The organism is Neobacillus niacini, from assembly GCF_046591715.1.
Classification (GTDB): domain Bacteria; phylum Bacillota; class Bacilli; order Bacillales; family Cytobacillaceae; genus Neobacillus; species Neobacillus niacini_L.
The window spans coordinates 346029-461371 of record NZ_JAWVNQ010000002.1 but is presented as its reverse complement, the minus strand read 5'-3'; the positions used below and the strand labels follow the sequence as shown (position 1 = coordinate 461371).

Here is a 115343-nt window from a genome sequence, read left to right as displayed (position 1 = left end):
TATCAACTTTCATATAACCGATTGCAACATACAGTGTTACAAATAGTGAAATAACAATTCCGAGCACTAATTTGATCTGTTTAAGCGGGTTCTTGATAATTATGAAGATAAGGAATACAAGTGCCATTACTAATATTCCGCCTCTAGAAAAGGTTAAGATGTTTGCAAATACACATAAGATCAACCCAAGCTTGTTTTTCTTAGACTTCAGGTCACAAAGATAATATGAAAAAAAGAGGGTATTATAAAAAACAAAGAAATTAGGGTCTTGTAATAATCCGATTAATCGCGGGTAATCTCGATCTAACATGACTCCGAATTGATAAACCCTATCACCTTCAAATACAAACCCAAGGCTTTTCAACCCAACAAAATAGAGAATAAGACTAGCACCATTAAAGAATATACCTACATCTGAAAGAGCTCTTTCAATCACTGAATCTTTGGCATTTCCAATAACTGCTTTTACAATAAAATAGCAAAGGAGATATAGGATAATTCCACAGATAATTCTAAGACTTGATGCTGGATACAATGAAAAAGCTCCACTGAACATATACACCAAGTAAAATAACAACATCGCCACTTCAAACAGATGAAGCCTATGGAAGTAAAATACCCCAATATTTATCATCAAGAACAAGAACGAGAAAATCATATAGGGTTTTATAGCAAACCCTACATAAATGTAGTAATTTGCGAGGGTTATCAATAAGAAGAGAAAGAAGATTGAAAAGTTGTATTTCTGCGGATTTAAAGAACCTTTTATATCAATCATCTTATCCCTCCTCGAATTTCTTTGATTTCCATTTTTGATTGAAACCCATTTTTTTTATAAAAGAATTAATCTTCTCCATATTTTCTTTATCGAAAATTACTACGAAAACCAATAAAAGGAAATGGATTACCACTGCTATAAATGGGATTGTATTTAGAAAAAAGTCTAGGAAACCCAAACAAAATATGAAAAAGGTTAAGTAAGGAATGATTACCCTTTTTGCAATAATCCAGCGATTTGGAATGCAAATCCAAAACCCTAAAAACGCTATTCCTTCAATGATTACACCTGCAAAAGCTGCACCAGTAACGCCAAATGATTGACTTAAGAACATATAAAGAAAGATCCCCGATAAACAAGAGATAATTTGAACACGTGTACGATAGGATTGTAGTGCTCTAGAGGTTAATCCATCTGCCAAGCCAATATTGATTGCCTGTAACGTTAACATTACTGATAGTATTTTGAGTGGAAAAGCTGCGTGGATCCACTCTTCCCCAATTAACAAATTAATAATAAAATCTGACAAATAGTAAAATGGAATTGTCATAGCCATTCCAAATAAGGAAATTATTTTTAATAACTCAATGTTATATCGGAGGTGATCGTCCAAAAGGTTATTATTAAATGACCTAAACAGTACCGGAGAATATGCCCCAGCAACAATAAGCGGGATTTGCTGCAAAGCTTGTGGAATTCGATAGGCAACTGCAAATAGGCCAACTTCCTGTAAGGTAATTGTCTTTTCCAATACAAGCGGACCTAATTGAGGGAGCATGACAAAAACTAATCCACCTAAAGTAAATGATCCTAAATTTTGCAATAACCCCATATGGAAAGGGCCTGACAAACGTATTTGAACATTTTTACTAACCAGATAAACCCCAATAATCCCGGCAGTAAGATAAGAAAAACCATATAATGTAGAAATAAACAATGGACTAAGCTGAAAGATCATTCCAACTAATAAAGTGAGTACCAAACAAACAGATGAAATAATTCGGATTAGTCCGTAATATTGCATCTTCTCTATTAGTTGAAAGTATGTTGTTCCAATGCCTTGTAAAGCAACTCCAGTAACCAATGGAATAATTAAACAATAAGCAGTTTGAATTATTTCACGATGCCCTGAGTTTGATAAATGAATGAAAAGAAAACCAAATAGAAAGGTTAAGACCAATAAACCAATCCTCAATTTCACATATGAGGAAATAAGTACAGATGTATTTACGTTTTTCTTGGAACCTTCCCTTAAGACAATGGCACTAAGTCCAGCATCTGTAAAATATCCCATAATCATGGCAATTGCTAAAACGACGCTAAACATCCCATAATAATAGGACTGTAAATAATAGGCTAAAAATATTAATGCAGCACCATTAAAGACACTAGATAAGGCTGTACTATAAAATAGATGTAAAATGTTTTTAGCAATTGAATTTTTTTTTGATTTCTCCATAAAAGTAGCCACCTTATTACGACAATCATTCCCTGATTAATTGCCTGCTGCTATCCAGTGTGATAGATGACTCCTAATATACTGTTATTTGTTTTTTCAAGGTAATCTTTAGTCTTAAGTACATCTGCCTTTTTCGTTTTATTAGCTCTAACGACTAAAATGACACCATCACATTGGTTTGCAAGGATTTGAGAATCCGATATATTTAAGAAGGGGGGAGCCTCGAAAATAACGACATCATACTCCGATTGGACTTTTCTAATCATTTCTTTTATTTTACTAGTGACCCAGAGGTCGGAAAGATTTAGGGGGGCGGGACCTGCTGGCAAAACAAACAATCCCGGAATTACTGTTTCTTTTATATGATGTTGGATTTCATCCTCTTCTATGATTACATTGGTAAATCCACTTTGGTTTGTTAGTTGAAACCAATTATGTGTATAGGGATTCCTTAAATTTGCATCAACTAAAAGTACCTTTTTTCCTTGTTCAGCAAAGGATATGGCTAACTTAGATGAAATAATTGATTTTTCTCCATCATCATTAGGGGAGGTCAACATTATCGAAGTTGAATGACATTCTATTTTTTGATCAATATTCGCTTGGATCATTCGCATTTGTTCGTTACTGATTGATTCTTCCTTTAACTGATGACATTTGTTTTTCCGCTCCCTTTTCTTAAACACTGATTTGCCCCCCGCTTCTCTTTAAGATTTCAGGCTGCTTTGTAAGTATTTGTTTTTTTGATTTCCCTCTTTTACTTTTTATATTTATTTCTCCTAATACAGGTAACCCAAGTATATTTTCAATTTCAATAGTATTCTTCACAGAGTCATCCCAATACTCTCTAAGCATTGAAAGTCCGATCCCCAAAAGAAAACCAACAGCTATTCCAATTGCGATATTTAACGCCGTACTTCCCACTTGCTTTACCGATGGCTCCCCGTCTGTTTCACTTAATAGTTTAATATCTGTAACACCAAACATTTCCTTCATCTTATTGACGGATACCCTTGCAACGGTATTGGCTAGCTCTGCGGTTTTCTCCATATCATGATCCCTGACTATAACATTAACAATTTGTGAATCTCTATTGTTTTGAACAACAATCTTTTCGTCTAATTCATCGTCCTTAATATTTAACTCCTTCTGGATCGTATTAAGCACCACTGGACTTTTGATAAAGTCGATGGTTGAAGCAAGTAACATATTGAGTTCCTGTGAATCATATGCACTTTCGGTCTTCACTAAAGTGCCAATGATAATATTTTCAGTTGCTTCATAGGTTGGCTTCAGGTAGAAAATAGAAATTGCAGCTGTTAGTAAAGATACTGTCAGGACAGTAATTATCAAGGTGGTAATTCTCTTTCGGATGATGTATAAGAATGTTTTTAAGTTTATTCTTTCGTCCATGCTAACCTCCAAAGAAAATCATTTTATTGTTTGCTTTTATCTTTTATACTCCTGAGTCTTCTTCAGGTGAGGTATAGTAATTATTTTTCCCTCTATCTTTAATAAAGTCTGAGCGCAGATTGGAATCTAAACGATTTCTCATAGAATCAGTTTTAAATTCTACGATTGCAAGATTCTCTTTTAATATATGAGAATCCCAAATAACTCCTTCAAACCTGTTATCAGAACCGGTTACTCTAATTGCTTGTTCAGTATTTTCAGAAAGTTGAATTTGAAGACCGCTAAACTGATTTCCAGAACTTTCATTGGGAATACTTATTGAACTGTTAATGTCAATACATCTTACACAGTCATCCAAAGTAAGATTAATAAATCGGTTTCCGTTAACAAAACTATATTTATCCTTTTCCTTTGGTTTATCAGCCTCCAATTTAACACCGGTATGAAATCCTGCAATTCTGAGATTAGAAAAATTAATAAAAGAAATGAAATGATCAGACTCTCTAGCATAAAGATGCAGCCCTGTTCCCTTATGCGAATCCGTTAAGTTAATGATTGTAACATTGCTGATTTGAGTTCTATCCCAGGACCAAAATCTTTGATTACCATCAAGGTATATAACATCTGAATTAAATTGATCATCCACAATTTCAAAGATTCCATTTGAGATTGATGCATTTTTTTTCACATCAATTACTTTAAAATCTCCTGCTACTCTTATCTTTGTATTTTGACCAAATTCTAGTTCAACTCCATTTTTTAAAACCAATCCTTGTTCTACTATATAAGTCCTATTACCAAGTATCTTTACTTTTCCAATCTTATATTTATGGCTATAATCGATGGCAGCCTGTATTGACTCAGAGTCATCTTTTGAATCATTACCATTTGCGCCAAATTCCTCCACATTTACATATTCGCCTTCCACAATAGCTGTCATCGCTGCGTCCTTATCATACTTTTCCAAATTGTTGTTATATAAGAAAAGAACTCCTGCTAACGAAAGAATTACTGAAAAACTTATGATTATGATTCTCCTATTCATATAATCTCCTAGAATAATTGAAATATATTTACCAAGACTAAAATGTATTATTCCACATAAATTCTATATATAGAACATTATAGCATTGTATACTTCAAAAAAAAAATTAAAACAAACCCTAATTTACCGCTCATTTCTTCAATCTTTGACAAATATCCATCGAACTTTTTAAAAAATATTATCTTTTTTTATCAGAATTTAGTTCTATAAATAGAACGAGTTTTGATTTATAATATTGTTATCTTAACTATGTCTCGAGGAGAAGCCTATGATAGCAAAACGATTAAAAAACTTAAGAGAACAAAAAGGTTATTCTATTTCAGAATTAGCTGCTCTTGCTAATGTCTCAAAGTCCTATTTAAGCTATATTGAACGGAACCTTAATAAAAATCCATCCATCCATTTTCTAAAGAAGGTTTCCAAACCTTTAGATAGCTCTATTGAATATCTACTAACTGGGAATAATCAAATTGACGACAAGATGAGGAACAATGTGGAGAAGGTACTTGATAAGGAATGGGAGGTTTTAGTTGAAAGTGCAATAAAAGATGGAATTGATAAAGATGATTTTAAAGAGTATATAAACTATATTAAATTTAAAATATGGGAAAAAAACAATAGAGAATATTAAAGCGCTTACATAAATATAAGATTCAATTAATTTGTAAAATACATTGACACTCCTCCTTTAGTGTAGTAAATTTTATAAAAAGTCCAAATATTATACTTTCTTATCAAGAGAGGCTGAGGGAATGGCCCTATGAAGTCTCAGCAACCTTCAATTATTTACATTGAAAAGGTGCTAAGTCCATCAAGTTATTTGTTAACTTGTGAGATAAGAAGAATGACCTGTGCTAATGTGCATCCAAAAGTCTTCTTCTTATAGAAGACTTTTTTTGTTTATATAAAGGAGGATTAGGAAATGGTTTATAAAATTGATACGAAGTTAGCTCAGATTGGAAATAGAAGTGATAAGGTGACAGGCACCGTTAATCCTCCTGTTTATTTTTCAACTGCTTACCGCCACGAAGGGATTGGGCAGTCAACAGGATTTGATTACTCACGGACCGGAAATCCTACGCGCCAGTTACTTGAAAAGGCGATTGCCGACCTGGAGGGTGCTGACCAAGGATTTGCCTGCAGCTCTGGAATGGCCGCAATTTTTACTATCCTATCTCTTTTCGAGTCTGGGGACGAATGGATCGTGAGCGAGGATTTATATGGAGGAACATATCGTTTACTAGAAAAAGGATTTAAAAAATGGGGACTTCAAACACAATATGTTAATACGTGTAGTCCGGAAGAGATTGAAAGTAAAATTACCCCTCAAACAAAGGCGATTTTCCTTGAAACTCCAACAAATCCACTTATGCAGCAATCAGATATTGCGGCTGTATCAAAAATTGCAAAGAGACATGGAATTATTCTGATTGTTGATAATACCTTCTATACTCCTCTTCTTCAGCAGCCGATCCTGCTTGGAGCGGATATTGTTATTCACAGTGCAACGAAGTACTTAGGCGGTCACAATGATGTTCTTGCTGGTCTTGTAGTTGCTAAGGGGAAAGAACTTTGTGAGGCATTAGCCTTCCACCATAACGGTGCAGGCGGCGTCCTTAGTCCTTTTGATTCTTGGCTGGTTATGCGCGGAATGAAAACTTTATCACTTAGAATGCAAAGACATGAGAGCAATGCCAAGGCCATTGTTGAATACCTTTCTAAGCATGATGGTATAACAGATGTTCTGTACCCAGGTAAAGGCGGAATGGTTTCCTTCCGCTTACAAGATGAAGCTTGGGTGAATCCATTCCTTCAAAGTCTTTCACTTATTACCTTTGCTGAAAGCCTTGGCGGAACAGAAAGCTTTATTACTTATCCAGCGACACAGACACATGCGGATATTCCAGAAGAGATTCGAATTCAGTCAGGTGTTTGTAACCGATTATTAAGATTTTCCGTTGGTCTTGAAGATCCAACCGATATTATCCAAGACCTTGAACAGTCATTAGCTAAATTAAAAGAAGGAGTGATTCAATAATGAGTTCAGCAGATTATAGTTTTGAAACCAAGCTCCTTCACAATCAACATAAGGTCGATCCAGCTACTGGAGCGGTTAGTGTACCCATCCAGCATGCCTCAACCTTTCACCAATTCGATATCGAAAGTTTTGGAAAATACGATTATGCGAGAAGTGCAAACCCAACAAGAGAAGCACTAGAGGATGTTATTGCGGAATTAGAAGGCGGCACGAGAGGCTTTGCTTTCTCTTCAGGAATGGCTGCTATTTCAACAGCTTTCCTATTACTCTCTGCTGGAGACCATATCGTCATCACAGAGGATGTGTATGGCGGTACGTTCCGCATGGTTACTCAGGTACTTACTCGTTTCGGAATTGAGCATACATTTGTTGATATGACAGACCTTACTCAAGTGAAAAATGCCATTAAGCCTAACACAAAAGCATTTTATGTTGAAACACCTTCTAACCCAACCTTAAAGGTTACCGATATTGAAGGTATAAGCTCGCTGGCAAAAGAAATTAACGCCATTACGTATGTAGATAACACTTTTTTAACGCCACAATACCAAAGACCTTTAGAGCTTGGAGCGGATATTGTACTTCATAGTGCAACGAAGTTTTTATCTGGTCATAGTGATGTAGTTGCAGGTCTTGCCGTAGTAAAAGATGAAGAATTAGGCAACAGGCTGTATTCCTTACAAAATTCTTTTGGTGCTGTCCTTGGGGTACAGGATGCATGGCTTGTACTTAGAGGGTTAAAAACCCTTCATGTAAGACTTGAACAATCACAAAAATCTGCTCTTAAAATTGCTGAGTTTTTAGAGTCACACCCACTTATTGAAAAGGTATATTACCCAGCTCTTACAAATCACCCGCAGCATGAACTGCAGCAGAAACAAGCAGCCGGAGCAGGAGCGGTATTATCATTCGAACTTTCTGATGAAGAAGCATTAAGAACCTTTGTCTCAAATGTGAAAATACCAGTATTTGCGGTTAGTCTTGGGGCGGTAGAATCCATACTATCTTATCCAGCTAAGATGTCTCATGCGGCTATGCCACAGGCTGAAAGGGAAAAAAGAGGAATTAAAAATAGTCTTCTGCGTCTATCAGTGGGTCTAGAGAATCCTGAAGATCTCATTAAAGACTTTTCTCAAGCACTTGAAGTAATCAATGAAAAACAACTGACTGTAAAATGAGGGTGATAATATGAGTCTATTAGAAAAATTAGAAAAGCAGATTTTAATTGCTGACGGAGCAATGGGCACCCTCCTCTATTCTTTCGGAACTGATAGTTGTTTTGAAGAACTTAATCTTTCACATCCAGAAAAAATTCAGGAAATCCATAAAGCCTATATTGATGCAGGTGCTGATGTTATTCAAACCAACACCTATGCAGCTAATTACTTAAAATTACAAAGATACGGCCTTGAGGATTCTGTTAAAGAAATAAATGCTGCCGCTGTCCAAAATGCGAAAAAAGCAGCCCAAAAAAATGCGTATGTGTTAGGAACGATTGGCGGCAATCGCGGAATAAAAAGTAATGCGATAACCATTGAAGAAATAAAGAGAAGCTTCCGTGAACAATTATATTGTTTATTGCTTGAAGGTGTGGATGGTTTATTATTTGAAACCTTTTATGACCTTGAAGAGCTGGAAACCGTCCTTTCTATAGCAAGGAAAGAAACCCAGGTTCCAATAATTGGTCAGGTTTCTCTACAGGAGCGAGGAATTCTTCAAGATCGAACACCTATTAATGAAGCCCTGAAACGTCTAGAAAATCTTGGTGCGAATGTCATTGGCTTAAATTGTCGTCTTGGTCCGCATCATATGCTTGAAACACTTGAGGAGATTGAACTCCCTTCACAGGCATTTTTATCAGCCTATCCAAATGCAAGTCTGCCAACCTATACGGACGGTAAATTCCATTATGAAGGGGATGCAGATTATTTCCGCAAATCGGCTCAGTCCTTCCGGAATCAAGGTGTTCGTTTACTTGGAGGCTGCTGTGGTACAACACCCGAACATATCTCAGCATTTGCTTCAGAATTAAAAAATGCGAAACCGGTCACAGAAAAGGTTGTAAAAATAAAAGATAAGAAAATCATTGTTGAATCCAGTGCAGCCAAACGCGACTTTCAACCACTAGAAGAATTGGTGAAAGAGAGAACTTCAATAATCGTAGAATTAGATACTCCTAGAAAGCTTGATACAAGCAAGTTTTTTGAAGGCGCAAAGGCGTTGAAAGAAGCAGGAATCGATGCAATTACGATGGCAGATAACTCTTTAGCTCAGGTGCGGATTTCTAATGAATCTTTAGGTTATCTTGTTAAACAAGAATTAGGTATGCGGCCGCTTATCCATATTGCCTGCAGAGACCGCAATATTATTGGCTTGCAATCTCACCTAATGGGGCTTCATACGCTTGGAATGCATGATGTACTGGCGATTACGGGTGACCCTGCACGAGTTGGTGACTTCCCTGGTGCATCATCTGTATACGATGTCTCTTCCTTTGAACTAATTCAAATGATTAAACAGTTAAACGAGGGTTTATCTTTTTCTGGTAAAGACCTGGGCCAAAAAACAGCTTTTAGTATTGCTGGTGCTTTTAATCCCAATGTCCGCTCTGTAGAAAAAGCGGTTAAGCGTCTAGAGAAAAAGATTGAATTTGGAGCAGATTATTTCATATCACAGCCAGTTTTTTCTGAGGAGAAATTACTTGAAGTCTATGAACATACCAAACATTTAAAAGCCCCAATTTATATTGGGTTAATGCCTTTAACAGGCAGCAGAAATGCTGAATTTCTTCATAATGAAGTTCCTGGAATTAAAATTGCGCAATCCATTCGTGATCGGATGTCAGCGCTAGGTGATCAGCCTCTTCAAGCTGCACGTGAAGGAATTGAAATTACAAAATCATTAATTGACACAGCACTTGACCTTTTTAATGGAATTTATTTAATCACACCATTCTTACGATACGAGCTAACAACAGAATTGGCTGTATATGCAAAAAAGCGTGCTAGTCAGATTAGGGGGAACAGCTATGTCGAAAGCACCATTTAGTGAACAACTGCAGAAACGAATTCTAGTGATGGACGGTGCAATGGGTACGATGATTCAGCAAGCAAATTTAACGGCTGAGGACTTTGGCGGCGAGCAATATGAGGGCTGTAACGAGTACTTAAATGTAACAGCCCCTGAGACAATCGCGAAAATTCATCGTGAATACTTAGCGGCTGGTGCAGATATCATTGAAACCAATACCTTTGGGGCCACAAGCATTGTTCTTGACGATTACGATTTAGGCTTTAAAGCTTATGAATTAAATAAAATAGCTGGTCAAATTGCCAAAAAGGAAGCAGATAAAATTTCTACTACAGAGTGGCCGCGTTATGTTGCAGGATCAATGGGTCCTACTACCAAGACCTTGAGTGTTACGGGTGGAACCACTTTTGAAGCCCTGGCAGCTGCTTATGAAGAACAAGCGATTGGGTTAATAGACGGCGGGGTCGACCTTCTCCTTCTTGAAACAAGTCAGGATATGCTGAATGTTAAGGCTGGCTTTATTGGAATAAAAAATGCATTTAGCAAAACAGGTAAAGTTCTTCCTTTAATTGTATCCGGAACCATTGAACCGATGGGTACAACCCTTGCGGGACAATCGATAGAATCCTTTTACATTTCACTAGAGCATATGAACCCGATAGCAGTAGGGCTAAATTGTGCGACTGGTCCGGAATTTATGCAGGATCATATCCGCTCGCTTTCTAATCTTGCTTCAACTCCGATTATCTGTTATCCAAATGCAGGTCTTCCAGATGAAGAAGGACATTATCATGAAACACCTGAAATATTGGCGAAGAAGCTTGCTGATTTTGCTGCCCATGGTTGGTTAAATATTGTTGGGGGCTGCTGTGGTACAACGCCGGATCATATTCGAGCCATTTCAGACGAAATGAAAAAGTACTCCCCACGCGAGGCACAGCCTTCTGATTTCCATATGGTTTCAGGTATTGAACCATTTGTTTACGATGATCCGACACTGCGCCCGATTATGGTCGGAGAACGTACAAACGTAATTGGCTCTCGTAAATTCAAACGCCTTATTAACGAAGGTAAAATTGAAGAAGCTGCAGAGATTGCACGTGCCCAGGTAAAAGGAGGCGCACATGTTATTGATATCTGTCTGGCTGACCCTGATCGTGATGAATTAAGCGATATGGAGAATTTCATTCCAGAGGTGGTAAAAAAGATAAAAGCTCCGCTTGTTATCGATTCAACTGACGAAAAGGTAATTGAAAAAGCACTCAAATACTCTCAGGGAAAAGCGATTATTAATTCAATCAACCTTGAAGATGGTGAAGAGAGATTTGAAGCAGTTATTCCACTCGTTCATAAGTATGGTGCAGCTGTTGTAGTAGGTACAATTGATGAAAAAGGCATGGGCGTAACAGCAGAAAAGAAATTGGAAATTGCTAAACGGTCCCATGACATTTTAGTCAATAAATATGGTTTAAAGCCGCAGGACCTTATTTTTGATCCGCTTGTATTCCCTGTAGGGACGGGTGATGAACAATATATTGGTTCTGCAAAAGCAACGGTGGAAGGTATAAAGTTAATCAAAGAACATCTTCCTAAGGTTCAAACCATTCTAGGTATCAGCAATGTTTCTTTCGGTCTTCCACCTGTCGGGAGGGAAATTTTAAACTCCGTCTTTTTATATCACTGTACATTAGCTGGTCTCGATTATGCGATAGTAAATACTGAAAAACTAGAGCGGTTCGCTTCTATCTCAAAGGAAGAAGTTGAATTAGCAGAAGCACTTTTATTTGATACAACAGATGAAACATTAGCAACCTTTACAGAGTTTTATCGAGGGAAGAAGAGAGAGACAAAGAGTACTGTACCAAATATGAGTTTGGCAGAACGACTCTCATACTACGTGGTTGAAGGCACCAAGGAAGGCCTCTTGCCCGATTTGACGTTAGCACTTGAAGAGTATCCTGCTCCGCTTGATATTATTAATGGGCCATTAATGGAAGGCATGAAAGAAGTAGGCCGACTGTTCAATGACAATCAGCTGATTGTTGCCGAGGTTCTCCAAAGTGCAGAAGTCATGAAGGCTGCCGTCTCTTATCTAGAACCATTTATGGAAAAAGGTGATGTTTCTGCTTCCAAAGGGAAGGTGATCTTAGCAACCGTTAAAGGTGATGTGCATGATATTGGGAAAAACCTAGTAGACATTATTCTAAGCAATAACGGTTATGATGTTCATGATTTAGGGATTAAAGTAACACCAACTGAACTGGTTCAAGTAATTCAAAAAGAAAAACCAGACATCGTTGGTTTATCAGGCTTGCTGGTTAAATCTGCACAGCAAATGGTGTTAACGGCGCAGGATATGAAAGAAGCAGGAATCTCAACTCCGATAATGGTAGGCGGCGCTGCACTTTCTAGAAAGTTCACCGATACCAAGATTGCAAAAGAGTATGATGGACTTGTTCTTTATGCGAAGGATGCCATGACAGGCCTTTCACTTGCCAACCAGATTCAATCTCCTGAACAGTACGAAAAACTAGTTGCTGAAAAGAATGAAAAACTAGCTTCTATTGAGGTTCCACGAGATTTACCAACTCGATCAGCTGTATCAACAGCTGTTAAAGTGAGACCATCCGTTTCAACGGAGGTACCGGTTTTCACACCGATGGATACAAAGAAGCACATTTTAAAAACCTATTCCCTTTCCCATATTGAGCCGTACATCAATATGCAAATGTTAATCGGCCACCACCTAGGGGTAAAAGGAAAAGTTGCTAAATTGATTTCTGAAGGAAATGAAAAAGCTGTAAAGGTTAAAGAGGTTGTTGATGGCTTATTAAGAGACGCGAAACAAGAAAATTGGATTTTACCTGCTGCTGTCTATCAATTCTTCCCGGCACAGTCAGACGGAAATAAAATTTTTATTTACGATCCACAAGACCCTAATACTATTATTGAGACATTTGATTTCCCACGTCAGGATTCTGCACCGTATTTATGCCTGGCTGATTTTATTAAATCAGTAGACAGCGGTGAAAAGGATTATGTAGGTTTCTTTACCGTAACCGCCGGCAGAGGAATACGTGAAAAGGCTGACCAGTTAAAAGCAGAAGGCCGTTTCCTTGAGAGCCACGCCCTGCAAGCTTTAGCACTTGAATCAGCTGAAGGCTTTGCAGAATTAATCCATCGTCAAATGCGCGATCGCTGGGGCTTCCCAGATCCGCTTGACTTCACGATGCAGGATCGATTTGCAGCTAAATACCAAGGACAGCGCTTCTCCTTTGGATACCCAGCATGTCCAGACTTAGAGGATCAGAAAAAGCTATTCGGATTACTTCATCCAGAAGAAATCGGAATTGAACTAACTGAAGGCTGCATGATGGAGCCAGAGGCATCCGTATCTGCTATGGTATTTGCCCATCCTGAAGCAAGATACTTTAATGTCCTTCGTTAACACAGAACCGCGGATTTATTTCCGCGGTTATTTTATATCTAAACTCCTATATTCCTGCCTCTACCTTGACATTCCCCTCTAAAATCTATATAGTTACCTAGGCAAACAAATTAATTACTTAGGTAACTAATTTGCGAATTTTATGTTTGGAGTGATAAATTTGACCAACCATGCATTATTTCATACACTTCATCAACTTTCCCGGCAATTGACCAATAAATTAAATGAAGCTCTGAAACCATTTGGATTGTATAGCGCTCAATGGTCTGTTCTCTTTGTTTTACATACAAAAGGCTCACTAACCCAGAAAGAGCTATCAGAATATTTATTTGTCGAGGCTCCTCCTATGACACGTACAGTTCAACGGCTTGTTAAACAAGGGTATGTAAAACAAATACCCGGCAAGGACAAACGTGAGAAGCATATTCAGTTAACGGAGGAAGCAATTATAGAATTTCCTAATTGGGAACATGCTGTTGCCCAGTGCAACCAAGCACTATTAATGAATTTTCCAGAAACCTCACAACAAGAACTATTAACATTGCAAAGTGTTTGGTTAAAGCAGCTTTTGTAATAAAGGAGTGAAAATATGAACAAACCTAAATTATGGACCAAGGATTTTATTAATATTTCTTTGAGTAATTTCTTTCTATTCTTAACTTTTTATATCTTACTCGTCACCCTTCCTATTTTTGCATTGCAGGAATTTGACAGTAATGCTTCACAGGCGGGCTTAATGACTACAGTTTTCTTACTTTCGGCCATTCTTTCACGGCCTCTTGCTGGTCAATGGCTTGAACGAAGCAGCAATAGAAAAGTGTTAGTAACAGCTCTTATTATTTTTGCTTCTGCTTCACTATTGTACTTTTTCCCAACAACCGTAACAGGTTTCTTGGTGATCCGTTTGCTGCATGGTGTTGGCTTTGGAATGGCAACAACCGCTGTAGGAGCGATTGTAGCAGACCTAATTCCGAGCTCTCGAAGAGGTGAAGGAATGGGATACTTCGTTATGTCAACAAACATGGCAATGGTACTAGGACCGTTTGTGGGCTTGACAGCCATCCAACAGTGGGGCGCCGAAACGATGTTCATCCTGTCCGTCATCGTCGCCATTGGAGCGCTAATTACTGGCCTTACTGTCAAGTTATCAAAACCGGAGGAACTTAGTAAAAGGGTTATCACTCCAGCATTTTCCTTAAAAAACTTTATTGAACCTTCTGCAGTATCCATTGCCATTGTAGGCGGCTTCTTAGCTATTGTTTATTCTGCCCTGCTTTCTTTCGTATCTGTCTATGCAAAAGAAATACATGTTTCCGAAGTCTCAAGTCTATTCTTTGTGGTATACGCGATAATTTTATTACTGTCTAGACCTTTTACAGGAAGATGGCTCGATCACTATGGTCCTAATGTAATTGTTTTCCCATCCATTGTCTTGTTTGCCCTGGGTATGTTTGTCTTAAGTCAGAGCACTAGAGCAATTATGTTCCTAGTTTCAGCCGGAATGATTGGTTTAGGCTGGGGCACATTGTTCCCAACCTTCCAAACAATTGCAATTCAAAACGCTGCACCTAGAAAACGAGGTTTGGCAACAGCTACCTTCCTATCAATCTACGATATTGGTATTGCACTAGGTTCGTTCCTGGTAGGACTAATCGCTGCAAAAATGGATTTTGGCTCCATGTACTTCCTAAGTTCCTTCTATATTCTGATTGGAGCTGTTCTCTACTACTTCATGCAAGTGAGAAAGCCAGAAATGAAACGCCGGCAATACTTAAATGTAAAAGAGCAATAGAGAACTAGAATCATCATTTCTTTGATGGTTCTTTTTTATGTAAATGAGCAGTGATTTTTACTTTTCCAATTCATTAGGTTACACTTTTTTTGTATGATAATTTTTTGAATGGAGGGTTTTTATATGTTAGATGTTGTTGTAATTGGTGCTGGACCAGCTGGTGCGAGTGCTGCGTTATTCACTGCAAAAGCAGGCAAGAAAACACTCGTAATTGACAATGATAAGAGTGCTACAAAGCGTGCATGGGTAGAGAACCATTATGGTGTATCAGAAATCTCCGGACCCGACCTTGTAGAAATTGGGAAACAGCAGGTTACTAAATTTGGCGGCGAAATCGTCCAAGCTACAGTTTCCAACATCACGAAAGTTGATGGCGGTTTTAAGGTAGAAACTGACAACGGTGAGCACGAAGCAAAGCATGTTATTGTTGCAACTGGTTTCCTGGTTGATGTGGCTGAAAAAGCAGGAATTACCACTAAACCTGGTACTGAGCCAAGAGTCAAAGCAATTTTTGATGTAGATACACAAGGGAAAACGAATGTAGAAGGTATATGGGCAGCCGGAACTGCAGCTGGTGTTAGTGTACATACTATTATTACCGCAGGTGACGGAGCAAAGGTTGCCATTAATGTAATCAGTGAATTGAATGGTGAACGCTATGTTGACCATGATGTTTTAAAGGCATAAACAAAAAACATCAAAACCCCCTTTTTAGAGGGGGTTTTGTCATTGCTTCATACCTCTAGATCTTTTCCTTCTTCAACAATATGGAACAGAAGGTGCGCAAGATGGTGAATCGGCCCGTATTCTTCTTCCTCTTCGCTAACTTCTTCATTAAATTCAAGATCGTTTAGATAGAGTGCAGTAAATTCATAAAAATCTTTCAATTGGAAAGAATAACAGCCCACAGGGTCTTCACTTCCATCCTCTCCAGTTGGGTCCTCATATTGAAGCACCATATATGACACATCCCCATCAGCGTCTTCTGCATCGAAGAAGACGAAAAAGCCTATATTCGTATCTAAATCAAAAAGATGTCTTGTACCGCCTTCTGTCGCCTTTTCAAAGTCCTCCTGGCTCAGCTTTTGTATCTGCATGGAATCCACATTGTCTTCTTGATGAAAACCTACAACAAATGATTTCATTTTCTATTCCTCCTTAGTAAACACATATAAATTACTTTGCCCTTTATTAAACAAAAAAAACCTTCAAGACAGGAAATTTACTGTCTTGAAGGTTTACAAACAACTTATCCTACTGGTGGAAAAATAGGATCCGCACTCGGCTTTGAAACGGCCGTATCAAATGAAGTATGTTTATTTACATCCTGTACAGGTGTTAAAAGAAATAATAATGAGAGTGAGAATAATAGTACTATTGCCTTTTTCATTTTTCTTCCTCCTCAAGTAATTTTTGATAGATAATTTACTGCCTCCAGATACTTTCCATTCTCATTGTAGTATTCTGACAGCAATTTGTAATAACGGATTCTATCATCCTTATGTTCTTTCGCACCCTCTAAAAAAGGGATTACCTTTGATTCTAAATATCTCATTGCCTTTTCAGGTGAGTCCATACGGATTAGATAAAAGTCTGCCAGAAGACTTTGCTTCCTCACTCCAGTCTCCTTTGCGAGAGATTTGACATTTAGAAAGCATTCCTTCGCCTTCTCAAGTGAGTTTAATTTGTAATGAATTTCTCCAATTGCATATAACGTAACTAGGTAATGCTGATTTTTTACAGTGTGCAGGGATAAACTTTTTTCATAATACGTTAAAGCATCCTTTACATTGTTCATTCTATCCTGCAGGAAACCCATATTATGATAGATTTGCGGCAGGATTTTCTCTTCTTTTAATAGTTCAGCATTCCGTATTAAATGGTTGAAGCACAACTGTGCTTCCTCGTAAATATTAGACCTAGAATAGCTAATCCCAAGCAGCATAAGAGTATGGAGAATTCGATAAAAATTATGTTGATTCATAAAAATTTGCAGTGCCTGTCTGCCAAAGTGTATGGCATGTCCAGACTGATCTAGTGCACCTTTAACAAATGTCCAGTGGTATAGAAATTCACCATTAACTCTTTCATTATTGTTTTCCAGAAATATTTCATCGAAGATCGCATCTGCTTTTTTAAACTGACCCTTCAATATTAAAAATACAGCATTATAATAACGAAATAAATACCCTTCATGTTGGGAAAAATTTTTCTTTTGCTTTTGCAGCAGGTCTCTTTGGACCTCAGCCTCCGAAAGTAATCCCTTGAATAATAGATAGCGATATTTATATAATTCATAGGAATACATATGAGCAGAAAAAGGAATTACATGTTCAATCTCCTTAAGCTTTTGGTAGATATCTTCTATTTCTTCTCGTAAATAAAAGTTGATTTTCTCACCAAAGTCTCTTAATAAAGTTTTAATTAATTCCTCTTTTTCCTCCATTTCTTCAAAGCTGACTTCCAGCCTTTCTAGCAGTAAGGAGATTGTTTCTTCATTTGCATCTTTTGAATTATTTTCTATTTTACTTAAGTGAGGAATAGAGCAGATCCCAGCAGCAAGTTCTTTTTGCGTGATCCCTCTTTGGGTTCTGTAGTATTTAATTAATGGACCAAATTCCATATCATAACCACCCTCTAGAAGCTCTTCCGTTTTCCCCTATTTTATACCAACACTGCCACCTCTTCCACATATTTGTTTCAGACTATTTAAAAAATAATAAAAAAGGAAAAATAAGCCACCTGATAAAAATTACCAGATGGCTTTCACTATTACTTAACTCTTGGGAATCCGTAGCCTGATGCATAATCATCGCCTATAGCTGATCCGGTTCCTCCCTTAATATCATAAAGTTTCGCTCTATCCTGAAGCTCTTTACGAAGCTGTGTGTGTGACATCGAAGGATTCTCTGCCCAAATCTTGGCAGCTAAACCTGAAACATGCGGAGTAGCCATTGATGTACCGCTGATGGTATTGTAAGATCCATCATGCCAAGTAGACTCAATTGCCCTTCCAGGAGCAGAAACTTCTACATCACGTTCTTGTATAACATAATCACCGTCAGTAGCAGGATTTCCTCTAGAAGAGAAATCAGCTACACGATAGGAACCATTTTGCTGTACATCCTCCAATGCCGCTACGGCTACTGCGTTGACCAGCGCACCCGGATATCCAATTGTGTTGCTTGTTGGACCGTCATTCCCAGCAGCAGCAATGACCAATACCCCTTTACTGTAGGCATAATCAACAGCACTTGAAATCAGCGTGTCCTTTGCACTTGAACCTAATGACATTGAGATAATTACTTTTGAGTTGGTCCTAATTGCCTCATCAGCAGCTTTACGAATGGCTGAAGCAATATCGTCTGAATAACCAGATCCACGATTATTTAACACTTTATATGCCCATAAATCAGCCTCTGGTGCTACTCCATATATCCCTTGCCCATTACCGCCGTCTGCAAGTACTGTACCTGCTACATGAGTACCATGCCCATTTCCATCAGAACAGCTACCCTCAATAAGTGGTGATTTGTTCTGTGAGAAATCCTTACATTGTTCAACGTTGTTTGTTAAATCCCTGTGACTTGTATTTGCACCGGTATCAAGGACTGCCACCTTGATACCAGCGCCTCCAGCTGTGGACTGTATAGCAGAATCATTATAAATAGCTTGAATTCCCCATGGAGTTCGATCACTTGGACTTGTTTTAGTAGAACCACCAGGTTTAGCAGCAGCCTCTTTGCTCGGTGCCAGCTGGACTTCTTCTACTCTTTCAATTTTTAAATTTTTATTTTTTAGTAGTGCTTGGTATTGCTTGCTGTTTACAGTTGTTGTAAAACCATCTGCTCCAAAATCCCAACGGACCCCCACATTTTTCTTTGCCTGTGCTTTATCAGCGGATGGCCCTTGAATGATCACCCGAAGGGGCTCCTCTTGGCCTTTCGGTTCTTGACCAAATACACCTGTTGCAAACATGGATACACCCATTACAAAGCTAAGCACAGATGCTCCTGCTACTTTTCTCTTCTTCATCCACATTCTCCCCTATTTTATCAACTTCAGGCTTGGACCTGTTTCTCTATTTTATTTTGAATTTTCAGAATAAGTAAATAAAAATCTCGTTATAAAAGGTTGGGAAATTTTTGGGTTTGATAAAAAATGTTAAACAAAAAAATATCCGTCACCTAATAGATGACGGATTTGGTACGTTAAAAATATTTCTTTTTCCAAAAAATCAAAGCCGTTAACGCAGATAAAACACATGCAACTGTGATGGAAATCCAAAAGGCATGCGGGCTGTTTTGCAGCGGCAGGTCCACGTTCATGCCATAAAAACTAAAAACGATGGTTGGAAACGATAGGATGATGGTAAAAGATGTTAAGAATTTCATGACGATATTTACATTGTTTGAAATAATTGAAGCAAATGCATCCATCATACCACTTAGAATAGAACTGTATGTCTCAGCCATTTCAATTGCCTGGATCTTCTCAATCATTACATCTTCTAATAAATCCTTATCTTCCTCATACATTTTTATATAACTAAAACGAAGAATTTTATCTAAAACTACCTTATTGGATTTTAAGGAGGTTGTAAAATAGACAAGACTCTTTTCTAAAGCAAGAAATGCATATAATTCTTTATTTTTCATTGATTGATGAAGTTCACGCTCAATCTCATTTGTTCTCTTGTTAATTTGTTTCAGGTACCGCAAGTAATAGGATGTAATAATTGCAAGAATTTGGAGCGCGAAACGATTTTTTTTAAAGGTATAAAATTCTTTTAGTTTATTATTCTTAAAAACTTCAAGTATCGGAGTATCTTTTAATGAAACTGTGATAATACACTCGTTCGTTAACACAATTCCAATCGGGATTGTCTCGTAAATCGGAAAGCCTGCATCATCATGGGTTATATAAGGGTAATCCACGATGATATAAACCTGGCCATCCTCACGCTCAATCCTTGGACGTTCCTCGTCATCAAGGGCGTCTCTTATAAAATCTTCGTAAATGCTCGCTTCAAGCGCAACCTTGTTAATTTCTTCTTCGGTTGGGGCATACATATTGACCCAGCAGCCCTTTGTAATTTTATCTACTCGCTCAAGGACTTTCGTTTCACTGCTTTTATAAATTTCCAACATGATAAAACCTCCTCACTTACTTTGTTTGAGGAAGCCAAACTACCTTCTTAAGAGCTGATATTCCTGAAGAATCCAATTCAAAGATAACACTGACTTCCCCAATGGTTCCGGGGTCCGGGTCTATTGCATAACTCAAAAATATCATCTCCTCGGCTTGTAATTACTCCATTATCATAAACCCTAAATCAAAAAAGCACAAACAAGAAATTATTCTGGGAAAAAGGGATTTAAGTGAATTAATACCTCTTCAATATTGTCGTATCTCTCCATCATTCTCCCTTTAATTAACTTAGCAAGGTCATGACCTTCTTTAATAGTCTTGAAATGGTCAATTGATATTCTGAGGTCGACAATCACATAATGACCGTGCTCCCTTGCTCTAATACGATCAATCCTCTTAACCTCCGGAAATTCATTTATGACAGCCATGTATTCCTCTAAAGTTATGGAGTCAATATTGCGTTCAAGTAAGATATCGAAAGCCTCCGTTAACATTTCTTTAGCGATTTTAAAAATTAAGTAGGCCACAAATATACTTGCAGCCTTATCTCCATAGTGTAAGATAAAAATATCAAAACGTTCGCCCATTATAGAGAGGAGAACTCCAATCGCAGCCGCAATTGAAGCCGCAATATCTGCTTTGTGGTCAAATGCTATGGCTTCAATTGCCTTACTATTATGCTCCTTTGCCACCTTTAATGATGAACGATACAAAATAATCTTCGTAACGTAGGAAATGATTGCAACCCACATCGCCAGATAACTAGGAGTTTCCACTTCATGGAAAATTCCTGTGATTCCTTCATAGACCACATAGATGGATACAAGGAATAGTAAGATTCCTACAATTCCAGAGACAATTACCTCTGCTTTTCCATGGCCATATGGATGTTCTTTATCAGCAGGTTTATTGGCAATTTTAATAACCAATAAGACAATTACAGATGCAAAAACATCTGCTGCAGAGTGTATTCCATCCGCAAAAACAGCGTCACTATTCCCAAACCAGCCTATGAAAAGTTTTCCTAACGTTAAGATGATATTACTAATCACACTAATCCAGGCAATTTTCTTAGCTAAGGATTCCCTCATCTATCTAGTCCACCTCAAAACATTTTCTACTGCACCACCTGATTATTCCCATTTAACTCCATCTTCATTTGTTCCTCTTCTTCTTCGACGGTAATTCTGTTAATCGCATCATGAAGGAAATGAAAAGCCTCATCCAATTCTTCCCTTGATGGATACTTATCTTTGTTCATCCTAATCAGCTCCTTAATTTTTGTATGAGTAATCCTTACATAAAAAGTAGAAAATACGGTTGTACCAAATTTATATAAGGAGTGTGCAGCATGGATAAAAAGAATACTGCGAACAACAGCACAGATCTCGCTGGACGTATTTACGAAACAAGTGATTATCAAAAGAACGATGTCATGTCTACGGGTCTATCGACCACACATGAACAGGTAAGTGATGCCTATATGGAGGGTGAAATTGATACATCCACTGATGACGATTTAAATGCAAAGGACCTCCCAATTGCCCAAAAGCCTTACAGAAATAGATAGAAATTAGAGAAAACAGCTTTCCAATCGGAAGCTGTTTTCTCTTTTATTTATCGTCATCCACATATGGGTCTTTTTCATATGCAGGCAGATCTCCAAAGCTTGTCATAATTCCTTCTTCATCAAGTGATTCCTCATATCGTTCATGCTGCGGGTTCGGGTACACGGTAACATTGTTCCCATACATATCATTCCCAACAAAGTTTTCATAGTCCTCCACATAACCCTCATTTTCATCCGGCTCAATACCAACATCATTGTAGTGCTCTTGTGGAAACGCTTGATCTGATGGGGTATCAGATGTTCCCCATTGTTCAACAATCTGCCACGAGTCCTCGGCATCAAAGGCTGTATTTTCATCCTTACTATCCATATCAAATTTCCCAAACGGCGGCATTAATACACCTTCTTCAATAGGCCGATCATGTGAAACCACTTGATCTGGACTGTGTTCTTTACAATAGGTTGTATTCGGTAATGCTTCTAAACGTTCATAAGAAATTTCTTTTCCACATACTTCACATATGCCATACGTCCCATTTTCCATAGCTTCAAGGGCGTTATTTATATTCCTTAGCTGCAAATCGGTATGCTCACTCAGAGCGATATCCTTTTCACGTTCATACAACTCAGAACCTTCATCTGCAGGATGATTATCGTAACTAGATAACTCCCCCATCGATTCATGAAAATGTCCGCGGTCAAAGCCATAATGGTCATTTTGCTTGAGACGCTCTTCTATTTCCTCTTTTTCCTTTAGTAATTGCAAACGAAAACCAGCAAGCTGCTCTGTCGTTAACATAGTAAACCCCTTTCAAGGCTTATTGCTTATCTATATCGCCTAGAGTAATTTCACCTTTATTAGTACCTTTTTATTTTCATTGATTTGGCCGATGATTATGTAATTAATTTACTGATTCCAACAAAAACCTAATTGTTTCTCTTGGAACTAACTGAATAAGTTTTTTGCTGGCGTGTACATTAACATATAGAAAGAAACTAGAAAAGAAAAGAGGGGACTTACAAAATGGTTAACGAAAATTTCAATAAATTCAAAAAAGAACAAGAGCACCACCAAGGTGTATACTTAGGCGGGAAAAATCAACAACGTGGTATGAATGACCCTGAATATAATGACCAGGACAATACAGAGAAATCACCAGGAGCAACGGGGAGAAAATTAAATGGGCAAATCGAGTAGCGGGGAAAATGAACAAAAAAATATGAAGTGGTGGCAGCTTTCGTTATTTGGGGTGGGGTGTACAATCGGTACAGGATTCTTCTTAGGGTCGAGTATCGCCATCAAAATGACGGGACCTGCTATTCTTATCGCCTTCATTCTTGCTGCTGCCGGAACTTATTTGGTCTTTGATGCACTTGCAAAGATGACCGCACAAGAGCCACTAAAAGGCGGGTTTCGCTCCTATGCAAAAAAGGCATTTGGCCGGTGGGCCGGCTTTAGCAGCGGCTGGGTTTATTGGATGTCAGAGGTATTGATAATGGGCAGTCAAATGACGGCACTTTCTATTTTTTCACGTTTTTGGTTTCCTAAAATCCCATTATGGGTATTTGCTGGGATTTATGCCCTATTAGGACTAATTGTTGTTCTAATTGGTATCAGTATTCTAAATAAATTAGAGAATATTCTTGCTGTCATAAAAATAGCAGCCATTTTAATGTTTGTTGTCATTGCATTATTGGCAATTTTTGGGGTAATTGATGGAGACCGTCCTATTCAATATCCTGACAGCAGGAAGGACTTAATTCCTCATGGTGTTTTAGGTTTATGGTCCGGGGTTATTTTTGCCTTCTATGCATTTGGAGGAATTGAAATCCTTGGCCTAATGGCTACCCAATTAAAGGATCCAAAGGAAGCTCCTAAGGCTGGCAAAGTAATGCTGGTAACACTTATGGTCATCTACATGCTTTCTATTGGACTTGCCGTGTTAATGGTTCCCTGGAACCATTTTAATGGTGAGAAAAGTCCATTCGTTAATGCTTTGGACAATTACAATTTAACCTTTATTCCACATCTTTTTAACGGAGCGTTAATTATTGCGGGATTTTCAACAATGGTTGCCTCCCTTTTTGCTGTTACCAGCATTCTTGTTACACTCTCCGAAGAAGGGGATGCACCAGGGTTATTTTGCAGGCAAGGCAAGCTAAAGGTCCCTATACCCACTTTACTCATTACGGTGTTGGGTATATCTGCTTCCATTGTCTGTGCGCTCTTAATGCCAGGTCATGTTTATGAATACATTACCACTGCAGCAGGACTTATGCTCCTATACAACTGGATTTTTATTTTAGCATCTTCATGGAAATTATTAGAGGTAACAGCTAAGGATAAAATAAAATACTCTATTGGGATTTTGTTCATCCTAATTGCCGTAACCGGAACGTTATTTCATCGTACAAGCCGGCCTGGTTTCTTTATTAGCCTAGCTTTCATTGGGGTTATAGGGTGTATAACATTAATTATGAATCTCAAGTGGAAGAAGAAAAAGAAAAAAGGCAAAGTGTTAAGTCCTTGGCCAACAGCTTGATGCCAGCGATACTTTTCGCTGGCCTTTTCTATTATCCAAATAAAACATTAAAAGCTTCATAACCGAAGTAAATGCCAAACCCTATCAGTGATATCCCAGACAGTAGAGAAATCCCGACCAGAAGCTTTGATGTTAAATATTTTCGAAAGTTACTCGCAATACCAGCCATGGTGAAATCCCAAATCAGCAAACCTATAAAAATCGCACTGCTATAAATAACTAATTGGCTTGTTTCATACGTTGCAGCCGTCTTGGCAAGAACAGATCCATAGATCCCCAGCCAAAATAGGATCGTTAAAGGATTGGAAATCGACATAAAGAAACCTGATAAAAAGGATTTGACTAATGGTTCATCTTTCCTTTTCTCCCCTATTTTAAGTTTATTAGCAGAAAGAATCGTTTCAATTCCGGTATAAATTAAGACGAAACAGCCAAATAACCATAAAAAGGTTTTCATAAAGGGAGTTTCAAGGAAGTGTACAACTCCGAAATAAACAATCATCATGTAGACCCCATCTGCTGCAACGGCCCCTACACCAATAAGCCAAGAATGCATAAAACCATATTTGATCCCCTTATCAATTTGAGCGGCATTAATGGGACCAATAGGAGCCGCCAGTGACAATCCCAGCAAAATATAACTCAAAAATACATTCATCCTTATCTCTCCCTGAATTGAAATAAAACCTGTCTATCAATTTCTATTCAGGAAAGAGGGGTTGTACCACTTCAATTTCAAAAAAAAGAGTTTTCTTATGGTAAGAAAACTCCTTAAGCCGTCTTTACAGTATTGAATACAAAATATTTTTGCCCTAGGTAATTACTTATTGTATAGAGTACACTTCCTATCAGCACTGCTCCATTTTGTTCCACAGCTGTACTGACAATATAAAAGGAGGTAAACCAAATCACTAGCTTTTCGCTGCAGAAATAAGCACTGAAATAACAGATGAGTATAATGGTTAAAAATCTTGGCAGCCCCCGTTGAAAGGAGACCGTACTATTGAAGGTAAAAGAACGATTTAATATAAAACTAATGAAAGCCCCAGCTAAATTACCGGCAAAAGTAGAAATCCAATAAGAAAGATGTACGGTATTTAATAAAAAGAAGATGATCAATAAACCAACTAGTGTGTTAATAATCCCGACCAATAGAAACCTTACAAATGAATTAGTTCGTTTTATAAAACTCCTCCTCCTCATTTTTTCTTAATAAATGTCGCCGCGGAATCGGCATGGAAAAGGTATCGATATCAATAATAAATTTGGGGCGCTGTTTTGATTCCTTATAAATCTTTCCTACATACTCACCAATCAGCCCAATTGCGATTAACTGCAAGCCGCCAATCAGCCAGATAGAGGTAATCAGTGATGTCCAGCCAGTCTGTGTTTCTCCTAATGTTTTAAGCATTAAAAAGTATAAACCGAATAACAAACTCAGGAAGAAAGAAACAAAACCGATCATTAACACAAACCGAATCGGAGATACAGAAAAGGAAGTGATTCCGTCAAAGGCAAAGGCCAGCATTTTCTTTAACGGATACTTTGTTTCACCTGCTTGTCTTTCTTTACGATCATAATAGACTACATCCGAACGAAATCCGAGGAGTGGCACAATACCGCGTAAAAAAAGATTCACTTCTTTGAACCCTTCTAACTCCACCAATGCTCGTTTACTCATTAAACGAAAATCTGCATGGTTATACACAAGGTCAACACCTAATTTATTCATTATTTTATAAAATCCTTGAGCTGTACTCCGCTTAAAGAGCGTGTCCGTATCCCTTCGCTTCCTTACACCATATACAATCTCATTTCCTTCATTAAATTTATGGATAAATTCACGGATAACCTCTATGTCATCCTGCAGGTCTGCATCAATGGAAACAACACAGTCTGATGACTCCTTTGCCGCAAATAAGCCTGCTAACAGCGCGTTCTGATGACCAACATTTCGAGACAATTTTATACCGCGGACATGTTCATTTCTTAGCCCGGCTTTATATATGATTTCCCATGTTCGATCCTTACTCCCGTCATCTACGAACAAAATCTTGGTTGCATTTGAAATAAGCTGTTCTGCCACCAGCTGTTTTACGAATTGATCAAGTTGATGAATACTCTCAGGTAAAACATCCTCTTCATTATAACAAGGTACAACGATCGTCAGGATAGGTTCCATATCTGTAATAACCCCCGATGTTTACAAAGTCTTGTATAAGTAGATTTTCCACGCGGAATTTTTCGATTCAAATACCTTATCCAGAGTCAGTTTATTTTCCTCTGAATTCTTTATAGGCAAGGCAGAAAGGATATACCTGCCGCCCATCTCTTTAAATACAGATGTATTTAATTCTAGATTGTTTAACTTCCTTTTTGAGTCCTTTTTAATCATATATTTTTTCCCAAGCTGGTCTGTAAAGATATAACATCGGCCACCCCACTGATCAAAATATTTCCGAATCGTTTTATTTTTTGCTAATTCCGACTCTATTATTTTTCTAAATTGATGCTTGTAGGTTAACGGGTAGAAATTATTATAGGTATCTAGTGTGTAAAAGCCATTATATTGAGAAATAGCAGGGTGTATCCCAATACTGGCGACTCGATAATTTTCTTGATCTTGTCCAATGTGTTCTTTAATTTCTGCAAATAATTCCTCTGCATAAAATTCTTTTACTGTAGGCTTCTTCTGATAGATAATCTCATCATTAAATAAACATAATAATAGAATTTGCAGGACCACAAACCATTTTGCTGTTTTTGACCAGCTCTGTCCTTCTTGAGAAAGAATCTTTAATGCCAGAGCAAATCCAGCATATATGACCATCGGCCTTAAAAAGTGATAACGGGCAAAATTAAAGGTATCCATAAAATGAAACACTTTCGTTAAGGGTAACCAGCCTTTATAAAACCAAAAAGCATACCAGAGTGATAGTAAGAAATTTAAACTAAATAAAAAGAAAAACAGCTTTTCCTTTTTCCAGAGTTTTTTTGTAAACACAAAATAAAAGGCAATCAACGTAACAGGTAAAATAAATAGACCATGTACGGTCATGACATGCGTGTGTCCTAGTACATAGTTTTTAAATGTAAGCCGGATTACTCTCCATAAAGGTAGAGAAGCGTGAAAATATTCATCACGGCTGTTCGGCTCCGTGGAAAATAAAAAAGAATAGACTAGTCGGTACTCAACGAGCATAAAAATACCAGTCATATAGGCAATGGCCAAAAAGAAACGAAGATTCCAGCCCTTTCCTCTAATCACATCTACGAGCCAAAAGAGGCCCATGGCGCTTAAAAAAAAGAAAAACCCCAGCACGATACTTGCGTAAAAAGGAATTAACGTCAAGACTATGTAATCTTTTTTCGTTCCCTCTCCTTTCCGGATATTAAGGAAGGCCCACAGTGCAAGCGGCATTCCTAGTGTACTGAGCATTCCGGATGGCCAAAAGGGTGTTAATGCAAATGCCAGCGCCGTGCCAACCTGCAGAAATGTCCATCTTTCACCAGGCAGAAGATGTTTTTTTAATAGCAAATACATTCCTATAAATGCTGCTATTCTTGTTATTGCCTGACTTAGACCATAGGCGGTCATAGTTGGAAACCAGGCATAGAGCCAGACTATGATGCTGTATTCCGTCCCAAATGCATTTCTTGGCACCCCATTAATGATCTGTGGAATCACTGCATTTACGTCTCCAAACATTTGACCGCTTTCAGCCAGCACCTTATACCATGCTAAATTCGAATCCAAGTTATCATGAACACGGATATGAGCATTCTCTTGTAGAATAAAGAGTGGGGAAAGATAAATAACTAAAACTAGCAATGCAAAAAGGATGAACTTTAGCTCTTTTTTCGTATCAGCGTACACTCATTCACACCTCGTAAACCTGTGTCCTCTATATAACCTCACGTTTAATAAAGTTTGCATATGGAATGGAAATTATTCCTTTTCTCCAATTGTTTTCCTTCCTGATAGATTTCAGAACAAAAAAACCTTTCGATTAAACGAAAGGTCAAATGTTCTATCTGATTTTAATGTTTCAGTTGTGTATTACCGTATACATTTAAAAGGAGGTCAAGCTTTTGGCTGCATTGAACTACAGTTGGATTAGAATATCCATATTGCTCTGCTAAATCAATCATTTCAATTCTTGTTTTTTCTATATCAGATAACAAATAGTCTATGCTAGTTTCCATCGCTTTAACCTCTTTTCATGTTTATAACATATTTATATTATTAACCTTAATTTATTCATTTTCCCAGTACAAAACAAGTAGGAATTGTAAAAATAATTGTATCTTTCGTGAACATTATTCTAAAACAATTTCCCTAGGTTATTCTGCACTGAATATAGATTCTAGTTCCTTTACCAGGACCTTGCCCGTTTCGATATATTCCTCAGGAAAACTAGCGTCACTATCAACTGGTTCAGAAAATTGATTTAAAGTTCCTGCGTCGCCAATATGGTCATCAAGTCCTATTTGATACTTATGCGATAATAAGAATGGACGGCCGAGCTCCACGGTACAGTTTGGTGCATCCAACTGGCCGTCTACGGCTGAAAATGGCACTCTCAGGAATTGATATCCCACTTCATCATTTATTTTGTAGTCAAAGGCACCATGGTCATAATCCCAGTTGCCGCCGATTGAATAACCGATTGGTTTTAATTTTTGTTCCAGTTTGTACAAATCGAATTGTTTACCTTCAATAGTAGATGGTATTTCGATCACACTTTTCGCCCCCTTATAGTCATTATTATTTAGTTTCTCCAAAAAAGATAAAAAATAGAGTACTGAATTTGTCAGTACTCTACTTTTTTTATTTTGCGGTGCTAAACAGGGGTCTGTTGATTTCCACTCCACTAAGGAAAACTTCTTTGAATAATCACCGCAGTGACAGGCGGGCTTTGACTGTCACGAGGCACTTCGCTTTCCGCAGGCGTTGCGGTGAGCCTCCTCGGCGCTAGCGCCTGTGGGGTCTCACCTGCTCCGTACTCCTGCAGGAGTCTTCGTGCCTTCTGCGCAAATCAACAGGTGCAAATACCAACATTTAGCTTTAGCACAGTTATTACAGTCTTTTTTCTAGTTCGGCTTTCTTTTCTTCGAAGCCTGGTTTGCCTAGGAGGGCGAACATGTTTACTTTGTAGGCTTCTACTCCTGGTTGGTCGAATGGATTTACGCCTAGGAGGTATCCGCTCATTGCACATGCCTTTTCGAAGAAATAGACTAGGTAACCGAATGTATATTCATCAAGTGCAGGGATTGATACGATTAGGTTTGGAACTCCCCCGTCTGTATGTGCAAGCATGGTTCCTTGGAACGCTTTATTATTTACATAGTCAACGGTTTTTCCAGCTAAATAATTTAGACCGTCTAAATCACTTTCTGCTTCTTCAATGGTCAATTCGTGGCGTGGGTTTTCCACCTTAATGACCGTTTCGAATAGATCTCGGCGGCCTTCTTGTACATATTGCCCTAGTGAATGAAGATCGGTTGAAAAGTTAGCAGAGGAAGGGTAGATTCCTTTTTGGTCTTTTCCTTCACTCTCTCCAAATAACTGCTTCCACCATTCAGAAAAGTACTGTAGTCCAGGCTCATAATTAATTAACATTTCAATCGTTTTCCCTTTATTATAAAGCGCATTTCTTACAGCAGCATATTGGTAAGCAGGATTGTCTTCTAGCTCGGAGTGGCTGTAGTCCTCTTGTGCTTTAGCTGCACCTTCCATCATTTTATCAATGTCCGCACCGCTTACAGCAATAGGAAGTAATCCAACTGCCGTTAATACAGAATAACGTCCGCCAATATCATCGGCAATTACAAAAGATTCATATCCTTCTTCATTGGCCAAGGTTTTTAAAGCACCTCTTGCTTTATCAGTTGTTGCATAAATTCTCTTCTTTGCTTCTTCTGTACCATATTTTTCTTCAAGAAGCTTACGGAATATTCTAAAGGCAATTGCCGGTTCAGTGGTTGTCCCTGACTTTGAAATAACATTTACAGAAAAGTCCTTTCCATCAAGAAGATCCATTACATCTCTCATGTAAGTAGAACTAATGTTATTGCCAACAAAAATAATTTGTGGTGTTTTACGCTTTTCTTTTGGAAGGGCATTGTAGAAGCTATGCTGAAGCATTTCAATTGCAGCTCTTGCGCCTAAATACGAGCCGCCAATCCCGATTACTAGCAATACATCAGAATCAGATTTGATTTTTTCTGCAGCTTTTTTAATACGAGAAAACTCTTCCTTATCGTAGTTTGTTGGAAGGTCGATCCATCCTAAGAAGTCACTTCCTGCACCTGTCTGTTCGTGCAGGGAATGGTGTGCAACCTTCACAGCGTCACGTAAATATGTAATCTCATGTTCTGCAAAGAAGGCCAACGCTTTTGAATAATCAAAACGTATGTGTGTCATGTATGTAATCCTCCAATTTTATATTTTCATTTCTCACTTTAACGAATGCTGGACAGATTATCAAGAATAGGCTTTCACTGTAAGCGTACCCATTTTCGTCAATTTTTTTACATGTTAAAGAATTTGTCGAAAAATGAAAACGAGCATTATAAAATGCCCGCTTTTTTTACAATGACTCTCGGTAAATTGAGACTACATCTTCTCTTTTCAATTTTGTAAAGTTGCCGAATTCACCATATACCATTGCTTTATCAGCCATCAAGTCAATTTTGCTGTCATCGATGTTATAGTCCGCCAAACGCACAGGTGCTCCAATACTAGTCCAGAATTCGTGTAATTTTTGGATACCTTCGAGGCCGGCTTCCTCTGCACTCTTCCCTTGGGTATCAACGCCAAACACTCTCTCAGCGAGCTGCTTAAAGCGCTCTGGTTTTACCTTTAAATTATGTCTCATCCAATGAGGGAATAAAATCGCAAGACCCCCGCCATGCGGAATATCATATACCGCAGATACCGCATGTTCAAGATTATGAGTGGCCCAGTCACCGCGATAGCCCATATTTAAAATCCCGTTTAGTGCCATTGTTCCATTATAAAGTATGGTCGCCCGATGTTCATAGTTCTCTAAGTCTTCAAGTAATTTAGGTGCTGTTTCCATTACCGTAAGCAGTAAAGATTCACACATACGATCCTGGAACAAAGTATTCTCTTCCAAATGAAAATAATGCTCTAATACATGCGACATCATATCGACGATACCATATATCGTTTGATCCCGTGGAACAGAAAAAGTATGTACAGGATCTAAAATAGAGAATTTCGGAAAGGTATGGAGACTTCCCCATCCGTATTTTTCTTTCGTTTCCCAATTAGTAATGACGGACCCAGAGTTCATTTCTGAACCTGTTGCCGCTAAAGTCAAAACAGTCCCAAAAGGAAGTGCAGCTGTTACTGCTGCTTTTTTTGTAACCAAGTCCCAAGCATCACCTTCATACTTTGCGCCAGCAGCTATTAGCTTCGTGCAGTCGATGACACTTCCGCCGCCAACGGCTAAAAGAACGTCAATCCCTTCTTTTTTACATATTTCTACACCCTCACGTGCTGTGGTAATCCGAGGGTTTGGTTCTACTCCAGATAATTCAAAAACCTTTGCATCGATTTCATTTAGCAGGTTCATTACCTTGTCATAAAGGCCGCTGCGTTTAATACTGCCGCCGCCATACACAACTAGCACCTTTTGCCCATATAGAGGAATTTCCTTTTTTAATTGCTCGAGCTGTCCTTTTCCAAAGATTAATTTGGTTGGATTCCAAAATGTAAAATTTTGCATCAAATGCACCATCCTTTCCCATCTCATTATCATTGAAAAAAATTTTTTTTGCAAAGATACGGTTATGCATATTTTATAGTTTTTAATTGCAATCTAATAGTGAACCTAAATTTGATAGGAGGAATCCTGCTTGAGTACGATTCAAAGAATTGCTTTAATTCTAACAATCATTGGTGCCATTAATTGGGGATTAATTGGTTTTTTTGGATTTAATCTAGTTGAAGCCATCTTTGGTGACAATTCAGCGTTGTCAAGAATTATATATGGCTTAGTCGGAATTGCTGGTCTTATCAATCTTGGATTACTTTTCAAACCGAACGAAGCATATGTAAGGGACCCAGAAACGGAAACAACAAGATAATAAAGATAAAAAAATCCTTGCACTCTTTGCAAGGATTTTTTTATATCCAGCCGCGGAACTCTGAAGCTTCTACCATTTTTCGGACACCGACCATATAGGCAGCAACACGTAAATTTACCTTACTGGTGTTTGAAAGTTCATATACTTGTTGAAAAGCACTAATAATCTTTTCACGTAATTTATCCTTTACTTCTTTTTCATCCCAATAATACCCTTGTTTATTCTGAACCCACTCGAAATACGAGACTGTTACTCCCCCGGCTCCCGCTAAAACATCAGGAACAAGCAAGATGTTTCTATCCGAAAGAATCTTGGTTGCTTCCATCGTTGTTGGACCATTCGCAGCCTCTACTACAATCTTTGCCTTTATGCTATGAGCATTTTTGGCCGTAATCTGATTAGAAGTTGCTGCTGGAACAAGAATATCGCATTCCTTTTCTAGTAATTCCTCATTGGTGATAACTCCGTCAAAAAGGCTGGTTACAGTACCAAAACTGTCGCGGCGCTGAAGTAAATACTCTATATTTAGTCCATCCGGGTCATAAAGGGCACCATAAACGTCAGAAATTCCGACGACAAGGGCTCCTGACTGTTGCATAAATTTGGCAATATAACTGCCCGCATTACCAAATCCCTGAATAATGAGACGGGCACCTTTTAGCGAAAGACCACGTATTTTGGCAGCTTCCTCGATACAAATGGCTGCCCCCAGTGCCCCCGCTTCTTCCCTTCCTTCTGAACCTCCGAGAAGGAGCGGCTTTCCTGTTATAAAGCCATGGGAGTCGAATTTTCTAAGCCGGCTATATTCATCCATCATCCAAGCCATAATCTGGGAGTTTGTATACATATCCGGTGCCGGGATATCTTTTGTGGGACCCACAATTTGACTAATAGACCGAACATAGCCCCTGCTTAAGCGTTCGAGTTCACCAAAGGAAAGAGTCCTTGGGTTGCAAAGAATCCCTCCCTTTCCTCCTCCAAAGGGCAGATCACTAATGCCGCATTTCAGGCTCATCCACATCGACAATGCCTTTACTTCATCCTCACTAATTTTAGGATGAAAACGAACACCGCCTATCGTTGGACCCACTGAATCATTATGCTGAGCTCTAAAGCCGGTGAAAACTTTTACCGATCCATCATCCATCCGAACTGGAATCCTTACATTCAGCATCCTTATTGGTTCTTTCAATATTTCAAACGCATTTTCTGTAAATCCCAGTTTTTTTAATGCATCATGAATAACAATCTGTGTTGATGTAAGAAGATTTAAGTTTTCATTCTCCTTATTTTCACCCGCACTATTTTGTACTTCATTGTTCCCCATTTTGGCACCTCAATTTTTCATTTAACTAAGGACATTCTTAATACGTTCGATTGCCCAATCCAATTCTTCGTTAGTAATAATAAGCGGTGGAGCGAATCGAATTACTGTATCATGCGTTTCCTTACATAATAACCCTTGCTCTTTTAATAATTCACAATATTTTCGTGCTGGCTCGGTTAACTCTACCCCGATAAACAATCCACGGCCGCGTACTTCCTTAATCCTTGGATTTTGAATTTCCTTTAATTTGCTTACAAAGTATTCGCCTAATTCTAGAGACCTATCAGCGAGCTGTTCATCAATCAGAACATCAATAGCAGCAATGGATACTGCACATGCAAGCGGATTTCCTCCAAAGGTTGAACCATGAGAACCTGGATTAAATACACCTAGAATATCACTGTTTGCCACTACACATGAAATTGGAAAAACACCGCCTCCCAGCGCTTTACCAAGGATATACATATCAGGCTGTATTCCTTCCCATTCACAGGCAAACATTTTTCCTGTTCGTGCCAACCCAGCTTGGATTTCATCGGCAATAAAGAGAATATTATTTTCCTTACAAAGGGTAAAAGCTTCTTTCATAAAACCTTCAGGAGGAATTATAATTCCGGCTTCTCCTTGTATAGGTTCAATTAAGAATGCTGCAGTATTCGGAGAAATAGCAGATTTTAAAGCTTCTAAATCCCCATAAGGAACAAGCTTTATTCCTGGCATCATTGGTCCAAAGCCGCGTTTGTATTCAGCTTCAGAGGATAAGGAAACAGCTGTCATCGTTCTGCCATGAAAGTTTCCTATACAAGCAATGATTTCTGCTTGGTTCTCAGCTATTCCTTTTACATCATAACCCCAGCGCCTGGCTGCTTTTACAGCAGTTTCAACAGCTTCCGCACCTGTGTTCATAGGAAGGGCCATATCTTTTTGGGTTAACTTACAAACCTTTTCATACCATGGACCTAATTGATCATTATGAAACGCACGTGATGTTAAGGTTACCTTATCGGCTTGATCCTTTAACGCTTGAATAATTTTTGGATGGCGATGTCCTTGGTTAACTGCAGAATAAGCACTTAACATATCCATGTATTTATTTCCCTCTGGGTCTTCTACCCAAACACCTTCAGCATATGAAATAACAATTGGAAGCGGGTGATAATTATTCGCCCCATATTTTTCAGTTTGTTCTATTAATGATTCTGTTTTCTGTTCTGCTTTCATAAAACTTTTACCTCCGTTTCAAGCGGTGAGATATGTACATACCTATTGTAGCCGAGCCAGTAAAAAGAATGAACCATTATGTGAAAAATCTTTTATATAAATGGCTGTGTTAAAGGAAACTGTTGATTTTAGAACCTGTTGATTGGAGCGGAAGGCGCTTGACTCCTGCGGGATGAACGAGCACCGTGAGACCCCACAGGTCGAAACGACCGAGGAGGATCACGGGCGAGCCCGCGGAAAGCATAGCGCCTGGAGCGTAAATCAACAGCCTAGTATAACACAGCCATATAAATAAAAAACTAGCTCCTGCTAATTAATAGCAAGAGCTAGCTTTTTATCGTATTATTTCTTGATTAAATCTTCACGTTGAGATTGGTCAATCCATTCTTGCAGCTTATCTTTTAACGTGTTAAAGCCTTGTTGTCCCTCAACCTCCGGCACAATAGCAGCTGCTTGACGCTTACGAGGTTTCTTTGGTTTAGCAACAGCCTGCTGAACAGGAGCCTCTTCAGTTGCACGAATAGATAAACCAATTTTCCCAGCATTTTCATCAATTGACAATACTTTTACCTTAACTTCATCTCCAACCTTAAGATGTTCGTTAATGTCTTTTACATAACCATGCGTGATTTCTGAAATATGCACAAGACCTTGTGTATTTTCGTCTAATGCTATGAACGCACCATATGGTTGAATTCCAGTTACTTTACCTGTTAAAATACTTCCAGTTTCAATCTTTTCTGACATGAAAACACTCCTAAGAAATAATTATTTTTATCTTCTATATACGCAATAAGAAATTATAGCACATTGTAAACATATAATCAAAAAAGGTTTTTAACAGATGGAAAAAGAAAACGTTAACATAATGTTCAAATGGGATTTTTCCATAAAAAAAGAAATTTATGTTAGAATAAAAATGAGATAATGTCTGTGCGGGAGAGGTGATCAAAAGTGAATACAATTGGCAGTACCATTAAAATGTATCGAGAACACTTAAGAATGACAAAAGAGGAATTGGCACAAAAAATTAGAGTAGGGATTCATACAATTGAAAAATATGAATCCGGCGAACAAATTCCAAGCACACAAACGCTTTTAAAATTGTCTACCGTTCTTGACATCCCAGCTTCCGAACTATCTTTAGACCAACTTGATCAACACATATAATTTTTGTAATGAATGTATAAATGAGGAAAAAACGGGAAATCATAAAGCTATAAGCTTTCTAGTATTCCCCCCTTTATTGAAGTGGACAACCTAACAAGGTGTGTCCTCTTTTTTTTTTGAAATAACACAATAATACGTGTGAAATATAGGGGTTCTGGAGAAATTATTATCACATACAAATCAATCGAAGGTGGGTTGAATACGTGGAAGAGAAGGTACATTATCGTTATCAGCTAGTGAACGATATTAATATTTACTATGAATTTTATCCAAACCCTAATTCAGAAAAGACACTAGTCCTGCTTCATGGATTTCTTTCCTCAACATTTAGTTATCGGAGATTAATTCCCTTTTTAAATAGTGAATACCAAGTAATCTCCATAGACCTCCCTCCGTTTGGGAAGAGCGGAAAAAGCAATAATTTTGAATATTCCTATCGTAATCTTGCTCAAACCGTTATTCAGCTCATTTCTAAATTAGGTTTAAAGGATATTCATCTTATCGGTCATTCAATGGGGGGACAGATTGTCCTGAATATATTACATCAACAGCCTGATTTAGCACAAAAGGCAGTTCTGCTTTGCAGTTCATCTTATTCTAGGCGATCCAAACTGCCTTTGATTATTGGAAGTTATATACCCTACTTTCACCTATATGTTAAATTTTTTCTTGCTCGCTCAGGGATTATGCAAAATCTGCAAAATGTAGTTCATGACCACTCTCTTATTAGTGATGAGATGTTGTTTGGCTATTTACAGCCTTTTTTAAAGGATGATATTTTCCTGGCCTTAACGAGAATGATCCGCGACCACGAAGGAGACCTTTCTACCGCAGCACTCAAACAAATTGCCCATCCATGTTTGTTGATTTGGGGTGAGTATGACAGGGTTGTCCCGCTGTCAGTGGGCAAGCGTTTGAAAAATGATCTAAGGGAGTCTGAGCTGGTTATTTTAAGGGAGACGGGCCATTTAGTGCCTGAGGAACGTCCTCTGGATGTATTTCAACATATTAAACAATTCTTAGCATGAAAAGAACGACAGCTTGGGCTGTCGTTTTATATTGTACAAGAGTCGTTTTCTTTTATTAATAGCAGTTCTCTAGCAACTTTTTCGCATTGTTGTATTGGTATGATTTTCTCGAAGGAAAATTCATAAATACTTTGTATTCTGGCTGCTAGTTCCTCTGGGTTGTCTAACTCATGAATGGCTTGAATGGTATCAGCTATCTCCGGGTCATAATTACCATTCTTTATATCAAAAGGGTCCCATTCATTTAGTACATCCACAAATTGCAGATTTGTTTTTAATTTGCTCTCCATCATTATGACACTCCTCTCCCCCTATTATTTGTCTTACTACCGCCTCAAGGGGCCACAGCTTTTCTATTTTAGAACATACTCCGCAAGGACTGTTTGCAGTTCATAGATATTTAAGTTTTTGTTAAATTGTTTCTGTAGAGGGAGCGCATTTCCAGATATCCAAATTTTTAGTTCCGCGTCCAAATCGAAGCTGCCCGCTGTCTCAATACTAAAGTGGGTAATACTTTTATAGGGAATCGAATGATACTCAACCTTTTTTCCTGTCAGCCCCTGTTTATCAACAAGAATCAGCCGTTTATTAGTAAAAATAAATAAGTCTCTAATTAACTTATAAGCCTTTTCTATGCTCTCATTCGCAGCAAGGATTCGAGCGAATTCCCTTTGTGCCTCTTCTGGGTTTACCTCTGCAGCATTCCCCATCATACCATCAAAAAATCCCATAATACCACACCTTTCGGAAGCCTACCTCTTTATTATACTCACTTATTCTTATATTAAAAAGCCAGTGTTAAAAGTCGCTCATTTGATGGGTTAATAAGCAACTTCTAGCGGAGGTTCTCCAATAATTGCTTCAGCATTTGTTCAGCAGAAATGACCGCCTCTCCTCCGCCTTGTGCGAATGAATCACTTCCACCGCCCTTCCCATTAATGGTGGAAAGTGCGTTTTCAACTATCTTTTTCATACTTATGTTTTCTTCCGGCCCCCGCCCGCAAACTAGCTGAAGCTTATTTTCATTTTGAGAGACAAATAGCACGATGGTTTCTTTATTCTCGTTTAAGACGATTTTAGCTAACTTTTGCAGCTCTTGAATGCTTCTATTTTGAAACACACCACTGATTATTTGGTTCTCACTATTACCTTGTTCTAATAAGCTCTTAGCTTCGTAATACAGCAGGTTCTCTCGTGATGTTTCTAATTCCTTCTCCATTGCTTTCCTAATTTCTAGAAGCCTCATTACAGCCTCCTCCATCCCCTTTTCAGGAGCATTAAGTAATTTTGTCAGCTGTATGAGCACCTTATTTTTTTGGCTGAACTGTTTCAAGACACGATTCCCACAAACAAATTGTACTCGGACTTTTTTCTTTTGCCTTTCCCAATCTATTATTTTTATCGCTTGGACTTCGCCTGCAGCTTTGGGATGTGTTCCGCCGCAGCCGTTATAATCATAGTCTGGAATAATGACCAGCCTAATATCCTCTTTAACTTTCGTTTCCTTTCTTAAATCATAAGTGGTCAATTCTTCTTCTGTTACCCACTTCGTTTCAATTGGCCGATTTTCTATAATGATTTGATTGGCTAGGTCCTCTGCTTTCAAAGCTTCAGACTCCAGAAGCTCAGAAGTATCTAAATCAATGGTTAAAGTTTCGTTTCCTAAATGGAAGCCTATTGTCTTATATCCAAATAGTTGTTCAAACGCAGCCGTGAGAATATGCTGTCCTGCGTGCTGCTGCATATGATCGAATCTTCTTTCCCAATCGATTATACCTTGAACGGGAGAGTTTACATCTGGTACTTCACTTTCGAGATAGTGACGAACTTCCCCCTCGATGTCCTCTACATTAAGGACTTTTATGTTTTCGATGGTCCCCAAATCATGCGGCTGTCCTCCGCCTGTAGGGTAAAAAGCAGTATGGTCTAAAACAAGATAATACTTTCCATCGTTATCTTTTCCTTGATCAACTACTCGTGCTGTAAAAGATTTTATGTAAGCGTCTTTGTAATAAAGTTTCTCTTCCATGCTTGTATGCTCCTAGTTTTTTAATAAAAAGCCTGTCCCCTCAATTATGAAGAAACAGGCTTTTCCAGTCTAATTTTTCTTACTTATTTTTTTCGTTTATTTGATTGGTTCATTTTGGAGTTTCTAAATTGTTGAAATCCTCCCATTTGCGGGTAACCCTGCTGGTATCCTCCCATTTGCGGGTAGCCTTGCTGATATCCTCCCATTTGCGGGTAGCCTTGCTGGTATCCTCCCATTTGCGGGTAGCCTTGCTGATATCCTCCCATTTGCGGGTAGCCTTGCTGATATCCTCCCATTTGCGGGTAGCCTTGCTGATATCCTCCCATTTGCGGGTAGCCAGGTTGTCCAAGAAATCCGCCAAAGAATTGTCTTTTTGCCATTTATATCGCCTCCTAACAGTCTACATGCTAGTGTATGCAGAACGATTGGGATAAGCTTAGATAAATGACCTGTAATGGAAGATACTTCTACCAAAAAAGGCTGTCACAAGGCACAGTAAAAGGTTCCGAAATCTGGTGCTTTCTTTTTAATTTGGGATCAGGTTAAGCGTTAGAACTCACCAATAGACGGAAAAATTCCGTCTATTAAGTAATTGCCATTAAAATAAGATCATATAGACGGAGAGATTCCGCCTATTTGCTCGAAAAGTTCGAAAATGGGCGATTTATCTTTGCATAAGCGGAAAATCTCCCCTTATTTCCCCCGAAATGAGCTCGAATTTGCATTTAACCGGAAAATCTCCGTTTATTTTTCATTTGCTGTTTACTCGATTATTATATATCGATCATTTTGGTCTATTTCGCATTATCCTTAGAGATTTCACCACATGCAATCCTCTTACCAGAATCTCCTTCAGGCTGAGTCATACCATCATCTTTCTCTTCATGAATAACAATGGTAGTTCCCTCTTTGGTAAAAAGTGCCTTTTTCCCCTCTTCTTTTATCGTTACATTCGGGGCCATTAATTCTTCCTTCGCTGATCCATCGTCCCCCACAATTAGATTAGGTAAGTCACCAGCGTGTGAACCCTTCGGATGCATAAGACCATGCTCTTTTTCATCTGGATTAAAATGTTCACCTGCTGTTTTAAAATCTGGAGTCTTACATTTACCCTTATCATGAATGTGAATGGCATGCTCTCCTGGTGGAAGGCCTTTTAGCTTCAATTTTACCTTTACACCGCTGGACACCTCTTGTAATATAACAGTTCCAACAGAATCCCCCTTATCATTTATCATTTTAACATCAAGTTTGGTTATATCCTTTTCTAAACAACCCGAGAGCAGGATTAGTGGAATCATCATCCAAGCTCGCTTCATACGTATCCCCCCAATTCAGACATTTTGTCATAGTATCATCTTGGGGCGGAGACTTTATGTAAAAAAAAAGAAACAGCTTAATGTTCACTGTTTCCTTGACTATGCTGCTCCGACATTAGTTTTTCTTCAAGTTCTTTCGCTTTCACAGCTTCACGTTTAGAGATTTTGATTATGTACCGCATGGTTAACAGGGCACCAATTAAAAAAATAGTAAACGTAATCGCAGCTGGCCCATATTCAGATTTATCTTCAGGAAAGTATAGAAATAATGATAAAACAATTGGCTGAAACATCTTTCTCTCCCTTTCTATAAAGGAATGTCACTAATGATTAATTATAGCAACAAAAAGTGTATCCTGCCATAAATTCAATCTGATCAATTATTTCAATACCTTGATGCTTTTGATAGTCACATCTTTTTCAGGCTTATCCTTAGGATCTACAGGAGTTTCGGCGATTTTATCAACGATGTCCATACCTTCGACTACATGGCCAAATACGGTATGGCGGTTATCTAACCAAGGTGTGCCGCCTCTTTCTTCATAGGCCTCAATGACCTCCGCTGGAAATCCAGCCTTTTCCATTTCTGATTTCATTGACGGATCGACTGATTTTTTCTGTACGATAAAAAATTGACTTCCGTTCGTATTTGATCCTGAATTCGCCATGGATAATGCTCCACGTAAATTAAAAAGATTGTTTGAGAACTCATCCTCAAACGGCACCCCGTATATACTTTCTCCGCCCGTTCCATCACCATTCGGGTCACCGCCTTGTATCATAAAGTCATTAATGACCCGGTGAAAGATCAAGCCGTCATAATAGCCTTCTTCACTATGCTCGATAAAATTTTCTACTGCCTTTGGAGCATATTCTGGAAATAGTTTAATTTTTACGTTTCCCATTGTTGTTTCTATCTCAACGAGTTTTTCATTTTCAGAAACCACATTTGTAAGCTGCGGGTAAACTGCATTTGCCACTTGATCGCTCCCTTCCTTTTCCTCTGTTTTATTTGCAGTACTATTTGGTGCTGCTTCCTCTTTCTCCTTGCTTGTCCCGCATCCAGCCAAGACAAACACTCCAATGATTAATACTAATAAAAATTGCAAATTTCTTCTCATTTATCATCCCTCCATTTACTTAATTTAACCGATAATTTTGTTTTTTGCACTTTGTTTTTTATATAATAAATATAGGATTTCAGAGGAGGAGGAAACAGGATGTCAGAATTGCAGATTGGCGATATTGTTACCGGAATTTATAAAACAGGAAAATATATAGGGGAAATAACCGAAGTTCGTCACCAGCATTATTTAGTAAGGGTGTTAGGAGTTGTTAAACATCCAATGCAAGGGGATTTACATAATCCGAAAGAAGCGGATGTACTTATTTTTCATGAGAGGAAAGCTCTCTCCTATCGGGAACAGACCAATATCCCAAAACAAATGGTAAAACCGTTTAATGAGGAAGTCCCTGACTATCTTGATTCATTAAGAAAAGCTGTTGATAAAATGAAAGCGGATCTCACAGAAACCGGAACCCCATGGGCAGACATGAGTTTAAAAAGTCTGGCTTCTCTAGAAAAGGATTATTTCAAATAAAATAATTCAGGCCAAATCAGTTTGAATGATTTGGCCTTTTATGCAAATTCATTTAATAATTTTGAAAAATCTATCCGGTCACCAATTGTAGTTGGTTTCGGCTTTTCTAAATAGCGTTTATCCTTTTCAACAAGCCGGAATATATTATAGGTAGTCAGCGCATCATCAAGTGCCCTGTGATGTCTGCCTGTACCTTCCTTACCATATTCTTGAACAGCCTTCCATAATCCTGTTTGATTTTGGTCCCCGAAGAACCTCTTGTATTCCATTGATAAATCCAATTCAGTCGCTTTAAATGGGAATGCCACACCTGCTTCTAAACAATTATGCCGAAGAACCTTCATATCCATATTTCCCCAAGTGACGATGGTCGTTTCATACTGGTTATTGAATTCACCTAACTTTCGGATGAGTTCATAAAATGAAATCCCCTGGTCAACCTGCTGCTGTGAAATATGTAAGAATGATTTACAGCGTTCTGTTAGAATAGGGAATTTAAGTGGTGTTACATAGGATGAGAATTGCTCTGTTATTTGATCATCGACAACTGCCACGAGTCCGACCTCAATAATCTCTGCAAAAAAATCCTTCATTCGAACATTTCGTTCAGGCATTGTAAATTCAAAATCAATAAAGATAGTTTGTCTCTTTTCCTTCATTCTTTCACCACCTTTTTGATAATTTCTTACTACCATTATATAAAGAAACCTGTACAAAGTATTGTACTAATTCTCTATATTTCTTACATTATATCACGAAATTGACATAAATTTTTTAAATATTTTTTCAATTGCATCAAAAAAAAGATGGAATAAATCCCATCTGTTTCTTCTTTATTTTTTTAATTTAATTACAGCTATTGTACATCTTGAGATACAAATAAGACGGTCTTGTTCGTCCGTTATTTTGATATCCCAAACCATGGTAGTCTTTCCTTTATGCAGGATTGTCCCTACAGCAGTAACAGTTCCTTCTGTAATAGGCCGGACATGATTAGCATTAATTTCTAATCCGGCAGCACCCTCTGTTTCTTTATCTACCAATTCAAATGCACCAACACTAGCAACTGTTTCTGCCAGCGCCACCGATGCACCACCGTGCAGTAAACCAAATGGCTGGCGTGTTCTTTCATCTACCGGCATTGTTGCGATAACCTTCCCCGGCTCTAAATGCGTTATTTCGATCCCTAACGTTTCAATTAAAGTATTTTTAATCATTTCGCCCACTCCTTTTGAATTCTATTCCTATATTCTCTATATTGGTGGAGTTTCCCTTTATAAAAAAAGAAAAAACAGCCTCGAAAGCTGTTTTAAAAAAACTAATAATAAAAAGGTGCACCGTATCCAGGGTAGCCATATACCGGAGGGCCATAAACAGGGTAACCATAAAACGGGCGGGGATACCCATAAAAAGGACGAGGGTAGAATAAAGCACTGCCTAATAATCCGCCAACTAATCCGCCTAAAAATGGCAGCCCAAACCCGATAAATCTTTGATTATGTTTAGGATACGTATTTCGATAATAATACATGGTGCCGGAACCTCCTATTCGCTATACTTGCCTACACTACTTCATATGCGAAAAGGTTGGAGATGGGTTGGGCCAATAGGATAGCGAAAAAGCCCGTTTAGGTTTATACCCCTTAAACTTCATGCTTGAAGACTAATGCTATCTCCATTCATTGGCATTATTCCTCAATCAACCTTCATGATGACAAATCTTCGTATTACACTTTAGGATTAGTCATTAATCCTTCCACTTTTAAAAAAGAAAAAAACACAGCAGAAGCACTTTTCCAAGTGCTCGCTGTGTTTCTTGTTTATACCTTTCCTAATTACAATGATCTTCTATTATTTCGCCAGAGGTTCAAAACGCTCTACAAATAATGCAAGGGTGCGGGTCATTACACCAGTCGCACCTGCAGGGCCTAAATCGTGTTCTCTAGAGGTGGTAGAAGTTCCTGCAATATCTAAGTGTACCCAGGGAGTACCTTCTGTAAATTCACCGATAAAGGCACCTGCAACAATCGCATGCCCCTCACTGCCTGGAGAATTGTTTAAATCCGCTACTTTGCTGTTTCTTACCCGTTCTTTATCTTTCTCGAACAATGGCAGCTGCCACATTGGCTCGCCTGCTTCCATTGATGCTTCTAGGACTTGTTCATATAAAGTCTCGTGATTTGTCATTGCACCTGTTGTATGCAGGCCAAGAGCTGTGATAACCCCGCCTGTTAAGGTTGCAACATCAACGAGGTATTCTGCACCATGGTGTTTTGCATAGGTTACAGCGTCTGCTAAAACAAGTCTGCCTTCTGCATCTGTATTTAACACTTCAATCGTCTTCCCGCTCATAGAGGTAATGACATCATCTGGCTTAAAGGCATTCCCAGAAATCATGTTATCTGTTGAAGGAATAACTGCGACAACGTTTTGTTCAGGCTTTAATTCCCCGATGATTTCCATAGCACCTAATACAGCCGCAGCTCCGCCCATATCAGTCTTCATCCCAACAATGCCAGCTTTGGTTTTGATAGAATAGCCGCCCGTATCAAAGGTAATTCCCTTACCTACTAATCCAATAACGTCCTGCCATTGGTCTTTCCCCTGATACTTCAAAACAATCATTTTTGGGGGTTCCGTAGAACCTTGGTTTACCGCAAGAAAAGCACCCATTCCCAACTTTTCAATTTCTTCCTTATCAAGGATTTCTACTTCAAAGTCATGTTTGGCTGCAAGCTCCTTTGCATAATCCGCCATGTCCTTTGCTGTCAGCAGGTTTCCTGGAATATTTACTAGTGTCCGAGCGGAGTTGGTACCATTACCAAAAGCAAGTCCCACTGTTAGGGATGCCTTAATTTCTTCTGCATCACTATTTTCGCTGTAAACAGTTATTTTTTCTAACCTTTTTTCTGGTTCATTTGATTTCTGCTTGTATCCGTGAAATTGATAGCTAGCCAAAGCATATGCTTCACTTACAGCATGTGCAGCTTCTAGTTCATCTACTGAATCATTTGTAAACGAATTTAAAAGGAGTGCACATTCCTGAAGCTTGCTTCCTCTCACAGCTTTATACGTCTTCCCTAAAGCCTCACTCAGCTTCTCAAAGTTAAATTCCTTTTCCTTTCCAAGACCCACAAACCAAATTCTCTTTGCAGCGATTTTACCAAAACTATGTACTTTGCTAATATTTTTAAACTTGGCTGAAATATCACCAGCTTTAACTAGTTCCGTTAATTGTCCTTCAAACTTCTCATCTAGTTTCTCAAGGATACCGCTGAACTTCTCTGGCTTGTCAAAAAGTCCAATAATTAAGCCTTCATGCACTGCCGAGAAGTCGATTTCATTTTTAACTTCAAACATATCTCCACCTCCAAATAATTACTTTCTCATTATATCGGAAAAATGAATATATTTCGACTTTCTAAGTAACTCATACACTTTTACAGCAATAAAAATAGCAGGCTCTATGCCTGCATTATTTTCTCTCTGTGCCAATATATTGCTGGCGGAATACCTGCATGGATTTGTCTTCATTTAATGCTTGTAACTCTGCCTCTGTAAGTTTTCCATTACCCTTTTCTATAATATATACATCAATTTCTTTTTTACCCCATTTGTTATAAACATCCTCAACCGTTTCATAATAAAGATCGACTTTATTTCCTTTAATCGCACCGCCTTTATCTGCTACAACCCCAAGCCCATACCCGGGTATAAACAGAATCGTTCCAATCGGAAAAACAGATAGATCTGCAGCTACAGTGGAATATAAATCTCGTTTTACTTTAACGCCAGAATAGGTAATTCCATACTCAGGATGATTTTCATTTTTCCCTGTAGATTCATATCCTGCAGTATAACCAGTTGCAATGACTGTTTTTTTCGGATACTTTGACCAGTCAAAAGCATCCTCTAACGGCGGCGTTGCGGCCTTTATTTCGGGGCCGGCTGCGTGTGCTTCTAGTTGTACCATTTCTTTAATAAATAATTTAATATCAATTCCTGTAATAGATTGAACAGTTACTAGAATCGCAAGCAGAAAAAGAACAGTCATGGCAAAACGCTTGGTCCAATTTTTAATATGATTCATTAAAATTTTCACTCCTCCCAAAATATTCATTCCCAACATCCCAGGAATTATTCATAAAGGAGTAAAAACAGATACATTATTTAAGATTCAAAACAAAAAAACTCTTAACCGATTTAAGCTTTTTTAAGCCTAACCCGGTTAAGAGTATTAGAACATTTGGTATCCATTTTTTCGGAGCATTTTTATTGTAATTCCGGCAGCAATTGCTCCAGCTAACCCGCTAAGCAATATGAGGATATCTGCTGTTGCTAATGAACCAAGCCTTTGGCCAAGATCCAAAAACGCAGCTTTACTATTTGTAAGGTATTCAATAAATTTAACTTTATCAACGATAAAAACAGCAATAATTGGATATATAATTGCCATAATCCAAGACATTCTTAAAAGCATATTTAAGATAAAACCAATCCCAAAGAATAATACAAAGAATAATAAAATCGAAATGATTAATACTACAATGCTCATTTGCATGGAATGACCCCCTTTACACATCATTAATTAGTTTACTGAATGTCCGATGGGGAGTCAATCCAAACACTAAAGTTAATATACATGGAAAAAAATGCAAAAAAATAGCTTCCCGAAGTTACCTCGTGGAAGCAGACTCTAGTTGAGATTAGAGGAATGAATTAATATTCTTCCTGTTTCTTTCCAGATCCCTCGCAGCAGGTACATGTTTCGGACCCCCCAAGCAGTAATTGGAAATATCCAGTACCTAAACAATAATCACAATTTTTAGTATCTAAGCTTGTTGTATTCATTCAAATCAGCTCCTTAAAATATTATTTAAATTTTCTGATAATATATCAAGAATCTGTCTAAATGAAAAGGACGAAATACAACCAAAAACGGGTAAGAAAACGGATACATCCCAAGTTTTCTTTTATTTTCTAAACGTTACTTAAATTTTCTAAAAATTAAAAAAATAATTTGTAGGAGCTATAATGAAAATGGTCCCCTGGGTTTAGACCATCATATCCTTTCTTGATAACCGATTCACTTTGGTTAATCAAGAAGTGCAGCAATATAGAAGCATCTTTTTCTGCTAAAAGCTCTTCAGGTGCGATAAACCTTGCCTCGTAAAGCTCATTTTCTTGATGTTGAATTGCCCCTTCATCTAGTGGTTCAAGCAAAAAGACAAGCATGTTATCGCTAATTTCTTCTGAAAGGACACCCGTTCTTAACCCCAGCATTCCCTTGACCACACAGTCTATTCCAGTTTCTTCCTTCACTTCTCTAATAACCGCTTCATCCGCTGTTTCACCTTTGTCTACAAAACCTGCTGGCAGTGACCACTTTCCCTTTAGACCACCATAACGCTTTTTAACAACCAGCCATTGACCACTAGAGGATTTAACTAACCCTGCAACTGCTAACCATACCTTGCCCCGTTTTTCTTTGTTACTCATTAGAAATCCCCCTCACCATTGTTATAAATATATAGTAACAAAAAAAGGACAGATACCTCTGCCCTTTTGTCAAATTAATATTTAGAATACATTAAATTTACCCTTTTTTAATACAAGCCCCGCGCCGCCGATCATGAATAAGGAACGATTGTCAACTACCTTTTTCATAAAGGATGCCTTTGCACCAGTCACTTTCTTGCCAAACACAACACCAATCGCATCGTCATGTCCAAGTGAACAAACAGTTCCTTTATTATCAAATGTAAAAGTCTCTAAATCCGATTTGTTGCGGATTAATGCCGCTACGTTACGAGCTACAACTTCACCCTGCTGCATAGCAATTTGTGCAGTTGGCGGATATGGACGGTTGATTTCTTCGTTGATGACAAGTGAACTGTCACCAATGATAAATACATCATCATGTCCTGGTACGCGAAGGTCAGGCTGTACTTTCACACGGCCTCTCATTGCTTCAAAACCTGACTTCTCAATTACTGAATTACCACGGACACCTGCAGCCCAAACGACCGTTTCAGCTTTAATTTCACGTGGTTCTTCTTCGCCTTTTGCTACAATGATTCCATCTGGGGTACATTCTTTAATTGCTGTTCCAATTAAAAATTCTACCCCTTTACGTTCCAATTGTGATACGGCATAGTTAACAAGCTCTGGGTCAAATCCTGGAAGAACAGTTGGTGCTGCTTCCACACAAAGGATTTTTACTTTATGTGAATCAACATCATATTCATGACACAGTTCAGGTACCCGATTGGTTAATTCACCTAAGAATTCAATACCTGTAAAGCCTGCACCGCCAACAACGATTACCAAACGATTGTCATTCTTTTCTTCTTCCATACTATAAGTTGCAAATTGATATTCAATATGCTCACGTAATTGGCGAGAAGAATTTACATTTGTAATCCCGAACGCATACTCCTTTAACCCTTTGATACCAAAGGTTTCAGGTTCGCCTCCAAGAGCAATCACGAGATAATCATACTCGATATCGCCATTTTCTAATACAACCTTTTTCTCGTCTTTCTTTATTTCGACAACAGTATCTTGAACAAAATCTACTTTACTTCTATCTATAACATCACGGATATCGTAACGTACACGGTCATGATGAAGTGTGCCTGCAGAAGCTTCATGCAGCCATGTTGTTTCATAATGGTAATCATTTTTATTTATTAATACAATATCTGCTTCATTCACACCAACAAGCTTTTGCAATCTCACAGTTGTCATAAGCCCGCCATATCCCGCACCAACAATAACAATTTTTGGCTTTCTCAAAGTGATCACTTCCACCTTTTTTATTTTGAGTAAAATACTTGTACTTATCTTCCTCAGCTTTTGTAGATTTTATTTTATCCTGAGGAAAAAAGTATGTGATATAATTCACGTATACAGACACAAAAGATTTCTATTTTTGTCACACAAATTTAACATCTATCCTCAATTCATATTATGCTAAACTCTTCACAATTTCAAGTGGTTTAATTGATTATTTTTTATTAAAAATGGATTATTTTTTCCTATACTAACTGTCTGAATATTTCCCAAAAGTTGTGAGGATTTTATGTTTTTGTGATATTATAAGGAATGGAGTCTGTTACTACATAAGTTGGGGGGATACATGGTGCAAGAAAACCAAAAAGTTTATGACATAACCATTATCGGGGGCGGCCCTACCGGTCTATTTACTGCCTTTTATGGCGGCATGAGACAAGCTTCAGTTAAGATTATTGAAAGCTTACCACAATTAGGCGGTCAATTATCAGCACTTTACCCGGAAAAATACATTTACGATGTTGCTGGATTTCCAAAAGTCCGTGCACAAGAATTGATTGATAATCTTAAAGAACAAATGGCAAAGTTTGAGCCAGCTGTTGCTCTTGAGCAATCCGTCGAGAAACTGGAAAAACTAGAGGATGGTACTTTCAAATTAACAACTAATTCGGAAGTTCATTATTCAAAGACAGTTATCATTACAGCTGGTAATGGTGCATTCCAGCCGCGACGATTAGAACTTGAAAGCGCTGCACAGTATGAGCGAAAGAACCTTCACTACTTTATTGATGACCTTAATAAGTTCGCGGGTCAAAAAGTAGTCGTTTTCGGAGGCGGAGATTCCGCTGTGGATTGGGCATTAATGTTAGAGCCTATTGCCAAAGAAGTAACACTTGTTCACCGCAGGGATAAATTCAGAGCCCATGAGCATAGTGTTGAGAACCTGCATAACTCAAAAGTAAATGTTAAAACGCCATTTGTTCCAGCAGAATTAATTGGTGATGATAGCGGCATTAAGCAGGTTGTCCTGACAGGGGTTAATGGAGATGGCAGAGATGTCATTGATGTGGATGCTGTAATTTGTAATTATGGTTTCGTATCCTCTTTAGGGCCTATCAAAGAATGGGGCTTAGAGATTGAGAAGAATTCTATCGTCGTGAATTCCAAAATGGAAACAGCCATTCCAGGAATTTATGCTGCAGGAGATATTTGTACCTATGAAGGGAAAGTAAAGTTAATTGCCTGTGGATTTGGTGAGGCACCAACAGCGGTTAACAATGCGAAAGCATTTATTGATCCAAAAGCAAAAATCCAGCCGCTTCACAGCTCTTCTATGTTTGGAAAGTAATAGCAAAAGGCGCCATTCGGCGCCTTTTCTTATGGCTTTAGCATTCTTCCGGTGTTCCGGCAGCTGTTGCTGTACGGAATGATGACCCACAGCCACATGAGGCAATGGCATTAGGATTATCGATGGTGAACCCTCCACCCATCATGGATTGCTTATAATCAATTTTTGTACCGTTTAATATTGGGGCATCCTCTTTCGCAACAAGAATTTGAATTCCATGCTGAGCAAAATGGAGATCTTCTTCCTTCACTTCATGGTCAAAGCCCATTCCGTATGACAAACCGCTGCAGCCTCCGCCCTTTACACTAACTCGTAATAGGGCTCCCTCTTCTTCATTATGTTTCATCATTTCTTTTATTTGAAGAGCTGCGGCTTCGGTTAAAATAACGACATCGTTACTCATAGATTTTTTCCTCCTTTTTGAGGTCTTTATTAATAGTATATACACTGTATCTTATTGACTCAACTAATACGTTCCTATTGAGTATTATATGATTAAATTAAAATAGGAAGCGGTATACGCTCCCCTATTGTAGAACTTTATTTTTAAAACATGGGATTCTCATCTAAGTATTGGTAAATATTATCAACGAGTTCATCAGGTGTACTGCCTGTGACGACTTCCCCATTTACAAGTGCATAAAGGGTGGAAGCACATTTCCCGCAATAACCAAGACACCCATATTCAATAATATCAAGATTCGGGTCTTTCTCTAACTTCTCCAATGCTTTTTGAGCACCGCTTGCGAGGTTACTGATACAAAATTCAATAATTGGTTTTAACATGGCTATCACCTCTCCCACAACTTATTATCCTACTATCTTTCTTCAGCGGAGTCAAATACCATGTTTCAGGGGAAACTGTCAATAAAATCATTATATGTGTTGTTATTTTGTCATATTTCAGATATACTCTTAAATGGATTTAAAGGCTATATTACAATTATTTTTATCTCATTTTCTTACCAAAATATAGATATGATTACTGGTTTACAAAGGGGAAATAAAAAATGAAAAACCTTGTAATTCTCGGTGGCGGATATGGCGGAATGAAGATTTTAAATGAACTTCTTCCCAATCATTTACCTGAGGATGTAAGAATTACACTTGTTGACCGCGTCCCATACCATTGTTTGAAAACGGAATATTATGCCTTAGCAGCTGGAACAGTTTCCGATAAAGAGCTGCGCGTTTCTTTTCCAGAACACCCTCAACTAGAAATTAAATATGGGGAAGTTATGGGAATTGAAAAAGAGAATAAAAGGGTTCTAATTAAAGATTCCGAGCCCATCAGCTATGACGATTTAATAATTGGTCTAGGCTGTGAGGACAAGTACCACGGTGTCCCAGGTGCGGATCAATACACTTACAGTATTCAGAGCATTGAAAAATCACGTACAACTTATTCAGTTCTAAACAATTTAGGACCAGGATCTGTTGTGGGAATCGTAGGGGCAGGACTAAGCGGCGTGGAGCTTGCGAGTGAATTGAGCGAAAGCCGCAGTGATTTAAAAATTAAATTATTTGATCGTGGTAAGCATATTCTTCCTGCCTTTCCTGACCGTCTAAGTAAATATGTTGAGAATTGGTTTCATAAAAATAATGTTGAAATTATTGGCAATTCTAACATCACAAAAGTGGAAGAAAATCTGCTTTACAACCATGATGAGCCGATTCCGTGTGATGTGATAGTCTGGACCGCTGGGATCCAAGCTAACAAGGTAGTTCGTGAATTAGGTGAAGAAATGGATCGCTCTGGCAGGCTGATTATTACACCTCGTCATCATTTACCGAACGATGAGCATGTCTTTATTCTAGGAGACTGTGCAAGTCTTCCGCATGCCCCAAGTGCTCAATTAGCAGAGGGACAAGCTGAACAAATCGTTGAAGTTTTGAAAAAGCGCTGGAACGGTGAAGAACCGCCGACAGAATTCCCAACGATTAAATTAAAAGGAGTTCTAGGTTCCCTCGGCAAAAAACATGGCTTTGGGATGATGGCAGACAGAGCCATTACTGGCCGTGTTGCCCGTCTGTTGAAATCTGGAGTACTTTGGCTCTATAAATATCATAATGGTTGATATCTTCAAACAGTGCATATGCACTGTTTTTTTGTTTTAAATAGAGAAAAAGCGGTCATCATGGCGGGACCATGGTGACCTCTTTTGAAAGTTAATAAACAGTGGTACTAATCACTTCTATGAGTGACCATCAACCCTGCATTTTGCAGGCTTCGGGTTCACTTCACCTCTATAAGTGACCGGCAACCCTTCTTTTTACAGACTTCGGGCTCTCATCACTTCTATGAGTGACTGGCTGCTACTCTTTTCGCAGTCTTTGGGCTCTCATCATCTTTATGAGTGACCGGCTGCTCCTCTTTTCTCAGTCTTCGGGCTCTCATCACTTCTATGAGTGACCGCGAACACCTCTTTTTACAGTCTTCGGGCTCTCATCACTTCTATGAGTGACCGCGAACACCTCTTTTTACAGTCTTTGGGCTCTCATCACCTCTATGAGTGACCGCGAACACCTCTTTTCACAGTCTTTGGGCTCTCATCACCTCTATGAGTGACCGACAACACCTCTTTTTACAGTCTTCGGGCTCTCATCACTTCTATGAGTGACCGACAACACCTCTTTTTACATTCTTTGGGCTCTCATCACCTTTATGAGTGACCGCGAACACCTCTTTTTACAGTCTCCGGGCTCCCATTATCTTAATGAGTGACCGACAACCCCTCTTTTCGCAGTCTTCGGGCTCTCATCACCTCTATGAGTGACCGCGAACACCTCTTTTTACAGTCTCCGGGCTCTCATCACCTATCAATGGTAAGCCAACTATGTTTCGATATTGTTTATTCTGACACAACTGCTGTGTATCCGTACTTTTCCATCTCACTAAAGATTGTTTTTAACCGTGGATTCCCTTCGCCAACAATTTTGTCTTTAATGACAACAACCGGATAAAACAAATCTTCTTCAATGACTCGTTTTGCAAAGTTTTCTTTTTCACTGTCAGCAGGCGGCTGATAAATATCAACATACGTCATTTTGAATGGCTGCTCTGGGAATTTCCTGCTGATAGCAGCCTCCAGCCATTCGAATGTTTCCTTTGAGGAAGGTAAATTAACACAGCTTGGGCATAATTGCTCTGCGCCATACAGGATAATTTCTACAGTAGTACTTGTCATTCCATCCATCCTAACTTTTTCTTCTATTTTACATCATTTAAACTATTAAACATAAAAATATGGTTGTAAATGTGCGAATTCCCATTTCATGAGAATGGATTTTTCCCTGCAATGACATTATAATATAAGGAGGAAGGAGACGATATATATGGCAGAACAAGTACAAGAAATGTTTGAGCAGGTTCAGGAAGTATTAGATAAATTACGTCCATTTCTTCTTCGCGACGGAGGAGATTGTGAATTGGTTGATGTTGAGGATGGGATTGTAAAATTACGTTTACTTGGTGCATGCGGAAGCTGCCCGAGCTCAACAATTACTCTAAAAGCAGGGATTGAAAGAGCACTTTTAGAAGAAGTTCCTGGCGTTGTTGAAGTAGAACAAGTATTTTAATAACCAAAAAGAGCGGTTGCTGATAAAAGCAATCGCTCTTTTTATTATCGCATGGATAACCAATCTAATTGGGGAATATTTAATGGTCTTAAGGGTGCACCTGCCGTATGATAAAAATGCCCCAAAAAACGTTCATATTCTGTTGATTGTTTTAACATCTTCGTTAACTGCTCTTCAAGAAGTTTCTTTTCCTGCTCCGATTGAGTGATATAGTAATTTTCAATGCACTCAAAGTAATGCAGCGGGAACACTAATCGTGAGTATAATAATCGCCACGAAAAAGAGCTCAACGGTGCAATGCTTTGATAATCAACAAAAAACTGTTTTACATCCATTTCGTAGGTTTGCGTATTTCTGAAATACCGATCTCTCGTCCATTCAGCTAGGTCACGGCTCCGATGATCAAAAACCCAGTCAAAGGGGTCCTTAATGTAATAATTCGCCCCCCAAGAATTATTTGAAAAACGTTCATGGCATACGGTTCCACTATCAGATTCCTTTGGTTCATCGTCAATCTCAGTATCCACCAAATACTGAATAGCATTTTCCGTTAAACCAATGTAGTAAGGAAATGATTCGATAAACATTCGTTCAAATTCATCCTCAGGTGTTTGATAGAGGAGTTGACTCCATACTTTTTCAATTTGGTCCAGACGCTTTTCCCATAATTGTTTCCATTGCCCTATTCGGCTAGTTCTCTCAATTTTGACTGGCACTGTCTTTCCACGTTCATGAAATTTAGCTAACTTTCTTCCTAATTTTACTTTTACTTGCTTGTCGGTTTGTCGATTAGCCAGCACACAATATTGATGATCCTCCCAGGCAGTAATGAGGCTTCCTTCGTTAGATTGTAAAAAGGCAGGAACATGGGAATCCCCATTTTTTCTTAAATGTTCCGCTATTTGTTCAAGCTCATAAATATCTTCAGCTTCTCTTCCGTCAGAATTAGCAACGAAATAAAGCCAGCCATTACTTCTTAATGCGTCATAGGAATCAAGCTTTATATATTCCTCTACTTGGATGCCATATTTATTTTCAAGTAATTTCTGAAGCACGCTAACACCTCTTCTCTTTTCTACTCTTATGTCATATATATGTAGTAGCCCAAAAAACTTGTTGTCTTCTTACGTAATAAAGTATAAGAAAAACGTAATAGGAGAAATCTGAAAGAAGGGTGATGGTTCATTCGTTCCTTTTCAAAGAGACGTGCATATGTTATGAATTAAGAATAGTGAAAAATTCCAAGGAAAAGGTGATAAATGGATGGCAGAAGATAGAAAAATGGATTTAACAGAAGAAACAGCTCGAAGATGGATTAAAGAAAGAGGCGTAGAGATTCAAGATATTGCAGATTTAGTATTCTTTTTACAGGAAAAATACCATGAAAACTTAAAAATGGAAGATTGTATTGCCAATGTTGAGCGGGTTATCGCAAAACGTGAGGTCCAAAATGCCATCATAACAGGAATTCAGCTCGATATGCTGGCTGAAAAAAATATGCTGGAAGAACCTATTCAATCCATTATTAAAACGGATGAAAGTCTATATGGCGTAGATGAAATCCTGGCATTATCCATCGTTAACGTGTATGGTTCCATTGGCTTTACGAATTATGGATACATCGATAAGCAAAAACCTGGTATATTAGCTCGGTTAAACGATAAATCAACTGGTGAATGTCACACGTTTCTAGATGATATCGTCGGGGCTATTGCAGCCGCTGCATCAAGCAGACTGGCACACCGCGCTGCGCATGTTGAATAGAAAAGCGGAAGCGCCTTGAACAGGGGCGACAGGCATAAGACGAGCCGGCGGAAAGGTTGCTTTTTAACCTTTCTGACGGATTGGCTTATGACCCGAGCCCCTAGGCGCTGTAGCTAGACAATTCTCAAAGTCAGAACTTCCATCCTTTTCTTACGGCTCCCATTGATCCATTGAATCAATTGCATAGGTGGGTTTTCGGTCATAGCCCGCAAGTAATTCCTTCGTGGTCACACCTGTATGAACTAAAAGCGTATCAATACCTGCATTCATACCCGCTAATATATCGGTATCATAATAATCGCCCACCATTAAGGTTTCGTCTTTAGAGGTCCCTAAAACCTTCAGAGCCTGCTCCATTATAATAGATTCAGGCTTCCCGATGAAAATAGGATTGGTCTGCGTTGATACGGCAACCACAGAGGTAAGCGAACCATTTCCAGGAAGTAAGCCCCTTTCAGTTGGTATTGCAATATCTCCGTTTGTAGATATAAAAATTGCACCATTACGGACCGCGAGGCATGCAACAGCTAGTTTTTCGTAGCTGATTTCACGGTCTATCCCAATCACAACATATTCCGCATCCTCACCGCGAAAGGTAAAGTTTTTTTCCTCTAGAGCAGTACGAATTCCTTCTTCACCAATGACATAAACAGATGCATCCATCTTTTGTTCATAGATATAATTAGCTGTTGCCTGGCTTGTGGTAAAAACAAGCTCTTCCTCACAAGGAATATCAAAAGCCCTTAACTTCTCAGCAACTTGAGCCGGGGTCCGTGATGAATTGTTGGTGACGAATAAGTAAGGTATATCTTTAGCCCTCAATTTTTTTACAAAGTCACCAGCCGCTTCGATTTTTTCTGACCCCTTATACATTGTTCCGTCTAGGTCGATTAAATAGCCTTTATACTTTTTCATGTGGAATCACTCCTATCTGTATCATAGTCTAAATGAAAAGGGCCTAGGAACGCGGTCCGATTAATGTTGATTAAACGCTGAAACTGGGCCAAGTTCATTTTGCAGATAGTCCCGGACATTCTTTGGAAATAGTGCTAACGTATTAATATGAGCAGAGAACTGGTTCTGAAGTTCACTATGGTTAATCTCCATATATAACTGAACAAGAGTCTTCCGATAATGAATGAGAGTTTTTAAATTGTTACCTGTTTGGGCACTAACAACCTTTTCGTCAATTAAGATATCAATAATATCTTCATAACTGCCTGGGTCTCGCATGATAAACCCATCTATCATCGCGTTTCCTACATCTAAAACGGATTCAATCATGAGATGTGTAATCCGTTCTAATGCTGCTTTTTCTATTTGAGTTGACCATTGATTCTGACTAGAATATAGGCTGATCTGTTTTTCTAAAAAAACCAATGTTGTCTCTAACTTATCACGGTCTACAAAATACATGTCATCCACTTCCTCTAATTTAGATTACCTAAGTTGCAATTTCTTCATAAAACCTAGCTGGCCGGGCATAAAAATTCCCCTGTGCTAAGTCAACATTATTTCTAGTTAAAACGGAGGCCTCTTCTTGGTTTTCAATACCCTCCGCCACAACTAATGAACCTGCCTCCCTGGCAACAAGAAGCAGCCCTTTTAACATTGACTCTTTGACCGAGTTTTTATCGATGTCTTCAATGACTGACCGATCAATCTTAATAATGTCAGGCATCAGTTCAGTAATCGTATTTAAGCTGGCGTAACCTGCACCAGTGTCATCCACAGCAATTTTAAAGCCCATCAAACGTAAAACATTAATATTAAATGAAAAGTTTTTTAATCCCTCGATCGTATCACGTTCAGTCACTTCAAAGGTAATTTGTTTCGGTGTTATGCCTCTATATTTCTGTAACAACTTTTTTATATCACTGGTAAACCTAATGTTCCCTAGCGTTAAGGGAGTACAATTAACAAATATATCTTGGCGGCACCGGGATGCTTTTACTTGTTGAAACACTTTTTCAAGTACAATCATTTCTAATTCGTATAAACGACCTGTTTGCCTTGCAACAGAAAAAAGCTGTATCGGTGATTCTAATACCGTTCCTTTTGGGCCGCGGGTAAGCAGTTCCCATGCCCTTATTTCGCTGGTCGCTACATCGATAATCGGCTGTGCAAATAGTGTTATATTCTTTTTGGTAATAATCTTGTTAATGGCCAGCAGCATTTCATTAATCTCCAGCTGTTCACGCTTCTCGGCTATGCCTAGTGCTTGTCTATGTGCCCTTAATATGGAATCCTGGAGTGAATAGTCATGTTTTTCGACAAACATATATCCTTCTTCAAAAGTTGGATAATGTTGAGGGTAAAGCTTTACAAACCTTTGGACTACTTCTTCTGTTATCTTTTTAATCATAAGGTCAATATTAGAAATAGAATGGCGATCATGATCAACGGTAATTAATAGCGTAATGCCTTCGCCAAAATAATCATGAAGGGAAATTACTTCTTTTGGATTAACCTCTTGTTCTACGACGATTTGAAAAAGCTTCTTCAGTGTCTTTATTAATTTGGACTGTTGCTGGAATTCCGTTTGTTCTATTATATCCTTCTGGTTTCTTAACTTGAAAACAATAACTGCTACCTCATGCCCAGCACGAAAAGCACTGCTAACCCCTTCTAATAAGGGATTACGCAAGGTGAATTGGGGAGGGTAATAGCGTATAGACGAAAGAGGTAATATAATCTTTCCCCATTGCATTACACTCTTTACTTTATTCATGTAACGACAGTCCATGGATTCCATCCCTCTCAAAAGCAGCATAACGACAATTTTAAGTATATTGTAACACAATTTGACAGCATCGGTTTTTCATTTAGTAAATTTTTAACAAGTTCCGAGTAAACCAAAATTCCCCCCTTGCCTCATTATTTGGTAATATATATAGAGGACGGAGAAATTAACTAAAGGAGTACACCAAATGAAAGAACGTTTTTTCTTATACGATGATACAGAGAATACAAAAACACGATTTGTCAGCTTTGTTGGCGATAACCAACGCTTTGATTTAGCCATCGTTCAAACAGATCGTCATTATGGGAAACATCTCGTACTTGATTTGCAAGGAAATCGCTTTGCAATCATTGGAGAAGATGATTTAAAAGAAGAAGGGTATTTAGAATACGCATATCAATTAAATGAAGAAGATGCCGAAGAATTGCGTTCCTTTTTGTTAGAATTACTATAACTATTTATTACTCCTTTTTTGCATACTAAACAAAAAGCGAAAGCGCCTGCACAGGGGCGACAGGCTTAAGACGAGCCGACAGGAAGGTTGCTCTTTAACCTTGCTGTTGGATTGGCTTATGACCCGAGCCCCTAGGCGCTGCAGCTAAATTAAGAAAAAGGAGTGAGTATGGTATGCCTGAAAAAGATACAAAAAGCTATTTTGATCTTTCCAATGTTGAGAAACAAAAGAATTTCTTAACTGCCGAGGAATTCCCGGAAGGTCCTTTTGGGTCTCCTACAGGTAAAGACAAGCCTGTTGAAAATAAAAGCACCCCTTGGCTTGAAGGACAGCGTTACTATAGCAACTTTAATTATGAGGATAAAACCTTTCATCAGAATATACCCAGGCAAATGGACGGGGCTCATCCAACACACGATGATCCTGACACAGAAGGGCAGCCTCCTTATTCTTAAAAGTGGAGTGCCAGAATCAATAAAGAGCTCGCCAAATGGCGAGCTCTTTATTTCTTTACTTTTTTCAAAACAAAATAGGCACAGCCAAAATTGCAGTATTCATATAAATATTCACTCAATGTACTGATTTTGGTATCAAAGGTAGCTTTTTGATTCTGATCTTCAAAAAAACCTTTTAGCCGAAGCTGGCCATATCCCCAATCTCCGACAATATAATCATATCTAGATAATATATCGCTATACCTAGCCTTTAAGGCTTCTTCATTAAAGCCCTCTCTGTGTTCTTGAACGATCTCATAGGTGGAGCCGTTGATACTGATCATGTAATCACCTCAAATTTTACCAGTCAATCTTTCTTTCATTATAACCGATTCACCATCAATTACTAAGAAAAAAAATCAGTTATTTGGCCATTCTAAAAAAAGGAGGTGCTTTAAGTGAAAAAGTGGTCGATAATTATTGGTTTTTGTGTACTCCTGACAGCAGCTGGCTGCTCAAAGGATATGGCTAATCGCGATGTTTATGAAGAAAGTGGAGATACCATAAATGTTAATAATAAAAGAGATGAGCTTTACAATGAAGGCGGAGGCAAAGGCGTTCGAAACGTAAGTGATAATTATGGCTTTGTTCGCCACCAAAGAAGTCCTATTCAAGGAGACCAGGGTGGCACCGAACACTATTCCGCGATTGACCGTGAACAATTAGCAAATATTATTAGCCAGCTAAGTACAGATATCCCAAATGTTAACGACGTAGCCACGCTGGTTACCGATCAGGAGGTTCTTGTTTCCTATAGTACAAATTCCAAGGACCGTAATCAAACTGCTGATCAGGTAAAAAGAACAGCCATGTCTGTTGTTCCAAGATACTACCATGTTTATGTTTCCGATAATACCAATTTAATGCGCGATGTGGAAAATCTCGCTAATCTGGATTCAAAAAGTAAAAATGCAAGAAATTTGGTTAATGGCTTAGTTAAACAAATGAAAAAATCACCACAGGGAAATCGAATGAGTGATAGTGAAGATGAAAATGGAGCAACGAAAGATGATGTAATGAACACAACAAATAAATAATAAATAAGAGTTCAGCCGCTAGACTGAACTCTCTTTTTTATGCTTCTTTTGCTTCTGTTTCGCCTAGTAATTGTTTATGCTTTGCGGCTGCATTTACCTGTTCATCCGCATGATATGATGAACGAACTAACGGCCCTGCTTCACAGTGACTAAACCCTTTTGCAAGGGCAATTTCACGTAACTCCGCAAATTCATCTGGATGATAATATTTTTCAACCTTTAGGTGAGTTTTAGATGGCTGCAGGTACTGACCTATGGTCATAATGTCCACATTATTGGCTCTAAGATCGTCCATTACCTCGATAATTTCTTCTTTTGTTTCACCTAAACCAACCATAAGGCTCGATTTTGTGGGAATAGTTGGCTGCATTTCTTTTGCCCGGCGTAAAAATTCAAGTGAACGTTCATATTTTGCTCTTGCCCTGACTCTCGGTGTTAATCTCTTCACAGTTTCAATATTATGATTTAAAATATCAGGTTTTGCGTCCATTAATAATGCTAAATTTTCTTCCTTGCCGCCCATATCCGATGGAAGCACTTCAATGCTAGTAAATGGATTTTTTCTTCTAATCGCTCGAACAGTTTCAGCAAATACCCCTGCACCGCCATCTTTTAAATCATCGCGTGCCACCGCAGTAACCACGACATGCTTTAGGTTCATTAATTGAACAGAGTCTGCTACGCGTTCTGGCTCTTGCAAATCTAATTCTGTCGGTAATCCTGTTTTAACCGCACAGAAACGACAGGCCCGTGTACAGGTATCACCGAGAATCATGAATGTTGCCGTCCTTCTTTCAGCCCAGCACTCGTGAATATTAGGACAGCGTGCTTCTTCACAAACCGTATGTAAGTTTTTTTCGCGCATCATTTTTTTTAATCCTGTATAATGCTCATTCGTATTTAATTTTATTTTCAACCAGTCCGGTTTTCTTAAGTATTCTGCGTTTTTGCTCACTAGTTCCACCCCTATAAATGAGTTTGCTCCTAGTCACTTTACCACACTTTTTGCAGTAACAACAAGCAGTCTAACTCTTTAAGCTTTTATTTCCAATTATTGCCCATAATGAAATAGCCTAGAAATCATAAACTAAAGACGTACAATAATCGGAAGGAGGATTCCTGTGCGGGCATTTCTGATAATTGGAACTTTCCTCTTATTAATGAGCAGCATATCTCCCAGGGATGCTCATGCTAAAGGTCCTGATGAATATCAGGAAAGAATGAGGCTATACAAGAAAGTGGAAACACTCACACAAATTCCTTGGTATTATTTGGCGGCTATAGACCAGTACGAACGAAATATCCGTGCTGTTCGTAAAGACCTGCCAAAAGCAGAAAGTGTGATTGGCATTTATTTTACCCCAGAGAAATGGGCTGGACCAACTAATCCAAACCCTGCCGAAGAGAACCCTGCAATTATCGAGCTTTTTAATGGTATGGGTGTGGACGGGGATGGAGATGGCAAAGCTAGTTTAAAAAGTGACGAAGATGTCTTATATGCGTTTGCCAATTATCTTCTCTCGTATGGAATAGATCATGATAATATCAAAATCGGGTTATGGAATTATTATCATCGTGATAAAACAGTCGGCATCATTACTGACAAGGCAAAAATCTACCGCCATTTCGGCAGATTAGAATTAGATAAGCATGTTTTTCCTTTACCGCTTCGCAGCAATCACAGCTATCGCAGTACTTGGGGTGATGCAAGAGGCTGGGGCGGCAGAAGAATGCATGAGGGCACCGACATTTTTGCCGGTTACGGAGTTCCTGTTCGTGCTACTAACTATGGCATAGTAGAAATGAAGGGTTGGAATAAGTTCGGCGGATGGCGAGTAGGAATTCGGGATATAAATAATACGTATCATTATTTTGCTCACCTTAGCGGTTTTGCTAAAGATTTAAGAGTAGGTCAAATTGTCGAACCTGGAACATTAATTGGCGGTGTTGGCAGTTCTGGATATGGACCTCCTGGGACATCAGGTAAATTCCCTCCCCACTTGCATTATGGGATGTACAAAGATAACGGCTATATCGAATGGTCCTTTGACCCAACTCCACATTTGAGATTATGGAAACAGCAGGAAAGACAGGCGTTAAAAAATAAAAAGTAATACGGAAAAAGGACTGTCAAGGAACAGTCCTTTTTAATTTTCTGGCTGCGGAATTTGGATAGATGGGGTTATTCCATTGCCGCCATTGTTATAAAATTGCGGTACCTCTCCCTGAATTAATCTTCCGCCCACTGGGATATTCTGCTCTAATTTCGTAATTTCTGTTGCAAACGGGGTAATGATTTGTACTGATACCTCTAAATGGATTGCGACATCAATCCATGTATTATTGATTCCCATGGGTTTAGGGTTAATTTTCACATCTGGCCGAACTTCACCGATTGCATGGAACCTAACAGGTATTTTGGGACCTAAATTTCCTAATAAAGCCATATTTGTTGCTTGACCAAGCGGAACATTCCAAACTATTCCATCCTGTTTCTTTGCATTTACCTCAATATCAACATCCGTTAATTTCTCTAGAGAATCAAGATCACCTTTTTCGGCTGCATTTAAGTTCTTTTGAATTTCATTGGTGATCTCTGATAACTTCTGATTTATCACTTCCGTTTTTAAACTTGCACTCGGCTGGGCACCATTTTGCCCCGGTTCAACGGCGATAACATCCCCTACTTCTACCGTTTTTTTGTTAATCGCCTTATTAATTACTTGTGAGGCAATTTGCTTCGTTTTGGATTCCGCATATCTCATTAAGGAAGGTTCAATTCCTTTGTTAACCAGCCAGATTCCCAATGCCGTAGACAAAAGAAAAAATACAAATGATAATAACAAAACGTATCGGAAAGGTAACGGTCCTCGTTTCCTGGGACGCATACGAAACTTTGCCAAAAAAAATCCCCCCTTACATGCTATATGTATGCGGGAATGAAGTGAACTAGCCTATAATTTTATGAGTTAAAAAAAGCCTGCACATCCTAGTGCAAGCTTTAAACCATTTTTAACAAGGCATCTTTCCCAAGCATTCCTTTTGTTATCCCTAAGTTTTCCGCCTCGATTGTTACTGACTCCATTGGTGCATTAAGGAGTTGTTCAATAGTTCTTACTCCTACCGCTCTTGCGGCTATGATTTTTCGGTCCTTAAGCTTTTCGTTTAATAAACCAACATCTAAGGCTCCGCACATTATATATCCCTTATCATTGCTTACAGTAAGCAATGTGGTTTTTGGCAATAAGACAGTAACAGCCAAGAACGTGTGACCATTAATGTCTACCGGTGATAGCTCAATCAATTTCCACACTCCTTTCCCTCACTAACAATTTATGAAAGTGAAAGAAAAAGAGTGTATCCTCCTTTAGGACTGCTTTTGTAATTTCCATTTCAGTAAGTCTCGTAAAAATTCAGGAAGAAAATACTCTTTTTTCTTATTTGGAAAAATGTCTTTAAAAAAATGCCCAAAGGTAAACATGTCTGGTACTGCCAATGAATAGGTTTTGTCTAATTCTAGTTCAATGTCATTTATTAGAATCCTGTTGTCTTCCTTAAACGCAATCCGATCATACACACTGACACCCATTACCGACCCCCTGAATCCAAGCCCAACCACATGTTTTTGCGCCCATTCTTCAGTCCTCGTTTCAAGCAATACCTCTCTTAACTCACTTCCTGTTAGTTCAATCTTACAGGGATTAATGGGATGAGGACATATAGTTAGTAAATCATAAGCCGTTACACTGCCTGATAATGACCCCAAAATAAGACCGGCATTGATAAAGGCACAGTCTGCATCACACCATTCTCTTAAGGCACTGCATAAAATTTGTGATAGCTCTGTAACCTGAAAAGAATCGTGGTGATAGTCATCCGTTAATGTAGTGATTTTCTGTTTTAATAACTTTTTCCCTTTCCGGTAAAGCTCCTTAGAGATTGCCTTTTCATCAGGAACTCCTGGAAGTTCCAGCACATTGTACAATTTTGCTTGTTTTTTAACTAGCTTTCTCTTGTCAACTTCAATCGTAACATGCCCTATAAACCTTCCGTGCTTACCAGCCCCCGCAAGCAATGTCTGCCCTGCCTGCTTTCCCGCGGGCAGCGTGTGATGGGTATGACCGCCAAGTATGACATCAATCTCGGGATATTCCATTGCAATTTGTTCATCCAAGTTTAGTCCGAGATGAGAAAGGAGGATGATTACATCCGATTGTTCTTTTAGAGGCTGCATCCACTTTCCCAACTCTTCAAGCGGGTTAGTCAGATGCCAGCCTAATAGCTCATAAAGCAGAGAAAAATAGGCTGTTAACCCAATCACACCAATTTTTGTACCCTTTGTTGTCTGATAAATTTCATATGGTTTTACCCATGTTGGATGCTGCGTATTCTTGTCATAGAGGTTAGCCACTAAAACATCAAATTCACTTTTGTCATATAGATGGTTAAGCACTTCATATGGAAAATTGATTCCTTCATTGTTACCAATCGTCACAGCATTGTAGCCGCTCTCATTTAACAATTCAATATTCCCCTGCCCCCCAGTCCCTTCTGAAAGAGGGTGCCAGCGATCAATAAAATCACCTATGTCAAAAAGGAAGAATTCTTCTCCAGTTTCGGAATGAAGTTTTCTTCTGCTAGTTAAAAAATGATGGATCCGCGGCCATCGTTTTAAATGGCTGTGTAGGTCATTTGTGTGATAGATATGGATTATTTCCATGAATGCTTCGCTTCCTTTTTAGCCAATAATTCCTTGATAAATTAATCGTATGCCAACGATTATTAGTATGGTGCGTAATAATAAAACAATAGTTTTGCTTTTTAGCTTGATGTTTAAATAGACACCAATCTTTGCACCAATCCATGCCCCCGGAACTAATGCCAAAGCAAGGAGCCAGTCTACATTACCAAGCGTGATATGAGTAATGGAGCTGAGAATTGATGTTGGTAAGATCATAAACATGGATGTTGCTGTTGCAACATGGGGTGGAAAGAAGAAAAGCAGGATCATGGCTGGAACCAGTAAGGACCCTCCGCCAACACCAAGAATCCCTGATATGAACCCAACAATAAAGGCAATAGCCACTCCTGTCACAGGGTTAAATCCATACTCAAAGACTTCTCCTGTGTTATCCGTGAAGCTTCTGAATATCCCCTTGTCTTTGCGGTATGGAATGGGTTTTAGTTTATCTTTTAATAATAAAATACACGAAACAAGAAGAATAAAAGTTCCAAAAAATAAATTGAATGATTTCAAATTTAATATCTCGGTAACCCATGCTCCGAGAATACTGCCTGGTCCACTGCCTATGAGGAAGATCAATCCGCTTTTATAATCTACTGTTTTATGTTTCATATACGCTAAAGTAGAAGATAAACCGGTAAATATCATAGTGAAAAGTGAGGTGCCCACAGCTGTCTGCGGAGAAATATAGCCAAAGGCAGATAGTGAGCCTAAAAAGAGTAAGGAAGGGACAACGACAATACCTCCGCCTAATCCAATTAAGCTGCCTAAGGAACTACCTGCAATTCCTATCAATATTAAAACAATCCATTCCATCATCTTTCTCCTTTGTTTAAAATAAATCTAGCTGTCTAGGAGCGAGGTCCTCATATTTTATATCTAAAAGGGTTATCATTTCTTTCGCGTTATCTGCCGCATCTCCCCCGGAGTTGTTGTTAAATAGTACATAGATGTTCCTGGATTCCTGTGATAATCTCAGGATTATGTCTCTCCATTCTTTAAGTTCCTGCTGATTGTAGCGATAAAGATATCGCACCTCCCGCCAGTTCTCAGCCTGCCGCTTTTGCCAGCCATGAACGTTCCTGCCATGAAACCGAATGAGCAGGTTTTCTGAATCGACTGCCTCTAATATAGCTGGTATAGATCCCTCGCCAGATTGAGGTTCATCACAAATACTATGTATCCACTTCTCTGCTTTCATAAACTCCAGCGTTTGCTGGCGAAAACGGGGTATAAACCAAGATTGGTGCCTGAATTCTAACGCAGAGGGGATATCCCCCATTTGTGCTTTACACCATCTTAAATATTCAACATTTTCCCTTCTACAATCAAACCATGGCGGAAATTGAAAGAGCACCATTGCTAATTTATTGGCTTCTATGTAGGGCACAAGCGACTCTTTGAAGGCATGGAACATTTCCTCTTTGGTTGCAAATGGAATTTCACCGCGCTGATGACCAGTCATACCTTGATAGGCTTTAACAATGAATTGAAAGGATGCCGGGGTATCATTCACCCATTTAACTGCATTCCTTTTAGGTTGGATGGCGTAAAAAGCTGCATCCACTTCTACAGTTGGAAAATGACCTGAATATTCTTTTAACTTATCCCGCGGCGGAGTATGATCTGGATATAAGCTATCGTGATCGCCCCAGCCTGTGACACCAATATAAATCAATGTATATCACCTCACAGATTACTAATAATAGAATACACTTTGTAATGGTTTTCTGCTATTTGGGGGTTTTCGGGGTATCTGCAAGTATTTGGGCGCTATCCGAGAGTAAACCTCCGCTATCCGAGAGTAAACCTCCGCTATCCGAGAGTAAACCTCTGCTATCCGAGAGTAAACCTCCGCTATCCGAGAGTAAACCTCTGCTATCCGAGAGTAAACCTCCGCATCCGAGAGTAAACCTCCGCATCCGAGAGTAAACCTCCGCTATCCGAGAGTAAACCTCCCCATCCGAGAGTAAACCTCCGCTATCCGAGAGTAAACCTCCACTATCCGAGAGAGTAAACCTCCACTATCCGAGAGTAAACCCACCCTATCCGCCAGTAACCCTACGCTATCCGCCAGTAAACCCTCGCTATCCGCCAGTAAACCCACCCTATCCGCCAGTAAACCCACCCTATCCGCCAGTTAGTAAACCCGAAAACACAAAGAGCCGCCTGCCAATATGGCAAGCGGCTAAATAATATTAACCGATAGAACCTTCCATCTCGAACTTAATTAGACGGTTCATTTCGACTGCGTATTCCATTGGCAGTTCTTTTGTAAATGGCTCAATGAAGCCCATGACGATCATTTCAGTTGCTTCTTGTTCTGAGATACCACGGCTCATTAAGTAGAAGAGCTGCTCTTCAGATACTTTAGAAACTTTTGCTTCGTGCTCAAGTGAAATATTGTCATTTAAGATTTCATTGTATGGAATTGTATCGGATGTTGATTGATTATCCATAATCAACGTATCACATTCGATATTTGCACGTGCGCCATCGGCTTTACGTCCGAAGTGAACAACACCACGATAAGTAACTTTACCGCCATGCTTTGAAATCGATTTTGAAACAATGGTAGATGAAGTGTTTGGAGCTAAATGAATCATCTTCGCTCCCGCATCCTGGTGCTGACCTTTACCTGCAATGGCAATCGATAAAGTCATACCGCGTGCGCCTTCGCCTTTTAAAATAACAGCTGGGTATTTCATCGTTAATTTAGAACCGATGTTACCATCAATCCATTCCATTGTTGCATTCGCTTCACAAACCGCACGCTTTGTAACAAGATTGAATACATTGTTTGCCCAGTTTTGAATTGTTGTGTAGCGGCAATAAGCATCCTTTTTAATGATGATTTCAACAACCGCACTATGAAGTGAGTTGGTTGTGTAAACAGGTGCAGTACAGCCTTCTACATAATGAACATGTGCGCCTTCATCAACGATTATTAATGTACGCTCAAATTGTCCCATGTTTTCAGAGTTAATTCGGAAATACGCCTGTAGCGGAGTATCCACTTTAACACCTGGTGGTACATAAATGAACGACCCGCCAGACCAAACCGCAGAATTCAATGCAGCAAATTTGTTATCCGTTGGCGGAATAACCTTTGCCCAGTGCTCACGGAAAATATCTTCATTCTCTTTAAGAGCTGAGTCTGTATCTTTGAAGACAATCCCTAGCTCTTCAAGGTCTTCCTTCATGTTATGGTAAACAACCTCTGATTCATATTGAGCAGATACACCAGCAAGATACTTTTGCTCTGCTTCAGGAATCCCAAGTTTGTCAAACGTTGCTTTGATTTCTTCAGGGACTTCATCCCATGATTTTTCTGATTTCTCAGATGGTTTTACATAATAAGTGATTTCGTCAAAATTCAATGAGCCTAAATCGCCGCCCCATTGAGGCATTGGCATTTTATAAAAATGCTCTAAAGATTTTAAACGAAAATCCAGCATCCATTGTGGTTCATTTTTTAGCTTTGAAATTTCTTCAACAATTTCACTCGTTAAACCACGTTTAGATCGGAATATAGAAACGTCCTTATCGGCAAAACCGTATTTATAATCTCCGATTTCCGGCATCTTCTTCGCCATCGACCTGTTCCTCCTTTTTAAACGAGAAGGGTATAAGCACCCTTCTTGTTTTACTGTTGTTCCTCTTCAGTTAATCCTTTTTCCATCGCCTTCCACGCTAATGTGGCACATTTAATACGTGCTGGAAATTTCGCAACTCCCTGAAGTGCTTCAATATCACCTAAATCGATATCGTCATCATAGTCTTTCCCTTGCATGATATCGGAGAAAATCTTCGAAAGCTTAATCGCTTCCTCCACCTTTTTCCCTTTAATTGCCTGGGTCATCATCGAAGCGGATGACATTGAAATGGAACAGCCCTCTCCCTCAAATCTTGCGTCAATTACGACTCCATCTTCGACCTTAAAAGTTAATTGAATTCTGTCACCGCAAGTAGGGTTGTTCATATTAATCGTATGACTGCCATCTTCTAAAATCCCTCGATTACGAGGATTTTTATAATGGTCCATAATAACACGACGGTATAAATTATCTAAATTATTAGAAGACATCGCTGAAATACTCCTTTGTTTTCACAAGTCCTTCAACCAGCTTATCAATATCGTCTTCTGTATTGTATAAGTAAAAGCTTGCACGAGCAGTTGCAGATGCCTTTAACCATTTCATCAACGGCTGGGCACAGTGGTGTCCGGCACGGACAGCAATACCCTCAGCGTCAAGGACAGTCGCCACATCATGCGGGTGTACATCGCTAATATTAAAGGTTACGAGGCCAGCACGTTTAGAAGCGTCTAATGGTCCATAAATTGTCATGCCCGGTACAGAAGACATTTTTTCTAACGCGTACTGTGCCAGCTTATGCTCGTGTTTTTCAATATTATCTAAGCCAATTTCATTTAAAAAGTCAATTGCTGCTCCAAGACCAATAGCACCTGCAATAATAGGTGTTCCAGCTTCGAACTTCCAAGGAAGTTCCTTCCATGTTGATTCTTGTAAATGAACAAAATCAATCATTTCTCCGCCAAACTCTATTGGTTCCATTTTTTCTAACAAATGCTTTTTACCATATAATACTCCGATACCAGTTGGAGCACACATTTTATGTCCAGAAAAAGCTAAGAAATCGCAATCCAAATCTTGGACATCAATTTTCATATGAGGAGCACTTTGTGCACCATCAACTACCATAATCGCACCATTCTCATGGGCAATTTTAGCAATTTCTTTAACAGGATTAATTACACCTAATACATTGGATACCTGCATGACAGAAACCACACGGGTATTCTCTGTAATCGTTGCAGTGACATCATCAAGGGAAATAGTTCCATCCTCTTGAAGAGGAATGTACTTTAATACTGCCCCCGTCCGTCTTGCGACCTGCTGCCAAGGAATAATGTTGCTGTGGTGCTCCATATACGTAATGACAATCTCATCACCAGCTTTTAAATTGTCAGCGGCGTAGCTGGCAGCAACTGTATTTAAGGCTGTGGTTGTACCCCGGGTAAATATTACCTCTTGGGTTGATTTTGCATTAATAAATCTGCGAACCTTTTCCCTTGCCCCTTCGTACGCATCTGTCGCTCTTGTTCCAAGCGTATGAACACCACGATGAACATTGGAATTGATTTCTTTATAGTACTTTTCCATCGTCTCAATGACTTGGATAGGTTTCTGAGAGGTTGCTGAGCTATCTAAATAAACAAGGGGTTTCCCGTTTACTTCCTGGTCTAAAATAGGGAATTGACGACGAATATCAAGGACATTCATTATCGTACTTTCCTTTCAATAACAGCTGTTAACTGTTGTTTAACTCCTTCAATTGGAAGCTGGTTAACGACTGGTGCAAGGAAACCATGAATGACCAAGCGTTCTGCTTCTTTTTTCGGAATCCCACGGCTCATTAGGTAGTATAGCTGAACTGGATCAACACGTCCTACTGATGCCGCGTGTCCTGCTGTTACATCATCTTCATCGATAAGCAAAATCGGGTTCGCATCGCCACGTGCTTTTTCACTAAGCATCAGCACGCGTGATTCTTGTTCTGCATTCGATTTTGATGCACCATGTAAGATATGGCCAATCCCATTAAAAATGGAAGAAGCGCTATCCTTCATTACACCGTGCTTTAAGATATAGCCTTCGGTGTTTTTACCATAGTGAACAACCTTTGTCGTAAAGTTTTGTGTCTGCTCACCGCGGCCGACAACAACGGTTTTGGTATCTCCATAAGCACCATCACCCATAAGGTTTGTGGTATTTTCTGAGATGGTATTTCCTTCATTCATTAAACCTAGTGCCCAATCAATACGGGCATCTCTGCCTGCAGAACCACGGCGATTCACGTATGTTGTGATTCCCTTTGCGAGAGTATCAACCGCACCATACTGAACCTTAGCACCAGCTTTTGCAATCACTTCTGTTACGATATTAAATACACCATCAGCAGATTCAAGTGTTGACAGATAGTTTTCTACATATGTTACTGAGCTATTATCATCTGCAACTACAATCACGTGATTGAAAAGGTTCGTATCAGCATGATCATGTAAGTAAATGGAATGAATCGGTTCTTTAATTTCCACATTTTTAGGAATGTATAAGAATGCTCCGCCATTTACAAGTGCTGCATTTAAGGCAATTAGGCGATGTTCATCTAATTTAACCGCTTCAGTTAAAAAGTATTTTTGTACCAGTTCGCTATGATCACGAATGGCTGTAAAGATATCGGTAAAAATAACCCCTTGCCCTTTTAATTCTTCTGTTAAAGAAATATAGGCTGGTGTTTGATTCCGCTGAATATATAAATTTTTAGCAGCAGTCTCATCACCAATTAACGCTTTAACTTCTTCAGGAAGTTCAGCAAGTGAAGAGAAGCTGTCACTTTTTACGGTATGAGTACCAAATTGAGTGAAGTTCCACTTATCAATTTTCGTTTTATCAGGTCTTGGCATTGGCAGAGTTTCGCTTAATTCAAAAGCTTTTTGACGAAATTCTTCCATCCACGCAGGCTCGTTCATTTCTGTTGAAAAAGAACGAACAAAATCTTTATCGAATGATAAATTCGTTTCTGTTGTCATGATTATCCTCCTAACGCTAACTCTTACGCTTCTTGCCCAACTGTTTCATCTTCAATTCCAAGTTCTTGCTTGATCCAGTCATATCCTTCTGCTTCTAAGCGTTGTGCAAGTTCTGGCCCGCCAGATTTCACAATGCGTCCCTGCATCATTACATGCACATGGTCAGGAGTGATATAGTTTAACAGACGCTGATAGTGTGTAATAATTAAACAGCCGAAATCTTCTCCGCGCATTTCATTGATTCCCTTTGATACAACCTTTAAGGCATCAATATCTAATCCTGAGTCAATTTCGTCTAAAATTGCGATTTTTGGCTCAAGCATCATTAATTGAAGAATCTCATTACGCTTTTTCTCTCCGCCCGAGAATCCTTCATTAAGGTAACGCTGTGCCATATCAAGATCCATTTCAAGGAATTCCATTTGCTTATCCATTTTTCGGATGAATTTCATTAAAGAAATCTCATTTCCTTCGCCTAGACGGCTATTAAGAGCTGAACGCAGGAAATCGGCATTTGTTACACCGTTAATTTCACTCGGATATTGCATAGCTAGGAATAGACCTGCACGTGCACGTTCGTCAACTTCCATTTCTAGAACATTTTCATCGTCTAGCATAATAGAACCGCTTGTTACTTCATACTTTGGATGTCCCATAATAGCAGAAGAAAGAGTAGATTTACCCGTACCATTTGGTCCCATGATTGCGTGGATTTCTCCACCTTTTATTTCAAGGTTTACACCTTTTAAAATTTCTTTCCCATCAATTTCTACATGTAAATCTTTGATCGTTAAAGTTGATCCAGCCATATATATACCTCCGCAAAGATAATTTTGTATCTTGTAGCCTCTAACATCGGCCCAAAATTCTATTCTCACTTTATTCTCATTACAATCTTATAACAAATAGAATCTGTTAGCAACTCATAAACAGTAATAACAATACGGAAAAGAAAAAGAAATATTATTTTCACTCGAGCCAAATCAAATGAGAATGAATAAGTAATAAAGGAGTATGATAATTCAGAATTTTGCATCTTGTGACCGCTTTATGTATTCACATACGAACTAAATCATAACTTATTTTTCTCTAGTTTGCCAAGATTTCCTCTTTATTATTTCCTGCCTATTTTTACCTAAAAGCCTTGTTTCATGTAAGTAAAGTTTAAAATAGCAGAAAGCCAGTAAGTTCCCCTTAACTGGCTTCCCGACTTTCTACTATATATTATTCTTATTCAGAAACAGTTACTGCACCTTGGTACTTTTCAAGAATGAAATCCTGGATTTCTTTTGATTTAAGGACTTCAACAAGGGTTTTAATTTCTTCACGGTCTTTATCCTCAGAACGAACGACTACAAGGTTTGCCGGTACAACGTCATCGCCTTCAAAAGCAATTCCATACTTGCCAATATCAACTCCGCCTTCTAATGCGTAGTTTGTATTAATAACTACCGCATCACCTTCACCACTTTCGAATGAAGAAGCTAGTAATTTTGCTTCAATTAACGTTGAGAAATCAAGTTCTTTTGGATTGTCAACAATATCCTCGACTCTTGCATTTGCACCAACGCCTTCTTTAAGCTTAATTAACCCTTCTTTTTCAAAAATCGGTAAAATACGTCCATGGTCACTCAGGGAATCACTCATAATAATTTTCGCACCGTTTGGAAGGTCTTTTAAGCTTTTATATTCTTTAGAATAAATGCCGATAGGTTCTTTATGAATTTCCCCAACACTTACAAAATCAAAATCCTTATTTTCTTCCATTTGTAATGCTAAGTAGCCTGGTGTTTGAAAGTAGTTTGCATCAAGATCTTTATCCCTTAAAGTTACGTTAGGAAGGATATAGTCCTGAAAAACTTGTACTTCTAAATCAATGCCCTTTTCTTTTAAAATCGGTTTTGCCGCGTCTAGCACTTCTGCATGCGGTACAGCAGATGCACCCACCACTAATTTTTTGTTACCATCTTTTTCTGATGTTTCGTTTTTGTCACCGCCACAAGCTGTTAATGTGATGGCTAAAATGGCTAATAGAATAAAACTAAATACTTTTTTCATCTTTTTACTCCTCCAGTTAACGTTTATCTGTTTTCTTTGTAAAATAATCTCCAATAAATTGGATGATAAATACCAAAATTAAAATCGCAATCGTTGCAACTAATGTAACAATCGGTCTATTACGCTGAAACCCTTCCAGGTAGGCAAAATGTCCGAGCCCGCCGGCACCAATAACACCGGCCATTGCAGTAAAGCTGACAAGCGATATCGCTGTGACAGTAATCCCTGAAATTAATGCAGGTAAGGATTCGGGTATTAAGACTTTAAAAATGAGCTGCCCATGTGTTGCTCCCATCGATTGCGATGCCTCAATAACACCTTTATCAATTTCCCTTAGGGCAATTTCTACCATTCGTGCATAAAAAGGGGCAGCACCAATAATTAGCGCAGGCAGTGCCGCATTTGCACCGAGAATAGTATCTAGTAAAAATTTTGTAAATGGAATTAATAGTACGATTAAGATAATAAAGGGAATGGATCTAAAAATATTTACAAATCCTGCAATAATGACATTAACTGGCCGATTAGCCCATAAATTCCCTTTATCCGTTAAAAATAACAGCAGACCCAGCAGCAATCCTAAAACAAATGTGGCGAACACTGAAATGGAGGTCATATAAATAGTTTCATATGTTGCCTCTAATAAATCTTCCCATTTTACTATTTCCATCAAGTCAGCCATTATTGATCACCTCCACTCCGACTTGCTGTAAGTGAATATAATCAATAGCTTTCTGTATTTCGCTTGCTTCCCCATCAATGTGGATAAATAATGTTCCATATGAACCGCTTTGCGTGTGCGAAATTTTCCCTTGAAGAATATTAATAACCACATCAAAATCCCGGATGATGTTAGTGATTAAAGGCTGTTCTGTAGATTCCCCAACGAACGATAGCTGCACTACTTTTCCATGTGGATAAAGCTCAATCAGATGTTCAATTGTTTCTTTCGTTTCTTCAGGTTCCGTAACCTGTTGGACAAATCGTTTTGTAATCGGCTGCTGCGGATGTTTAAACACATCCAAAACTGAACCGAGCTCAACAATTTTCCCGCCTTCCATTACACCTACACGGTGGCAGATTTTTCGAATGACATGCATCTCATGTGTAATTAAGACGATCGTTAAACCTAGACGTTTATTGATATCGACTAACAATTCTAAAATGGAATCTGTTGTTTGCGGATCAAGAGCTGATGTTGCTTCATCACAAAGCAATACTTTCGGGTTATTGGCAAGTGCTCTTGCAATCCCTACCCGCTGCTTTTGTCCACCGCTTAGTTGTGATGGATACGCATTTTCTCGACCTTCAAGGCCAACCAGCTTAACTAGCTCAGCGACCCTTTTATTTTTTTCCGTTCCTTTTACCCCGGCAATTTCTAAAGGAAAAGCAATATTTTCACTAACCGTCCTAGACCAGAGCAAGTTAAAATGCTGAAAGATCATACTAATTTCCTGCCTGGCTTTACGAAGCTCACTGCCCCTGATTTTTGAAATAACCCTGCCAGCAACCGTAATAGACCCTGATGTCGGGAGCTCTAGTCCATTAAGCATTCGTATTAAGGTACTTTTACCAGCACCGCTATATCCAATTACTCCAAAAATTTCTCCTTCTTTTATTTCTAGATTTACATCATCGACGGCTCTCAGCTGTCCTTGTTTAGAAGGAAATACTTTTTGGACATCCTTTATAGAGATCAATTCCATCACCTACTTTTATCCAATTAAATGAATATCAATATTTCAACCTGATTGTATAACTTAAATATAGAGTTTGACTGTTTAGCCAAAAACATTCTTATATTAGAAAATTAAAAAGCCTTCCTGCACAGGGCAGAAAGGCATCATAAATAAAAACCTTTCTCCCATCTTCCAAAGCAATCGCTTTGTGTGAATTGGCACCATTTCAATAAATATATTGACGGTTGCCGGGCTTCATCGGGCACATCCCTCCACCTCTCTTGATAAGAGCTATAGCATTCTATATTTAATTAACACGTTCATGGATTAAAGTATTCATTTTAGTACGCAAGTAATCTTATCACGGATAAAAAATAGTGTCAAACAAATTTTCAACATATTTCGAATAAACTTACTATCTTGATTTAGGCTTTTGTTTTTATAGAAGAAACACCAGTTGCAGCCTCAATTGCAGACTCCAGATCTTCGATTAGGTCCTCTACATTCTCAATACCAATGGACAGTCTAATTAAGTCCTCCGAAACACCAGCTGCCTTAAGTCCTTCTGCATCTAATTGCTGGTGAGTGGTACTCGCAGGATGGATAATTAAGCTTTTTGCATCCCCAACATTTGCTACATGTGCGAATAATGTAATCGAATCAATCAACTTCGCTCCAGCTTCTCTCCCGCCTTTTATACCAAAAACAATCATGGATCCTGCACCTTTAGGTAAATACTTACTTGCCAATTCAAAGTCAGGATGCGAGCTGTGACCTGGGTAGGATACCCACTCTACTGCAGGATGGTTTACTAAATAATTCACTACTTCCTTTGTGTTGGCAACATGTTCCTTCATTCGGACATGGAGGGTCTCAAGACCAAGAGTGAATTGAAATGCATTCTGTGGACTTAAAGAAGGTCCTAGGTCACGTAATAATTGAACCCGGGCTTTGATAATATAAGCAACAGCACCTAAGCTTTCAGCGTAAACAAGGTCATGATAGCTTGAGTCTGGAGTTGTAAAGCCTGGAAATTTAGGTGAATTCCAGTCGAACTTACCACCATCTACAATAACTCCTCCGGTTGTTGTCCCATTTCCTAATAGCCACTTCGTTGCCGAATGAATTACAATATCAGCACCATATTCAATCGGTCTGCATAGGTATGGTGTGGCAAAAGTATTATCAATAATTAATGGAACTCCTGCTTCATGGGCAACCTCAGCAACTTTTTCAATATCAAGTATGCGTAAGGATGGATTACCAATCGTTTCTGCGAATACAGCTTTTGTTTTTTCATTGATGGCTGCACGGAAATTTTCCGGATCTTCTGGATCTACAAATCTAACCTTAATTCCATACTTTGGAAGTGTTACAGCAAATAAATTATATGTTCCACCGTATAATGTAGAGGCTGAAACGATTTCATCTCCCGCTTCAGCAATATTTAAAATTGCCAGGGTAATTGCAGCCATACCGCTTGCTACTGCCAGTGCCCCTACACCGCCCTCCAACAATGACACTCTTTCTTCGAAAACAGTAGTGGTTGGATTATGGATTCGAGTGTATATGTATCCAGACTCTTTCAACGCAAAAAGATTAGCTGCATGTTCAGTATTTTTAAATTGATAGGCATTATTTTGGTAAATCGGTACGGCACGAGCTCCTGTTACTGGATCCGGAGCCAAACCTCCGTGAACACTCAACGTTTCAAAGCGGTAACTTTTTTGATTTTCCCCCATACTTAACACTCCTCCAATTATTTAATTAACTAAAAACAGTAAACCCCCTCTTTAAGAAGAGGGGGTTTCTCTTCTTATCTGCCAGAGTCATTACTCTGTTGGAATTAGCACCGTGTTGTAAAAAACCGGTTGCCGGGCATCACAGGGCCAGTCCCTCCGCCTCTCTGGATAAGATGTTTTAAATTTTTTGATTTAATTGAATATTTTAAAAAAATCATACACTAAATCATGAGAATCTTCAATAGATTTAAAGAACTTTTCAGTAAACTGCCTATCTATTAAAAAAACGAGAGTGAATAAAAATCCACTCTCGTTCTTGCAGTATTACTTAAGCAGTTTGCTAATTTCAGCAAGTACTTCAGGAGAAACAACTTGCTCTCCGCCAAACACGTTTACTTGAGCTATTTCTAAAGAAGCCAAGTAAGCTTTTGCAGCTTCAGGTAAAGCGTTTGATACTAATACAATTCCTGCCTTATCTTTAGCAGCTAACGCAGCTCCAGCTAAGCTGTCAGGGAAATTGTAACCTGTTGCTACATAAACAACATTTGATTCTGTACCAAAGTGCTTAGCAACAGCAATATTGGTATCAAATCTTGTTTCACCGCCTAGGCGTGTTACCTTTGGCAATGTTGAAGCAGCACCTTCAGTGATTACAGATGTACCACCAACAACTACTGTTTCTTTAGAACCTAATGTATCTACAGCCTGTTTAGTAGCAGCTGGAAGAGATTTAGATGAATTGGCCAATAGAATTGGTAATCCTTCTGCTCCAGCAAAAGATGCTACAGACAATGCATCTGGATAGTTTTCGCCGTTAACGACTACCACTTTATCAGATCCATTTGGTGCAACTTCTTTCGCAATAGCTGCTGCCGTGTCATAACGAGTTTCGCCTGACAATCTAACGACTTCAACACCAGAATCTTTGATTTGTTTTTCTACTGCAGGTAAGATAGCTCCATCGCCACCAAGAATATAAACCTTCTTAGCTCCGAGTCTAGCAATCTCTTCTTTAGTTGCAGCATTTAGGTAATTATGGTTCGTTAATAATAATGGTGCGTCATATTTAGCTGCAAGTGGTACACCAGCTAAAGCATCTGCATATAAATCACCGCGGGCAAGAACGACTACATCTGATTTTTCCCAGCCTTTTTGACTCACAGCCACAGAAGTTGCGTATCGATCTTCACCAGCAATACGATCAACTTTAGTATCACCACGGTAGATATTTACTTCTTTTGTAGTTTTGTTACCTGCAACGTCCTCAAGCTCAAGTGTGAATGTGTTGTTTCCAGGTTCTAATGCAAGCTCTGTTGTTACAGTTTTCTCAATGCTATTCATTACGAAGTTTTCAAATTGGAATTGGTGATTGAATTCTTCATTACCATCCACTTTATATTGAAGTTCTTCGAAATTATCAGAGATAACAGCTGTTAGAGTTACTTTATCAACATCTGGTTTTACTTTTGATGGTACATCAACCTTAAGTCCTGGTGCTGTAGTATCAACTACTAAGTCGCGAACGAGGTAATTAATTGCATTTCCTGCAGCGTCTTTACCAGAGATTCTAACTTCTTGTACACCATCTTCTTCAAAAGTTACGGTTGTGCTGAATTCATAACGAGATGTTTCCTCATTCCAAACTAGCTCAACTGCTTCACCATTTACCGCAAAATCAGTTACCTTTGAATCATCTGTTAAATAACCAGCAACTGGAAGTTCACGAGAAGTGTAAGTATTTGTTGCACCAATAGATGTTACATGGATGAATGGAATAGTAGAGTCGTTAGCGCCTTCTACTACTGCTTTAGCAGAGTTTCCAGCAAAGTCATATGCTACAACTTCTACAGTACCGCCTACAGGAGCTTTTGCAAATGTATATTCAGTTGCAGTACCAGCTAATGGAAGATCCTCAGCACCAAACACTGATTTACCATTTACAAGAATATCATAGTAAGCTACGCCTGAACCATTTTCATCAGTTCCGCTTAAAGTCAGCTTGTCCCCTTTAACACTTGCAGTCACTTTTGGTGCTGCCGTATCAACTACAACTGGGAAAGTAACCTTTTGTGCTTCTTTACCTTCGTAATCAATAACAGCTGAAATTTCATAGAAATATTCACCATCGGCTACTAATTTGTTCTTAACTGTTCCATCCCACGCTGACGCAGTTTTAATGGAATATTGAGCCCCTCTGCCGCCATCGTTGAAGTTTTTACGAACCAATTCTTCAGAATTTAACTTACGAAGAACTTTTCCGTCTTTGTCTACAATCTTGTATTCTACTGTTTTAGCATTTCTTAAGAATGATAGAATTGGCATCGCATCATCGCTTACACCATCACCATTTGGTGAGAATGCAATGTTTTCAGCTGACGCTGACTCATCTGATGCATTAAATCCTAAGTAATTATAGTTGTTTTCACCTGCAGAAGTAACCATTCCAGTCCAGCCATAGTAAGAAGCATTAATGTTTTCATCATAAACGCTAGGATCTACGATCGGAGCTTTATTCCAATCACCATTAAAGCCTACATATGGAACATTTACTGATGGATTCTCATCATTAACATCAGTTAATGTTACGAAACCTTCTACAAAGTAACCATTTTCAAATAGTTCATCTAATGGCGCGTTGTAACCCCATTCAACAGTATCATTTAAGTCAACGGTTACAGTAACTGATGCACTTCCTTTTGCAGGAACGGTCAGTTGTTTTGTACTAAAGGAAATTGGGAATTCTCCCACCCATGGAGCCGCTTCAGAAATTGTACCTGCTTTGTAGATACCTTGAGATTCTAATTGGTCCATACCGTTAATGTTTAAATCTGTTAGAACATTACCACTTACATTATAAGTTACGGCTTTGTCTGAGAAGTTATCAGCCTTTAATGTAAAGGTAGCTTTATTATTTTTAATTTCCTTCAAAGCAACTTTTGCTTCATTAGTAGCAGAGTTTGTTACAACCACCGGCGTGCTCAATGCTGAATGAAGCTGCATTAACCCAGCACCTTGGCGGCGTGGAGAATAAGGATTGTGCATATATGCTGCATTGTATGCTCCTTTGTCCTCTACAACCTTACTTGTGTTCATTAAGATATTTTTAGCCATATTTACTTTCGCCGCACCTGATAGGCTAGGGAAATCTTTTTCTACACGTTGAAGTACAAGGGCAGAACCACCTGCAACGTGTGGAGCAGCCATAGATGTACCACTCATTGTACCGTACTGATCATTATTAAGTGTAGAAAGGATATTTCCACCTGGTGCTGTAATTTCAGGCTTGAAGTCTAGGTTTGGAGTTACTCCCCAAGAAGTAAAGCTTGACATTTGGTTAGCAGTTGGGTTATTTGCTGTAACTTGATCACCTTTGAATTCAATCGTTACAGGCGTACCGGCAGCCAATTGAGATTTTAAAAGCTCTCCATCAGTTTTTAACATGAATAGCTGTGGAATTTTAATTTCTGGAGATGATGCCATGCTTACGTATCCATTAGTGTTGTTGTAAACAATAACACCGGCAGCTCCCGCTGCTTGTGCATTTAAAGCTTTGGTAACGAAATCAAGTGTTCCGCGCTGTACTAAAGCATATTTTCCAGTGAAATCACCCACGAACTGTTCTGGCAATCCGATACCAGCATCTAATACTTCGTATGATTGATTTAGAGCGGGGTCAACAGAGCTAGCCGATAAGAACGGAGCTTTAGCTGTTGTTTCACCAAATGAGTATGTTGCTGCAAACATGTCAATAAAACTATTTTCAAGAGAAGCAACCTGTAAGGAATTAGTAGATAAACCAGGTGAACCTACTACACCTTTATCTGGATTTGCAGTTAACGGGTTAGCGTATCCATCTCCAAAATGATTGGAGTTACCCGCAGAAATAGACATTAACACTCCATTATCAATACCTCTTTGAACTGCTGCTTGCTCAGGGTCATCAGGCAAAACGAACGCACCGGTTGAACCTAAACTCATGTTAACAACATCAGCACCCATTGCAATCGAATCATCAATTGCTTTGATGATGATATCACTCCATGTTGAAGGCATTTCTGGGTCATTTCCGAATACTTTCATTGCAAGTAATTGAGCTTCAGGTGCAACCCCTTTAATGCCGCCTTCCTCTTCGTTACCATTGGCTCCAACAGTACCTGCAACGTGCATACCGTGCATGGAAGCATCAGGACCAATATCAAGGATTTCACTATTTTCATCATAATAGTTGTAACCGTATGGAACTTTTTCTGTGTAGAATTTTCCGTTTAGTTTCTTATCAGCAACAAGAGCTTCTACTTCTGCTTTTGTATATTCTGCTTTTGCAGCATCAGTTAAAACCATGTCTTTATGGCTTGGATCAATTCCTGTGTCAACAACAGCAACAACCATTCCTTCGCCTTTTACTCCATACTCATCCCAAGTGTTTTGAGCTTGGACAATATCTTTACTATATTTCATTTCCGGAGCAGTTTCCGGACGTTGATATTCATTCGCAATTGTTACTTTTGTAACTCCATCAACTTTTCTAAGTGCAGCAACTTGACCGTATTCGACAATTCCACTGAATCCGTTAACGGCTGTTGTAAAATTTTGTTTGTAATCAATTTTCACTGATTTTTCAGCGATCTTAGATTTAACCGCATTTTGTTCTTTCAAAATATCTTTTTGAAGCTTATCTTTAACGGATGCAGATAATTCATTATATTTCTTGCCTTGCTTTGTTGCATATGTAATCGCCGGTTCACCTTCGACTTCAACAATTACACGAACTTTGTCACTCTTTTTGTATCCTGCTTCTTTTTCAAGATTCTGACCATTCTTGAAAGTAATTGACTTTGCAAAATCCCTTTGTGGTTTAACTGTATCTGACTTTAATACTGGCGCAGCCATTGCCGTATTTGAGAACACAAGCAATGATGCAAGTGCTAGTGAAACACTGCCTTTAATTTTCAACACTTTTCCCCCTTAATGGAAATAATAAAACTTAAACAAATACTTCACAAATGATTCAATATGATTAAAAACTATCACTTCCTCTTCCTTATTCAGAATTATTATACTATTCTAGTTTAGTAATAATTTTACAAATAGTCAAATAATATTTTAGAAAAATTAGGATAAGTTTCCTAGAAATTGTAGCGAGAAAATACCTACATACTTGGCAGCAAAAAAAGATAAGTAAGTAACTGCCAGATTGTCGAAAAAGGTGTCTTTCTAGGCAATAATTTCGTTTGCCCTAATCTTATCTGCCAATTCTTATGTAAAAAATTCTGCCTGCCCAAAGGCCTATTGATTTAATACCATGTAATTCGATTAACCGGGAGAATATTGCTGCGAATATTTTCATTCCAGCTAAACAATTATCACAATATATTAACGCGGTGAATTATTAAAGTGCCAGAAAAAAAATAACAGCTGCCGAGATTTCTCGACAGCCTAAAAAGGTACCTAAACGTTTAGTTAAAATGATGTTTTATTTTTTCATATAAAAACGGAACGGAATGAAAAGCATAGATTGTTTCTACAATCTCTCCATTGTTTATAAAAATGAGGCAGGGAACACTTTCAATTTGAAATTGTTCTGCCAATTCCGAGTTATAATTCAAATTGATTTTCCCAATTTCTACCTCAACCATTTTCTCAATAACTTGGAGCATTCTAGATGCTACCTGACAAGTACCACATAAAGGAGTATAGAAGTATAGGAGTCCGGATGAATGGCTTTTTATGAATGATGATACTTCATCAAGGTTCCAATCGTTCATTTTTATTAACCCATCTCTAAGAATTCTGAATGAACATCAATATTTGCGCCTAAAAGAACTGTTGCTAGATGGTACACTGGAGCAGTTGCTACTTCACGATACATTCTGTCAATATAGATATGTTCCGCTTCTGGGAACTCCCTTTTCAATTGTTTACGCAGTTTCTCCCCAGCATCATCAGCATCAACCAGGATATAGACCTCTTTATCTTCGAGAGAGTCAATTAATTCATCCAATTTTGCCATACTAATGGTACCATTTGTGCAAACAATGTCCATTGGTTCCTTTAGGATACTTTTTACCTTTTTCTTATCTGATTTTCCTTCAACAATCAGAACTTTATCACCATACGTATCACTCATCATTCATCACCTATACGAATAAAGTTATTTGTTTGATGTTAACATATTCAATAGATTTAATAACGTGTCTATATGTTAACTATACCACGATTGACTTTTTGATAATAGGTGTTTGCTTATAGCTGCTCCCTTAATGCTAGCACCATCCACCATCATCACAATCTGTATATTTTGCATCCGGCTGTTCCGTGACTGTCACATTTTGAAAGATTTTTCGCTGTTCTACTTCAAATCGTTGGTCTAACTGAAATGTCATATCCCCTGGCAGCTGTATCTTTCCAATGGGGGTGTTATCTAGGAATAATTCCATCTCGCCATTTCTCATTTTGCCAATAACTCGATCTGTCACATCCACTTTCTGTTGTTTCAATGTCATTCTAAGAGCCCCTTTTTTAAAAGTTTATTCTAGTATCCCCCAGTTTTAGAATATAGAAGGTGCGAAATTTTGCCATAAAAAAAACACCTTTCTAAAAACAAGGTGTTTTTCCCGAAAAACTAGTCTTCTTTAATCATTTCTTCGTATTGTTCTGCAGTCATAAGGTTTTCTATTTCACTGCTATTAGAAGGCTCGATGACAATCATCCATGCTTTTTCATATGGAGATTCGTTTACGTATTCAGGGCTGTCACTTAATTCTTCGTTAACCGCAACAACCTTACCACTTACAGGAGCATATAATTCTGAAACGGTTTTAACAGATTCAACACTTCCAAATGGCTCATCTGCTGTAACTTCATCGCCTACTTCAGGCAGTTCAACGAAAACAATATCACCTAACTCAGATTGTGCAAAGTGAGTGATTCCTACCCGGACTGTTTCTCCTTCGTTCTTTACCCACTCGTGTTCTTCAGAATAACGCAATTCCTTTGGTGTAGTCATTACAAAATCCCTCCATTATTTTTTAAAAATCTATGATCGAATTATATCGATTTTACCTTACTAACGTTTTGAAAAGTTTAGATCTGTTACAGCCACATTTTCTCATACTCTTCTTCTTTAAAGCCAACTGTTACTTTTTCCCCATCCGTTACGATTGGTCTTTTGATTAGCATCCCATCCGACGCTAATAAATCTAGCAGCTCATCTTCAGAAGAAGTGGATATTTTATCCTTAATCCCCAATTCACGATACTTTTGCCCGCTTGTATTAAAGAACTTCTTTAATTCGAGGGTGCTCTTCTTGTAAAGATTCCGCAGCTCTGCCTTTGTCGGCGGTTTTTCAACAATATGTATTTCATTGTAGGGAAGCTGATGTGCATCCAGCCATTTCTTTGCATTTCGGCATGTACCACATTTCGGATACCAGTAAAAAGTAAGTGACATGTATTCCACCCTCCTTGTGCACAAACATCCATGATGTCATTCGTTACTTGAATAGTAACATAATCAGTAAGAAAGTAAAAATGCTACCCTTACAAAAATTCGACTAATTCTGCGAATTTCCTGCTAAATTAACAGAAAAAATTAGACTCCCAACAAACGCTGGGAGCCAAAAGTTGATTTATTACACAATATATCGCTCAGCTTCAATAAGAACGTCTGCCGCTTCACGTTTTTTTCCAATAACATTGATTGGTGTGTGGCGTGTGAGTTTGCGCAGTGCTGAAACTAGCATACGAAGAGTATCACCTTGTTCTGTCGCAACCAGTGTTTCCTTCGCATGCTGCTCGATTTCATTGAAAGCTTCCTGACAGAAGATTTGTGTATAAAGAAGCTTTCGTTTATTTTTTTCAAGGCCAGATTTTGCAATGGCTTTCTCTGTACGTAAAACAACAGATTCCATTGCATATGCATTAGAAACAATGTCAGCAATGTTTGATAAAATCTCTTGTTCTTTTTCAAGAGCTTTGCCAAACTTTTGTGCTGCCAAACCAGCTGCCAATAAGCCAATTTTCTTTGCATTGCTAACTAAATGCTTTTCTTGTGCAAGCGGCTCATCACCTGGCTCTTCCGGCATTAACATCATGATTTCTTCTTGAAGCGCCATTGCTTTTTGGAATAAAGGGAGTTCTCCTTTAAAAGCTTTTTTAATATAAGTTCCAGGTACGAGAAGACGATTGATTTCATTAGTACCTTCGAAAATACGATTAATACGAGAATCACGGTAAGCTCTTTCGATCGTATACTCCTGCATAAAACCGTATCCGCCATGAATTTGGACGCCTTCGTCTACAACGTAATCTAGAACTTCACTAGCAAAGAATTTATTTAAAGAACACTCAATTGCATATTCGGCAATTGAATTTGCTACTAATTTAATGTCCTTTTGTTCTTCCGTGGTAAGTTTTCCTTGATTTTCTTCGTATAATCCAATTGTGCGGTAAACAGAGCTTTCTGCTGCATAAATTTTTGATGCCATTGTACCGAATTTTTCTTTTGTTAGATTAAATTGAGAAATTGGCGTGTTAAATTGCTTACGGCCATTTGCATATTTAACAGCTAACTCAAATGCATTCTTTGAACCGCCGACACCGCCTACTGCTAATTTATAGCGCCCAATATTCAAGATATTAAACGCAATAACGTGTCCTTTTCCATATTCACCAAGCAGGTTTTCTACAGGAACCGGTACGTCTTCTAAAATAAGCGTACGTGTGGAAGAGCTCTTGATCCCCATCTTCTTTTCTTCCGCGCCAGTAGAAACTCCTGGGAAATCTCTTTCAACGATAAAGGCAGTAAAATGTTCACCATCAATTTTTGTATAGACAACAAATACATCGGCAAAACCAGCATTGGTAATCCATTGCTTTTCACCGTTTAATATATAGTGGGTACCTTCTGCATTTAGTTTTGCTGTTGTTCTTGCACCCAGTGCGTCAGAACCTGAACCTGGCTCCGTTAAGGCATAAGCAGCAATTTTTTCTCCTGATGCCAAGGCAGGAAGATATTTCTTCTTTTGCTCCTCATTACCGAATAAAACGATTGGCAGTGAGCCGATACCCACATGGGCACCATAAGAAAGCGAGAAACCGCCAGCCTTTGCCATCTTTTCAGTAACTAGTGAAGAAGTTGTTTTATCTAGTCCTAAGCCTTCATATTCTTCAGGAACATCTGCTGCCAATAGCCCCAAATCACCTGCCTGCTTTAGCAGTTTAACTGTGCGGTCAAATTCATGGTTTTCAAGGTGTTCTAATTGTGGCAGAACTTCTTTTTCGATGAAGTCTTCTGCTGTTTTAGCGATCATTAATTGTTCTTCGTTGAAATCCTCTGGTGTTAAGATACGGTCATAGGAAATATCGTCGATTAAAAAGCTTCCGCCTTTAATAATTTTTTCAGTTTGTTGTGCCATTATATTTTCCTCCTAACGTTTTTTGAACTTAGAATCTATCTAGCTCCAGCGCCTAGGGGCTCGGGTCATAAGCCCCTGAGCAAGGCGCTTTTTGCTTTACAACATTTCGAAAACGCCTGCCGCGCCCATTCCGCCGCCTATACACATGGTTACAACTCCAAATTGCTGGTTGCGGCGTTTTAATTCATGGATTAGGGTTAAGGTTAGTTTTGCACCTGTACATCCAAGCGGATGGCCTAGGGCAATGGCACCGCCATTTACATTTACCTTTTCTTCGTCTAGTCCAAGCTCGCGGATTACCTGCAGGGATTGTGAAGCAAATGCTTCATTCAATTCAAACAGATTAATATCTGACAACTCTAATCCAGCCAGTTTAACCGCCTTTGGTACCGCAACAACGGGACCAACTCCCATAATTTCCGGCGGTACGCCGCCGACAGCAAAGGATCTAAATTTTGCTAACGGCTTTAATCCGAGGGATTCTGCTTTTTCACGGTCCATAATCATTAGAGCCGCTGCACCATCACTTGTTTGCGAAGCATTACCAGCTGTAACCGAACCTGTAACAGAGAAGGCTGGTCTGAGTTTGGCTAGTGATTGTACGTTTGTATCAGGGCGCACTCCTTCATCTTGAGAAAACTGAATGGTTCTTTCAACCAGCTTATTGTCGTTACCTACCGAACGCTGAGTCACCTCAACTGGGACGATTTCATCCACAAATTTTCCTTCTTGAATCGCCTTTAAAGCCTTTTGATGACTGCGGACCGCAAATGCATCCTGATCTTCACGAGAAATACCATATTTCTTGGCTACTTCCTCAGCCGTATGACCCATACCCATATAATATTCTGGAGCTGATTCTGCTAATTTGATATTCGGACGAACTACATGACCCATCATAGGAATAAGACTCATAGATTCTGCACCGCCTGCAATTGCGGTATCAGTATGGCCGAGCATGATGCCTTGTGCTGCATAGGCAATTGCCTGCAGACCGGATGAACAAAAACGATTAATTGTGATGGCTGGTACAGTGTGATCTAAACCAGCTAAGGCACCAATATTACGAGCCATGTTATTCCCCTGCTCTGCTTCAGGCATGGCACAGCCAAAGACTAAATCATCGATATTTCCTTCATAATTTCCTGCACGTTTTAAAGTTTCTTTAACAACCAATGCTCCCAAATCATCAGGGCGAACATGGGCAAGCGTTCCTTTTTTTGCTTTGCCTACCGGGGTCCGGGCACCGGCTACGATTACCGCTTCTCTCATTTCGTTCCCTCTCTTTCCTCTAATATTAGCAATCTATTATCTAGCACCGTTAGCGCCTAATTCGCATTGCTTTTCCTTTTAGTTTCTTAAAGGCTTGCCTTTCACAAGCATATGCTGCATACGCTGTTGGGTTTTCTGTTCTCTGATTAAGCTTAAGAATGCTTCTTTTTCTAAATCTAATAAATACTGCTCATCTACTTCGGTACCAAATGGAACTCTTCCTCCAGCCAGCACATAGGCAACCTTTTTAGCGATTTTCAAATCATGCTCTGAAATATATCCAGACAAGAACATTGCTTGGGCTCCAAGTAATAGTGTAGCGTAGCCTGTTTCACCCACTACCGGTATCTTCTTGCGAGTCTTTTGTACATAACCCTGCTCATGTAAGGCAAGAACAGCCTGCTTAGCATCGTACAACTGGTGGTCACCGTTAACACTAATACCATCAGCTGCTCCTAAGAAATTATTTTCACGTGCTTCCGCGCCAGAGGTTGATACTTTTGCCATCGCAATGGTTTCAAACACTTTGTTGGCAACAGCTTGAAGATCAAATGGAACACCATTCGGAATACCTTCTAAATGCTTAATATAAAGCTCTTTATTGCCGCCGCCGCCAGGAAGTAAGCCTACACCGACTTCAACCAGCCCCATATAGGTTTCGCTGGAGGCTTGAATATGTGCTGCTGGTAAACATACTTCTGCACCGCCGCCAAGTGTCATCGCAAAAGGAGCTGCTACAACTGGTTTAGCACTGTATTTGATCTTCATCATCGCATTTTGGAATTGGCGGATTACCATATCAAGCTCATAAATATTGTCATCCTGTGCTTCCATCAGCATCATCGCAAGGTTTGCACCAACACAGAAGTTCTTACCTTGGTTCCCGATAACAAGACCTTTGTAATTCTTCTCTACCTCATCAATGGCAAAGTTAATCATCTGGATAATATCAAGGCCGATTGCATTATTTGGAGAATGGAATTCTAAGAGAGCCACTCCATCCCCTAAATCAATTAAGCTAGCTCCGCCATTCTTTTTAATAACGCCTTTTTGCTTTTTTAATTTCTTCAAATCAATCGCTTTTGGATTACTTTCAACTAGTCGGTATTCGCCATTGTTGTAGTAGAAGCTCTCGCCATTTTCTTCTAAATAGAACGATGTGTGACCTTTAGCCAGCATTTCTGTTACCCAAACAGGAATTTCAAGGCCATTTTCCTTCATTTTCTCAACGGACTTTTCAATTCCAATTGCATCCCATGTTTCAAAAGGACCCTTTTCCCAGCCGAAGCCCCACTTCATGGCACGGTCAATATCAACGATTGTCTCTGCGATTTCACCTAAAAGCTGTGCTGAGTATACAAGAACTGGACTAAAGATATTCCATAATAACTCACCAGCTCGGTCTTCTGCATATACAAGCGCTTTCAATTTATTTGCTGTTCCTTTTTCCTGCTTACTCATTTCCGTTGCAGCGGTTTTCAGCTTTTTACGCGGGATATATTCTAATGTGGCAGGGTCAAGTTCAAGAATCTCTTTTCCTTTTTTAAGGAAGAAACCTTGACCGGACTTGCTTCCTAACCAGCCTTTTTCAAGCATGGTTTTCATAAAAGCAGGAACATCAAAAACTTCCTTCTCTTTTCCGGTTACTTTTTCATAAACATTGCCAGCAACATGAAGGAAGGTATCTAAGCCGACTACATCGAGAGTTCGGAATGTTGCACTTGAAGGACGACCGACTAATGGTCCTGTTATAGAATCAACTTCCCCAACACTATATCCGCCTTTTAGCATTTCTTGTACCGTAATAAGGAGACCGTAGGTTCCAATTCGGTTTGCAATAAAGTTTGGTGTGTCTTTTGCAAGAACAACACCTTTTCCTAATACATCCTCACCAAAAGTTTTCATGAATGAAACAACTTCTTGGCTAGTATACTGAGTAGGAATTACTTCAAGTAGTTTTAAATATCTTGGCGGATTAAAAAAGTGGGTTCCAAGGAAATGCTTTTTGAAATCCTCCGACCTTCCTTCTGCCATCGCTTCAACCGAAATTCCTGATGTGTTAGAGCTGATAATACTTCCTGGTTTACGATATTGGTCGACTTTTTCAAATACTTGCTTCTTTACATTGAGATTTTCAACAACTACCTCAATGACCCAATCCACATCTTTTAATTTAACTAAGTCATCTTCTAAATTTCCTGCTTCAATTAGTGCCAAGTTCTTTTTAACTGTGAGTGGAGCAGGTTTTTGTTTTAATAATTTTTGAATTGATTGACTGCTAATACGATTACGAACTTGTTTATGTTCAAGCGTAAGTCCTTTTGCCTTTTCATCGTCGGTTAACTCCCGTGGTACTATATCCAATAATAATGTTGGAATCCCGATGTTCGCTAGGTGGGCTGCAATCCCTGATCCCATTACTCCTGATCCTATAACAGCTGCTTTTTTAATAAGTTGGTTCAACATTGTCTCCCCCTTCATAGGTTTTGAATGAACACTCATTCATTTTTATGTCAAAAAAAATTCACAAATGTATGAGTTCTGCTACCTATTACTATAGAATATTTCAAAAATTTGCGCAATAAATAAACGCGGAAAATTAATATTTTTTTTAAAAATGTTTTTTCTTATAAAAAAGTGGAATTGGGCAACCTATATTCTGAGGTGATAATGCATGGGAAAAATGAAGAAAGACCCATCTAAAAGAGGCGTAAGCGCCGCCAGTGTTCAAGGAAATGCTGGTCCTGGCGGAGAACAAGCTGATAAAAACAAGGTTAACAGCCAGAATAATCAATACAAAAGATAAAAGCGGAAGCGCCTTGCACAGGGGCGTGAGTCTAGACGAGCCGGCATGAAGGTTGCTTTTTAACCTTCTTGACGGATTGGCTTAGACCTAAGAGCCCCTAGGCACTGCAGCTAGATAGAAAAAATAGAACCAGAGGCTCTTCCGGGCCTCGGTTCTATTTTTTTGCTGCATTACGATGCTGTTCATTCAGTTGTTTAATATCATTTATTATGGTTTTCATTTCTTCCTTCGCTTCCGGATATAGTTCATTCCAGTGCTTTGCTAAGGCTGGCATTGATTTTGCAATATGTGTATACAATGCCCATGCCTTTACCTTTTCAGTTGTTTCCTCATTAGACTCGCCAACGAGTAATTCACTATATTTTTCAAGTAAAGCTTTGAATTGCTCCGCAAATATTTTCTCCATTGTGACACACTCCGTTGTTAGCAATATACGTACAAGGACATGTTTTGCAGCGTTTCGCCCCAAGCTGATAAGTATAACAACATGTTTTTCTTATCCTAACCTCATCTGGACAATTCTTTTCGGAATAATACTTTTGTATTGGATTTAGATTGTATCTGCCAAACAAGTTCCCTTCAGCCTCTGTGACTAAGAAATGGAAGTCACTTTGTACGTTAGGACTATCACTATCCTTTAACTCAGTTTCATAAAGCCAGAATAAATAGACCGCGATATTTTCCCACAAAATCAGTTTAGAAACCTTAAATGTCTTCTCAAAATGCTCGATGATTGGGTAGATGTTGTTGGCAAAAAGATCTCGATACACACTTTTCCGCCAGTCATCACGGTCTTTGCCATTCCACTCACAAACAGATGTATCCTTTAATGAAATCATCGGCAGCCAGTCTTTCCCACTTTCCACTTCTTCCATTTCAATATTGTCCAAAGATAAGTTCAGCTTTTTATTCGCCGTTGTCATCGCAAAAAGAGAAATCACTGCAATAAATGCATATCGCTTAATGAATATGGAGGCAGCTGTTCTTTCTGCAGGAGCACCAATCGAAAATGCTAAGTTCTTCATGAATTCAACTGAAAAGTCTTTTTCCATTAAACTTCCGATGTTAAATGATTTACCTGTCACAGGTCTGAGCCTATATTTCTGTAATGGTTTGAGATCGTCTTCTACAAGAATTTTATCCATTGGATGCAGCCGCCTTTTGAAGGATACTTCTTCCTTTTCCATATGGTATACAGAGAGGTGTTCCGAATAAAGGATCAATGGTCACTTCACATTCCATGCCAAATACATTTTTAACAAGACTGCCGTTGATCACATATTCAGGTTTTCCTTGGGCATATACCTTTTGACTCTTTAAGGCGACAATATTATGTGCATAGCGGCATGCCAAATTTAAGTCATGCAAAACCATTACAACTGTTCTCTTTCTCTTTTCATTGAGTTCAAAAAGAAGGTCTAGTATTTCAATTTGATGTGCCATATCTAAATAAGTGGTTGGCTCATCTAAAAGAATAACATCCGTATCCTGCGCCAGGGTCATCGCAATCCAGGCGCGCTGCCTTTGTCCGCCTGAAAGAGAATCAACGGATCTCTCTTTTAAATCCTCTAGTCTGGTAGCCTTGAGGGCATCATTAACCTTACGTTCATCTTCCTCTGACCATTGCTTCAACCAGGATTGATGTGGATAGCGTCCTTGTTTTACTAACTGAAGAACAGTTAATCCTTCAGGAGCAGCCGGTGATTGTGGCAAAATCGCCATTTTCCTGGCAACTTCTTTGGTAGAAAGCTTGTGAATGGCTTCCCCCTCTAATATGACAGCACCTGATTTTGGCTTTAAGAGGCGGGCAATCGAACGGAGAAGAGTCGATTTTCCACATCCATTCGCTCCAATAAATACGGTAATTTCCCCTTGAGGAATTTTTAGATTTAATTCATCAATGATGAGTGTCTCCCCGTATGAAAGTGACAAGTTTTTCGTTTCAATCGCACTCTTCATCATCCCAACCCCTTTAGCTTTATTTCTTACGCATTTCTAGTTTTAAAAAGTAGGTATATAAAATAAGGTGCGCCAATTCCGGCCGTAAAAACTCCTGCAGGAATTTCCAGCGGCGAAAACATCGTTCTCCCGATTAAATCAGCAGCCATAACAAGAATTCCACCGATCAATGCTGAAACTGGAAGTAATGCCCCGAATGAAGAGCCAACCAATCTTCTTGCCATATGCGGTGCCATTAATCCCACAAATCCAATACCTCCTGCAAAAGCAACGGATCCGCCAATCAAGGCTGTGCTAATCATTAATAAGAAGAATCTTTGTCTTTGAATTTTACCGCCTAAGCCTGTCGCAACTTCGTCCCCAAGCTCTTGGATATTTATCGTCCTAGCAGCCGTAAAGGCTATAATTAAAAACACCACTGCCCACGGAAGCAATGTGATGACATTATCCCAATTGGATCCATAAACGGTACCAGTTATCCATATATTTGCCTGACTTGCTTGGTAAATTGGTCCCATAATCATCATCAATGTTGTTAACGCTTGCATCAGGGTAGATATGCCAATACCAATCAGGACCAGCCTGATCGGAGATACCCCATTTTTCCAAGCTAAGAAGTAAACTAAAAAAGCAACCACTCCGGCCCCTAAAAATGCAGCTAATGGCAGCCAATTTATGCTCACCGTTAATGCATTACTGTCATCACTGAAAAGTGCAAGAAAAGCGACAACCGCTACACTTGCCCCGCCGGTAATACCCAGAACATCAGGTGAAGCAAGAGGGTTTCTAATCATCCCCTGCAAAATCCCGCCTGCAACAGCTAAAGAAATACCAACAATTAATGCAATAATTATCCGAGGCAGACGAAAGGATGTTATGATTAGTGTCTCCATTTCGGGTCCGCTGCCTGCAAATACTTTTAACACAGTAAGTGGATTAATTTTCATTTCACCAATGGCGGTACTAGCCACAAACAATAAGAAAGCAGCTAAAAGCAGTGCCATAAATACAAGGGATGCTTTACGATCAAGCAGAAAGGAAATTTTTCCGTTTAAGAAGCGTATATTTTTGTATTTGCTCATCGTGCGTTGAACCCCTTTCTTGCTATGTAAATAAAGAATGGAGTTCCGATGATGGCGGTCATGACCCCGACAGGTACTTCAGAGGGCATAAGTACGTATCTTGCTGAAATATCAGCAGCTACTAATAAAATAGCTCCTAAGATTCCTGACAATGGAATCACCCAGCGGTGGTCAATTCCAATAATCGCCCTGGTAATATGCGGAATAACGATTCCCACAAATCCAATTGGACCTGCAACAGATACCGCTCCGCCTGCGAGTAATATAACAATCACACCAACACAGATTTTTACAAGTCCTGTTTTTAAACCTAGACCTTTTGCTACATCTTCCCCCATCGAGAGGACATTCATTTTTCCTGCAATCAGAATTGCGGCAATCCAACCAATCCCCAAATAAGGTAAAACAGAAACTAGTGTCTCCAGTTTGCGCCCGGAAACCGATCCAGCTAACCAAAACAAAACCTGTTCAAGTGCAGCCTCATCAATGACAAGCAATCCTTGAGTAAAAGATGAAAACATTGCTGCGATTGCAGCACCCGCTAATGTCAGCTTCATGGGAGTTAACCCTTCGCGGCCGACGGACCCAATGGCATAGACACTTATAGCAGCAATCGCTGCCCCTAAAAAGGCGAGTCCGCTAAATGCCTGTAAACTAGAAACAGAAAAGAGCGTTACGGCTAGTACGACAACAAAACCAGCACCTGCGTTAATCCCAAATATCCCTGGAGACGCCAGCGGATTTTTGGTTAAGGTCTGCATTAAAACACCGGAGATTGCTAAACTTGCTCCAACAGCAGCAGCAATAAATGCCCGCGGTATTCTAACAGTTTGAATAATAATATGTTCATTTGAGCCATTATAATGGGTAAAGGCATCAATGGCGGTCCGTAATGTTGTTTCTGTATACCCAAAAACGACACTGGCACACATGAAGAATAACAATAAGAGGATGGATATTAACAAACCAAACCATCTTAATGCACTATTTTTTAAAAGCATCTGTTAATGACCTTTCTAAACAAATTTATAGTATAAATGCACTTTACTATCTTAAGTTTATAATCTATTGATAATGATTGTCAATGAGGATGATAACCATTTTCACTGATTTGGACACACGTCTAAAAATTTGTCAATGAATTTGAACATCAATTTTTAATAAAACCGTTGACAACCTCCTATATCCATTTTATTATTGAGTTGTAATTGAAAATGATTATCATTAACATTTAGAAAAACAGGGAGGATACATACGATAATGAAAAACGTTAAAACGCTCTTAACTCTTCTTTCTATCATGGCCATATTCTTATTGGCAGCATGTGGCACATCGGAAGAGAAAACAACTGAAAAGAAAGAAACACCGAAGAAAACAGAAGAAAGTAGTTATACGATTGAACATGTAATGGGCTCAACAACTATTAAAGGTACCCCTAAGAGAGTGGTTATTTTAACGAACGAAGGAACAGAAGCCCTCTTAGCCCTTGGAGTTACTCCTGTTGGTGCAGTAAAGTCTTTTACAGGAGATCCTTGGTATGACCATATTGCTGATCAATTAAAAGACACGCAAGTAGTTGGGGTTGAAAGTGAAGTCAATGTGGAAGCCATTGCTGCATTAAAACCTGACTTGATTATTGGAAATAAAATGCGCCAGGAAAAAATCTACGATCAATTAAATGCCATTGCTCCGACGGTGTTCGCAGAGACATTACGCGGCGACTGGAAAGTAAACTTTGAACTTTACGCCAAGGCCTTAAACATGGAAGAAAAGGGTAAAGAAGTATTGGATAAGTACAATACACGAATTGCAGATTTAAAGGAACAGCTTGGTGATAAATTAAACATGAAGGTTTCTATGGTACGCTTTATGGCCGGTGAGGTTCGTATCTATCATAAGGATACTTTCTCTGGTGTTATTTTAGGCGACCTCGGCTTCGCTCGTCCTGAAAGCCAAAATGTAGATGATTTCGCAGAACGAAATGTAACAAAAGAACGAATTCCGGCGATGGAGGGTGACATCCTCTTCTATTTCACCTATGAAACCGGAGACGGAAAAGGCTCTGAGCTGGAAAAAGAATGGATTGCTGACCCGCTATTCAAAAACCTGGAAGTAGCCAAAAAAGGTGAAGTTCACAAGGTTAGTGACACCATCTGGAATACAGCTGGCGGTGTGCTTGCAGCAAACTTAATGCTTGATGATATCGAAGAAATCTTCCTAAAGAAATAATTCATTAAAAAGAAGCGCGAGGACTTTAGTCCCCGCGCTTCTTTTAGGCAGATGTTGAAAACATGTATTTTTTATAATGGTAGCGGATTGAGAAAATCAAACCAATCCCGAGCATATTCCCCATCAACGAACTTCCTCCGTAGCTGATGAACGGCAATGGAATACCTGTAATTGGCAGCACCCCTATTGTCATTCCGATATTCTGGAAAACATGAAAGGTAATCATACTAATGATCCCAACACAAATATACGTATAGAAATTGTTCTTCGTTTCCATACCGACCTTTGTAATATGGTAAATCAATAAGAAAAACAAACTCACTAGTACACTCGCTCCAATAAAACCAAACTCTTCACCTACGACACTAAAGATAAAGTCCGTATGACTTTCAGGCAGATATACTTCCCTATTGCCATATCCTTTTCCGCCTGTTTGACCAGAACCAATGGCAAGTAGAGATCTCGTTAATTGATAACCGGCAGAACTTTGAAAATTGTAAGGGTCAAGCCATGAGTAAATACGGCTAAATTGATACTGTCTCACACCCAAATATTTTTCAAGAAGCTCTGGTTTTACTAACACAAAGTAAAAAATAACTGAAATCAAGGCAGTTCCGGCAGTAAATATCGGCACGAGTAATTTCCATGTGATACCGGAAATAAAAATCATTCCTAACATAATGGCTAAAAACACAAGTGAAGTCCCTAAATCCTGTTTAATAATCAGGGCTAACGGAGCCATGGTTACTAATCCAAGCTTTATTAAAAGCCAGAAATCGGTTGATAACGTCTTTACTGGGTTCTTTTGGTGATGGTCTTCTATCGTTCTTGCTAAGGCTAAAATAATAAAGATTTTGACAAACTCTGATGGCTGCAGCGACCCAAATCCAGGAATCTGAAACCAGTTTTTTGCTCCATTTTTTACAGGGGCAATGCTTTCCGGAGCGATTATTAAGAGTATAAGTAAAAATATCCCTGCACCATATGCATACCACGTTAATTTTTTTAACTGATCGGAGTCAAGCCTTATCACGACAGCAATAATTACACAGCCAATAACATAATTGATAATTTGCTTTATTAAAAAGTTCCCAGCATATTGACCGCTCGCCTGGGCACTATAAATCGATATGCAGCTAGCTAGAAATAATAAGATTAAGATAAAAACAAGACTATAATCCAGTTTTGATGTTGTATTATTAGATGATGTCATCATTCACACTCCTTTATGTCAGAGCCATAAATGGAACTTGTCCATTATTTCATTATATTTTTTATAAGGGCAAAGCACAACTTCTAAGCAAGGAATGGATTTATTTACATATAAAAAAAGCGAAAGAGCCTGTTTAGACACTTCCACTTTCAGAGAAATATTTACTTTTAATATCATCAGCCATCCAATGTAAATTATTTGGTACTTGTGGAATCCCATATCCGATATAAAGCGGAGTCGTAACAAACCTAGGGACAATTTTAACATATATCCTTCTATTATAATGATGGAAGAACAGATTATAGCTGCTTGCCTTAAATGGGAAGTTATTTAGGATATAATGCACTGTTTTTTGAAGATACTCTCCAAAACTTTCATTGTAGCTGGAATCTTCCATATCGATATTAAACTCATAAAAGCCTACCTTTGGCTTTGTCGATAAAGTACAGCTGACTCCATTTTTTTCTTCTATTAGAATACCCTTAAACACTTCCTCTTCTATATTTTCCTTATAGTTAATATCATTTAATCCGATAATTTGCATATGAGGATGAGCAATAGTCCCCCCTGATAATGGTCCATGATTTTTAAATAAAATCACGGATTCATATTTTCCTGTTTGATCTAATTCAAGCCAATTTCTTAGAGCAAACTTGAGTAATTTATGTAGAAAGGGAAGTTCATAGGTAGATAATTCACCATGACAATCATCGGTTTCAATCAATACCGTTTGATAGGCATTTTCTAAAACAGGATATTTATTTTTCAAAAGTATGATGGGTCCATCTACTTCAATCAAATCGGTTAACTCCTCACGTGCACAAAAAGGGCATGGCTGCTGTTTATTTCTTATACTCTCTGGTTTCTTGACTCCAATGGAAGTATCAAAATGTAGATGGCTATTTTTCAAGTTTGCAGCTCCTCTCCAAAGTACTTATTTTTATTTTATGGGAGATGCCGCTCCTTTTGCACCATTTTTGACTTCATAATATATAAAAATTTTGTTGGCTATTTGTCGGCAGTCATGCATATCTTTACAATGTACAGGCTTACGCTTACAGAAAGAGAGGATGGCTATGTTAAGTAAATTAGAAGCATTTATATTAGGGATTATCCAAGGTTTAACTGAATTTTTACCTATTAGCAGTACGGGGCATTTATATCTCGGAAGGAATTTATTTGGGCTGCAAGAAGCAGGTCTCTTACTTGATACCATGCTTCATGTTGGTACCTTGCTTGCTGTGTTTGTCTTTTATAAGGACGAGTTTGTTAAGATAATCAAAAATCCCTTCAGCAAACTTACCTTTCTGCTAATCGTAGGCACGATTCCAGCAGTTGTGATCGGGTTACTTTTTAAGGATTACTTTGAAGAGATTTCAAAGACAGGTGCTACCATCGGTTGGGAGTTTCTAGTGACCGGATTGTTTCTCTGGATTGCCGATTCAGCAAAAAACGGCTATAAAAAGATGGATGATATTAGTTATACGGACGCACTGATCATTGGATCCTTTCAAGCAGCCGCTATATTCCCAGCTATATCAAGATCCGGGTTCACCATTGTTGCAGCTTTATGGAGAAAGTTAGACCGTGAAACGGCAGCCTATTTCTCCTTTCTCTTATCTACACCTGCCATTGCGGGTGCTGTGGTACTGCAATCACTTGACTTATTTGGCGGTGCTGGGGAAGAAATTTCATTATCTGCATTGATCGTTGGTATTCTCTCTTCTGCCATTTTTGGTTACTTTGCTGTAAAGTGGATGATTGGATTTCTTAAGAAACATTCATTAAAACCATTTGCGATTTATGTATGGATATTAGGATTTGCGGTATTATTTTTCCAGTTTACAGGTGAATTTTAAAAAATGCGGCTCGATTGCTCGAGTCGCATTTTTTTGTATTAAACCGTAACGGTTTCTTTTGCCATTTCTTTTGCCGCTTCAACGACTTGTTCCTTCGCCTTTGCCATAATTTCAGGTACTTGTTTTGGGTAGTGGTCCATACCTTCTGCAAATACTGTTGGCAATACATCCATCCCTAGGAATCCCAGCACTTTCGTTAAGAAACGGTCGCCGAATTCAAATTCAGCCATTGGGCCTGTTGAATAAATTCCACCGCGGGTTTGGATATGAAGTGCTTTACGATTTGTAAGTAATCCCTTTGCACCTTCGTGTGTATTAACAAAGGTTTTGTTTACGATAAATAGATTATCCAGGAAGGCTTTTAATATAGCTGGTGATCCAAAATTCCAAATTGGTGTAACAAACACATAATAATCTGCTGCAATGAAGCGATCTGCTAAGGCATGCATGGCAGTAATTTGTTTTTGTTCAGCTTCTGTCAGTTCATCAAACGTTTTGCCCATAAAGGATAATTTAGCGCGGGCATATAACAAATCCATATCAATTTGTGGAATATCCATATCGTATAAATGCATATGTTCTATCTCTACTTCAGGCTTTTGCTTTTTAAACTCTTCTAGAAAAGCCTCGCCAAGCTGCATCCCCTTCGAAAGCTTTATATCATTTTTCGGGTTAACGGTAATGTATAGAAGTTTAGACATCTAATCCTCATCCCTTACTATAAATTTTCATCTATTCTTATAGTACAATAAACTACCTTGTTCACCGATGAACAATCCGTGACGTTTTTGAAAATAATGTGAACTTTTTCAGGTAAAAATGAATAAAAAGTGACAATTCCGAATAAAACCTAACGAAACTCAACAAAACTTAACAAAAATCACATTCTCCGTTATATAATTGCCTTATATTATAACTGCCGTTAGAAAGGAGGCACACATGAAATGGAAGGAAAAGCATATACACCCGACGAGGTAGCACAGTTGTTCCAGATCTCAAAACACACCGTATATGAACTGATAAAGCGTGGTGAGTTACAAGCATTTAAGGTCGGAAATAAAATGAGAATTGAACACACAGAGATTGAAAGATATAAGGAAAGTACGAAAGCTCCTGCAAAAAAAACACCTGTCGAACAAGCAGCGATACATAACTCCTTACCCCTGCGTCTCTCTGGGAGTCATGACTTCCTTGTTGAGCATTTTGTAAAACAAACATCAATAGATTTGCAGCTGCAAATTCAGCCGACGTACATAGGAAGCCTTGAAGGGTTAATGATGCTTTATCGTGGTCAATCTGACATTGCAGCCATCCATCTATTAGATCCAGCTTCAGAGGAATATAATCTGCCATTTATTCATCAGCTTTTTGTCTATGAATCCATTGCTGTTATTCGTTTTGTTTCCAGAGAACAAGGCTTTATTGTCGCAAAGGGCAATCCAAAAGGGATTGAAAGCTTTAATGATCTTACTAGAAAAGATGTACAGTTCGTTAACCGTCAAAAAGGTGCTGGGACGAGATTTCTTTTAGACTCATTGTTATCAAGAAATGGAATTAACCCTTCACAAATAAATGGTTACAAAAATGAAGAATGGAACCATCTATCTACCGCTTCTTATATTAGCCGCGGGATGGCGGATGTGGCTTTCGGGATTCAATCTGCTGCAAGCCATCTTGGACTTGATTTCATTCCGATTGCAAAGGAACAGTTTGATCTTGTGTTTCGGTTTACAGATGATAACAAGCAAAATCTTATCAACTTACTTACCTACCTGCAGTCACCTAAATTTAAAAGCAGCTTAACTGACTTAGAAGGCTATGATATCAAAGAATTAGGAACTGTAATTTATCAGACTAGTAAAATGGAGGAAACGTTATGAAAAGAAAAAGTTTTTTTGCTGCACTATTTGTATCCACGCTTCTTTTCTTAGCAGCCTGCGGCAACACCGAGAGTGACCAGGCAGATGCAAAAGAGAAAAAAACTGAAAAAGCTGAACCAACTGAATTAATTCTTGCGACTACTACAAGTACGCAGGACAGCGGCTTATTAGATGTTTTACTGCCAATCTTTGAAGAAGAAAACAATGTAAAAGTAAAAACAATTGCAGTAGGGACAGGACAAGCATTAGAAATGGGTATAAAAGGTGAGGCCGATGTTCTTTTAGTTCATGCTCCTAAATCAGAAGAAGAACTTGTAACTAGTGGTGACGCTGTGAATCGTAAACGGGTCATGTACAACGATTTTATATTAGCAGGACCTAAAGATAATCCTGCTAATGTAAGCTGTGAGGACATTAATGCAGCCTTCAAAACCATTTCAGAGGTAAAAGCTAATTTTGTCACCCGCGGCGATGACTCTGGTACACATAAGAAGGAATTAGGCATTTGGAACTCAGTAAATATTCAGCCTTCTGGCGATACGTATATCTCTACTGGACAAGGTATGGGGGCTTCATTACAAATTGCTAATGAGAAAAATGGTTATATATTAACTGACCGTGCGACATGGTTAGCTCAAGAGAAGAACTTAACAAATCTGCAAATCGTCGTTGAAGGCGGTAAGGACTTAATGAATATTTATCATGTCATGCAGGTTAATCCAGAAAAGCATGATATGGTTAATAGCTCCGATGCAGAAAAATTTGTAGAATTTATGATTGATAGTAAAACTCAAGATGTAATTGAAAGCTTCGGCAAGGAAGATTACGGCCAATCTTTATTCTTTAAATACACTGAATAAGCTAGCGGAAGGATGTAAGGCAGGATGGAACTAATTATTGATGGATTAACGAAAGCAATCGAGATGATTCTTACAGGAGACAAAGAGATCCTCGAAATAACTTGGCTGACTCTAAGAGTCTGCTTTATGGCCATCTTCATTAGTTCCCTGATTGGCTTACCGCTTGGAATGCTGCTTGGGCTTACAAGGTTTAAAGGCAGAAAAATTATCCTTGTGTTCATAAATATTGGCATGGGCTTACCTCCTGTTGTTGCGGGGTTATGGATCACCATGCTTTTGTGGCGCTCAGGTCCGCTTGGAAATTTACAGTTGCTTTATTCCCCAACGGCGATTGTCATGGCACAGGTGCTCGTTTCCCTGCCTATTGTTACGGGCTTAACGAGTTCTGCTTTTCAACAAATTAATGATAAAATGCTGTTACAAATCAAAGCACTGGGTGCAACAAAGATCCAAACGATCACCATCCTTCTAAAACAAACAAAGATTGCCATTGTTGCGGCGGTAATGGCCGGCTTTGGCCGTGTCATTGCTGAGGTTGGAGCAGCCATGATGGTTGGCGGGAATATCCAGGGGGATACACGAATATTAACTACTTCAATTGTTATGGAAGTATCAAAAGGAAACTTTGATGTTGCCCTAGCGATATCCTTCATCTTATTAAGTGTTGCTTTATTGATTACAGCAGCGTTAACACTGTTACAGCAAAGGAAGGGAATATCATGAATCCGTTGATTGAACTAAAAAACATTACTTATCAAGCAAACAAAAAAAACATTCTAACCATTCCAGAGTTCCAGATAGAAGAAGGTGAATTTCTTGGAATCATGGGCCCGAATGGCGCAGGCAAAAGTACCTTGCTAAAAGTAATGGCTTTGTTGGACAGTATTAGTGGTGGTGCGATATTCTACCGCGGGGAGGCAATTGTAAATGGTACTCCCTCCCTTCATCTGCGGAGGAAATTCTCAGTCGCCTTACAGCAATCGCTGTTATTAGAAGGCTCTGTTTTCCAAAACATTGCAATTGGATTAAAGCTTAGAAAGGTCCCCAAAACAGTTATCAAAGAAAAGGTTTCTATATGGATGGATCAGTTTCAAATCAGCCATCTTGCAAAAAAAAATGCCCATTTCCTTTCAGGCGGCGAGGCACAGCGGGTAAACCTTGCAAGAGCGATGATTGTTGAGCCTGAAATGCTCTTTCTTGACGAACCTTTTTCAGCATTAGATTTTCCGACGAAAATTAAATTAATGGATGACTTTAAGGGAATTATTGAAGGTTCAGGAACGACAACCGTCTTTGTCAGCCATGATTTGATGGAAATTAATTACTTGACGAATTCTCTGGCGATTATGGTAAATGGAGAAATCAAGCAATATGGACCTACCCACAGAGTGCTTGAACACCCCAATTCGGCGACCTCCCCTTTTCTAAATGAATGGAAGAAATTTTATCCCTCAAGCTCAAGCCATGAAAAACCGCTATCCCTGATGAGATAGCGGTTTTTTTTTGTCTAGCTTTAGCGCCTAAGGATCGGGGTCATAAGCACCTGGGAAAAAATGAACTGCATTTTTCCTTGGGCAAGGCGCTTCCGCTTTTTATTAATCATCGTCTGTCGGAAACCATAAAATAATGCTTGTTCCCTTATTAATACGGCTTTTTACTTTAATGAATCCTTTATGGGCTTCCATTAATGCTTTGACGATTGACAAACCAATTCCAGCTCCACCTGTTTTTCGGTCACGTGATTTGTCACCGCGATAAAAGCGTTCAAAGATATGCGGGATATCATCTTCTGCCATTCCTGACCCCTCATCCTCGACCTTGAACCCTACATAACCTTCTTTATCTATTAATACAGAGATGGTTACATTCTTTCCTTCTGGCGTATATTTCAGGGCATTATTCAATACGTTTGAAAGGATTTGCATTAAGCGGTCCTTGTCAGCGGGGAAAAGCAGTTCCTGCTCGAGCTCTTCGATATGCAGCTGTACACCTTTTTGTTTAAACAAGGGTAAAAACATTTCCCATAATGCTAATAGAACACTGCCTGCCTCTACCTCAACCTTCTCCAATTTAATTTGGGGATTTTCTGCTGCAAGCAGCTTCTCAAGCTCATTCACCAGTCTTACTAACCGCATAAGCTCTTCATGGCTTGATTGTAATCTTGCAGGTGTTGGCTCCCATATCCCATCCTGGTAGGCTTCTATTTGGCTTCTTAACGTAGCAAGCGGAGTGCGAAGTTCATGAGCTAAATCACCCGTAAATTGTTTTCTTAGCATTTCACCCTTTGCCAATGATTCTGCTAGATTATTAAATGAAATCGCCAGCTGTTTAACCTCTGTGGGTAATCCCTTTAACGGGATCCGAATGGATAGATTATGCTGCTGCAGTTCATTCGCGGCGAAAGAAACTTTATTTAATCCTGAGGTAAGCTTTTTAGAAAATAACATACTAAACAGAATCGATAACAAGATGGTTAAACAAACCGCTGCATAAATATATAACTGTATCGTTTGTAAAAAATTGTACTCATCGTCAATTAAGCCTATTGGGTAAATAACCTCAAGTTTACCAATCACCTTATTGTCAGCTCTAAGAGTATATGAGGCAGAATGCCACTCCTCTTCATTTGGTTCAGGTTCGGTCAATCCAAGACTGTTCAAGTAACCAACAATATTAGAGGTCCCCATTTGCAATTGACCTCGGTTATCATACAGATCGAAGTACAACTGATCGGTCATCGCATGCTCATGTAGGAAACCAAAAACCGGATCCCTGGTAAAATGTCCATTTTTCTGATAACCCTTTTCAATCTCTGTAATGATTCTATCAATTTTCTTTTCACGGTTACGATCTAGATAATTCTTAAAACTCTCTTCGAAGCCCCACTGCATAAAGAAGCTGACAAAGAGAATTCCAATCATCGAGCTTAGCAGTAAATAAAAAAGGATTCTAGACCGCAGTGTTTGAAACATCCAGCACCCCTCCAAATTTATATCCCATCCCAAATACGGTCAGGATAAACAACGGCTGCCTGGAGTCCAACTCAATCTTTTTTCGCAGGTTTTTAATATGGGTATCGACGCTTCGCTCATAGCCTTCGTAGTACATTCCTTCATCCTGAATTTTTTCGAGTAAATCCATGCGGCTGTATACTCTTCCTGGATTCAGTGCCATATTGGTGAGCAATTTATATTCAATCGGTGTCAAAATAACATCCTGCCCCTTTACTGTTACTTCCTTTTTACTGAGGTCGATAACCAGCTGTTTGTTGTTGAATTCCATCCGGTCTATTTTCTCTGTTTTCTTTACTCTCCTTAAAATCGCTTGTACCCTGACCACTACTTCCCGCGGGCTGAATGGCTTTGTTAGATAATCATCTGCACCCATAACAATTCCGTTTATGCGGTCATCTTCCGCAGACTTAGCCGTCAGCATCAGAATCGGAACATCTGATTCTTTTCTGACTAAGCGGCAAACCTCTTCGCCAGAGATATCTGGAAGCATTAAATCTAACACAATTAAATCAGGATTTATTGTCTTAGCCTTTTTTAAGGCATCTATTCCATTATCAGCACAATGAATTTCATAACCTTCTCTTTCAAGGTAGGCTTCGAGGACTTCTAGTATTCTTTTTTCATCATCAACTAGTAATATTTTCATCGTTCTCACTCCCCTTAGCTATAATATATCATGTTGGGGAATACCTTTTTTCATCTTCACAAATTCATCACAACTTCTTCATAACATCTACAATATTTCTCGATAAGATGTACCTGTAGCAATGAAAGAGTTCTTATTTCTCTAAGGTTATACTTGGTGGTAACCAACTTGCTCCTCCCAATTTTAATCTCTCTTTTTTACATATGAGTTCCCACGTGGGAGCTCTAATTTTTTTACAAAAATAGCCCTTATCTTTTTCTGTACGACTATTAAGATGTCTTTTCTTTCTCAGTAACGAGCATAAGCAAAATAAAGGGAGGTTTTCCGGTTAAATGCATAATGGAGCTCATTTCGAGGAATATAAGCGGAGGTTTTCCGGTTATTCAAAGCAAACTTTATCTTTTTCACGTTTTTTGAGTCAATAGGGGGAATCTCTCCGTCTATTGAGGCCAATTTCGATGGTAATTACTAAATAAGCGAAATTCTTCCGTCTATTCATCAGGGTGGGATGCTTAACCTCTTCCCCCAGCCAATAAAGAGCGAACCCTCTTATCCTAGATGTCAAAGTTTATGAAATTTCGTAAAAACTTGATAAAAAAAGAAAAAGACGTATGCCAATTCATACGTCAATTCTTGTAATTTTTTATAAGATAGCACCCAAAAAACGGATTTAGTCGTCAGTCTTTTTGATTGTTTCTGTGAGTTCTGCAATGCTTTGTTTTACATTGCCTTTTCCTGAATAGTTCTCGATGAGCTCTTTCACATCTATTCCACTTGAAGCCTTTAGAGACTCCTGAAGAGTGGCCATAAGATTGGTAGCATAGCCAGTAATCTTATTAGCACCGCCATTCTCTCCTGAACCGCCAGTGTCTACTACCGTAATCTTATCAATATTACCAAGCGGGCTTGCCACCTGCTTCGCATATTCAGGAAGCATTTTGATGATCATATCTAAGATGGCCGCTTGACCGAATTGTTCGAACGCTTCTGCAATTTTTTCTTTCGCTTCTGCTTCTGCCAAACCTTTTAGGCGGATAATTTCTGCCTCTGCCGTACCTTGTGCCTTTTGGGCCTCCGCTTTAGATAAACCATCTAGACGAACACGCTCTGCTTCGGCTTTTGCCATTGCTTCAATATGGTACTTATTCGCTTCCGCCTCAGCAATTTGTTTTGCTTTGTTTGCTGCTGCAGCCTGCTCAACAGAGTATCGGTCCGCATCTGCTTTTTTCTTTACTTCAGAATCGTATTGACGTTCACGGCGCAGAATTTCTTTTTCTTCGAGTTCAATCTGCTTTTGTCTCTCGATAATCTTAACTTGCATTTCCTGCTCGGTTACTTCCTGCTTTGCTCTTGCACTTTCCAATTCATAGGCCATGTCAGCACGTGCTTTGGCGCTATCTTGTTCACGGCGGAACTCAGCAACCTTAAGCTGATTCACTTTCTCTGCCTCAGCGATTTCAGTAGCACGTTCTAATTCAGAACGCTTTGCCTCCTTCGCTGCTTCTGCTTTCTTAATTCTCGTTTCTTTGTCAGCTTCTGCTGTAGCAATATCTGCATCCCGTTTCACCTGGGCAATACGTGGTTTACCTAGAGAATCCAAGTATCCATTCTTATCGCGAACGTCCCTAATCGTAAAGGAAACGATGACTAATCCCATTTTCGCTAGGTCCTGAGAGGCAACTCTTTGAACCTCTTGTGAGAATTTATCACGGTTTTTATAAATTTCTTCTACCGTCATAGAACCAAGGATAGAACGTAAATGACCCTCTAAGACCTCTTTTGCTTCATTTTCGCGGTCATCCTTCGCTTTACCAAGGAATTGCTCGGCTGCTGTAGCAATTTCACTTATGGAACCGCCAATTTTAATGATGGCAACACCATCCGCCATTACTGGTACGCCTTGCTCTGTATATACTTCCGGTGTCGTTACTTCGAGCTTGCTGGATAATAAGCTTAGCGGCTTTGCCTGTTGAAACACTGGTAATATAAAGCTTCCCCCGCCGCGGATAATCTTAATTTTATTTCCTGATTCATCAACATGGACGTTGCCATTTCCTAAGAAACTCCCCGTAACAATCAGTGCCTCATCCGGCCCCGCTGTCCGATACTTCGTGATAAACACACCAATTAACGCGATTAAAATAAATGCCACAATCCCAATAACAATCCAAAAACCTAAATCCATCTAACCAGCCTCCCTATAATAAATAATTTTCTATCTCTTGATGGGACGAAACTTGAAGGACCCCATCTTTTATATCAACCACAAGCACAGTCGTACCATTATCTAACTGTACAGAATCAAAGCTTGTCGCTGGTTTTGCAATTCTTCCACTAATACTTTCTATCATAACTTCCCCATACCCATCTGCTGGAATCGCTGTTATGACGGTTCCAATCCTGCCTCTTAAATCACTTTCTTTGTATACGAGTGATTCTTCTGCATTGGACAGTGGAATTAAGACAAATACATTTAAAAAGGTAACAAGTAGTAAGGCGATAATTGCTGATATTCCTAAGATTAAGAAGTAATGTAATGCTGTAAGCTTCTCGAATAAATAACCGCTTGCTGAAAAAATGGTGACAAATGAAAAAATAATAACGGGATTAAGAAAATCTGGGCCGTCAAAATGAACCACGTCTGCAAAGAATACATACAAAATGGTTAATATACCTGAACCAATTAATCCATATAAATAAATTGTTTCTAATGGCAGATTGAATACTTCCATCGGCATCACTCCCTTCTTTATGTATGCAACTTTAATACGATTCAATTATGGAAAAGATTCACATTTTACAATAAAATTTTACCTAAATAATAAAAAATGTGCTATGACTTTTGCCATAGCACTTACTGAATCATATTTAAAAATTTTCGGGTTCGTTCCTCTTTTGGATTGGTGAAGATTTCCTCTGGTTTGTTTCTTTCGACCACCACACCTTGATCCATAAAAATAACCTCATCTGCAGCCTCTCTTGCGAAGCGCATTTCATGTGTTACGACAATCATGGTCATTCCTTCGTTCGCAAGGTCCTTCATGACTTTTAACACTTCCCCGACCAATTCAGGGTCAAGGGCAGAAGTTGGTTCGTCAAACAACATTACCTTCGGCTCCATAGCCAATGCTCTCGCAATTCCTACCCTTTGCTGCTGTCCCCCTGAGAGCTGTGCGGGATAATAATCTTGTTTTTCTCCGAGCCCTACCTTTTCTAATAAGGTCTGGGCCTTTTTTCGCGCAATTTCCTTTTTTTCATTTTTAACAATCACGGGTCCCTCCATCACATTTTCGAGAGCTGTTTTGTGGGGGAATAGGTTATAGCTTTGAAATACCATACCCGTTAATCGTCGAAAAGATGCAATATTTTTCTTCGATACATTTCTCGAGAAATCAAGTGTTTGACTTTCTATAGAAATAACGCCTTTTGTTGGTGTTTCTAAAACATTTAAGCATCGGAGCATGGTTGTCTTTCCTGAACCCGAGGGCCCAATCACAACGACCACATTGCCCCTTTCTACCTCAATGTCAATTCCTTTTAGAACTTCTAATTTTCCGAACTGCTTATATAAGCCTTGAATAGAAATCAACGTAAGTTCCCTCCCTTCACACGTACCGATCTAGTTTCTTTTCTATCATTTGCTGAATAACTGAAAGGATAAAGCAAATGACCCAATAAATTAGGGCAGCTTCAGAATAGACCAATAAGAATTCATAATTGCTCGCAGCGATTTCTTGAGCCTTACGAAACATCTCGGATACAAGTACAAGTGATGCAAGTGAAGTATCTTTCACAAGACTAATAAAAGAGTTTGAAAGCGGTGGAATGGAAACTCTTGCAGCTTGCGGCAGGATAATTCTTCTTAACACTTGAGCGTAACTCATCCCAATGGAATAGCCCGCTTCCCACTGTCCCTTTGGTGTTGAAAGAATCGCTGCACGAATAATTTCAGATGTATACGCTCCGACACTTAGAGAAAATCCAATCACTGCCGCTGAATAGGAATCAATAATAATTCCTATGGTAGGGAGTCCATAAAAAATAATGAATAGCTGTACTAACAGCGGAGTCCCACGGATAGCTGAAACATAGATTCTTGCTATCATTTGGAGGACCTTCACATTTGAAATTCGAGCCAAGGCAGTTAATATGGCTAATATCAGGCCAACAATAAATGTAATAATGGTTAAGGGAATCGTATAAAAAATAGCCCCTTTCAAAAGGGGCAGAAAGGAACTTTGAGCTATGTCAATTAATCGAGCCGTTCTCTCTGGGTCAGCAATAATACTATTTAAGTACATCTTCACCAAACCATTTCTCAGAGATTTTTTTGTAGGTGCCATCCGCTATCATTTCGGATAATGCCTTATTAACCTCATTAACAAGTGTATCACTGTCTTTTCTAAACATAAGTCCGCTTACGGATGCATCCTCACTAGTCGCGGCTATTTTAATCGGTGCATCAGGTCGCTGCTTTGTATAATCTAAAAACGAAATCCGGTCGTTAATCGTAACATCCACACGCTTGGATGCAAGAAGTTCCACTGACTGGGTAAAGCCTTCGACACTAACTAAATTTGCACCATACTTTTTAGCCATTTCTCCATAGTTACTTGTCAATGATTGTGCTGCATTTAAACCTTTTATATCTTCAAACGTCTTTACTTTATCATTATCTTTGTGAATCACCAAAACAGCTGCTGAGGTGATATATGGATCTGAGAAGGAGTATTTTTCCTGCCTGTCAGGCCTAATTCCGACCTGGTTTGCAATCATATCGAATCGCTTGGCATCGAGCCCGGCAAATATCGCATCCCACTGTGTTTCTTTAAACTCAGCCTCTACCCCTATGCGCTTTGCAACTTCTCTCGAGATTTCAACATCAAAACCCGTAAGATTTCCACTTTCATCATGAAATGTAAACGGTGCATATGTACCTTCTGTTCCTATCAACAGTTTGCCTTCATCTTTAACCTTAGCAAGTAAATCTTTATCATCAGCTTTTTCTGCTGTCTTATTATCCTCTTTCTTATCCTTCTTCGCCTCATCATCTTTACCACACGCTGTCACAAGCAATAGAACACTGAGTAGAAGGGCTATTACAACCAAAAGTTTCTTCACGTCGGTAAACCTCCTATATAAGTTTAGACCAAACCAATACTCCTTAAGATTATCGTTCCCTTTTTACTCATTTAAATGTAAAACACCTGTCAGCTTTTCATAAAGGTAACCCTCTAAGAAAAGCTGACAGGTGCAATGGTTTATGCAGATAATAATTGTTTGTGTTTCTCTTCTTTAGAACGCTTTTTCTTAAGCGGGCCATAAAAGAAAATCCCACTTGATAAAAGGACAATTCCTAATATAAAGGTCTTTAAATCTGATGTTCCTGATATAATCACCCATACGGAATAAATGGTCGCTACTGTTGCAATCATCCCATCAATCAATCTTGATTTCGTATTGTGGTAGGTTTCACCCTTAATAACTAATTTCAATTGATAGACCGAAGCAATAAAATAAGGAACTAAATACGCTAACGTTGCTATAGTAATGATAAAATCAAAAGCTCCTGAAATCGATTTAGAAACAGTTGAGAATATAAAAATTTGAGCAATGCCGTTTGTTAGTACAAGTGAAAAGATAGGAAGGCCCTTTTTGTTTTCTTTTAAGAAAGCTGGAAGGAACAATCCTTGTTTTGCTGCTTGATATGGCACTTCCGCACTCAACATTACCCAGCCAATCGTTGAACCAATTAAACTAATTAACCCAATAGCAGCTAAAACCTTACCGCCTATAGGTCCTAAAACAGTTTGAATCGCATCAATCAATGGCTTTTCTGAACTAATAAGTGTATTTTGGTCTAACATCCCCATAACAAGCGTGCTGATACCAATATAAATACCAAGTGCGATAAATAGTCCGACAATCGTTGCTCTCTTTACATCAATTTTCCTTTTCGCACGTGATGCAAAAACCACAGCTGACTCTAAGCCACAGAAAGCCCATAGAGTTACTAACGCTGCATTATTAACTTGTGACATTAAACCAAAGGTTTGACCTGAATCACCTAATCTAGTTTCAACCATTGGCAATATATTTGCTTTATCAAAGGTAAAGAGCCCGACAATAATAAATAGTAAAAATCCTGTCACCTTGGCAGCTGTTGCAGCAAAATTTAATTTCCCGGCACTTTCCAGACCGCGTAAGATGATTAAATGCGTACCCCATAAAAGAATGGTACAGACAATAAAGGTTAACCCATTCCCAACCTTTAAAGTGTATCCGAAAATAGTAAACCAGTCTGCTTGAGAAGTTAAAACAGGAAAGAAGGTTGATAAATAACCAGCAAACGTTGTAATAATCGCTACGTTTCCAGCTAAATTTCCAATCCAATATCCCCAAGAAGCCATAAATCCTGAAAGTATGGAGCTTTGTGATCCAGGTTTAAATAGTTCTTTTGCATAAATTTGTGGCCCTCCTGTCAGATTCGGTTTCCGGATTGCCAGGTTTCCGAACACAAGAGCAATCATTAACACACCTATCCCAGTTAATAACCATGCTAACATCACACCAGCAGGGCTGGCAGCTTCTGATAATGACCGAGGAAGCATGAATATACCTGAACCGACCATATTACCGACAACTAGGGCGGTTAAAACCCAAAAACCTAACTTATTAGAATTCCCCAAGATGTAACCCCCTTATCCGAGCTTTAGTCACATAAATTTATCTAACACTTTCAAAGTGAATAATTATTATATTAACGTAATAATAATACGCAGGTCCGTCATCTTAGTCAATGGAAAATATATCTCGTCATTAGCTGTGAACAATAAAAAAAATAGCAAGGTAATCCTTGATATGATTACATTACTATTTTTACACTTTTATTATTTTCTGGTCTGGCCAGCTTTCTATTGGACCTCCGGGGAAATATACCCGACATGTCCATCACCGTTCCTAGTATAACATCTTGGCCCATTTCGTCAACGGCTGGCTTCATGGTAATTAATAATAATTTATCCTGATATTCTATTTTAAAGGTGATATTTTCCTTGATTTTGTTTGCTAAATGACAATAGTCATTTAGCGATACATCCAATGCAGGGAGGATGTTCGAAATACTAACTCCCGAGGATTGCATTGGTGAATAGTGTAATTCCTTGAGCAGTTCGCCATCAATATTCGTACAAACAAACTGTTTTCCAATTCTCTTTAATGTAAAAAATAATCCTGGATGATCCGATAGCGTATTTGATTCGATAGGTTTTTCTTCGGTTTCATGTTCAGAAAAATAAAACCCTTTTAAGATAAAGTAAAATCCAAAGACTTTATAAACATGACCTAAGAAGTTATCAAGATCAAACACACTTTGGTAGATTGTAAAAATTAGTTCGGTAAGAAGCAAAAAGACAAAAGCCAGGCCGAAATATAATTTGTCTTCTTTATTATCTAGATAATATTGATATAAGGCAGCCATCAATGAGATGAACATGATAAAACTTACACCGTATTCCATTCCATTTTTCAATAAAGTAGTTCCTTTTCCTTCTATTACAAGCAAGGGCAGAACTTTCTCATATGAAATAATAATGTATCCGACAGAACCGGTTAATATTAATCCTAAAATGACTGTTAAAGCACGATAATCTTTCTTTATTTTCTTATCAGGCAGGAGAATTATCATCAACATTAGTATGGATTGGATGAACCTGGCACATATCCAAAACCAGGTTGCCTTTTGAACAGAGCTCGCAGTTATAAAGAAAGGCATTCCATTGTAGGAAAGGGTATGGAATAAATCAATAATTCCGACGGTTAAAAAAGTAAAGGCTAAAAGCAGCAAACGAAGTGATCTATTGGTACTGAACTTTTTAAGGCCAAATAGGAAGATTGTAAAAGAAACAGCAATACAGATAATTTCTAACATGGAGTGTATGCCAACATAGTTTTTGGGGTCATATATGGTGTAGATTTGTGATAAGAAAATACGAACCAACATTAACAGAAGTATGGCATTGACCGTGTAAAGCAGGAATTTTGTTTCTGTCATCTTTGAATTCATATTTTCCACATCCTTTTTATAATGATTTGTTTAAATCTAATTATAAAAGAGGTGTGGTAGAATAATCGGGCAAATTATAGCATTTTTATGAATCTTTGGATAAGAAAAGGCGGAAGCGCAAAGACGCTTCCGCTTGAATTAGAAATGGAAGATCCCCATGCTCATTTCCACCATTGGTCAAACATGGATGCTGGGAGATGCCTCTTATGTTCCGTTATGCGATACCGTTTCTCAATTTTTTCTGCGATTTCTTGTGAAACAGGTTTTCCCTCTAGGTAATCATCGATGTCATCATATGAAATGCCGAGTTCTGTTTCATCCGCTTGCCCTGGCTTATGGTCAAGCAAATCGGCTGTTGGCACCTTTAAATAAAGTCTTTCTTCTGCCCCCAGCTCTTTAAGAAGGGCTTTGCCCTGGCGCTTTGTTAATCCGCTTAATGGCAGCACATCCGCCCCGCCATCACCATGTTTTGTAAAGAAACCAGTTACCGCTTCTGCCGCATGGTCTGTACCAATGACGAGCAAGTCCTCCATTCCTCCAAAGGCATATTGAGCAATCATTCTCATTCTAGCCTTCACATTGCCTTTATGATAATCACTTAAGGGCAATGTAGAATTTTCATTAAATTCCGTTTGAACCGCATCCACTGCAGCTTGAATATTAAACGTGTATTCACGATCTGCTGAAATGAACTTCATTGCCCGGGCTGCGTCGTCTTCATCCCTCTGTTTCCCATAAGGCAGACGAACTGCAATAAATAAAGCATCCTTGCCATCTTGCCTGTGTTCTTCAACCGCCAGCTGAACAAGTCGTCCTGCAAGCGTTGAATCCTGCCCTCCGCTGATTCCTAATACGTACCCCTTCGCCTTTGTTTTTAACAAGTAGCTTTTTAGAAAATCAATTCGACTTCTAATCTCTTCCTTAGGATTAATCTCGGGTTTAACATTCAATGCCCCGATAATTTCTTTTTGCATGGTTTTAAACCTCCATTCATTATATTTGCTAATTGTAATTTATCATAATTGTATAACATTTACTTCTAATCTTACTCCCTGCCTCAACAAATGATATGATTATAGAATTGGTTTTCAGCTCAAAATAAGTTATCACAGATGATGGAGGAATAAAGATGAATGCAAAAACGTGTAATGAATCGAGAGTTGTTAGAACTAGCAGGATCTTTCCTAACGATGTAAATAACCATAATACCATGTTCGGCGGAAAACTAATGAGTGACATGGATATGCTTGCTTCTATCTCTGCTACCCGTCATTCAAGGCGAGAGGTTGTGACCGCTTCGACAGACTCAGTAGATTTTCTTAGTCCAATTACCCAGCAGGATTCTGTTTGCTTTGAATCCTTTGTGACATGGACAGGTACATCTTCAATTGAAGTTTTCGTTAAAATTATCGCTGAAAATTTAATGACTGGTAATCGAAAGATTGCTGCTACTGCTTTTTTTACCTTTGTTGCATTGGATGAGAATGGCAAACCAACACCTGTACCGAAGATTATCCCTGAAACAAATGAGGAAAAGAAGCTCTATGAAACAGGAAAAGATCGAGCAGAAAAACGGAAAGAGCATCGCAAAAACAGTAAAGAACTAGCAAGTTACTTTACAACTGAAAAACCATGGGAATAAAGATAGGCTGTTAGTCAGCCTATCTTATTTCTTATCAGTGGAATCACTGTTCCAGGTCATAACCCCATCTTCTTCATCAAACTCAATCGTAACATCGACAACTCCTTTTTCAGCCATGATTTTTTCCTGCAAACGGTCTTTAATATCATCTGCGGCTGCAATCGTTAGTTTAGGATCAATCTCAATTTCCAATTCCACATGTAAATCCTCTCCTTCTTTAATAACAGCAAGGTCTTGGATATCTTTTACATCAGGGTCAGACATTACT

Annotated in this window: 122 protein-coding genes and 3 riboswitches (2 of these 125 cut by a window edge); of the genes, 31 read left to right on the top strand and 91 right to left on the bottom strand. The window is 38.8% G+C overall.

Going from position 1 to position 115343, the window contains the following annotated elements:
* The 5 genes in view from SFC47_RS09555 to SFC47_RS09535 are tightly spaced (at most 50 nt apart) and all read right to left on the bottom strand, a layout consistent with a single transcriptional unit that may run on beyond the window.
* Window positions 1-778, bottom strand: partial view of an O-antigen ligase family protein gene (locus SFC47_RS09555; RefSeq protein WP_411254042.1) — the 5' portion only. 503 nt of this gene lie to the left of the window's left edge; the window shows 778 of its 1281 coding nt (coding positions 1-778); the start codon lies at window positions 776-778; its stop codon lies off the left edge, out of view.
* Between the two features lies 1 nt (window position 779).
* On the bottom strand, window positions 780-2237 hold the full coding sequence (locus SFC47_RS09550) for an oligosaccharide flippase family protein (RefSeq protein WP_411254041.1): 1458 nt from the start codon (window positions 2235-2237) through the stop codon (window positions 780-782).
* Between the two features lie 50 nt (window positions 2238-2287).
* Complete coding sequence (locus tag SFC47_RS09545) at window positions 2288-2923, bottom strand: CpsD/CapB family tyrosine-protein kinase (protein WP_411254040.1); 636 nt, start codon at window positions 2921-2923, stop codon at window positions 2288-2290.
* Window positions 2916-3650: a YveK family protein gene (locus tag SFC47_RS09540; protein ID WP_411254039.1), complete on the bottom strand. Its 735-nt coding sequence runs from the start codon at window positions 3648-3650 to the stop codon at window positions 2916-2918. The genes SFC47_RS09545 and SFC47_RS09540 overlap by 8 nt, the downstream gene beginning before the upstream one ends.
* Before the next feature lie 43 nt (window positions 3651-3693).
* Window positions 3694-4617, bottom strand: a complete 924-nt coding sequence (locus SFC47_RS09535) for a glycoside hydrolase family protein (protein WP_411254038.1) — start codon at window positions 4615-4617, stop codon at window positions 3694-3696.
* A 346-nt stretch (window positions 4618-4963) separates the two neighbouring features.
* On the opposite strand from SFC47_RS09535, the gene SFC47_RS09530 reads away from it, so the two are divergent.
* From SFC47_RS09530 to SFC47_RS09495, 8 genes are all read left to right on the top strand, one after another.
* On the top strand, window positions 4964-5326 hold the full coding sequence (locus SFC47_RS09530) for a helix-turn-helix domain-containing protein (RefSeq protein WP_411254037.1): 363 nt from the start codon (window positions 4964-4966) through the stop codon (window positions 5324-5326).
* A 97-nt stretch (window positions 5327-5423) separates the two neighbouring features.
* A riboswitch (SAM riboswitch) is annotated at window positions 5424-5537 on the top strand.
* A gap of 80 nt (window positions 5538-5617) precedes the next feature.
* The gene (locus tag SFC47_RS09525) at window positions 5618-6733 is read left to right on the top strand and encodes a methionine biosynthesis PLP-dependent protein (RefSeq protein WP_411254036.1); all 1116 of its coding nucleotides are present in this window, start codon (window positions 5618-5620) and stop codon (window positions 6731-6733) included.
* Window positions 6733-7911, top strand: coding sequence for a cystathionine beta-lyase (gene metC, locus SFC47_RS09520; protein WP_411254035.1), 1179 nt, complete (start codon window positions 6733-6735; stop codon window positions 7909-7911). The genes SFC47_RS09525 and metC overlap by 1 nt, the downstream gene beginning before the upstream one ends.
* A 10-nt stretch (window positions 7912-7921) precedes the next feature.
* Complete coding sequence (locus tag SFC47_RS09515) at window positions 7922-9781, top strand: bifunctional homocysteine S-methyltransferase/methylenetetrahydrofolate reductase (protein WP_411254034.1); 1860 nt, start codon at window positions 7922-7924, stop codon at window positions 9779-9781.
* Window positions 9762-13211 carry a methionine synthase gene (gene metH / locus SFC47_RS09510; protein WP_411254033.1) on the top strand — a complete coding sequence of 1150 codons (3450 nt, stop codon included), beginning with the start codon at window positions 9762-9764 and terminating at the stop codon, window positions 13209-13211. Before SFC47_RS09515 ends, metH begins: the two co-directional genes overlap by 20 nt.
* Window positions 13212-13371: 160 nt before the next feature.
* Window positions 13372-13785: a MarR family winged helix-turn-helix transcriptional regulator gene (locus SFC47_RS09505; protein ID WP_411254032.1), complete on the top strand. Its 414-nt coding sequence runs from the start codon at window positions 13372-13374 to the stop codon at window positions 13783-13785.
* Between the two features lie 15 nt (window positions 13786-13800).
* Complete coding sequence (locus SFC47_RS09500; protein ID WP_411254031.1) at window positions 13801-15003, top strand: MFS transporter; 1203 nt, start codon at window positions 13801-13803, stop codon at window positions 15001-15003.
* A 123-nt stretch (window positions 15004-15126) separates the two neighbouring features.
* The gene (locus SFC47_RS09495) at window positions 15127-15690 is read left to right on the top strand and encodes an FAD-dependent oxidoreductase (RefSeq protein WP_411254030.1); all 564 of its coding nucleotides are present in this window, start codon (window positions 15127-15129) and stop codon (window positions 15688-15690) included.
* Between the two features lie 47 nt (window positions 15691-15737).
* Here the strand turns inward: SFC47_RS09495 and SFC47_RS09490 are convergent, their stop codons facing one another.
* From SFC47_RS09490 to SFC47_RS09460, 7 genes are all read right to left on the bottom strand, one after another.
* The gene (locus SFC47_RS09490; protein ID WP_307308694.1) at window positions 15738-16148 is read right to left on the bottom strand and encodes a cytosolic protein; all 411 of its coding nucleotides are present in this window, start codon (window positions 16146-16148) and stop codon (window positions 15738-15740) included.
* 104 nt (window positions 16149-16252) lie between these two features.
* Entirely contained in the window at window positions 16253-16393 is a 141-nt protein-coding gene (locus SFC47_RS09485; protein WP_411254029.1) for a hypothetical protein, read from the bottom strand.
* Between the two features lie 12 nt (window positions 16394-16405).
* On the bottom strand, window positions 16406-17626 hold the full coding sequence (locus tag SFC47_RS09480) for a helix-turn-helix domain-containing protein (protein ID WP_411254028.1): 1221 nt from the start codon (window positions 17624-17626) through the stop codon (window positions 16406-16408).
* Between the two features lie 149 nt (window positions 17627-17775).
* Window positions 17776-19038 (bottom strand): S8 family peptidase, encoded by a 1263-nt coding sequence (locus tag SFC47_RS09475; RefSeq protein ID WP_411254027.1) that lies wholly within the window; start codon window positions 19036-19038, stop codon window positions 17776-17778.
* A 176-nt stretch (window positions 19039-19214) separates the two neighbouring features.
* The gene (locus SFC47_RS09470; protein WP_411254026.1) at window positions 19215-20153 is read right to left on the bottom strand and encodes a magnesium transporter CorA family protein; all 939 of its coding nucleotides are present in this window, start codon (window positions 20151-20153) and stop codon (window positions 19215-19217) included.
* A gap of 207 nt (window positions 20154-20360) precedes the next feature.
* Entirely contained in the window at window positions 20361-21245 is an 885-nt protein-coding gene (locus SFC47_RS09465; protein ID WP_411254025.1) for a cation diffusion facilitator family transporter, read from the bottom strand.
* A 26-nt stretch (window positions 21246-21271) separates the two neighbouring features.
* Window positions 21272-21415 (bottom strand): hypothetical protein, encoded by a 144-nt coding sequence (locus SFC47_RS09460; RefSeq protein ID WP_411254024.1) that lies wholly within the window; start codon window positions 21413-21415, stop codon window positions 21272-21274.
* A gap of 90 nt (window positions 21416-21505) precedes the next feature.
* Here SFC47_RS09460 and SFC47_RS09455 point away from each other — a divergent pair, with 90 nt between their 5' ends.
* The gene (locus SFC47_RS09455; RefSeq protein ID WP_411254023.1) at window positions 21506-21724 is read left to right on the top strand and encodes a YozQ family protein; all 219 of its coding nucleotides are present in this window, start codon (window positions 21506-21508) and stop codon (window positions 21722-21724) included.
* A 43-nt stretch (window positions 21725-21767) separates the two neighbouring features.
* Here SFC47_RS09455 and SFC47_RS09450 read toward each other — a convergent pair whose 3' ends face one another.
* Entirely contained in the window at window positions 21768-22523 is a 756-nt protein-coding gene (locus tag SFC47_RS09450; RefSeq protein ID WP_411254022.1) for a TraR/DksA C4-type zinc finger protein, read from the bottom strand.
* Between the two features lie 225 nt (window positions 22524-22748).
* Here SFC47_RS09450 and SFC47_RS09445 point away from each other — a divergent pair, with 225 nt between their 5' ends.
* Window positions 22749-22922, top strand: coding sequence for a hypothetical protein (locus SFC47_RS09445; RefSeq protein WP_411254021.1), 174 nt, complete (start codon window positions 22749-22751; stop codon window positions 22920-22922).
* Window positions 22906-24267, top strand: coding sequence for an amino acid permease (locus SFC47_RS09440; RefSeq protein ID WP_411254020.1), 1362 nt, complete (start codon window positions 22906-22908; stop codon window positions 24265-24267). Before SFC47_RS09445 ends, SFC47_RS09440 begins: the two co-directional genes overlap by 17 nt.
* Before the next feature lie 31 nt (window positions 24268-24298).
* Here SFC47_RS09440 and SFC47_RS09435 read toward each other — a convergent pair whose 3' ends face one another.
* The 8 genes from SFC47_RS09435 to SFC47_RS09400 all read right to left on the bottom strand — a co-directional run bounded on the left by SFC47_RS09435 (window position 24299) and on the right by SFC47_RS09400 (window position 32024).
* Complete coding sequence (locus SFC47_RS09435; protein WP_411254019.1) at window positions 24299-24925, bottom strand: LysE family transporter; 627 nt, start codon at window positions 24923-24925, stop codon at window positions 24299-24301.
* Window positions 24926-25038: 113 nt separating this feature from the next.
* Entirely contained in the window at window positions 25039-25419 is a 381-nt protein-coding gene (locus tag SFC47_RS09430; RefSeq protein WP_411254018.1) for a GtrA family protein, read from the bottom strand.
* 19 nt (window positions 25420-25438) lie between these two features.
* Window positions 25439-26449, bottom strand: a complete 1011-nt coding sequence (locus tag SFC47_RS09425) for a glycosyltransferase family 2 protein (RefSeq protein ID WP_411254017.1) — start codon at window positions 26447-26449, stop codon at window positions 25439-25441.
* A 21-nt stretch (window positions 26450-26470) separates the two neighbouring features.
* Entirely contained in the window at window positions 26471-28144 is a 1674-nt protein-coding gene (locus SFC47_RS09420) for a DUF6044 family protein (RefSeq protein WP_411254016.1), read from the bottom strand.
* Between the two features lie 164 nt (window positions 28145-28308).
* Window positions 28309-28473, bottom strand: coding sequence for a Spo0E family sporulation regulatory protein-aspartic acid phosphatase (locus SFC47_RS09415; RefSeq protein ID WP_411254015.1), 165 nt, complete (start codon window positions 28471-28473; stop codon window positions 28309-28311).
* Window positions 28474-28611: 138 nt separating this feature from the next.
* Window positions 28612-29010: a YugN-like family protein gene (locus SFC47_RS09410; RefSeq protein ID WP_411254014.1), complete on the bottom strand. Its 399-nt coding sequence runs from the start codon at window positions 29008-29010 to the stop codon at window positions 28612-28614.
* A gap of 337 nt (window positions 29011-29347) precedes the next feature.
* A complete protein-coding gene (locus SFC47_RS09405) occupies window positions 29348-30694 on the bottom strand; it encodes a glucose-6-phosphate isomerase (RefSeq protein ID WP_411254013.1) in 1347 nt (448 codons plus the stop codon).
* A 166-nt stretch (window positions 30695-30860) separates the two neighbouring features.
* Window positions 30861-32024 (bottom strand): iron-containing alcohol dehydrogenase, encoded by a 1164-nt coding sequence (locus SFC47_RS09400; RefSeq protein WP_411254012.1) that lies wholly within the window; start codon window positions 32022-32024, stop codon window positions 30861-30863.
* A gap of 130 nt (window positions 32025-32154) precedes the next feature.
* On the opposite strand from SFC47_RS09400, the gene SFC47_RS09395 reads away from it, so the two are divergent.
* Window positions 32155-32385 (top strand): DUF378 domain-containing protein, encoded by a 231-nt coding sequence (locus tag SFC47_RS09395; protein WP_095248344.1) that lies wholly within the window; start codon window positions 32155-32157, stop codon window positions 32383-32385.
* 40 nt (window positions 32386-32425) lie between these two features.
* On the opposite strand, the gene SFC47_RS09390 is transcribed toward SFC47_RS09395, so the two are convergent.
* The 3 genes from SFC47_RS09390 to yugI all read right to left on the bottom strand — a co-directional run bounded on the left by SFC47_RS09390 (window position 32426) and on the right by yugI (window position 35680).
* Complete coding sequence (locus SFC47_RS09390; RefSeq protein ID WP_411254011.1) at window positions 32426-33712, bottom strand: Glu/Leu/Phe/Val family dehydrogenase; 1287 nt, start codon at window positions 33710-33712, stop codon at window positions 32426-32428.
* Between the two features lie 21 nt (window positions 33713-33733).
* Entirely contained in the window at window positions 33734-34933 is a 1200-nt protein-coding gene (locus SFC47_RS09385; protein WP_411254010.1) for an ornithine--oxo-acid transaminase, read from the bottom strand.
* Window positions 34934-35275: 342 nt separating this feature from the next.
* Window positions 35276-35680, bottom strand: a complete 405-nt coding sequence (gene yugI / locus SFC47_RS09380; protein ID WP_411254009.1) for a S1 domain-containing post-transcriptional regulator GSP13 — start codon at window positions 35678-35680, stop codon at window positions 35276-35278.
* 207 nt (window positions 35681-35887) lie between these two features.
* Between yugI and SFC47_RS09375 the strand changes: the two genes are divergently transcribed.
* Window positions 35888-36103: a helix-turn-helix domain-containing protein gene (locus tag SFC47_RS09375; protein WP_411254008.1), complete on the top strand. Its 216-nt coding sequence runs from the start codon at window positions 35888-35890 to the stop codon at window positions 36101-36103.
* A gap of 203 nt (window positions 36104-36306) precedes the next feature.
* On the top strand, window positions 36307-37131 hold the full coding sequence (locus SFC47_RS09370; protein ID WP_411254007.1) for an alpha/beta fold hydrolase: 825 nt from the start codon (window positions 36307-36309) through the stop codon (window positions 37129-37131).
* A 26-nt stretch (window positions 37132-37157) separates the two neighbouring features.
* Here the strand turns inward: SFC47_RS09370 and SFC47_RS09365 are convergent, their stop codons facing one another.
* The 7 genes from SFC47_RS09365 to SFC47_RS09335 all read right to left on the bottom strand — a co-directional run bounded on the left by SFC47_RS09365 (window position 37158) and on the right by SFC47_RS09335 (window position 41600).
* Window positions 37158-37424: a DUF1871 family protein gene (locus SFC47_RS09365; RefSeq protein ID WP_411254006.1), complete on the bottom strand. Its 267-nt coding sequence runs from the start codon at window positions 37422-37424 to the stop codon at window positions 37158-37160.
* A gap of 60 nt (window positions 37425-37484) precedes the next feature.
* Window positions 37485-37862, bottom strand: coding sequence for a PH domain-containing protein (locus tag SFC47_RS09360; RefSeq protein ID WP_411254005.1), 378 nt, complete (start codon window positions 37860-37862; stop codon window positions 37485-37487).
* Between the two features lie 104 nt (window positions 37863-37966).
* Window positions 37967-39160, bottom strand: coding sequence for an alanyl-tRNA editing protein (locus tag SFC47_RS09355; RefSeq protein WP_411254004.1), 1194 nt, complete (start codon window positions 39158-39160; stop codon window positions 37967-37969).
* An 83-nt stretch (window positions 39161-39243) separates the two neighbouring features.
* Window positions 39244-39540 (bottom strand): hypothetical protein, encoded by a 297-nt coding sequence (locus SFC47_RS09350; protein ID WP_411254003.1) that lies wholly within the window; start codon window positions 39538-39540, stop codon window positions 39244-39246.
* A gap of 414 nt (window positions 39541-39954) precedes the next feature.
* Complete coding sequence (locus SFC47_RS09345) at window positions 39955-40479, bottom strand: superoxide dismutase family protein (protein WP_411254002.1); 525 nt, start codon at window positions 40477-40479, stop codon at window positions 39955-39957.
* Window positions 40480-40556: 77 nt separating this feature from the next.
* Window positions 40557-40772: a hypothetical protein gene (locus SFC47_RS09340; RefSeq protein WP_411254001.1), complete on the bottom strand. Its 216-nt coding sequence runs from the start codon at window positions 40770-40772 to the stop codon at window positions 40557-40559.
* A gap of 87 nt (window positions 40773-40859) precedes the next feature.
* Window positions 40860-41600: a peptidylprolyl isomerase gene (locus tag SFC47_RS09335; RefSeq protein ID WP_411254000.1), complete on the bottom strand. Its 741-nt coding sequence runs from the start codon at window positions 41598-41600 to the stop codon at window positions 40860-40862.
* Window positions 41601-41699: 99 nt separating this feature from the next.
* Here SFC47_RS09335 and kapB point away from each other — a divergent pair, with 99 nt between their 5' ends.
* The gene (kapB, locus tag SFC47_RS09330) at window positions 41700-42080 is read left to right on the top strand and encodes a kinase-associated lipoprotein KapB (protein WP_411253999.1); all 381 of its coding nucleotides are present in this window, start codon (window positions 41700-41702) and stop codon (window positions 42078-42080) included.
* A 38-nt stretch (window positions 42081-42118) separates the two neighbouring features.
* On the opposite strand, the gene kapD is transcribed toward kapB, so the two are convergent.
* The 9 genes from kapD to SFC47_RS09285 form a co-directional block, all read right to left on the bottom strand.
* Window positions 42119-42739 (bottom strand): 3'-5' exonuclease KapD, encoded by a 621-nt coding sequence (gene kapD, locus SFC47_RS09325; RefSeq protein ID WP_411253998.1) that lies wholly within the window; start codon window positions 42737-42739, stop codon window positions 42119-42121.
* 174 nt (window positions 42740-42913) lie between these two features.
* Window positions 42914-43297: a hotdog fold thioesterase gene (locus SFC47_RS09320; RefSeq protein ID WP_411253997.1), complete on the bottom strand. Its 384-nt coding sequence runs from the start codon at window positions 43295-43297 to the stop codon at window positions 42914-42916.
* Between the two features lie 101 nt (window positions 43298-43398).
* Window positions 43399-43611 carry a hypothetical protein gene (locus tag SFC47_RS09315; protein WP_411253996.1) on the bottom strand — a complete coding sequence of 71 codons (213 nt, stop codon included), beginning with the start codon at window positions 43609-43611 and terminating at the stop codon, window positions 43399-43401.
* Window positions 43612-43931: 320 nt separating this feature from the next.
* Window positions 43932-45440 carry a leucyl aminopeptidase gene (locus SFC47_RS09310; protein WP_411253995.1) on the bottom strand — a complete coding sequence of 503 codons (1509 nt, stop codon included), beginning with the start codon at window positions 45438-45440 and terminating at the stop codon, window positions 43932-43934.
* 115 nt (window positions 45441-45555) lie between these two features.
* Window positions 45556-46170 carry a 3D domain-containing protein gene (locus SFC47_RS09305; protein WP_411253994.1) on the bottom strand — a complete coding sequence of 205 codons (615 nt, stop codon included), beginning with the start codon at window positions 46168-46170 and terminating at the stop codon, window positions 45556-45558.
* A gap of 147 nt (window positions 46171-46317) precedes the next feature.
* Entirely contained in the window at window positions 46318-46641 is a 324-nt protein-coding gene (locus tag SFC47_RS09300) for a YuiB family protein (protein ID WP_411253993.1), read from the bottom strand.
* Window positions 46642-46799: 158 nt separating this feature from the next.
* The gene (locus SFC47_RS09295) at window positions 46800-46931 is read right to left on the bottom strand and encodes a YuiA family protein (RefSeq protein ID WP_411253992.1); all 132 of its coding nucleotides are present in this window, start codon (window positions 46929-46931) and stop codon (window positions 46800-46802) included.
* A gap of 156 nt (window positions 46932-47087) precedes the next feature.
* Window positions 47088-47579 carry an NUDIX domain-containing protein gene (locus tag SFC47_RS09290; protein WP_411253991.1) on the bottom strand — a complete coding sequence of 164 codons (492 nt, stop codon included), beginning with the start codon at window positions 47577-47579 and terminating at the stop codon, window positions 47088-47090.
* Window positions 47580-47660: 81 nt separating this feature from the next.
* Window positions 47661-48878 carry an NAD(P)/FAD-dependent oxidoreductase gene (locus SFC47_RS09285; protein WP_411253990.1) on the bottom strand — a complete coding sequence of 406 codons (1218 nt, stop codon included), beginning with the start codon at window positions 48876-48878 and terminating at the stop codon, window positions 47661-47663.
* Window positions 48879-49224: 346 nt separating this feature from the next.
* On the opposite strand from SFC47_RS09285, the gene SFC47_RS09280 reads away from it, so the two are divergent.
* Complete coding sequence (locus SFC47_RS09280; protein WP_411254102.1) at window positions 49225-50223, top strand: NAD(P)/FAD-dependent oxidoreductase; 999 nt, start codon at window positions 49225-49227, stop codon at window positions 50221-50223.
* Window positions 50224-50260: 37 nt separating this feature from the next.
* On the opposite strand, the gene SFC47_RS09275 is transcribed toward SFC47_RS09280, so the two are convergent.
* Window positions 50261-50626, bottom strand: coding sequence for a HesB/IscA family protein (locus SFC47_RS09275; protein WP_411253989.1), 366 nt, complete (start codon window positions 50624-50626; stop codon window positions 50261-50263).
* Window positions 50627-50769: 143 nt separating this feature from the next.
* Entirely contained in the window at window positions 50770-51009 is a 240-nt protein-coding gene (locus SFC47_RS09270) for a YuzB family protein (RefSeq protein ID WP_411253988.1), read from the bottom strand.
* Window positions 51010-51233: 224 nt separating this feature from the next.
* Here SFC47_RS09270 and SFC47_RS09265 point away from each other — a divergent pair, with 224 nt between their 5' ends.
* Window positions 51234-52301: an NAD(P)/FAD-dependent oxidoreductase gene (locus SFC47_RS09265; RefSeq protein ID WP_411253987.1), complete on the top strand. Its 1068-nt coding sequence runs from the start codon at window positions 51234-51236 to the stop codon at window positions 52299-52301.
* 774 nt (window positions 52302-53075) lie between these two features.
* On the opposite strand, the gene SFC47_RS09260 is transcribed toward SFC47_RS09265, so the two are convergent.
* Window positions 53076-53411: a YuzD family protein gene (locus tag SFC47_RS09260; RefSeq protein WP_411253986.1), complete on the bottom strand. Its 336-nt coding sequence runs from the start codon at window positions 53409-53411 to the stop codon at window positions 53076-53078.
* 148 nt (window positions 53412-53559) lie between these two features.
* On the opposite strand from SFC47_RS09260, the gene SFC47_RS09255 reads away from it, so the two are divergent.
* Window positions 53560-53802 (top strand): NifU family protein, encoded by a 243-nt coding sequence (locus SFC47_RS09255; RefSeq protein ID WP_034674824.1) that lies wholly within the window; start codon window positions 53560-53562, stop codon window positions 53800-53802.
* A 44-nt stretch (window positions 53803-53846) separates the two neighbouring features.
* On the opposite strand, the gene yutH is transcribed toward SFC47_RS09255, so the two are convergent.
* Window positions 53847-54857, bottom strand: a complete 1011-nt coding sequence (gene yutH, locus SFC47_RS09250) for a spore coat putative kinase YutH (protein ID WP_411253985.1) — start codon at window positions 54855-54857, stop codon at window positions 53847-53849.
* Between the two features lie 208 nt (window positions 54858-55065).
* Here yutH and SFC47_RS09245 point away from each other — a divergent pair, with 208 nt between their 5' ends.
* Window positions 55066-55566: a phosphatidylglycerophosphatase A family protein gene (locus SFC47_RS09245; RefSeq protein WP_411253984.1), complete on the top strand. Its 501-nt coding sequence runs from the start codon at window positions 55066-55068 to the stop codon at window positions 55564-55566.
* Between the two features lie 150 nt (window positions 55567-55716).
* On the opposite strand, the gene SFC47_RS09240 is transcribed toward SFC47_RS09245, so the two are convergent.
* From SFC47_RS09240 to SFC47_RS09230, 3 genes are read right to left on the bottom strand one after another with little or no spacing between them, the layout of a single operon-like run.
* Complete coding sequence (locus SFC47_RS09240; RefSeq protein WP_411253983.1) at window positions 55717-56481, bottom strand: TIGR01457 family HAD-type hydrolase; 765 nt, start codon at window positions 56479-56481, stop codon at window positions 55717-55719.
* A gap of 60 nt (window positions 56482-56541) precedes the next feature.
* Entirely contained in the window at window positions 56542-56982 is a 441-nt protein-coding gene (locus tag SFC47_RS09235) for a DUF86 domain-containing protein (RefSeq protein WP_411253982.1), read from the bottom strand.
* A gap of 28 nt (window positions 56983-57010) precedes the next feature.
* On the bottom strand, window positions 57011-58297 hold the full coding sequence (locus SFC47_RS09230) for an EAL domain-containing protein (RefSeq protein ID WP_411253981.1): 1287 nt from the start codon (window positions 58295-58297) through the stop codon (window positions 57011-57013).
* Window positions 58298-58496: 199 nt separating this feature from the next.
* Between SFC47_RS09230 and SFC47_RS09225 the strand changes: the two genes are divergently transcribed.
* Window positions 58497-58763, top strand: a complete 267-nt coding sequence (locus SFC47_RS09225; RefSeq protein WP_411253980.1) for a DUF3055 domain-containing protein — start codon at window positions 58497-58499, stop codon at window positions 58761-58763.
* Window positions 58764-58936: 173 nt separating this feature from the next.
* Window positions 58937-59218, top strand: a complete 282-nt coding sequence (locus SFC47_RS09220) for a cytosolic protein (protein ID WP_411253979.1) — start codon at window positions 58937-58939, stop codon at window positions 59216-59218.
* A 47-nt stretch (window positions 59219-59265) separates the two neighbouring features.
* Here the strand turns inward: SFC47_RS09220 and SFC47_RS09215 are convergent, their stop codons facing one another.
* Window positions 59266-59541, bottom strand: a complete 276-nt coding sequence (locus tag SFC47_RS09215) for a YutD family protein (RefSeq protein WP_411253978.1) — start codon at window positions 59539-59541, stop codon at window positions 59266-59268.
* Window positions 59542-59655: 114 nt separating this feature from the next.
* Here SFC47_RS09215 and SFC47_RS09210 point away from each other — a divergent pair, with 114 nt between their 5' ends.
* Window positions 59656-60294, top strand: a complete 639-nt coding sequence (locus SFC47_RS09210) for a YhcN/YlaJ family sporulation lipoprotein (RefSeq protein ID WP_411253977.1) — start codon at window positions 59656-59658, stop codon at window positions 60292-60294.
* 37 nt (window positions 60295-60331) lie between these two features.
* On the opposite strand, the gene lipA is transcribed toward SFC47_RS09210, so the two are convergent.
* On the bottom strand, window positions 60332-61249 hold the full coding sequence (lipA, locus tag SFC47_RS09205) for a lipoyl synthase (protein ID WP_411253976.1): 918 nt from the start codon (window positions 61247-61249) through the stop codon (window positions 60332-60334).
* A 205-nt stretch (window positions 61250-61454) separates the two neighbouring features.
* Between lipA and SFC47_RS09200 the strand changes: the two genes are divergently transcribed.
* Complete coding sequence (locus tag SFC47_RS09200) at window positions 61455-62408, top strand: M23 family metallopeptidase (RefSeq protein ID WP_411253975.1); 954 nt, start codon at window positions 61455-61457, stop codon at window positions 62406-62408.
* A 33-nt stretch (window positions 62409-62441) separates the two neighbouring features.
* Here SFC47_RS09200 and yunB read toward each other — a convergent pair whose 3' ends face one another.
* The 23 genes from yunB to SFC47_RS09085 form a co-directional block, all read right to left on the bottom strand.
* Window positions 62442-63197 carry a sporulation protein YunB gene (gene yunB, locus SFC47_RS09195; RefSeq protein ID WP_411253974.1) on the bottom strand — a complete coding sequence of 252 codons (756 nt, stop codon included), beginning with the start codon at window positions 63195-63197 and terminating at the stop codon, window positions 62442-62444.
* A gap of 98 nt (window positions 63198-63295) precedes the next feature.
* Window positions 63296-63598 (bottom strand): YunC family protein, encoded by a 303-nt coding sequence (locus tag SFC47_RS09190; protein ID WP_411253973.1) that lies wholly within the window; start codon window positions 63596-63598, stop codon window positions 63296-63298.
* A gap of 63 nt (window positions 63599-63661) precedes the next feature.
* On the bottom strand, window positions 63662-65014 hold the full coding sequence (locus SFC47_RS09185) for a bifunctional metallophosphatase/5'-nucleotidase (protein ID WP_411253972.1): 1353 nt from the start codon (window positions 65012-65014) through the stop codon (window positions 63662-63664).
* 18 nt (window positions 65015-65032) lie between these two features.
* Window positions 65033-65854: a sulfite exporter TauE/SafE family protein gene (locus SFC47_RS09180; RefSeq protein ID WP_411254101.1), complete on the bottom strand. Its 822-nt coding sequence runs from the start codon at window positions 65852-65854 to the stop codon at window positions 65033-65035.
* A gap of 16 nt (window positions 65855-65870) precedes the next feature.
* Window positions 65871-66716, bottom strand: coding sequence for a DUF72 domain-containing protein (locus SFC47_RS09175; RefSeq protein ID WP_411253971.1), 846 nt, complete (start codon window positions 66714-66716; stop codon window positions 65871-65873).
* A 520-nt stretch (window positions 66717-67236) separates the two neighbouring features.
* A complete protein-coding gene (sufB, locus tag SFC47_RS09170) occupies window positions 67237-68634 on the bottom strand; it encodes a Fe-S cluster assembly protein SufB (protein ID WP_192654302.1) in 1398 nt (465 codons plus the stop codon).
* Window positions 68635-68684: 50 nt separating this feature from the next.
* Window positions 68685-69125, bottom strand: coding sequence for a Fe-S cluster assembly sulfur transfer protein SufU (gene sufU / locus SFC47_RS09165; RefSeq protein ID WP_045517992.1), 441 nt, complete (start codon window positions 69123-69125; stop codon window positions 68685-68687).
* Complete coding sequence (locus tag SFC47_RS09160; protein WP_411253970.1) at window positions 69115-70344, bottom strand: cysteine desulfurase; 1230 nt, start codon at window positions 70342-70344, stop codon at window positions 69115-69117. Before SFC47_RS09160 ends, sufU begins: the two co-directional genes overlap by 11 nt.
* Window positions 70344-71654: a Fe-S cluster assembly protein SufD gene (gene sufD, locus SFC47_RS09155; protein ID WP_411253969.1), complete on the bottom strand. Its 1311-nt coding sequence runs from the start codon at window positions 71652-71654 to the stop codon at window positions 70344-70346. The genes SFC47_RS09160 and sufD overlap by 1 nt, the downstream gene beginning before the upstream one ends.
* A 23-nt stretch (window positions 71655-71677) precedes the next feature.
* Entirely contained in the window at window positions 71678-72463 is a 786-nt protein-coding gene (gene sufC / locus SFC47_RS09150) for a Fe-S cluster assembly ATPase SufC (protein WP_411253968.1), read from the bottom strand.
* Window positions 72464-72884: 421 nt separating this feature from the next.
* Window positions 72885-73712, bottom strand: a complete 828-nt coding sequence (locus SFC47_RS09145; protein ID WP_411253967.1) for a MetQ/NlpA family ABC transporter substrate-binding protein — start codon at window positions 73710-73712, stop codon at window positions 72885-72887.
* Between the two features lie 16 nt (window positions 73713-73728).
* A complete protein-coding gene (locus tag SFC47_RS09140) occupies window positions 73729-74394 on the bottom strand; it encodes a methionine ABC transporter permease (RefSeq protein ID WP_411253966.1) in 666 nt (221 codons plus the stop codon).
* Window positions 74387-75412, bottom strand: a complete 1026-nt coding sequence (locus SFC47_RS09135; RefSeq protein ID WP_411254100.1) for a methionine ABC transporter ATP-binding protein — start codon at window positions 75410-75412, stop codon at window positions 74387-74389. Before SFC47_RS09135 ends, SFC47_RS09140 begins: the two co-directional genes overlap by 8 nt.
* A 161-nt stretch (window positions 75413-75573) precedes the next feature.
* Window positions 75574-75682: riboswitch (SAM riboswitch) on the bottom strand.
* Between the two features lie 134 nt (window positions 75683-75816).
* The gene (locus SFC47_RS09130; RefSeq protein WP_411253965.1) at window positions 75817-77133 is read right to left on the bottom strand and encodes an O-acetylhomoserine aminocarboxypropyltransferase/cysteine synthase family protein; all 1317 of its coding nucleotides are present in this window, start codon (window positions 77131-77133) and stop codon (window positions 75817-75819) included.
* 71 nt (window positions 77134-77204) lie between these two features.
* Window positions 77205-77308, bottom strand: a riboswitch (SAM riboswitch).
* Window positions 77309-77457: 149 nt separating this feature from the next.
* A complete protein-coding gene (locus SFC47_RS09125; protein ID WP_411253964.1) occupies window positions 77458-82089 on the bottom strand; it encodes a cell wall-binding repeat-containing protein in 4632 nt (1543 codons plus the stop codon).
* A 500-nt stretch (window positions 82090-82589) separates the two neighbouring features.
* A complete protein-coding gene (locus tag SFC47_RS09120) occupies window positions 82590-82898 on the bottom strand; it encodes a thioredoxin family protein (protein WP_411253963.1) in 309 nt (102 codons plus the stop codon).
* 5 nt (window positions 82899-82903) lie between these two features.
* Window positions 82904-83260, bottom strand: a complete 357-nt coding sequence (locus SFC47_RS09115; RefSeq protein WP_411254099.1) for a toprim domain-containing protein — start codon at window positions 83258-83260, stop codon at window positions 82904-82906.
* A gap of 136 nt (window positions 83261-83396) precedes the next feature.
* Window positions 83397-83636: a YusG family protein gene (locus SFC47_RS09110; RefSeq protein WP_411253962.1), complete on the bottom strand. Its 240-nt coding sequence runs from the start codon at window positions 83634-83636 to the stop codon at window positions 83397-83399.
* Window positions 83637-83755: 119 nt separating this feature from the next.
* A complete protein-coding gene (gene gcvH / locus SFC47_RS09105; RefSeq protein WP_411253961.1) occupies window positions 83756-84139 on the bottom strand; it encodes a glycine cleavage system protein GcvH in 384 nt (127 codons plus the stop codon).
* A gap of 86 nt (window positions 84140-84225) precedes the next feature.
* Entirely contained in the window at window positions 84226-84582 is a 357-nt protein-coding gene (locus tag SFC47_RS09100) for an arsenate reductase family protein (protein WP_411253960.1), read from the bottom strand.
* Between the two features lie 181 nt (window positions 84583-84763).
* Window positions 84764-86548, bottom strand: a complete 1785-nt coding sequence (locus tag SFC47_RS09095; RefSeq protein WP_411253959.1) for an acyl-CoA dehydrogenase family protein — start codon at window positions 86546-86548, stop codon at window positions 84764-84766.
* 96 nt (window positions 86549-86644) lie between these two features.
* Window positions 86645-87820 carry an acetyl-CoA C-acetyltransferase gene (locus SFC47_RS09090; protein WP_411253958.1) on the bottom strand — a complete coding sequence of 392 codons (1176 nt, stop codon included), beginning with the start codon at window positions 87818-87820 and terminating at the stop codon, window positions 86645-86647.
* Between the two features lie 78 nt (window positions 87821-87898).
* Window positions 87899-90286, bottom strand: a complete 2388-nt coding sequence (locus SFC47_RS09085; RefSeq protein WP_411253957.1) for a 3-hydroxyacyl-CoA dehydrogenase/enoyl-CoA hydratase family protein — start codon at window positions 90284-90286, stop codon at window positions 87899-87901.
* Window positions 90287-90494: 208 nt separating this feature from the next.
* On the opposite strand from SFC47_RS09085, the gene SFC47_RS09080 reads away from it, so the two are divergent.
* The gene (locus SFC47_RS09080) at window positions 90495-90626 is read left to right on the top strand and encodes a YuzL family protein (RefSeq protein ID WP_133369132.1); all 132 of its coding nucleotides are present in this window, start codon (window positions 90495-90497) and stop codon (window positions 90624-90626) included.
* Window positions 90627-90780: 154 nt separating this feature from the next.
* Here the strand turns inward: SFC47_RS09080 and SFC47_RS09075 are convergent, their stop codons facing one another.
* From SFC47_RS09075 to SFC47_RS09055, 5 genes are read right to left on the bottom strand one after another with little or no spacing between them, the layout of a single operon-like run.
* A complete protein-coding gene (locus SFC47_RS09075; RefSeq protein ID WP_411253956.1) occupies window positions 90781-91032 on the bottom strand; it encodes a DUF2573 family protein in 252 nt (83 codons plus the stop codon).
* The gene (locus SFC47_RS09070) at window positions 90992-91771 is read right to left on the bottom strand and encodes an IucA/IucC family C-terminal-domain containing protein (protein ID WP_411253955.1); all 780 of its coding nucleotides are present in this window, start codon (window positions 91769-91771) and stop codon (window positions 90992-90994) included. The genes SFC47_RS09075 and SFC47_RS09070 overlap by 41 nt, the downstream gene beginning before the upstream one ends.
* Entirely contained in the window at window positions 91764-92585 is an 822-nt protein-coding gene (locus SFC47_RS09065; RefSeq protein WP_411254098.1) for an ABC transporter ATP-binding protein, read from the bottom strand. The genes SFC47_RS09070 and SFC47_RS09065 overlap by 8 nt, the downstream gene beginning before the upstream one ends.
* Before the next feature lie 26 nt (window positions 92586-92611).
* Window positions 92612-93667 carry a FecCD family ABC transporter permease gene (locus SFC47_RS09060; RefSeq protein ID WP_411253954.1) on the bottom strand — a complete coding sequence of 352 codons (1056 nt, stop codon included), beginning with the start codon at window positions 93665-93667 and terminating at the stop codon, window positions 92612-92614.
* Window positions 93664-94668, bottom strand: a complete 1005-nt coding sequence (locus tag SFC47_RS09055) for a FecCD family ABC transporter permease (RefSeq protein WP_411253953.1) — start codon at window positions 94666-94668, stop codon at window positions 93664-93666. The genes SFC47_RS09060 and SFC47_RS09055 overlap by 4 nt, the downstream gene beginning before the upstream one ends.
* A gap of 259 nt (window positions 94669-94927) precedes the next feature.
* On the opposite strand from SFC47_RS09055, the gene SFC47_RS09050 reads away from it, so the two are divergent.
* A complete protein-coding gene (locus SFC47_RS09050; protein WP_411253952.1) occupies window positions 94928-95896 on the top strand; it encodes an ABC transporter substrate-binding protein in 969 nt (322 codons plus the stop codon).
* A gap of 43 nt (window positions 95897-95939) precedes the next feature.
* Here the strand turns inward: SFC47_RS09050 and SFC47_RS09045 are convergent, their stop codons facing one another.
* Together SFC47_RS09045 and SFC47_RS09040 are read right to left on the bottom strand one after the other, a co-directional pair.
* On the bottom strand, window positions 95940-97109 hold the full coding sequence (locus SFC47_RS09045; RefSeq protein ID WP_411254097.1) for an FtsW/RodA/SpoVE family cell cycle protein: 1170 nt from the start codon (window positions 97107-97109) through the stop codon (window positions 95940-95942).
* A 133-nt stretch (window positions 97110-97242) separates the two neighbouring features.
* Window positions 97243-98019, bottom strand: coding sequence for a DUF4931 domain-containing protein (locus SFC47_RS09040; RefSeq protein ID WP_411253951.1), 777 nt, complete (start codon window positions 98017-98019; stop codon window positions 97243-97245).
* 166 nt (window positions 98020-98185) lie between these two features.
* Here SFC47_RS09040 and SFC47_RS09035 point away from each other — a divergent pair, with 166 nt between their 5' ends.
* Window positions 98186-98968 carry an undecaprenyl-diphosphate phosphatase gene (locus SFC47_RS09035; protein WP_411253950.1) on the top strand — a complete coding sequence of 261 codons (783 nt, stop codon included), beginning with the start codon at window positions 98186-98188 and terminating at the stop codon, window positions 98966-98968.
* 38 nt (window positions 98969-99006) lie between these two features.
* Here SFC47_RS09035 and SFC47_RS09030 read toward each other — a convergent pair whose 3' ends face one another.
* Entirely contained in the window at window positions 99007-99669 is a 663-nt protein-coding gene (locus SFC47_RS09030) for an FMN-dependent NADH-azoreductase (RefSeq protein WP_411253949.1), read from the bottom strand.
* Between the two features lie 243 nt (window positions 99670-99912).
* On the opposite strand from SFC47_RS09030, the gene SFC47_RS09025 reads away from it, so the two are divergent.
* Genes SFC47_RS09025 through SFC47_RS09010 form a run of 4 tightly spaced genes read left to right on the top strand, consistent with a single transcriptional unit; the run spans window position 99913 to window position 103201 of the window.
* Window positions 99913-100848, top strand: coding sequence for a substrate-binding domain-containing protein (locus SFC47_RS09025; RefSeq protein WP_411253948.1), 936 nt, complete (start codon window positions 99913-99915; stop codon window positions 100846-100848).
* A complete protein-coding gene (locus tag SFC47_RS09020) occupies window positions 100845-101708 on the top strand; it encodes an ABC transporter substrate-binding protein (protein ID WP_411253947.1) in 864 nt (287 codons plus the stop codon). Before SFC47_RS09025 ends, SFC47_RS09020 begins: the two co-directional genes overlap by 4 nt.
* A 24-nt stretch (window positions 101709-101732) precedes the next feature.
* Window positions 101733-102431: an ABC transporter permease gene (locus SFC47_RS09015; protein ID WP_411253946.1), complete on the top strand. Its 699-nt coding sequence runs from the start codon at window positions 101733-101735 to the stop codon at window positions 102429-102431.
* Window positions 102428-103201, top strand: a complete 774-nt coding sequence (locus SFC47_RS09010; protein WP_411253945.1) for an ABC transporter ATP-binding protein — start codon at window positions 102428-102430, stop codon at window positions 103199-103201. The genes SFC47_RS09015 and SFC47_RS09010 overlap by 4 nt, the downstream gene beginning before the upstream one ends.
* 102 nt (window positions 103202-103303) lie before the next feature.
* Here SFC47_RS09010 and SFC47_RS09005 read toward each other — a convergent pair whose 3' ends face one another.
* From SFC47_RS09005 to nadE, 10 genes are all read right to left on the bottom strand, one after another.
* A complete protein-coding gene (locus tag SFC47_RS09005; RefSeq protein WP_411253944.1) occupies window positions 103304-104680 on the bottom strand; it encodes a HAMP domain-containing sensor histidine kinase in 1377 nt (458 codons plus the stop codon).
* Window positions 104658-105368 (bottom strand): response regulator transcription factor, encoded by a 711-nt coding sequence (locus SFC47_RS09000; RefSeq protein ID WP_411253943.1) that lies wholly within the window; start codon window positions 105366-105368, stop codon window positions 104658-104660. The genes SFC47_RS09005 and SFC47_RS09000 overlap by 23 nt, the downstream gene beginning before the upstream one ends.
* Window positions 105369-106038: 670 nt before the next feature.
* Window positions 106039-107553, bottom strand: coding sequence for a flotillin lipid rafts scaffold protein FloT (floT, locus tag SFC47_RS08995; protein ID WP_411253942.1), 1515 nt, complete (start codon window positions 107551-107553; stop codon window positions 106039-106041).
* A gap of 13 nt (window positions 107554-107566) precedes the next feature.
* Window positions 107567-108100, bottom strand: a complete 534-nt coding sequence (locus tag SFC47_RS08990) for an NfeD family protein (protein WP_411253941.1) — start codon at window positions 108098-108100, stop codon at window positions 107567-107569.
* Between the two features lie 122 nt (window positions 108101-108222).
* The gene (locus SFC47_RS08985; protein WP_411253940.1) at window positions 108223-108957 is read right to left on the bottom strand and encodes an amino acid ABC transporter ATP-binding protein; all 735 of its coding nucleotides are present in this window, start codon (window positions 108955-108957) and stop codon (window positions 108223-108225) included.
* A 16-nt stretch (window positions 108958-108973) separates the two neighbouring features.
* Window positions 108974-109669, bottom strand: coding sequence for an amino acid ABC transporter permease (locus tag SFC47_RS08980; RefSeq protein WP_411253939.1), 696 nt, complete (start codon window positions 109667-109669; stop codon window positions 108974-108976).
* Window positions 109656-110489: an amino acid ABC transporter substrate-binding protein gene (locus tag SFC47_RS08975; protein ID WP_411253938.1), complete on the bottom strand. Its 834-nt coding sequence runs from the start codon at window positions 110487-110489 to the stop codon at window positions 109656-109658. Before SFC47_RS08975 ends, SFC47_RS08980 begins: the two co-directional genes overlap by 14 nt.
* A 140-nt stretch (window positions 110490-110629) precedes the next feature.
* Window positions 110630-112057, bottom strand: a complete 1428-nt coding sequence (locus SFC47_RS08970) for an amino acid permease (RefSeq protein ID WP_411253937.1) — start codon at window positions 112055-112057, stop codon at window positions 110630-110632.
* Window positions 112058-112233: 176 nt separating this feature from the next.
* On the bottom strand, window positions 112234-113433 hold the full coding sequence (locus tag SFC47_RS08965; RefSeq protein WP_411253936.1) for a membrane-associated sensor domain-containing protein: 1200 nt from the start codon (window positions 113431-113433) through the stop codon (window positions 112234-112236).
* 161 nt (window positions 113434-113594) lie between these two features.
* A complete protein-coding gene (gene nadE, locus SFC47_RS08960) occupies window positions 113595-114407 on the bottom strand; it encodes an ammonia-dependent NAD(+) synthetase (protein WP_411253935.1) in 813 nt (270 codons plus the stop codon).
* Window positions 114408-114562: 155 nt separating this feature from the next.
* Here nadE and SFC47_RS08955 point away from each other — a divergent pair, with 155 nt between their 5' ends.
* Window positions 114563-115075, top strand: a complete 513-nt coding sequence (locus SFC47_RS08955) for an acyl-CoA thioesterase (protein WP_411253934.1) — start codon at window positions 114563-114565, stop codon at window positions 115073-115075.
* Between the two features lie 24 nt (window positions 115076-115099).
* Here the strand turns inward: SFC47_RS08955 and SFC47_RS08950 are convergent, their stop codons facing one another.
* Window positions 115100-115343: the 3' portion of a cation diffusion facilitator family transporter gene (locus SFC47_RS08950; RefSeq protein ID WP_411253933.1), read on the bottom strand. 728 nt of this gene lie beyond the right edge of the window; the window shows 244 of its 972 coding nt (coding positions 729-972); its start codon lies beyond the right edge, outside the window — the gene reads right to left on this strand; its stop codon occupies window positions 115100-115102.

Coding starts and splice junctions, on each gene's coding strand:
- SFC47_RS09110 (WP_411253962.1), bottom strand. CDS start 83,636: ATGACATTGAAACAACAGAAAGTGGATGTGACAGATCGAGTTATTGGC.
- sufU (WP_045517992.1), bottom strand. CDS start 69,125: ATGTCTTCTAATAATTTAGATAATTTATACCGTCGTGTTATTATGGAC.
- SFC47_RS09425 (WP_411254017.1), bottom strand. CDS start 26,449: ATGGAACCTATCCTGACGATCGTTGTACCTTGTTATAATGAAGAGGAT.
- SFC47_RS08990 (WP_411253941.1), bottom strand. CDS start 108,100: ATGGAAGTATTCAATCTGCCATTAGAAACAATTTATTTATATGGATTA.
- sufC (WP_411253968.1), bottom strand. CDS start 72,463: ATGGCTGGATCAACTTTAACGATCAAAGATTTACATGTAGAAATTGAT.
- SFC47_RS09470 (WP_411254026.1), bottom strand. CDS start 20,153: ATGTTGGAAATTTATAAAAGCAGTGAAACGAAAGTCCTTGAGCGAGTA.
- SFC47_RS09000 (WP_411253943.1), bottom strand. CDS start 105,368: ATGAAAATATTACTAGTTGATGATGAAAAAAGAATACTAGAAGTCCTC.
- SFC47_RS09300 (WP_411253993.1), bottom strand. CDS start 46,641: ATGCAAATGAGCATTGTAGTATTAATCATTTCGATTTTATTATTCTTT.
- SFC47_RS09550 (WP_411254041.1), bottom strand. CDS start 2,237: ATGGAGAAATCAAAAAAAAATTCAATTGCTAAAAACATTTTACATCTA.
- metC (WP_411254035.1), top strand. CDS start 6,733: ATGAGTTCAGCAGATTATAGTTTTGAAACCAAGCTCCTTCACAATCAA.
- SFC47_RS09005 (WP_411253944.1), bottom strand. CDS start 104,680: ATGTTTCAAACACTGCGGTCTAGAATCCTTTTTTATTTACTGCTAAGC.
- SFC47_RS09065 (WP_411254098.1), bottom strand. CDS start 92,585: ATGAAGAGTGCGATTGAAACGAAAAACTTGTCACTTTCATACGGGGAG.
- gcvH (WP_411253961.1), bottom strand. CDS start 84,139: ATGACTACACCAAAGGAATTGCGTTATTCTGAAGAACACGAGTGGGTA.
- SFC47_RS09115 (WP_411254099.1), bottom strand. CDS start 83,260: ATGAGTGATACGTATGGTGATAAAGTTCTGATTGTTGAAGGAAAATCA.
- SFC47_RS09050 (WP_411253952.1), top strand. CDS start 94,928: ATGAAAAACGTTAAAACGCTCTTAACTCTTCTTTCTATCATGGCCATA.
- SFC47_RS09265 (WP_411253987.1), top strand. CDS start 51,234: ATGAAAAACCTTGTAATTCTCGGTGGCGGATATGGCGGAATGAAGATT.
- SFC47_RS09305 (WP_411253994.1), bottom strand. CDS start 46,170: ATGAATCATATTAAAAATTGGACCAAGCGTTTTGCCATGACTGTTCTT.
- metH (WP_411254033.1), top strand. CDS start 9,762: ATGTCGAAAGCACCATTTAGTGAACAACTGCAGAAACGAATTCTAGTG.
- SFC47_RS09480 (WP_411254028.1), bottom strand. CDS start 17,626: ATGGAATTTGGTCCATTAATTAAATACTACAGAACCCAAAGAGGGATC.
- SFC47_RS09460 (WP_411254024.1), bottom strand. CDS start 21,415: ATGAACAAAGATAAGTATCCATCAAGGGAAGAATTGGATGAGGCTTTT.
- SFC47_RS09390 (WP_411254011.1), bottom strand. CDS start 33,712: ATGGGGAACAATGAAGTACAAAATAGTGCGGGTGAAAATAAGGAGAAT.
- SFC47_RS09475 (WP_411254027.1), bottom strand. CDS start 19,038: ATGAAGAAGAGAAAAGTAGCAGGAGCATCTGTGCTTAGCTTTGTAATG.
- SFC47_RS09415 (WP_411254015.1), bottom strand. CDS start 28,473: ATGGAAACTAGCATAGACTATTTGTTATCTGATATAGAAAAAACAAGA.
- SFC47_RS09335 (WP_411254000.1), bottom strand. CDS start 41,600: ATGAGAAGAAATTTGCAATTTTTATTAGTATTAATCATTGGAGTGTTT.
- SFC47_RS09030 (WP_411253949.1), bottom strand. CDS start 99,669: ATGTCTAAACTTCTATACATTACCGTTAACCCGAAAAATGATATAAAG.
- SFC47_RS09235 (WP_411253982.1), bottom strand. CDS start 56,982: ATGTATTTTGTAGACCGTGATAAGTTAGAGACAACATTGGTTTTTTTA.
- SFC47_RS09500 (WP_411254031.1), top strand. CDS start 13,801: ATGAACAAACCTAAATTATGGACCAAGGATTTTATTAATATTTCTTTG.
- SFC47_RS09180 (WP_411254101.1), bottom strand. CDS start 65,854: ATGGAATGGATTGTTTTAATATTGATAGGAATTGCAGGTAGTTCCTTA.
- SFC47_RS09385 (WP_411254010.1), bottom strand. CDS start 34,933: ATGAAAGCAGAACAGAAAACAGAATCATTAATAGAACAAACTGAAAAA.
- SFC47_RS09080 (WP_133369132.1), top strand. CDS start 90,495: ATGGGAAAAATGAAGAAAGACCCATCTAAAAGAGGCGTAAGCGCCGCC.
- SFC47_RS09010 (WP_411253945.1), top strand. CDS start 102,428: ATGAATCCGTTGATTGAACTAAAAAACATTACTTATCAAGCAAACAAA.
- kapD (WP_411253998.1), bottom strand. CDS start 42,739: ATGAAGGAAAAGAGACAAACTATCTTTATTGATTTTGAATTTACAATG.
- SFC47_RS09060 (WP_411253954.1), bottom strand. CDS start 93,667: ATGAGCAAATACAAAAATATACGCTTCTTAAACGGAAAAATTTCCTTT.
- SFC47_RS09290 (WP_411253991.1), bottom strand. CDS start 47,579: ATGAGTAACAAAGAAAAACGGGGCAAGGTATGGTTAGCAGTTGCAGGG.
- SFC47_RS09230 (WP_411253981.1), bottom strand. CDS start 58,297: ATGAATAAAGTAAAGAGTGTAATGCAATGGGGAAAGATTATATTACCT.
- sufB (WP_192654302.1), bottom strand. CDS start 68,634: ATGGCGAAGAAGATGCCGGAAATCGGAGATTATAAATACGGTTTTGCC.
- SFC47_RS09225 (WP_411253980.1), top strand. CDS start 58,497: ATGAAAGAACGTTTTTTCTTATACGATGATACAGAGAATACAAAAACA.
- SFC47_RS09465 (WP_411254025.1), bottom strand. CDS start 21,245: ATGAGGGAATCCTTAGCTAAGAAAATTGCCTGGATTAGTGTGATTAGT.
- SFC47_RS09015 (WP_411253946.1), top strand. CDS start 101,733: ATGGAACTAATTATTGATGGATTAACGAAAGCAATCGAGATGATTCTT.
- SFC47_RS09095 (WP_411253959.1), bottom strand. CDS start 86,548: ATGGCACAACAAACTGAAAAAATTATTAAAGGCGGAAGCTTTTTAATC.
- SFC47_RS09200 (WP_411253975.1), top strand. CDS start 61,455: ATGAGCAGCATATCTCCCAGGGATGCTCATGCTAAAGGTCCTGATGAA.
- SFC47_RS09100 (WP_411253960.1), bottom strand. CDS start 84,582: ATGTCACTTACTTTTTACTGGTATCCGAAATGTGGTACATGCCGAAAT.
- SFC47_RS09355 (WP_411254004.1), bottom strand. CDS start 39,160: ATGGAAGAGAAACTTTATTACAAAGACGCTTACATAAAATCTTTTACA.
- SFC47_RS09025 (WP_411253948.1), top strand. CDS start 99,913: ATGGAAGGAAAAGCATATACACCCGACGAGGTAGCACAGTTGTTCCAG.
- SFC47_RS09360 (WP_411254005.1), bottom strand. CDS start 37,862: ATGGGATTTTTTGATGGTATGATGGGGAATGCTGCAGAGGTAAACCCA.
- SFC47_RS09515 (WP_411254034.1), top strand. CDS start 7,922: ATGAGTCTATTAGAAAAATTAGAAAAGCAGATTTTAATTGCTGACGGA.
- SFC47_RS08965 (WP_411253936.1), bottom strand. CDS start 113,433: ATGAATTCAAAGATGACAGAAACAAAATTCCTGCTTTACACGGTCAAT.
- SFC47_RS09055 (WP_411253953.1), bottom strand. CDS start 94,668: ATGCTTTTAAAAAATAGTGCATTAAGATGGTTTGGTTTGTTAATATCC.
- kapB (WP_411253999.1), top strand. CDS start 41,700: ATGTCAGAATTGCAGATTGGCGATATTGTTACCGGAATTTATAAAACA.
- SFC47_RS09255 (WP_034674824.1), top strand. CDS start 53,560: ATGGCAGAACAAGTACAAGAAATGTTTGAGCAGGTTCAGGAAGTATTA.
- SFC47_RS09525 (WP_411254036.1), top strand. CDS start 5,618: ATGGTTTATAAAATTGATACGAAGTTAGCTCAGATTGGAAATAGAAGT.
- SFC47_RS09440 (WP_411254020.1), top strand. CDS start 22,906: ATGGGCAAATCGAGTAGCGGGGAAAATGAACAAAAAAATATGAAGTGG.
- SFC47_RS09495 (WP_411254030.1), top strand. CDS start 15,127: ATGTTAGATGTTGTTGTAATTGGTGCTGGACCAGCTGGTGCGAGTGCT.
- SFC47_RS09275 (WP_411253989.1), bottom strand. CDS start 50,626: ATGAGTAACGATGTCGTTATTTTAACCGAAGCCGCAGCTCTTCAAATA.
- yugI (WP_411254009.1), bottom strand. CDS start 35,680: ATGTCAGAAAAGATTGAAACTGGAAGTATTTTAACAGGTAAAGTAACT.
- SFC47_RS09405 (WP_411254013.1), bottom strand. CDS start 30,694: ATGACACACATACGTTTTGATTATTCAAAAGCGTTGGCCTTCTTTGCA.
- SFC47_RS09310 (WP_411253995.1), bottom strand. CDS start 45,440: ATGTTTGAAGTTAAAAATGAAATCGACTTCTCGGCAGTGCATGAAGGC.
- SFC47_RS09070 (WP_411253955.1), bottom strand. CDS start 91,771: ATGGATAAAATTCTTGTAGAAGACGATCTCAAACCATTACAGAAATAT.
- SFC47_RS09295 (WP_411253992.1), bottom strand. CDS start 46,931: ATGAATACAACAAGCTTAGATACTAAAAATTGTGATTATTGTTTAGGT.
- SFC47_RS09435 (WP_411254019.1), bottom strand. CDS start 24,925: ATGAATGTATTTTTGAGTTATATTTTGCTGGGATTGTCACTGGCGGCT.
- SFC47_RS09090 (WP_411253958.1), bottom strand. CDS start 87,820: ATGAGAGAAGCGGTAATCGTAGCCGGTGCCCGGACCCCGGTAGGCAAA.
- SFC47_RS09130 (WP_411253965.1), bottom strand. CDS start 77,133: ATGGGGGAAAATCAAAAAAGTTACCGCTTTGAAACGTTGAGTGTTCAC.
- SFC47_RS09240 (WP_411253983.1), bottom strand. CDS start 56,481: ATGAAAAAGTATAAAGGCTATTTAATCGACCTAGACGGAACAATGTAT.
- SFC47_RS09365 (WP_411254006.1), bottom strand. CDS start 37,424: ATGATGGAGAGCAAATTAAAAACAAATCTGCAATTTGTGGATGTACTA.
- SFC47_RS09160 (WP_411253970.1), bottom strand. CDS start 70,344: ATGAATGTCCTTGATATTCGTCGTCAATTCCCTATTTTAGACCAGGAA.
- SFC47_RS09540 (WP_411254039.1), bottom strand. CDS start 3,650: ATGGACGAAAGAATAAACTTAAAAACATTCTTATACATCATCCGAAAG.
- SFC47_RS09035 (WP_411253950.1), top strand. CDS start 98,186: ATGTTAAGTAAATTAGAAGCATTTATATTAGGGATTATCCAAGGTTTA.
- sufD (WP_411253969.1), bottom strand. CDS start 71,654: ATGACAACAGAAACGAATTTATCATTCGATAAAGATTTTGTTCGTTCT.
- SFC47_RS09260 (WP_411253986.1), bottom strand. CDS start 53,411: ATGACAAGTACTACTGTAGAAATTATCCTGTATGGCGCAGAGCAATTA.
- SFC47_RS08955 (WP_411253934.1), top strand. CDS start 114,563: ATGAATGCAAAAACGTGTAATGAATCGAGAGTTGTTAGAACTAGCAGG.
- SFC47_RS09270 (WP_411253988.1), bottom strand. CDS start 51,009: ATGTTAAAACCAATTATTGAATTTTGTATCAGTAACCTCGCAAGCGGT.
- SFC47_RS09120 (WP_411253963.1), bottom strand. CDS start 82,898: ATGAACGATTGGAACCTTGATGAAGTATCATCATTCATAAAAAGCCAT.
- SFC47_RS09400 (WP_411254012.1), bottom strand. CDS start 32,024: ATGCAAAATTTTACATTTTGGAATCCAACCAAATTAATCTTTGGAAAA.
- nadE (WP_411253935.1), bottom strand. CDS start 114,407: ATGCAAAAAGAAATTATCGGGGCATTGAATGTTAAACCCGAGATTAAT.
- SFC47_RS09340 (WP_411254001.1), bottom strand. CDS start 40,772: ATGTTTCAGCCAATTGTTTTATCATTATTTCTATACTTTCCTGAAGAT.
- SFC47_RS09445 (WP_411254021.1), top strand. CDS start 22,749: ATGGTTAACGAAAATTTCAATAAATTCAAAAAAGAACAAGAGCACCAC.
- SFC47_RS09020 (WP_411253947.1), top strand. CDS start 100,845: ATGAAAAGAAAAAGTTTTTTTGCTGCACTATTTGTATCCACGCTTCTT.
- SFC47_RS08980 (WP_411253939.1), bottom strand. CDS start 109,669: ATGTACTTAAATAGTATTATTGCTGACCCAGAGAGAACGGCTCGATTA.
- SFC47_RS09490 (WP_307308694.1), bottom strand. CDS start 16,148: ATGAAATCATTTGTTGTAGGTTTTCATCAAGAAGACAATGTGGATTCC.
- SFC47_RS09530 (WP_411254037.1), top strand. CDS start 4,964: ATGATAGCAAAACGATTAAAAAACTTAAGAGAACAAAAAGGTTATTCT.
- SFC47_RS09485 (WP_411254029.1), bottom strand. CDS start 16,393: ATGAAAAAGGCAATAGTACTATTATTCTCACTCTCATTATTATTTCTT.
- SFC47_RS09085 (WP_411253957.1), bottom strand. CDS start 90,286: ATGTTGAACCAACTTATTAAAAAAGCAGCTGTTATAGGATCAGGAGTA.
- SFC47_RS09245 (WP_411253984.1), top strand. CDS start 55,066: ATGGCAGAAGATAGAAAAATGGATTTAACAGAAGAAACAGCTCGAAGA.
- SFC47_RS09450 (WP_411254022.1), bottom strand. CDS start 22,523: ATGTTAACGACAGAGCAGCTTGCTGGTTTTCGTTTGCAATTACTAAAG.
- SFC47_RS09215 (WP_411253978.1), bottom strand. CDS start 59,541: ATGATCAGTATCAACGGCTCCACCTATGAGATCGTTCAAGAACACAGA.
- SFC47_RS09320 (WP_411253997.1), bottom strand. CDS start 43,297: ATGATTAAAAATACTTTAATTGAAACGTTAGGGATCGAAATAACGCAT.
- floT (WP_411253942.1), bottom strand. CDS start 107,553: ATGGATTTAGGTTTTTGGATTGTTATTGGGATTGTGGCATTTATTTTA.
- SFC47_RS09350 (WP_411254003.1), bottom strand. CDS start 39,540: ATGGCAAAAAGACAATTCTTTGGCGGATTTCTTGGACAACCTGGCTAC.
- SFC47_RS09145 (WP_411253967.1), bottom strand. CDS start 73,712: ATGAAAAAAGTATTTAGTTTTATTCTATTAGCCATTTTAGCCATCACA.
- SFC47_RS09075 (WP_411253956.1), bottom strand. CDS start 91,032: ATGGAGAAAATATTTGCGGAGCAATTCAAAGCTTTACTTGAAAAATAT.
- SFC47_RS09315 (WP_411253996.1), bottom strand. CDS start 43,611: ATGTATTATTATCGAAATACGTATCCTAAACATAATCAAAGATTTATC.
- SFC47_RS09045 (WP_411254097.1), bottom strand. CDS start 97,109: ATGACATCATCTAATAATACAACATCAAAACTGGATTATAGTCTTGTT.
- SFC47_RS09455 (WP_411254023.1), top strand. CDS start 21,506: ATGGATAAAAAGAATACTGCGAACAACAGCACAGATCTCGCTGGACGT.
- SFC47_RS09220 (WP_411253979.1), top strand. CDS start 58,937: ATGCCTGAAAAAGATACAAAAAGCTATTTTGATCTTTCCAATGTTGAG.
- SFC47_RS09185 (WP_411253972.1), bottom strand. CDS start 65,014: ATGGAAATAATCCATATCTATCACACAAATGACCTACACAGCCATTTA.
- SFC47_RS09140 (WP_411253966.1), bottom strand. CDS start 74,394: ATGGCTGACTTGATGGAAATAGTAAAATGGGAAGATTTATTAGAGGCA.
- SFC47_RS09345 (WP_411254002.1), bottom strand. CDS start 40,479: ATGAAGCGAGCTTGGATGATGATTCCACTAATCCTGCTCTCGGGTTGT.